Origin of the sequence: Vibrio sp. 1F253, assembly GCF_041439295.1 — a bacterium.
Lineage (GTDB): Bacteria > Pseudomonadota > Gammaproteobacteria > Enterobacterales > Vibrionaceae > Vibrio > Vibrio tasmaniensis_A.
Map to the genome: position 1 here is coordinate 1 of NZ_JBGONU010000010.1, position 109,397 is coordinate 109,397.

At 45.4% G+C, this 109,397-nt stretch carries 91 protein-coding genes and 1 pseudogene; 38 read left to right on the plus strand and 54 right to left on the minus strand.

Features of this window, described 5'->3' with window-relative positions:
* From tuf to rpoC, 9 genes and pseudogenes are all read left to right on the plus strand, one after another.
* Nucleotides 1-218, plus strand: a pseudogene (gene tuf, locus ACED28_RS07305) (elongation factor Tu); the annotation flags it as partial.
* Nucleotides 219-441: 223 nt separating this feature from the next.
* The gene (gene secE / locus ACED28_RS07310; RefSeq protein WP_017096511.1) at nucleotides 442-819 is read left to right on the plus strand and encodes a preprotein translocase subunit SecE; all 378 of its coding nucleotides are present in this window, start codon (nucleotides 442-444) and stop codon (nucleotides 817-819) included.
* 13 nt (nucleotides 820-832) lie between these two features.
* On the plus strand, nucleotides 833-1,381 hold the full coding sequence (gene nusG, locus ACED28_RS07315) for a transcription termination/antitermination protein NusG (RefSeq protein WP_012605006.1): 549 nt from the start codon (nucleotides 833-835) through the stop codon (nucleotides 1,379-1,381).
* A 212-nt stretch (nucleotides 1,382-1,593) separates the two neighbouring features.
* A complete protein-coding gene (gene rplK / locus ACED28_RS07320) occupies nucleotides 1,594-2,022 on the plus strand; it encodes a 50S ribosomal protein L11 (protein WP_010435555.1) in 429 nt (142 codons plus the stop codon).
* 4 nt (nucleotides 2,023-2,026) lie between these two features.
* On the plus strand, nucleotides 2,027-2,731 hold the full coding sequence (gene rplA / locus ACED28_RS07325) for a 50S ribosomal protein L1 (protein ID WP_012605004.1): 705 nt from the start codon (nucleotides 2,027-2,029) through the stop codon (nucleotides 2,729-2,731).
* 242 nt (nucleotides 2,732-2,973) lie between these two features.
* Nucleotides 2,974-3,468, plus strand: coding sequence for a 50S ribosomal protein L10 (rplJ, locus tag ACED28_RS07330; protein ID WP_009844673.1), 495 nt, complete (start codon nucleotides 2,974-2,976; stop codon nucleotides 3,466-3,468).
* A 57-nt stretch (nucleotides 3,469-3,525) separates the two neighbouring features.
* Entirely contained in the window at nucleotides 3,526-3,891 is a 366-nt protein-coding gene (gene rplL / locus ACED28_RS07335; RefSeq protein ID WP_009844674.1) for a 50S ribosomal protein L7/L12, read from the plus strand.
* Between the two features lie 234 nt (nucleotides 3,892-4,125).
* On the plus strand, nucleotides 4,126-8,154 hold the full coding sequence (gene rpoB, locus ACED28_RS07340) for a DNA-directed RNA polymerase subunit beta (RefSeq protein WP_009844675.1): 4,029 nt from the start codon (nucleotides 4,126-4,128) through the stop codon (nucleotides 8,152-8,154).
* 90 nt (nucleotides 8,155-8,244) lie between these two features.
* Entirely contained in the window at nucleotides 8,245-12,447 is a 4,203-nt protein-coding gene (gene rpoC / locus ACED28_RS07345) for a DNA-directed RNA polymerase subunit beta' (protein ID WP_009844676.1), read from the plus strand.
* A 330-nt stretch (nucleotides 12,448-12,777) separates the two neighbouring features.
* On the opposite strand, the gene ACED28_RS07350 is transcribed toward rpoC, so the two are convergent.
* Entirely contained in the window at nucleotides 12,778-13,275 is a 498-nt protein-coding gene (locus tag ACED28_RS07350) for an Rsd/AlgQ family anti-sigma factor (RefSeq protein WP_012604999.1), read from the minus strand.
* Between the two features lie 164 nt (nucleotides 13,276-13,439).
* Between ACED28_RS07350 and nudC the strand changes: the two genes are divergently transcribed.
* Together nudC and hemE are read left to right on the plus strand one after the other, a co-directional pair.
* Nucleotides 13,440-14,249: an NAD(+) diphosphatase gene (gene nudC / locus ACED28_RS07355; RefSeq protein WP_371702836.1), complete on the plus strand. Its 810-nt coding sequence runs from the start codon at nucleotides 13,440-13,442 to the stop codon at nucleotides 14,247-14,249.
* A gap of 299 nt (nucleotides 14,250-14,548) precedes the next feature.
* The gene (hemE, locus tag ACED28_RS07360) at nucleotides 14,549-15,616 is read left to right on the plus strand and encodes a uroporphyrinogen decarboxylase (protein WP_004729761.1); all 1,068 of its coding nucleotides are present in this window, start codon (nucleotides 14,549-14,551) and stop codon (nucleotides 15,614-15,616) included.
* 108 nt (nucleotides 15,617-15,724) lie between these two features.
* On the opposite strand, the gene ACED28_RS07365 is transcribed toward hemE, so the two are convergent.
* Entirely contained in the window at nucleotides 15,725-16,318 is a 594-nt protein-coding gene (locus tag ACED28_RS07365) for a uracil-DNA glycosylase family protein (protein ID WP_371709572.1), read from the minus strand.
* The gene (locus ACED28_RS07370) at nucleotides 16,318-17,244 is read right to left on the minus strand and encodes a D-2-hydroxyacid dehydrogenase (protein ID WP_017096515.1); all 927 of its coding nucleotides are present in this window, start codon (nucleotides 17,242-17,244) and stop codon (nucleotides 16,318-16,320) included. The genes ACED28_RS07365 and ACED28_RS07370 overlap by 1 nt, the downstream gene beginning before the upstream one ends.
* Before the next feature lie 71 nt (nucleotides 17,245-17,315).
* Here ACED28_RS07370 and ACED28_RS07375 point away from each other — a divergent pair, with 71 nt between their 5' ends.
* Nucleotides 17,316-17,903 (plus strand): YjaG family protein, encoded by a 588-nt coding sequence (locus ACED28_RS07375; protein WP_017055908.1) that lies wholly within the window; start codon nucleotides 17,316-17,318, stop codon nucleotides 17,901-17,903.
* Nucleotides 17,904-17,986: 83 nt separating this feature from the next.
* Here ACED28_RS07375 and ACED28_RS07380 read toward each other — a convergent pair whose 3' ends face one another.
* Nucleotides 17,987-19,138, minus strand: a complete 1,152-nt coding sequence (locus tag ACED28_RS07380; protein WP_009844683.1) for a CNNM domain-containing protein — start codon at nucleotides 19,136-19,138, stop codon at nucleotides 17,987-17,989.
* 270 nt (nucleotides 19,139-19,408) lie between these two features.
* Here ACED28_RS07380 and hupA point away from each other — a divergent pair, with 270 nt between their 5' ends.
* Both hupA and ACED28_RS07390 read left to right on the plus strand, forming a co-directional pair.
* The gene (gene hupA / locus ACED28_RS07385; protein ID WP_004729753.1) at nucleotides 19,409-19,681 is read left to right on the plus strand and encodes a nucleoid-associated protein HU-alpha; all 273 of its coding nucleotides are present in this window, start codon (nucleotides 19,409-19,411) and stop codon (nucleotides 19,679-19,681) included.
* A gap of 47 nt (nucleotides 19,682-19,728) precedes the next feature.
* Nucleotides 19,729-20,427 (plus strand): DUF1481 domain-containing protein, encoded by a 699-nt coding sequence (locus ACED28_RS07390; RefSeq protein ID WP_009844684.1) that lies wholly within the window; start codon nucleotides 19,729-19,731, stop codon nucleotides 20,425-20,427.
* Nucleotides 20,428-20,595: 168 nt separating this feature from the next.
* Here ACED28_RS07390 and purD read toward each other — a convergent pair whose 3' ends face one another.
* Nucleotides 20,596-21,885: a phosphoribosylamine--glycine ligase gene (gene purD, locus ACED28_RS07395; protein WP_172380679.1), complete on the minus strand. Its 1,290-nt coding sequence runs from the start codon at nucleotides 21,883-21,885 to the stop codon at nucleotides 20,596-20,598.
* A gap of 181 nt (nucleotides 21,886-22,066) precedes the next feature.
* Complete coding sequence (purH, locus tag ACED28_RS07400) at nucleotides 22,067-23,677, minus strand: bifunctional phosphoribosylaminoimidazolecarboxamide formyltransferase/IMP cyclohydrolase (RefSeq protein WP_371709573.1); 1,611 nt, start codon at nucleotides 23,675-23,677, stop codon at nucleotides 22,067-22,069.
* A gap of 325 nt (nucleotides 23,678-24,002) precedes the next feature.
* Here purH and zntR point away from each other — a divergent pair, with 325 nt between their 5' ends.
* Entirely contained in the window at nucleotides 24,003-24,443 is a 441-nt protein-coding gene (zntR, locus tag ACED28_RS07405) for a Zn(2+)-responsive transcriptional regulator (protein WP_269335937.1), read from the plus strand.
* Between the two features lie 47 nt (nucleotides 24,444-24,490).
* Here the strand turns inward: zntR and ACED28_RS07410 are convergent, their stop codons facing one another.
* The 10 genes from ACED28_RS07410 to ACED28_RS07455 form a co-directional block, all read right to left on the minus strand.
* Nucleotides 24,491-25,450: a GGDEF domain-containing protein gene (locus ACED28_RS07410; protein ID WP_371709574.1), complete on the minus strand. Its 960-nt coding sequence runs from the start codon at nucleotides 25,448-25,450 to the stop codon at nucleotides 24,491-24,493.
* 171 nt (nucleotides 25,451-25,621) lie between these two features.
* Complete coding sequence (fis, locus tag ACED28_RS07415; protein WP_004729744.1) at nucleotides 25,622-25,918, minus strand: DNA-binding transcriptional regulator Fis; 297 nt, start codon at nucleotides 25,916-25,918, stop codon at nucleotides 25,622-25,624.
* Nucleotides 25,919-25,941: 23 nt separating this feature from the next.
* The gene (gene dusB / locus ACED28_RS07420; protein ID WP_009844689.1) at nucleotides 25,942-26,910 is read right to left on the minus strand and encodes a tRNA dihydrouridine synthase DusB; all 969 of its coding nucleotides are present in this window, start codon (nucleotides 26,908-26,910) and stop codon (nucleotides 25,942-25,944) included.
* A 140-nt stretch (nucleotides 26,911-27,050) separates the two neighbouring features.
* On the minus strand, nucleotides 27,051-27,938 hold the full coding sequence (prmA, locus tag ACED28_RS07425; RefSeq protein WP_012604987.1) for a 50S ribosomal protein L11 methyltransferase: 888 nt from the start codon (nucleotides 27,936-27,938) through the stop codon (nucleotides 27,051-27,053).
* A 188-nt stretch (nucleotides 27,939-28,126) separates the two neighbouring features.
* The gene (accC, locus tag ACED28_RS07430; RefSeq protein ID WP_009844691.1) at nucleotides 28,127-29,470 is read right to left on the minus strand and encodes an acetyl-CoA carboxylase biotin carboxylase subunit; all 1,344 of its coding nucleotides are present in this window, start codon (nucleotides 29,468-29,470) and stop codon (nucleotides 28,127-28,129) included.
* A gap of 15 nt (nucleotides 29,471-29,485) precedes the next feature.
* Nucleotides 29,486-29,938 (minus strand): acetyl-CoA carboxylase biotin carboxyl carrier protein, encoded by a 453-nt coding sequence (accB, locus tag ACED28_RS07435; protein WP_004729736.1) that lies wholly within the window; start codon nucleotides 29,936-29,938, stop codon nucleotides 29,486-29,488.
* Nucleotides 29,939-30,012: 74 nt separating this feature from the next.
* The gene (aroQ, locus tag ACED28_RS07440; protein WP_009844692.1) at nucleotides 30,013-30,462 is read right to left on the minus strand and encodes a type II 3-dehydroquinate dehydratase; all 450 of its coding nucleotides are present in this window, start codon (nucleotides 30,460-30,462) and stop codon (nucleotides 30,013-30,015) included.
* Nucleotides 30,463-30,785: 323 nt separating this feature from the next.
* Nucleotides 30,786-32,735, minus strand: coding sequence for an acetate--CoA ligase (acs, locus tag ACED28_RS07445; protein WP_009844693.1), 1,950 nt, complete (start codon nucleotides 32,733-32,735; stop codon nucleotides 30,786-30,788).
* A gap of 218 nt (nucleotides 32,736-32,953) precedes the next feature.
* A complete protein-coding gene (locus ACED28_RS07450) occupies nucleotides 32,954-33,586 on the minus strand; it encodes a 3'-5' exonuclease (protein ID WP_017062708.1) in 633 nt (210 codons plus the stop codon).
* A gap of 11 nt (nucleotides 33,587-33,597) precedes the next feature.
* Complete coding sequence (locus ACED28_RS07455; protein WP_371709591.1) at nucleotides 33,598-35,427, minus strand: DUF294 nucleotidyltransferase-like domain-containing protein; 1,830 nt, start codon at nucleotides 35,425-35,427, stop codon at nucleotides 33,598-33,600.
* Between the two features lie 256 nt (nucleotides 35,428-35,683).
* On the opposite strand from ACED28_RS07455, the gene ACED28_RS07460 reads away from it, so the two are divergent.
* Together ACED28_RS07460 and ACED28_RS07465 are read left to right on the plus strand one after the other, a co-directional pair.
* Nucleotides 35,684-36,880 (plus strand): 3-phenylpropionate MFS transporter, encoded by a 1,197-nt coding sequence (locus ACED28_RS07460; RefSeq protein WP_017101054.1) that lies wholly within the window; start codon nucleotides 35,684-35,686, stop codon nucleotides 36,878-36,880.
* A gap of 117 nt (nucleotides 36,881-36,997) precedes the next feature.
* Complete coding sequence (locus ACED28_RS07465; RefSeq protein WP_371709575.1) at nucleotides 36,998-40,429, plus strand: PAS-domain containing protein; 3,432 nt, start codon at nucleotides 36,998-37,000, stop codon at nucleotides 40,427-40,429.
* 83 nt (nucleotides 40,430-40,512) lie between these two features.
* On the opposite strand, the gene ACED28_RS07470 is transcribed toward ACED28_RS07465, so the two are convergent.
* The 4 genes from ACED28_RS07470 to ACED28_RS07485 form a co-directional block, all read right to left on the minus strand.
* Nucleotides 40,513-41,898, minus strand: coding sequence for a class II fumarate hydratase (locus tag ACED28_RS07470; protein WP_371709576.1), 1,386 nt, complete (start codon nucleotides 41,896-41,898; stop codon nucleotides 40,513-40,515).
* A gap of 12 nt (nucleotides 41,899-41,910) precedes the next feature.
* Entirely contained in the window at nucleotides 41,911-42,294 is a 384-nt protein-coding gene (locus ACED28_RS07475; RefSeq protein ID WP_017096527.1) for a hypothetical protein, read from the minus strand.
* Between the two features lie 202 nt (nucleotides 42,295-42,496).
* A complete protein-coding gene (locus tag ACED28_RS07480) occupies nucleotides 42,497-44,200 on the minus strand; it encodes a sodium:solute symporter family protein (protein WP_009844700.1) in 1,704 nt (567 codons plus the stop codon).
* Nucleotides 44,201-44,210: 10 nt separating this feature from the next.
* Nucleotides 44,211-44,477: a DUF4212 domain-containing protein gene (locus tag ACED28_RS07485; RefSeq protein ID WP_009844701.1), complete on the minus strand. Its 267-nt coding sequence runs from the start codon at nucleotides 44,475-44,477 to the stop codon at nucleotides 44,211-44,213.
* A 438-nt stretch (nucleotides 44,478-44,915) separates the two neighbouring features.
* Here ACED28_RS07485 and ACED28_RS07490 point away from each other — a divergent pair, with 438 nt between their 5' ends.
* Nucleotides 44,916-46,667, plus strand: coding sequence for a potassium/proton antiporter (locus ACED28_RS07490; protein WP_122047169.1), 1,752 nt, complete (start codon nucleotides 44,916-44,918; stop codon nucleotides 46,665-46,667).
* Here ACED28_RS07490 and ACED28_RS07495 read toward each other — a convergent pair.
* From ACED28_RS07495 to aspA, 11 genes are all read right to left on the minus strand, one after another.
* On the minus strand, nucleotides 46,664-47,293 hold the full coding sequence (locus tag ACED28_RS07495; protein WP_012604978.1) for a response regulator transcription factor: 630 nt from the start codon (nucleotides 47,291-47,293) through the stop codon (nucleotides 46,664-46,666). The two genes, ACED28_RS07490 and ACED28_RS07495, sit on opposite strands and share 4 nt — an antisense overlap.
* A gap of 212 nt (nucleotides 47,294-47,505) precedes the next feature.
* Nucleotides 47,506-49,371: a protein-disulfide reductase DsbD gene (locus ACED28_RS07500; RefSeq protein ID WP_371709577.1), complete on the minus strand. Its 1,866-nt coding sequence runs from the start codon at nucleotides 49,369-49,371 to the stop codon at nucleotides 47,506-47,508.
* A gap of 175 nt (nucleotides 49,372-49,546) precedes the next feature.
* Nucleotides 49,547-50,035, minus strand: coding sequence for an arginine repressor (locus tag ACED28_RS07505; protein ID WP_009844705.1), 489 nt, complete (start codon nucleotides 50,033-50,035; stop codon nucleotides 49,547-49,549).
* 327 nt (nucleotides 50,036-50,362) lie between these two features.
* A complete protein-coding gene (pyrI, locus tag ACED28_RS07510) occupies nucleotides 50,363-50,827 on the minus strand; it encodes an aspartate carbamoyltransferase regulatory subunit (protein WP_009844706.1) in 465 nt (154 codons plus the stop codon).
* A gap of 15 nt (nucleotides 50,828-50,842) precedes the next feature.
* Nucleotides 50,843-51,772: an aspartate carbamoyltransferase gene (gene pyrB / locus ACED28_RS07515; RefSeq protein ID WP_004729720.1), complete on the minus strand. Its 930-nt coding sequence runs from the start codon at nucleotides 51,770-51,772 to the stop codon at nucleotides 50,843-50,845.
* A gap of 499 nt (nucleotides 51,773-52,271) precedes the next feature.
* Nucleotides 52,272-53,282, minus strand: coding sequence for an ornithine carbamoyltransferase (locus ACED28_RS07520; protein WP_009844707.1), 1,011 nt, complete (start codon nucleotides 53,280-53,282; stop codon nucleotides 52,272-52,274).
* A 195-nt stretch (nucleotides 53,283-53,477) separates the two neighbouring features.
* On the minus strand, nucleotides 53,478-54,389 hold the full coding sequence (gene arcC / locus ACED28_RS07525) for a carbamate kinase (protein WP_009844708.1): 912 nt from the start codon (nucleotides 54,387-54,389) through the stop codon (nucleotides 53,478-53,480).
* Nucleotides 54,390-54,461: 72 nt separating this feature from the next.
* Nucleotides 54,462-55,685 (minus strand): arginine deiminase, encoded by a 1,224-nt coding sequence (arcA, locus tag ACED28_RS07530; RefSeq protein WP_009844709.1) that lies wholly within the window; start codon nucleotides 55,683-55,685, stop codon nucleotides 54,462-54,464.
* A gap of 804 nt (nucleotides 55,686-56,489) precedes the next feature.
* Nucleotides 56,490-57,938, minus strand: a complete 1,449-nt coding sequence (locus tag ACED28_RS07535) for a YfcC family protein (RefSeq protein WP_371709578.1) — start codon at nucleotides 57,936-57,938, stop codon at nucleotides 56,490-56,492.
* A 510-nt stretch (nucleotides 57,939-58,448) separates the two neighbouring features.
* Entirely contained in the window at nucleotides 58,449-59,756 is a 1,308-nt protein-coding gene (locus tag ACED28_RS07540; RefSeq protein WP_009844713.1) for an anaerobic C4-dicarboxylate transporter, read from the minus strand.
* Nucleotides 59,757-59,937: 181 nt separating this feature from the next.
* Nucleotides 59,938-61,389 (minus strand): aspartate ammonia-lyase, encoded by a 1,452-nt coding sequence (aspA, locus tag ACED28_RS07545; protein ID WP_009844714.1) that lies wholly within the window; start codon nucleotides 61,387-61,389, stop codon nucleotides 59,938-59,940.
* A gap of 284 nt (nucleotides 61,390-61,673) precedes the next feature.
* Between aspA and ACED28_RS07550 the strand changes: the two genes are divergently transcribed.
* Nucleotides 61,674-62,198, plus strand: coding sequence for an FxsA family protein (locus ACED28_RS07550; RefSeq protein ID WP_012604974.1), 525 nt, complete (start codon nucleotides 61,674-61,676; stop codon nucleotides 62,196-62,198).
* 136 nt (nucleotides 62,199-62,334) lie between these two features.
* On the opposite strand, the gene trmL is transcribed toward ACED28_RS07550, so the two are convergent.
* From trmL to ACED28_RS07570, 4 genes are all read right to left on the minus strand, one after another.
* Entirely contained in the window at nucleotides 62,335-62,814 is a 480-nt protein-coding gene (gene trmL, locus ACED28_RS07555) for a tRNA (uridine(34)/cytosine(34)/5-carboxymethylaminomethyluridine(34)-2'-O)-methyltransferase TrmL (RefSeq protein WP_371709579.1), read from the minus strand.
* Between the two features lie 77 nt (nucleotides 62,815-62,891).
* The gene (locus ACED28_RS07560) at nucleotides 62,892-63,509 is read right to left on the minus strand and encodes a superoxide dismutase (RefSeq protein ID WP_012604973.1); all 618 of its coding nucleotides are present in this window, start codon (nucleotides 63,507-63,509) and stop codon (nucleotides 62,892-62,894) included.
* 76 nt (nucleotides 63,510-63,585) lie between these two features.
* Nucleotides 63,586-64,965 carry an envelope stress sensor histidine kinase CpxA gene (gene cpxA / locus ACED28_RS07565; RefSeq protein WP_012604972.1) on the minus strand — a complete coding sequence of 460 codons (1,380 nt, stop codon included), beginning with the start codon at nucleotides 64,963-64,965 and terminating at the stop codon, nucleotides 63,586-63,588.
* The gene (locus ACED28_RS07570) at nucleotides 64,965-65,654 is read right to left on the minus strand and encodes a response regulator (RefSeq protein ID WP_009844719.1); all 690 of its coding nucleotides are present in this window, start codon (nucleotides 65,652-65,654) and stop codon (nucleotides 64,965-64,967) included. Before ACED28_RS07570 ends, cpxA begins: the two co-directional genes overlap by 1 nt.
* Nucleotides 65,655-65,833: 179 nt before the next feature.
* Between ACED28_RS07570 and ACED28_RS07575 the strand changes: the two genes are divergently transcribed.
* The 3 genes from ACED28_RS07575 (at nucleotide 65,834) to pfkA (ending at nucleotide 68,694) form a co-directional block, all read left to right on the plus strand.
* Nucleotides 65,834-66,343 carry a CpxP family protein gene (locus ACED28_RS07575; RefSeq protein ID WP_012604971.1) on the plus strand — a complete coding sequence of 170 codons (510 nt, stop codon included), beginning with the start codon at nucleotides 65,834-65,836 and terminating at the stop codon, nucleotides 66,341-66,343.
* Nucleotides 66,344-66,506: 163 nt separating this feature from the next.
* Nucleotides 66,507-67,415, plus strand: a complete 909-nt coding sequence (gene fieF, locus ACED28_RS07580; RefSeq protein WP_009848870.1) for a CDF family cation-efflux transporter FieF — start codon at nucleotides 66,507-66,509, stop codon at nucleotides 67,413-67,415.
* A gap of 316 nt (nucleotides 67,416-67,731) precedes the next feature.
* Nucleotides 67,732-68,694, plus strand: coding sequence for a 6-phosphofructokinase (pfkA, locus tag ACED28_RS07585; RefSeq protein ID WP_009848871.1), 963 nt, complete (start codon nucleotides 67,732-67,734; stop codon nucleotides 68,692-68,694).
* Between the two features lie 150 nt (nucleotides 68,695-68,844).
* Here pfkA and tpiA read toward each other — a convergent pair whose 3' ends face one another.
* Nucleotides 68,845-69,615 (minus strand): triose-phosphate isomerase, encoded by a 771-nt coding sequence (gene tpiA / locus ACED28_RS07590; protein ID WP_012604968.1) that lies wholly within the window; start codon nucleotides 69,613-69,615, stop codon nucleotides 68,845-68,847.
* 249 nt (nucleotides 69,616-69,864) lie between these two features.
* Here tpiA and ACED28_RS07595 point away from each other — a divergent pair, with 249 nt between their 5' ends.
* Together ACED28_RS07595 and ACED28_RS07600 are read left to right on the plus strand one after the other, a co-directional pair.
* On the plus strand, nucleotides 69,865-70,212 hold the full coding sequence (locus ACED28_RS07595; protein WP_004729703.1) for a 5-carboxymethyl-2-hydroxymuconate Delta-isomerase: 348 nt from the start codon (nucleotides 69,865-69,867) through the stop codon (nucleotides 70,210-70,212).
* 86 nt (nucleotides 70,213-70,298) lie between these two features.
* On the plus strand, nucleotides 70,299-70,721 hold the full coding sequence (locus tag ACED28_RS07600) for a DUF805 domain-containing protein (RefSeq protein WP_371709580.1): 423 nt from the start codon (nucleotides 70,299-70,301) through the stop codon (nucleotides 70,719-70,721).
* A 100-nt stretch (nucleotides 70,722-70,821) separates the two neighbouring features.
* Here the strand turns inward: ACED28_RS07600 and ACED28_RS07605 are convergent, their stop codons facing one another.
* The 3 genes from ACED28_RS07605 to glpX all read right to left on the minus strand — a co-directional run bounded on the left by ACED28_RS07605 (nucleotide 70,822) and on the right by glpX (nucleotide 73,120).
* Nucleotides 70,822-71,169 carry a DUF3135 domain-containing protein gene (locus tag ACED28_RS07605; protein ID WP_371709581.1) on the minus strand — a complete coding sequence of 116 codons (348 nt, stop codon included), beginning with the start codon at nucleotides 71,167-71,169 and terminating at the stop codon, nucleotides 70,822-70,824.
* A 122-nt stretch (nucleotides 71,170-71,291) separates the two neighbouring features.
* Nucleotides 71,292-71,912: a helix-turn-helix transcriptional regulator gene (locus ACED28_RS07610; RefSeq protein ID WP_371709582.1), complete on the minus strand. Its 621-nt coding sequence runs from the start codon at nucleotides 71,910-71,912 to the stop codon at nucleotides 71,292-71,294.
* Nucleotides 71,913-72,112: 200 nt separating this feature from the next.
* A complete protein-coding gene (glpX, locus tag ACED28_RS07615) occupies nucleotides 72,113-73,120 on the minus strand; it encodes a class II fructose-bisphosphatase (protein ID WP_371709583.1) in 1,008 nt (335 codons plus the stop codon).
* 324 nt (nucleotides 73,121-73,444) lie between these two features.
* Here glpX and zapB point away from each other — a divergent pair, with 324 nt between their 5' ends.
* Nucleotides 73,445-73,687, plus strand: a complete 243-nt coding sequence (zapB, locus tag ACED28_RS07620; RefSeq protein ID WP_009848877.1) for a cell division protein ZapB — start codon at nucleotides 73,445-73,447, stop codon at nucleotides 73,685-73,687.
* Nucleotides 73,688-73,795: 108 nt separating this feature from the next.
* Here the strand turns inward: zapB and rraA are convergent, their stop codons facing one another.
* The 7 genes from rraA to priA form a co-directional block, all read right to left on the minus strand.
* Nucleotides 73,796-74,314 (minus strand): ribonuclease E activity regulator RraA, encoded by a 519-nt coding sequence (gene rraA, locus ACED28_RS07625; RefSeq protein WP_009848878.1) that lies wholly within the window; start codon nucleotides 74,312-74,314, stop codon nucleotides 73,796-73,798.
* A gap of 73 nt (nucleotides 74,315-74,387) precedes the next feature.
* Nucleotides 74,388-75,305 carry a 1,4-dihydroxy-2-naphthoate polyprenyltransferase gene (locus tag ACED28_RS07630; protein ID WP_009848879.1) on the minus strand — a complete coding sequence of 306 codons (918 nt, stop codon included), beginning with the start codon at nucleotides 75,303-75,305 and terminating at the stop codon, nucleotides 74,388-74,390.
* Nucleotides 75,306-75,460: 155 nt separating this feature from the next.
* Entirely contained in the window at nucleotides 75,461-76,801 is a 1,341-nt protein-coding gene (hslU, locus tag ACED28_RS07635; protein ID WP_371709584.1) for an HslU--HslV peptidase ATPase subunit, read from the minus strand.
* Nucleotides 76,802-76,859: 58 nt separating this feature from the next.
* Nucleotides 76,860-77,408, minus strand: a complete 549-nt coding sequence (gene hslV, locus ACED28_RS07640) for an ATP-dependent protease subunit HslV (RefSeq protein ID WP_004729692.1) — start codon at nucleotides 77,406-77,408, stop codon at nucleotides 76,860-76,862.
* 225 nt (nucleotides 77,409-77,633) lie between these two features.
* Nucleotides 77,634-78,173, minus strand: a complete 540-nt coding sequence (locus ACED28_RS07645) for an SPOR domain-containing protein (RefSeq protein WP_009848881.1) — start codon at nucleotides 78,171-78,173, stop codon at nucleotides 77,634-77,636.
* Nucleotides 78,174-78,295: 122 nt separating this feature from the next.
* Nucleotides 78,296-79,300 carry a DNA-binding transcriptional regulator CytR gene (cytR, locus tag ACED28_RS07650; protein ID WP_009848882.1) on the minus strand — a complete coding sequence of 335 codons (1,005 nt, stop codon included), beginning with the start codon at nucleotides 79,298-79,300 and terminating at the stop codon, nucleotides 78,296-78,298.
* A gap of 240 nt (nucleotides 79,301-79,540) precedes the next feature.
* Nucleotides 79,541-81,742, minus strand: coding sequence for a primosomal protein N' (gene priA / locus ACED28_RS07655; RefSeq protein ID WP_017101498.1), 2,202 nt, complete (start codon nucleotides 81,740-81,742; stop codon nucleotides 79,541-79,543).
* A 330-nt stretch (nucleotides 81,743-82,072) separates the two neighbouring features.
* Here priA and rpmE point away from each other — a divergent pair, with 330 nt between their 5' ends.
* On the plus strand, nucleotides 82,073-82,291 hold the full coding sequence (rpmE, locus tag ACED28_RS07660) for a 50S ribosomal protein L31 (RefSeq protein ID WP_009848884.1): 219 nt from the start codon (nucleotides 82,073-82,075) through the stop codon (nucleotides 82,289-82,291).
* A gap of 331 nt (nucleotides 82,292-82,622) precedes the next feature.
* A complete protein-coding gene (locus ACED28_RS07665; protein ID WP_009848885.1) occupies nucleotides 82,623-83,912 on the plus strand; it encodes a malic enzyme-like NAD(P)-binding protein in 1,290 nt (429 codons plus the stop codon).
* Nucleotides 83,913-84,110: 198 nt separating this feature from the next.
* On the opposite strand, the gene metJ is transcribed toward ACED28_RS07665, so the two are convergent.
* Nucleotides 84,111-84,431, minus strand: a complete 321-nt coding sequence (gene metJ, locus ACED28_RS07670; protein WP_004729686.1) for a met regulon transcriptional regulator MetJ — start codon at nucleotides 84,429-84,431, stop codon at nucleotides 84,111-84,113.
* Between the two features lie 208 nt (nucleotides 84,432-84,639).
* Here metJ and ACED28_RS07675 point away from each other — a divergent pair, with 208 nt between their 5' ends.
* The 3 genes from ACED28_RS07675 (at nucleotide 84,640) to metF (ending at nucleotide 89,474) form a co-directional block, all read left to right on the plus strand.
* Nucleotides 84,640-85,821, plus strand: a complete 1,182-nt coding sequence (locus ACED28_RS07675; RefSeq protein WP_102250568.1) for an O-succinylhomoserine (thiol)-lyase — start codon at nucleotides 84,640-84,642, stop codon at nucleotides 85,819-85,821.
* 2 nt (nucleotides 85,822-85,823) lie between these two features.
* Nucleotides 85,824-88,235, plus strand: coding sequence for a bifunctional aspartate kinase/homoserine dehydrogenase II (locus tag ACED28_RS07680; protein ID WP_371709585.1), 2,412 nt, complete (start codon nucleotides 85,824-85,826; stop codon nucleotides 88,233-88,235).
* A gap of 339 nt (nucleotides 88,236-88,574) precedes the next feature.
* Entirely contained in the window at nucleotides 88,575-89,474 is a 900-nt protein-coding gene (gene metF, locus ACED28_RS07685; protein WP_009848888.1) for a methylenetetrahydrofolate reductase, read from the plus strand.
* A gap of 157 nt (nucleotides 89,475-89,631) precedes the next feature.
* Here the strand turns inward: metF and ACED28_RS07690 are convergent, their stop codons facing one another.
* The 3 genes from ACED28_RS07690 to argE form a co-directional block, all read right to left on the minus strand.
* Nucleotides 89,632-90,171 (minus strand): PadR family transcriptional regulator, encoded by a 540-nt coding sequence (locus ACED28_RS07690; RefSeq protein WP_009848889.1) that lies wholly within the window; start codon nucleotides 90,169-90,171, stop codon nucleotides 89,632-89,634.
* 347 nt (nucleotides 90,172-90,518) lie between these two features.
* Nucleotides 90,519-93,155 carry a phosphoenolpyruvate carboxylase gene (gene ppc / locus ACED28_RS07695; protein WP_371709586.1) on the minus strand — a complete coding sequence of 879 codons (2,637 nt, stop codon included), beginning with the start codon at nucleotides 93,153-93,155 and terminating at the stop codon, nucleotides 90,519-90,521.
* A 251-nt stretch (nucleotides 93,156-93,406) separates the two neighbouring features.
* The gene (argE, locus tag ACED28_RS07700) at nucleotides 93,407-94,543 is read right to left on the minus strand and encodes an acetylornithine deacetylase (protein ID WP_009848891.1); all 1,137 of its coding nucleotides are present in this window, start codon (nucleotides 94,541-94,543) and stop codon (nucleotides 93,407-93,409) included.
* Between the two features lie 153 nt (nucleotides 94,544-94,696).
* Between argE and argC the strand changes: the two genes are divergently transcribed.
* The 4 genes from argC to argH all read left to right on the plus strand — a co-directional run bounded on the left by argC (nucleotide 94,697) and on the right by argH (nucleotide 100,049).
* The gene (argC, locus tag ACED28_RS07705) at nucleotides 94,697-95,701 is read left to right on the plus strand and encodes an N-acetyl-gamma-glutamyl-phosphate reductase (protein WP_102258061.1); all 1,005 of its coding nucleotides are present in this window, start codon (nucleotides 94,697-94,699) and stop codon (nucleotides 95,699-95,701) included.
* Between the two features lie 12 nt (nucleotides 95,702-95,713).
* A complete protein-coding gene (gene argB, locus ACED28_RS07710) occupies nucleotides 95,714-96,502 on the plus strand; it encodes an acetylglutamate kinase (RefSeq protein ID WP_371709587.1) in 789 nt (262 codons plus the stop codon).
* A gap of 113 nt (nucleotides 96,503-96,615) precedes the next feature.
* Nucleotides 96,616-97,827, plus strand: coding sequence for an argininosuccinate synthase (locus tag ACED28_RS07715; RefSeq protein ID WP_192889519.1), 1,212 nt, complete (start codon nucleotides 96,616-96,618; stop codon nucleotides 97,825-97,827).
* 347 nt (nucleotides 97,828-98,174) lie between these two features.
* On the plus strand, nucleotides 98,175-100,049 hold the full coding sequence (argH, locus tag ACED28_RS07720) for an argininosuccinate lyase (RefSeq protein WP_009848895.1): 1,875 nt from the start codon (nucleotides 98,175-98,177) through the stop codon (nucleotides 100,047-100,049).
* A gap of 254 nt (nucleotides 100,050-100,303) precedes the next feature.
* On the opposite strand, the gene ACED28_RS07725 is transcribed toward argH, so the two are convergent.
* Nucleotides 100,304-100,552, minus strand: a complete 249-nt coding sequence (locus ACED28_RS07725; protein ID WP_371709588.1) for a DUF3624 domain-containing protein — start codon at nucleotides 100,550-100,552, stop codon at nucleotides 100,304-100,306.
* An 87-nt stretch (nucleotides 100,553-100,639) separates the two neighbouring features.
* On the opposite strand from ACED28_RS07725, the gene ACED28_RS07730 reads away from it, so the two are divergent.
* A complete protein-coding gene (locus tag ACED28_RS07730; RefSeq protein ID WP_017073714.1) occupies nucleotides 100,640-100,987 on the plus strand; it encodes a RidA family protein in 348 nt (115 codons plus the stop codon).
* Between the two features lie 315 nt (nucleotides 100,988-101,302).
* On the opposite strand, the gene ACED28_RS07735 is transcribed toward ACED28_RS07730, so the two are convergent.
* Both ACED28_RS07735 and ACED28_RS07740 read right to left on the minus strand, forming a co-directional pair.
* The gene (locus tag ACED28_RS07735) at nucleotides 101,303-102,769 is read right to left on the minus strand and encodes a dihydrolipoyl dehydrogenase (protein WP_135382439.1); all 1,467 of its coding nucleotides are present in this window, start codon (nucleotides 102,767-102,769) and stop codon (nucleotides 101,303-101,305) included.
* Nucleotides 102,770-103,075: 306 nt separating this feature from the next.
* Nucleotides 103,076-103,804, minus strand: coding sequence for a glutathione peroxidase (locus ACED28_RS07740; RefSeq protein ID WP_009848898.1), 729 nt, complete (start codon nucleotides 103,802-103,804; stop codon nucleotides 103,076-103,078).
* 221 nt (nucleotides 103,805-104,025) lie between these two features.
* Here ACED28_RS07740 and oxyR point away from each other — a divergent pair, with 221 nt between their 5' ends.
* Nucleotides 104,026-104,919: a DNA-binding transcriptional regulator OxyR gene (gene oxyR / locus ACED28_RS07745; RefSeq protein WP_017103618.1), complete on the plus strand. Its 894-nt coding sequence runs from the start codon at nucleotides 104,026-104,028 to the stop codon at nucleotides 104,917-104,919.
* Nucleotides 104,920-105,026: 107 nt separating this feature from the next.
* On the opposite strand, the gene ACED28_RS07750 is transcribed toward oxyR, so the two are convergent.
* Nucleotides 105,027-107,585 (minus strand): penicillin-binding protein 1A, encoded by a 2,559-nt coding sequence (locus tag ACED28_RS07750; protein ID WP_371702132.1) that lies wholly within the window; start codon nucleotides 107,583-107,585, stop codon nucleotides 105,027-105,029.
* A 151-nt stretch (nucleotides 107,586-107,736) separates the two neighbouring features.
* Here ACED28_RS07750 and pilM point away from each other — a divergent pair, with 151 nt between their 5' ends.
* Nucleotides 107,737-108,762 carry a type IV pilus assembly protein PilM gene (gene pilM, locus ACED28_RS07755; RefSeq protein ID WP_371709589.1) on the plus strand — a complete coding sequence of 342 codons (1,026 nt, stop codon included), beginning with the start codon at nucleotides 107,737-107,739 and terminating at the stop codon, nucleotides 108,760-108,762.
* The gene (locus ACED28_RS07760) at nucleotides 108,746-109,384 is read left to right on the plus strand and encodes a PilN domain-containing protein (RefSeq protein ID WP_371709590.1); all 639 of its coding nucleotides are present in this window, start codon (nucleotides 108,746-108,748) and stop codon (nucleotides 109,382-109,384) included. Before pilM ends, ACED28_RS07760 begins: the two co-directional genes overlap by 17 nt.
* Nucleotides 109,385-109,397 lie beyond the last annotated feature (13 nt).

Consider the following 109,397-nt stretch of genomic DNA (forward strand, 5'->3'; position numbering starts at 1 on the left):
TCTTCAAGGGTTACCGTCCACAGTTCTACTTCCGTACAACTGACGTAACAGGCGATATCACTCTACCTGAAGGCGTAGAAATGGTAATGCCAGGTGACAACGTTCAAATGACTGTTGAGCTAATCGCTCCAATCGCAATGGACGAAGGTCTACGTTTCGCAATCCGCGAAGGTGGCCGTACAGTTGGTGCTGGTGTTGTAGCTAAAATCTTTGCATAAGATTTGACGAACCACTAGTAAAAAGGGCATCATTTGATGCCCTTTTTCTGCGCTGTAAAAAGAGTTGGGTGTTTTGACATCAATTTTAACTCTTAGCAAAGAATTAAACGGTCTTTTTAACTAAAATGACTGTTAGATGTGTTGTTTTGCAACGCAAAGGAATGTGCCCTGCAACAGCGGGGTTATTGTCGTCTATATTTAAGACTTATCACAGGTTGGTTTTATGAAAGCAAACGCTGAAACTCCTGATAGCTCAGGTGCAGCAGATACAATGAAGTGGGTAGTCGCTTTTGTACTGTTGGCTGCTGCTGTTGTGGGTAATTACCTGTATGGTGAATTGTCTGTTGTAATTCGCGCTGCAGGTGTAGTTGTGCTGATTGCTGCCGCACTAGGCGTTGCAGCAACAACAACTAAAGGTAAAGCTGCGATCGATTTTGCAAAAGAATCTCGTATGGAGATTCGTAAAGTTGTTTGGCCTACTCGCCAAGAAACTATGCAAACTACATTGATCGTTTTAGCTGTATGTATTGTTATGTCTCTAGTGCTTTGGGGAATTGACGGCATTATGGTCCGTTTAGTTTCTCTAGCAACTGGAGTGTAGAGGGTTCTGATTCATGAGTGAAGCTCCAAAAAAACGTTGGTATGTAGTTCAAGCCTTTTCTGGCTATGAAGGTCGTGTATCTCAATCGTTACGCGAACATATTAAAATGCACGACATGGAAGAATTCTTTGGTGACGTTTTAGTACCTACTGAAGAAGTAGTGGAAATGCGTGCAGGTCAACGCCGTAAAAGCGAACGTAAGTTCTTCCCTGGCTACGTATTAGTGCAAATGATCATGAATGATGAATCATGGCACTTAGTACGCAGCATTCCTCGTGTTATGGGCTTCATTGGTGGTACCTCTGATCGTCCTGCACCAATCACTGACAAAGAAGCTGATGCTATCTTGAACCGTCTAGAGAAAGCGAGCGAGTCTCCACGTCCTAAGACAATGTTCGAAGCGGGTGAAGTAGTTCGTGTGAACGATGGTCCGTTTGCTGATTTCAACGGTACAGTTGAAGAAGTAGATTACGAGAAAAGCCGCATTAAGGTATCTGTATCGATCTTTGGTCGTGCAACACCGGTTGAGCTTGAATTTGGTCAAGTTGAAAAGCTGGACTAAAACTCTAACTTTTGAACAAGCTGTGGATAAATACTTCATAAGTTGTTCAAAATAAAAGAGTATAAAAAACCACCTTTTTAGGGTTGTTAAAGGCGCGAATTATGATTATAATTTCGCGCCTTTTTACTTCTATCGAAGTAAGAAAGAGTTAATTGAAATTAAGGGGAGCTTGCCTCAGGGCTAGCGCATGTACCCAAAAATTAGGAAATATCATGGCTAAGAAAGTTGAAGCTTATATCAAACTGCAAGTTGCAGCTGGTATGGCAAACCCAAGTCCACCGGTTGGTCCTGCTCTAGGTCAACACGGCGTGAACATCATGGAATTCTGTAAAGCGTTCAACGCAAAAACAGAATCTGTTGAGAAAGGTCTACCTACTCCAGTAGTAATTACTGTTTACAACGACCGTTCTTTCACGTTCGTAACTAAGACTCCACCTGCTGCTGTTCTTCTTAAGAAAGCTGCTGGCGTTAAGTCTGGTTCAGGTCGTCCAAACACTGAGAAAGTTGGTACTGTAACTGACGCTCAAGTTCAGGAAATCGCAGAAACTAAAGCTGCTGATATGACTGGTGCTGACATCGAAGCAATGAAGCGTTCTATTGCTGGTACTGCTCGTTCAATGGGCCTAGTGGTAGAGGGATAAGATCATGGCAAAACTTACTAAGCGTATGCGCGTAATCCGCGACAAAGTTGAAGTAACTAAAGAATACGAAATCAACGAAGCTGTTGCTCTTCTTAAAGAACTAGCGACTGCTAAATTCGTTGAGTCTGTAGATGTTGCTGTTAACCTAGGCATCGATGCTCGTAAATCTGACCAAAACGTACGTGGCGCAACTGTGCTACCTCACGGTACTGGCCGTGACATCCGCGTTGCTGTGTTCACTCAAGGTGCAAACGCAGAAGCAGCTAAAGCAGCTGGCGCAGATATCGTTGGTATGGAAGATCTTGCTGAGCAAGTGAAAAAAGGCGAAATGAACTTCGACGTTGTTGTTGCTTCTCCTGATGCAATGCGTGTTGTTGGTCAACTAGGTACAATCCTAGGTCCACGCGGCCTTATGCCAAACCCTAAAGTTGGTACTGTAACTCCTAACGTTGCTGAAGCGGTTAAGAACGCTAAAGCTGGTCAGGTTCGTTACCGTAACGACAAGAACGGTATCATCCACACTACTATCGGCAAAGCATCTTTCGAAGCTAACCAGCTTCAAGAGAACCTAGAAGCACTTCTAGTTGCTCTTAAGAAAGCTAAGCCTTCTTCAGCGAAAGGTACTTTCCTGAAGAAAGTAAGCATCTCTACTACAATGGGTGCTGGTGTTACTGTTGATCAAGCTAGTCTTGACACTCAAGCAAACTAATTTGCTTCGGCGCAGATTTAGTGTATACTTCTGCGCCTAATATTTGTGGTTGGGTGGTTTTTGAAGCAATTCAGGTCATCCGTCCCAAGACCGTAGGCGCCGTACTCTACGGAGATATGGCTTAATAAAACCTACGTAGGCGATGTTGTGGTTTGAAGTGAATTTATTCATTTTTAAATAACATCGTAAACGCTCATTACATTTTGTATGAGTGCTGTAATCACAACCAGAGGTTAATCCAAATGGCTTTAAATCTTCAAGACAAAAAAGCAATTGTTGCTGAAGTCAACGAAGCTGCCAGTGGTGCACTTTCTGCAGTTGTAGCTGATTCTCGTGGCGTTACTGTTGGCGCAATGACTTCTCTACGTAAACAAGCTCGCGAAGCGGGTGTTTACATGAGAGTTGTTCGTAACACACTAGCACGCCGTGCGATTCAGGGTACAGACTACGAGTGTCTAACAGACACTTTCACTGGTCCAACTCTGATCGCATTCTCTAATGAGCACCCAGGTGCTGCAGCGCGTCTTTTCAAAGACTTCGCTAAAGAGAATAAAGATTTCGAGATCAAAGCTGCTGCATTTGAAGGCGCAGTTACTGATGCTGAAGTACTAGCGACACTACCAACTTACGACGAAGCTATCGCACGCCTAATGATGTGCATGAAAGAAGCTTCTGCTGGCAAGCTGGTTCGTACTATCGCTGCTGTTCGCGACCAAAAAGAAGAAGCTGCGGCTTAAGCCTTGCTTTTCACTGGTTGCTATTTAAACTTATTGTTGACTTAAAAGAGAATTGTTATGTCTATTACTAACGAGCAAATCCTAGACGCAGTTGCAGAAATGTCTGTAATGCAAGTTGTTGAGCTTATCGAAGCTATGGAAGAGAAATTCGGTGTTACTGCTGCTGCTGCAGTTGTAGCTGGTGGTGCTTCTGCTGAAGCTGCTGCTGAGCAAACTGAATTCGACGTAATCCTAACTGCTGCTGGCGCTAACAAAGTACAAGTTATCAAAGCTGTACGTGGCGCAACTGGCCTAGGTCTTAAAGAAGCTAAAGGTCTTGTAGACTCAGCTCCTGCAGCGCTTAAAGAAGGCGTTGACAAAGCTGAAGCTGAAGCTCTTAAAGCACAGCTAGAAGAAGCTGGCGCTTCTGTTGAAGTTAAGTAATTATTACTTAATTTCTTAGCCGCAAGGCTAATGGCTGGTGGTTTATTAACCACCGGCCTTTTTGCGCTGTAGGGCTATGACGAAATTTCCGCTGTTTAACCGTCATAATCCAAGCAAAAAAACAGTCATTTTTTCGAAATGATTGTTCACTACAGTAAACAGCTGTTTGTCACCGCCCCCTCTGAAGAGTGTTTTGGGTGGTTTGGGTCACTTATCAGCGAGCTGAGGAACCCCATGGTTTACTCTTATACCGAGAAAAAGCGCATCCGTAAGGATTTTGGTACTCGTCCACAAGTTTTGGACATTCCATACCTGTTATCGATCCAGCTTGATTCTTTCGACAAATTCATCGAACAGGATCCTGAAGGTCAATACGGTCTTGAAGCTGCTTTCCGTTCTGTATTTCCAATTCAGAGCTACAACGGCAATTCTGAGCTGCAATACGTTAGCTACCGTCTTGGTGAGCCAGTTTTTGACGTTAAAGAATGTCAAATCCGCGGTGTTACTTACTCAAAGCCACTACGCGTAAAACTACGTCTAGTTATCTTTGATCGAGATGCACCAGCAGGTACTGTAAAAGACATTAAAGAACAAGAAGTCTACATGGGCGAAATTCCGCTTATGACAGACAATGGTACTTTCGTAATTAATGGTACCGAGAGGGTTATCGTATCCCAGCTGCACCGAAGCCCAGGCGTGTTCTTCGACAGTGATAAGGGTAAGACCCACTCATCAGGTAAAGTTCTTTATAACGCACGTGTAATTCCTTACCGTGGCTCATGGTTAGACTTTGAGTTCGATCCTAAGGATAACTTATTCGTACGTATCGACCGTCGTCGTAAGCTACCAGCATCGATTATCCTTCGTGCACTTGGTAAATCGACTGAAGAGATCCTAGATCTGTTCTTCGACAAAGTGAACTTCGAAGTGAAAGACCAAACTCTACTTATGGAGTTGGTTCCTGATCGTCTACGTGGTGAAACTGCGTCATTCGACATCGAAGCAAACGGCAAAACTTACGTTGAGACTGGTCGTCGTGTAACTGCTCGCCATATCCGTCAACTTGAAAAAGATGGCGTTGAGCACATCGAAGTACCAGTAGAGTACATCGTTGAAAAGATTGCTGCGAAAGATTACATCAACGAAGCAACTGGCGAGATCATCGTTGGCGCAAACCAAGAGATTAGCCTAGAAGCACTTGCTAACCTGTCTCAAGCAGGTCACAAGACTCTAGAAGTGCTGTTCACGAATGACCTAGACCATGGTCCATTCATGTCAGACACTCTACGTGCGGATAGCACAGTAGATCGCATCTCTGCATTGGTAGAAATCTACCGCATGATGCGTCCTGGCGAGCCACCAACGAAAGAAGCTGCAGAATCACTGTTCGAAAGCCTATTCTTCTCTGAAGATCGTTACGACCTATCAACTGTAGGCCGTATGAAATTCAACAGCTCTATCGAGCGTGAAGAAGAAGAAGAGCGCGGTACTCTGGATGAATCAGACATCATCGAAGTGATGAAGAAACTGATTGGTATCCGTAACGGCATTGGTGAAGTGGACGATATCGACCACCTTGGCAACCGTCGTATCCGTTCTGTAGGTGAAATGGCAGAAAACCAATTCCGTGTTGGTCTAGTTCGTGTAGAACGTGCCGTTAAAGAACGTCTAAGCCTTGGTGACCTTGATGCAATCATGCCTCAAGACCTTATCAACGCTAAGCCGATCTCTGCTGCAGTTAAAGAATTCTTTGGCTCTTCACAGCTTTCACAGTTTATGGACCAAAACAACCCATTGTCAGAAGTTACGCACAAGCGTCGTATCTCTGCTTTAGGTCCTGGTGGTCTTACTCGTGAGCGCGCAGGCTTCGAAGTACGTGACGTTCACGTAACTCACTACGGTCGTCTATGTCCGATCGAAACGCCTGAAGGTCCAAACATCGGTCTAATTAACTCGCTATCTGCATTTGCACGTTGTAACGATTACGGTTTCCTAGAAACTCCGTACCGTCGTGTAGTAGATGGTGTAGTAACAGAAGAAGTTGATTACCTGTCTGCAATCCAGGAAGGTCAATTCGTAATCGCGCAAGCAAACACCATTCTTACTGAAGAAGGTACGTTTGCAGATGAGCTAATCACAGCTCGTCAAAAAGGTGAATCTGGTCTTCACCCACGCGATCACGTTGACTACATGGACGTTGCGACAAACCAAGTAGTATCTATCGCTGCTTCGCTTATCCCGTTCCTAGAACACGATGATGCGAACCGTGCATTGATGGGTGCCAACATGCAACGTCAAGCTGTACCAACACTGAGAGCTGATAAGCCTCTAGTAGGTACGGGTATCGAACGTAACATCGCAGTTGACTCTGGTGTTACAGCGGTTGCTAAACGTGGTGGTCAAGTTCAGTCTGTTGACGCTTCTCGTATCGTAGTTAAGGTTAACGAAGATGAATTGGTACCTGGCGAAGCTGGTATCGATATCTACAACCTGACTAAGTACACGCGTTCGAACCAAAACACATGTATTAACCAACGTCCAACTGTACTTCCTGGTGAACCAGTTGCACGCGGCGATGTTCTTGCTGACGGTCCTTCAACAGACCTTGGTGAACTAGCTCTTGGCCAAAACATGCGTATCGCATTCATGCCTTGGAACGGTTACAACTTCGAAGACTCGATCTTAGTATCTGAGCGCGTAGTTCAAGAAGACCGTTTCACGACAATCCACATTCAAGAACTATCTTGTGTGGCTCGTGATACTAAGCTGGGTTCTGAAGAGATCACAGCTGATATTCCAAACGTAGGTGAGTCTGCTCTGTCTAAACTAGACGAGTCAGGTATCGTTTACATTGGTGCTGAAGTTAAGGGTGGCGACATCCTAGTTGGTAAAGTAACCCCTAAAGGTGAAACTCAACTGACTCCTGAAGAGAAGCTACTACGTGCTATCTTCGGTGAGAAAGCATCTGATGTTAAAGATACTTCTCTACGTGTACCAAACTCTGTTTCGGGTACTATCATCGATGTACAAGTCTTCACTCGCGATGGCGTAGAGAAAGACAAACGTGCACTTGAAATCGAACAGATGCAGCTTAAAGAAGCTAAGAAAGATCTAACTGAAGAGTTCCAAATTCTTGAGGGTGGCCTTCTTAACCGTGTTAAAGCTGTACTTCTGTCTGGTGGTTACTCTGAAGCTAAGCTTGATACTATCGGTCGTAAGCAATGGCTAGAGCAAGTTCTAGAAGACGATGCGCTACAAACACAGCTTGAGCAACTTGCTGAGCAGTGGGATGAGCTAAAAGCAGACTTTGATAAGAAGTTTGAAACTAAGCGTCGTAAAATCACTCAAGGTGATGATCTAGCGCCTGGCGTTCTTAAGATTGTTAAAGTTTACCTAGCGGTTAAACGTCGTATCCAGCCTGGTGATAAGATGGCCGGTCGTCACGGTAACAAAGGTGTAATCTCTAAGATTAACCCTGTTGAAGACATGCCATACGATGAGAAAGGTCAGCCTGTAGACATCGTACTTAACCCGCTGGGTGTACCATCGCGTATGAACATCGGTCAGATCCTAGAAGTTCACTTAGGTTTGGCTGCGAAAGGTATCGGTGACAAGATCAACCAAATGGTTAAGGAACAACAAGAACTGCATAAGTTCCGTGAGTTCCTACAGAAGGTTTACGATCTTGGCGATACTCGTCAGAAAGTTGATATTGCTGAACTGTCTGATGATCAAGTTCGTACACTGATCAAGAACCTACGTGGCGGTCTACCGATTGCTACACCTGTGTTCGACGGTGCTTCTGAGTCTCTAATCAAAGAACTACTTAAACTGGGTGATCTGCCAGAATCTGGTCAGCTTAAACTGTTTGATGGTCGTACTGGTGATTCGTTTGAGCGTCCTGTAACTGTTGGTTACATGTACATGCTGAAACTGAACCACTTGGTTGATGACAAGATGCATGCTCGTTCAACTGGTTCTTACAGCCTAGTAACTCAGCAACCACTTGGTGGTAAAGCTCAGTTCGGTGGTCAGCGTTTCGGTGAGATGGAAGTATGGGCACTAGAAGCATACGGTGCTGCATATACTCTACAAGAAATGCTAACTGTTAAGTCGGATGACGTTAACGGCCGTACTAAGATGTACAAGAACATCGTAGATGGTAACCATAGCATGGAACCTGGCATGCCAGAGTCGTTCAACGTACTGTTGAAAGAGATTCGCTCGCTAGGTATCAACATCGAGCTAGAAGACGAAGAGTAATCCCTCTTTTTTATAAAGAAGATTGGATTACTTGGTAAAGGGGGCTCACTTTAGTCGGTGAGCTCCTTTAACTCCTTACAGGAGCTGAACGTGAAAGACTTATTAAACTTTCTAAAAGCACAGCATAAGACCGAAGAATTTGATGCAATCAAAATCGGTCTATCTTCACCAGACACGATCCGTTCGTGGTCTTTTGGTGAAGTTAAAAAGCCAGAAACAATTAACTATCGTACGTTCAAACCTGAACGTGATGGTCTGTTCTGTGCACGTATTTTTGGTCCAGTTAAAGACTACGAATGTCTTTGTGGCAAATACAAGCGCCTGAAGCACCGTGGTGTTATCTGTGAGAAGTGTGGCGTTGAAGTTACACAAACTAAAGTTCGTCGTGACCGTATGGGCCACATCGAGCTTGCTTCACCAGTTGCTCACATCTGGTTCCTAAAATCACTACCGTCTCGTATCGGTCTACTAATGGATATCCCTCTGCGTGATATCGAACGTGTTCTTTACTTCGAAATGTACGTAGTAACTGAACCGGGTATGACTGATCTAGAAAAATCTCAGATGCTTACTGAAGAAGAGTATCTGGATCGTCTAGAAGAGTGGGGTGACGAATTCACTGCTAAGATGGGTGCTGAAGCGATCAAAGATCTGCTTTCAACAATGGACCTTCATCAAGAAGTGGAAGAAATGCGCGAAGAGTTGGAAACTACTAACTCTGAAACTAAGCGTAAGAAAGTTACTAAGCGTTTGAAGCTAGTTGAAGCGTTCATTTCGTCAGGCAACAAGCCTGAGTGGATGATCCTAACTGTACTTCCAGTGCTACCGCCAGATCTACGTCCTCTAGTACCACTAGATGGCGGTCGTTTTGCGACCTCTGATCTGAACGATCTTTACCGTCGTGTGATCAACCGTAACAACCGTTTGAAGCGTCTTCTAGAGCTAGCGGCTCCAGACATCATCGTACGTAACGAAAAGCGTATGCTGCAAGAGTCTGTTGATGCCCTTCTAGATAACGGTCGTCGCGGTCGTGCGATCACGGGTTCTAACAAGCGTCCTCTGAAATCTCTTGCTGATATGATCAAGGGTAAACAAGGTCGTTTCCGTCAGAACCTTCTAGGTAAACGTGTAGACTACTCTGGCCGTTCTGTAATCACAGTTGGTCCATACCTTCGTCTACATCAGTGTGGTCTTCCTAAGAAGATGGCACTTGAGCTATTTAAGCCGTTCATCTACAGCAAGCTAGAAACTCGTGGCATGGCTACGACAATCAAAGCTGCTAAGAAAATGGTAGAGCGCGAAGAAGCGATCGTTTGGGATATCCTAGACGAAGTGATCCGTGAACACCCAGTGCTGCTTAACCGTGCACCTACACTTCACCGTCTAGGTATCCAAGCGTTTGAACCAGTACTAATCGAAGGTAAAGCGATTCAGCTTCACCCACTAGTGTGTGCGGCATACAACGCCGACTTCGATGGTGACCAAATGGCTGTACACGTGCCTCTAACTCTAGAAGCACAGCTTGAAGCTCGTACCCTAATGATGTCGACGAATAACATTCTGTCGCCAGCATCAGGTGATCCAATCATCGTACCTTCTCAGGACGTTGTATTGGGTCTTTACTACATGACACGTGACAAGATCAACGTGAAAGGTGAAGGTATGTACCTTGCTGGCCCTGCTGAGGCTGAAAAGGCATACCGTACTAAGACTGCTGAGCTACACGCTCGCGTTAAAGTACGTATCACTGAAACTGTAGTAGATGAAGACGGCAATAGCACAACGAATACTGGTCTAGTTGATACGACTGTAGGTCGTGCAATGCTATGGCAGATCGTTCCTGCTGGCCTACCGTACAGCATCGTTAACCAAAAGTTAGGTAAGAAGCAGATCTCTACTCTTCTTAACGAGTGTTACCGTAAGCTTGGTCTAAAAGATACAGTAGTATTTGCTGACCAAATCATGTACGCAGGTTTCGCATACGCGGCACTTTCTGGTGTTTCTGTAGGTATCAACGATATGGTTGTTCCTCAAGCGAAATACGATGAAATTGAATCTGCTGAAGAAGAAGTTCGTGAAATCCAAGAGCAATTCCAATCAGGTCTTGTTACTGCGGGTGAGCGTTATAACAAAGTTATCGATATCTGGGCATCTACGAATGACCGCGTTGCGAAAGCAATGATGGATAACCTATCTTCTGAAACAGTTATCAACCGTGACGGCGAAGAAGAACAGCAAGAATCGTTCAACAGCATCTACATGATGGCCGACTCGGGCGCACGTGGTTCTGCAGCTCAGATTCGTCAGCTAGCAGGTATGCGTGGTCTGATGGCGCGTCCAGATGGTTCAATCATCGAAACGCCGATCACAGCGAACTTTAAAGAAGGTCTAAACGTCCTTCAGTACTTTATCTCAACGCACGGTGCTCGTAAGGGTCTTGCGGATACAGCACTGAAAACAGCAAACTCGGGTTACCTAACTCGTCGTCTAGTAGACGTTGCTCAAGACGTTGTAGTACACGAACATGACTGTGGCACGCACGAAGGTATCGACATGATGCCTCACATCGAAGGTGGTGACGTTAAAGTTGCACTTTCTGAGCTTGCTCTAGGTCGTGTAGTAGCTGAAGACGTTCTTAAGCCTGGTACTGAAGATGTACTGATTCCACGTAATACTCTGATTGATGAGAAGTGGTGTCAAATCATGGAAGACAACTCAGTAGATAGCATGAAAGTGCGCTCTGTTGTTACCTGTGATGCAGACTTCGGTTGTTGTGCACAGTGTTACGGTCGTGACCTAGCACGTGGTCACCTAGTGAACCAAGGTGAAGCAGTTGGTGTTATCGCTGCACAATCTATCGGTGAACCGGGTACACAGCTTACAATGCGTACGTTCCACATCGGTGGTGCGGCATCTACTGCAGCAGCAGAGAACAGCATCCAAGCTAAGACAACTGGTACTGTGAAACTTCACAATGCTAAGTTCGTAGTTAACAAAGATAAGAAACTGGTTATCACTTCTCGTGCATCTGAGATGACGATTATTGATGAATTCGGCCGTACTAAAGAGAAGCACAAACTTCCTTACGGTTCTATGCTAACCAAAGGCGACAACGCAGCAGTTACTGCTGGTGAAGTTGTAGCTAACTGGGAAGCGCATACCATGCCAATCATCACTGAAGTGGCAGGTCGTATCCAATTCGTAGATATGATCGATGGTATTACAGTTTCTCGTCAAACTGACGATCTAACTGGTCTTTCTTCAAGTGAAGTAACAGACGCAGCAGCTCGCCCAGCAGCAGGTAAAGATATGCGTCCAGCTATCAAACTTGTTGATGAGCAAGGTAACGACGTAATGATTCCTGGTACTGATATGCCAGCTCACTACTTCCTACCTGGCAAAGCGATTGTAAACATCGAAGATGGCGCTGAAGTTGGCATTGGTGACACACTATCTCGTATCCCTCAAAAATCGAGCGGAAACAAAGATATCACCGGTGGTCTACCACGCGTAGCTGACCTATTCGAAGCTCGTAAGCCTAAAGAGCCTGCGATCCTTGCTGAGCACACAGGTACTGTGTCTTTCGGTAAAGAAACGAAAGGTAAGCGTCGTCTAGTAATCACTCGTGAAGGCGGTGACGCTTACGAAGAGATGATTCCTAAGCACCGTCAATTGAACGTGTTCGAAGGTGAGAAGATTGAACGTGGTGATGTAATCGCCGACGGTCCTGAAACTCCACACGATATCCTGCGTCTACGTGGTATCCACGCAGTGACTCAGTACATCGCGAACGAAGTTCAAGAAGTTTACCGCTTACAAGGCGTAAAGATTAACGATAAGCACATCGAGACTATCGTTCGTCAAATGCTACGTAAGTGTACAATCACTCATTCTGGTGACTCTCCGTTCCTACCTGGCGAACAAGTTGAGTACCACAATGTTAAGATTGCTAACCGTAAGCTAGAAGCTGAAGGTAAAGAACTAGTGCGTTTCGAGCGTGACCTACTAGGTATTACTAAAGCATCTCTTGCAACTGAGTCATTCATCTCAGCTGCATCGTTCCAAGAAACGACTCGCGTACTAACAGAAGCTGCGGTTTCTGGTAAGCGTGATGACCTTCGCGGTCTGAAAGAGAACGTAATTGTTGGTCGTCTGATCCCAGCTGGTACTGGTTTCGCATACCACCAAGAGCGTCAAAAGCAACGTGAAGAAGAGCAAGAAGGTCCTTCAGCTGAACAAGCTACTGACAATCTAGCAGCACTTCTAAACGCTGGTTTCTCTTCAGAAGAGTAAGCTCTACGAGTAGTCTCTAAGAGATAAGAAAAAGGCACCTTCGGGTGCCTTTTTTGTATCTGGCGTATTGGTATTTAGCTATGACTTATAAAGTGATAGGTGTGATTATCTAGCTGGTGGGGTTGGATTTATGTCCTGAAGAGTGCTCTTTGAGGCCAGTAAGATAAAGGGTAGAGATGATTAGGCTGATTAGGGCTGTAACCATATGCTTATGGCTAAAGGTCAGGGCGAGCGAGTAAGCTCTGTCTGAAAGGTTCTGGGTAGTTTGGATAACCTTACAGACAAAACAAAAAGCTTGCACAGAGGCAAGCTTATTAAGGATTCAGCTAACTAAGCGCCTGGTGGAATCGCTAAACTGTCTGCAATAAGCTGGATAAGATTATCTTCTACTTCAAAACGTACTTCGAGTAGTTCACCTACTTTTGACATATCTCCTTCGAAGTTAGGCAACTCATCGTCTGCACTTACTTTAACGTACTTATCATTGAACTCTAGAAGCGGCTCGGTTGTAAGTACGATCTTCGCGTAAGTTGTATCAATCTCGTCATTGGTTTTAAAGCCTGTTGCTTGCCATTTTTTCATGACCATATCGTAGATCTTAAAATGACCCTCTGAGATATAATCGACAACATGATCGCAGAATGAGCTTATTTCTTTAGGAGAAGGGAGTTCAACAACGTTTGATTGCCCATTGCTAGCTGGCTGCAAGGCACCTAGCTTACAATACTCAACGATTAGAGACTGTCGAGTTTCGAGCCAATGATCGATGACCTCATTAGAGCCACCCCATTGTTCTTGTATTTGTTTGAATTTATTTAGCATGACCATGTCCTCATGATCTGATCACAACCTTGTGATCAAGTAATTGCCTAAGCAGGGTCCATTTATTGGTATCTACTAAAAGTAATAGTTTGAATTATTCTCGGCTACAACTCTAGTATGAAATCAGATTGCCAGTAAAATGAACGAACTGCAAGCAATGAGGCATAGGGATGTTAAAAAAAAGTGATAACAAAATGACAGAGCAAGCTTATTGGTGCGTCGTTTCAGGTAGTGATATTTGGGTTAATAATGATCAGTTTCCTTATGGCTCAGCTGAAGAGCTAGGGCTGGATGTCGAGCATGCAATCTGCATTGGTCAGCATCAAGGTCGTAAGGTGTATTGGCTCAACGATTGCGATGTGGAGATTGATCTGAGCATGGTCAGCCTAAGAGATTTGCTTCACTGGCCTGAATCAAGTTTTCTGATCGCAAGCAAAGCTATCCAGTATGGGCACATGACACAAAGTATGCGTTTTTGTCCTCAGTGCGGCGGTCGTAATCATTTGAATCATAATCAGGTGGCGATGCAATGTGGAGACTGCCGAACGCTTCATTACCCTCGTATCTTCCCGTGCATCATTGTCGCTGTACGAAACGACAACAAGATATTACTTGCGCAGCACCCAAGGCATAAAACGGGTATGTACACCGTAATAGCGGGCTTCCTAGAGGTTGGAGAAACCCTAGAGCAGTGTGTGGCGCGAGAAGTCAAAGAAGAAACGGGGATCGATGTGAGTAACATTCGTTACTTTGGTAGCCAGCCATGGGCGTTTCCATCGAGTATGATGATGGGCTTTCTTGCAGATTATGCTGGTGGTACGCTTAAACCCGATTACAGTGAACTGTCGGATGCCCAATGGTTTGACGTAACAAGCCTACCTGATGTTGCTCCAGTCGGAACGATTGCGAGACAATTGATTGAGAATACAGTCGATGACATAAGGAAAGCCGGCGTCGCGGAGCAAGAACTAGAACATTAAATTACCTGTGATAGTATTTGGCCTATGGGTGGTCAAACACTAAAAAAAACCCTCCACAAGTGGAGGGGGTAAGTAAGATGTCGTTATGAGATGCTGAGTAGTGACTACTCAGTTGTTATAATTGTAATTTTCGCTAGCGAACAAATTTTTAACATGCTCCTGTAATTGGGTGCAAATTAAGCATGGATTTAAAAGTTAATAACTTGATCTAGGTTGCAAAGCACACAGCTTTTACCCTTCAATCAGTGTTAGAATACTTGCCATCAAAACTAGACAAGATTGAATTGGAATTTAACGGAATGACCGAATTAAAAAACGATCGCTATTTACGCGCACTTTTAAAACAGCCTGTTGATTACACACCGGTATGGATGATGCGCCAAGCTGGCCGCTATCTTCCAGAGTACAAAGCAACGCGCGCTGAAGCGGGCGATTTCATGTCTTTGTGCAAAAACGCTGAACTAGCATCAGAAGTAACACTTCAACCTTTACGTCGTTTCCCGCTTGATGCGGCAATCTTGTTCTCTGACATCCTAACTATCCCAGATGCGATGGGGTTAGGTTTGTACTTCGAAACAGGTGAAGGCCCTAAGTTTGAACGCCCTATCACATGTAAAGCTGACGTAGAAAAAATTGGCCTACCTGATCCTGAAGGTGAACTTCAATACGTAATGAATGCCGTTCGTCAGATCCGTAAAGACCTGAAAGGCGAAGTGCCACTGATTGGTTTCTCTGGTAGCCCTTGGACATTGGCAACTTACATGGTTGAAGGCAGCAGCTCGAAGGCGTTCACTAAGATCAAGAAGATGATGTATGCAGAGCCACAAACGTTGCACTTACTTCTAGATAAGCTGGCTGACACTGTTATTGAATACCTGAACGCGCAAATTAAAGCAGGTGCACAATCGGTAATGGTATTCGACACATGGGGTGGTGTACTTACTCCGCGTGACTACAACCTGTTCTCACTGCAGTACATGCACAAAATTGTCGATGGCCTAATTCGTGAAAACGAAGGTCGCCGTGTACCGGTTACTCTGTTCACTAAGAACGGTGGCATGTGGCTAGAATCTATCGCAGCGACTGGCTGTGATGCAGTTGGGCTAGACTGGACAATCAATATTGCTGATGCAAAAGCACGTATTGGCGATAAAGTGGCTCTACAAGGCAACATGGACCCATCAGTACTTTACGCACAACCTGAGCGTATTCGTGAAGAAGTCGGCACTATCCTTGAAGGTTTTGGTGACGGCGGTACTGGCCACGTATTTAACCTTGGCCATGGTATTCACCTAGATGTGCCACCAGAAAATGCTGGTGTATTTGTGGACGCAGTTCACGACCTATCTAAGCCATACCATAAGTAATTCAGTATGTGTTTTTAGAAAAAGCGCTGTCGAGAAATCGGCAGCGCTTTTTTATTATCTTTCTATCCGCACTCAATATCGGCTAAATCATCGTTGATGTGCAGCTAATTAGGCATTTGGATCATGGCAGGCCAAATGCTCTGATACGTGCTTCCTGATATAGGGAATGACTTCACTTTCGAACCATGGGTTTTTCTTGAGCCAGATATTATTACGTGGTGAAGGGTGGGGAAGTGGCAAAAATTCTGGAGCCCAAGCCTGCCAGTTACGTACCGTTTCAGTGAGTGTGCTGGTGGCTTTATCTTTTAGATAATAGTTTTGCGCATACTGACCAACCAGCAAGGTCATTTGGATGTTGGGCAGTGATTGCAGTACTTTTTGGTGCCATAGCGCAGCGCACTCCTTTCGAGGCGGTAGATCGCCACTTTTTCCCTTTCCTGGATAGCAAAAGCCCATCGGGACAATCGCGACTTTTTGTTCGTCATAAAACGTATCGCTATCCATCTCTAGCCATTCTCTCAATCGCTCGCCACTGGCGTCGTTCCAAGGGATAGATGATTGATGAACCTTGATACCGGGTGCTTGGCCTATGATTAACAAGCGCGCGTTTGGGTGTGCCTGAATCACTGGGTTTGCACCGTGTGATAAATGAGGTTCACAAGCGGTGCATTGTCGTATCTCGGTGAGCAGTGACGAGAACATCAGTAGCCTTTATCAAAATCAATGGTGTTATTCAGTGTAAAACCATCTCGCCATTGTTGGTAATTATTGGCGAAGATCTCCACGACCTGTCTTGGCTCACTTAGAGCCGCAATGTGTGGTGTGATGGTCACTTGCGGCAACGTCCAAAACGGGTGTTCTTGTGTGAGAGGTTCGCATTCAAAGACATCTAAGAAAGCGTGTTCAACCCATTTATTCTTAATCGCAAGCAGTAACGCTTTATTGTCTACGCTTTCCCCGCGCCCCACATTAAACAGCAATACGTTAGAGCAGTAGCTTAAGGTGGTTTGATTCAGTAGTTGGTAGGTCTCATCCGTTGATGGCAGGGTGTTCACTACAATATCCGCTTGCTTGAGGGCGGCTTCTAGTTCATTAATGTGGAAAGTGTCTTTGAAGGTTTCTTGCTTTGATGGGATACCTGTCCGGTTGACACCTATGGTGTGAATACCAAAAGCAGCAGCGGTTTTAGCTAAATGACTGCCAATTGACCCCGTTCCTAAAATCACCATGGTTTTGTCAGTTAGGCTGGTATAAAGCTGCGGCTGCCAGTTTCGTTGTACTTGTTGCTGGTGGTAGTGAGGAAAGTGTCTACAGTGGCTGATCGTGTAACCCAACACGTATTCAGCAATCGCAGGGCCGAAGATGCCTTTGACGTTGGTCAGCGTATAATCTTGGCGAAGATCCGGCTGAGTGAGTTTATTGATTCCAGCATAGGTACTTTGCACCCAGTCTAGCTTTTTAAACTCATTAAGTCGCTCCACTATTAAAGGAGGAGCAGCCAGTACGATCTCAGCTAATTCGGGGTTTTGAGTGATTTCGAGGTCAGGTAACCCTTGGTTTAGAATCAGTTGCGTATAGGTATCGTCATGCTCGGTAAGAATATAGAGCTTATTCGTAAAATTGTTCATCGGCTTACCTTTTCCCCCCAGGGTTTATCAAGTACACTTTCGCTGTCTTTTTCTGCAATTATTGAGTGACTATGCTTCAGAATCCACTGCAGGTTCGTCTTGAAAAGTTAGAACCTTGGCAACAAATTACTTTTATGGCGTGTCTATGTGAGCGTATGTATCCTAACTATGCCATGTTTTGTGAGAATACAGAATTTGCGGAAGCTCGAATCTACCGTGATGTTTTGGATAGCATTTGGGAAATCCTAACCGTTAAAACGGCAAAGGTGAACTTTGAGCGTCAACTTGAGAAAGTAGAAGAGCTATTCCCTAGCGCAGATGATTTTGATTTCTATGGTGTTTACCCTGCAATGGATGCATGCCAAGGCTTAGCAACATTAATCCATGGTCTACTTGATCGTGAGCATATGTTGGAAGCGGTAATTAAAGTGAGTCAACAATCGGTGAAGACGGTTGCTGAGCTTGAGTTTGCTCAAGGCGCTGAAGAAGTGACGAACGAAAACCAGAAAGAAAACGAAGCGGTATGTGAAGAGTGGGACGTTCAGTGGGCCATTTTCCGACCTCTACGTGAAACGACTGAGCGTGACTTAGAGCTGATCAAAGACCTACGCCACGAACTGCGTGAAGACCCAGTGAGCAACATTGGTGTTGCGTTATAACGGATGTTGAGTTGTAGCGAATAGAATAAAAAACAAAGGCTCCCTAGGGAGCCTTTGTTGTATCTGACGCTATCAAATTTAGATTAAGCGTCTTTCTTGTCTTCTTTTTGAACCTTGCTTTCATCCGCTGACTTTGAGTCTGAGGTGTCGTTGTCTGCTAGAGTTTTTTCTTCTAGCTCGTCCTCTTCATCGCGGTTTTCGATAACACCGTGTGTCTCTTTCCACGTTTCCCAGCGTTGGAACGCCAGTTCTTGCATGTCTGTGGTTTTATCTGCTTCGTCGACAATCTCTTCACCCACTAGGTGTTCAAAGATATCTTCTAGGGTGATGATGCCCTGAATTGTGCCGTACTCGTCCACAACTAAAGACAGTTGCAGGCGGTTTGCCATCATTTGGTCAAAGGCCTTAGCTAAGCCCATGTTGTTTAGCAAGACGTGGATAGGGCGCATCACTTCACCCAGAGCCTTCTCACCGCAACCCGCTTGCTGCAATCTAAACAGCTCTAAGCGGTGGACAAAACCGATGATATTGTCAGTTTGCTCGCTGTAAACCAGTGGGCGTGAGAATGGCGTGTCTTTGTGTTGTTCTAGGAACGTATTAACACTCATTTCTGCATCAACGCGGAATACAACAGGGCGTGGTGTCATGACTTGAGTCACGGGCACATCTTGAATACCTAACAGATTGCTCAGGATTTTTGATTCACCTTCAGCAAATTCACCGCTCTCTTTTGCCAAAATAGCCATTGCAGATAGCTCATCACGCATTTTTGGTGCCTGGTGGCCGCGAGCTAAACGTTTGGTGATTTGCTCTGAGAACCACACAAATGGTGTTAGGAAAAAGACCATCCAGCGAAGCACATTTGATGATGCTGGAGCAAGTTGACGCCAGTAGGTTGCGCCAATGGTTTTTGGAACAATCTCAGACAGAACTAAAATACCCAGAGTTAATACGGCAGAGAATACGCCTAACCATTGGCTACCAAAAACGACTGCTGCTTGTGCACCCGCTGTCGCTGCACCTATGGTGTGCGCGATGGTGTTGAGCGTTAAAATTGACGCAAGCGGGCGGTCAATGTCGGTTTTCAGTTTGTCTAATGACTCTGCTGCAGGGTGCCCATTTTGTTTTAGTTGAGCAATGTAGCTCGGACTAATACTCAAAAGTACAGCTTCCAAAACAGAACAAATGAAAGAAACTCCAATAGCAATGGAGACGTAAATAGTTAGCAGCAGCATGTTTGCCCTTAAATTAAATTGTACGCTTTAGCAGCGATTCAGCGTGGATTATAGAGAATAAGTAGTGGCTAGGTCATCATTAATTTTGCTCTCAACCCCTTTTAAACAAGGGCTTGCTCAGTAAAATCAGTAACAAATTGTGAGTTATTACTCATATTATGGCTAAAACTACGGCATTAGAGCTAAAGATCGACGACAAACCTTTGCCAGATGGGGCATTTATGTTTTAGAGTGAATCGAATTCAAAAATACAAAGAAGGGAAACCTAAAATGAACAAGACTCAATTAATCGACTTTATTGCTGAAAAAGCGGACCTTTCTAAAGCACAAGCTAAAGCTGCTCTAGAAGCGACTCTTGGCGGTGTTACAGATGCTCTTAAAGATGGCGATCAAGTTCAGCTAATTGGTTTTGGTACTTTTAAAGTAAACCACCGTGCAGCTCGCACTGGTCGTAACCCAAAAACTGGTGACGAGATCCAAATCGCTGCTGCAAATGTTCCAGCATTTGTTGCAGGTAAAGCGCTGAAAGATTCAGTGAAATAATCTAAACTGTACCGAGGTAGTCGTATTCCACCTCGGTACAGGTTTTTATGAAAAAAGCATTTCTTCTCGTTTCACTATTATCTACATTTCTCATTGGCTGTTCATCAACCAGCCCTCGCAAAAACCTAGAGCAATTTGAAACTCACACCGGCGGCCAAGTCATGGGCGACGCGACAAGTTTCTACTGGGTTACAAACAAGCTAACACAACCTCATACTTCAGCTGACTACGTCACTGTAGGCGATTACGGCTGGTACCAAACGGACTATGCTTGGTCGGAAGGTATACTTCGTGAATTTATTCGTGAAGGTGAGCAACGTAATTCTTCTAATGAGCTGGTTCCGTATAGTGTCCATGTGCGTTTTAATAAGTCAGGCGAAGCTGTATATCAGCAGTATCGTATTGATAGCAAAATTTTACCTATCCAAGTTAAGCAACTCGAAAGCTACCAGAAAGAAGCCAAGTCGGTTTTAGAAACTACGATGAAGCAGCATGACGAAGGGCTAAGACTGGTTCAGGGTTACTGGAATGGTCGTTCTTTTGAAACGTGTGCTGGTGGTGAGTTTGATCGCTTTGAATTTAATCAGACCTTGCCAAGCTTCGTGATCGATCGATTGGCGTCTGTGGAAAGCTATGCGGCGTTTCTTGGCAGTGATTCACTAGGTAAGATGAGCGTAGAAGAGTTACTGATGCTGGCTGAAGACAGCCATGATTGTGTCGTTAGGCCGTCATTGTTGAAAGAATAGCGATCAACTAAAGGATTGAGGGTATTTGGCTTGCTGTAGGCCAAGTGCTGATTTGTCTGTACAGGTACAGATTCCTAGAGAGATTGAGTGATAAAAAAGGCGCCTATCGAGGCGCCTTTTCTGTCATTTGCTTACTGTTATTGGAAAGTAAGCGAGTAACAAGATTGATTACTGTTCTTGCTCGCGCGCAATCGCACGGTAACCGATGTCATTGCGGTGGAACATACCATTCCAGCTAACTTGCTTCGTCAACGCGTAAGCGCGCTCCTGAGCTTCAGAAACCGTATTACCCAGTGCCGTTGCACAAAGTACACGGCCACCGTTTGTCACAACGTCGCCAGCTTCGTTATTTGTCGTACCCGCGTGGAAAACCTTTTGGCCTTCAACTTCGCTGGTTGGCAGTGAAATAACGTCACCTTTTGCGTAGTCAGCAGGGTAACCGCCAGCAGCAAGAACAACACCGATAGAAGCGCGTGGGTCCCACTTTGATTCTGCTTCGTCTAGCTTCTCATCGATAGCCATTAGGCAAAGTTCAACAAGGTCTGACTCCATACGCATCATGATAGGTTGCGTTTCAGGGTCGCCAAAGCGGCAGTTATATTCGATAACCTTAGGCGTGCCGTCAGCATCGATCATTAGTCCTGCGTAAAGGAAACCTGTGTAAGGAGCGCCTTCTGCGTCCATACCACGTACCGTTGGATAGATAACTTCCTCAAGGATGCGGTTATGGATTTCAGGAGTTACCACTGGAGCTGGAGAGTAAGCACCCATGCCGCCAGTATTAGGGCCAGTGTCTTTGTCGCCAACACGTTTGTGATCTTGGCTAGTGGCCATAGGCAGAACGCTAGAACCGTCAACCATTACGATGAAGCTTGCTTCTTCGCCTTCAAGGAACTCTTCAATTACCACGCGGCTGCCAGCTTCGCCAAATGCGTTGCCCGCTAGCATGTCTTTGATTGCGTCTTCAGCTTCTTCAAGGGTCATCGCAACGATAACGCCTTTACCCGCCGCAAGACCGTCAGCTTTTACTACGATTGGAGCGCCTTGCTCACGTACGTAAGCGATAGCTGGCTCAATCTCAGTGAAGTTTGCGTAGTAACCCGTTGGGATGTCATGACGAGCTAGGAAGTCTTTAGTGAATGCTTTCGAACCTTCAAGCTGTGCTGCTGCTTGAGTTGGACCAAAGATAGGAAGACCCACTTCGCGGAATGCGTCAACTACACCAATAACTAATGGCGCTTCAGGGCCAACGATAGTCAGTTCGATTTTTTTCTCTTGAGCAAACGCCACTAAACCAGCGATGTCTTCAACACCGATGTTTACGTTCTCAAGTTTAGGTTCAAGCGCAGTACCTGCGTTACCTGGAGCAATGAATACTGTTTCAACGTTTGGGTTTTGTGCTGCTTTCCAACCTAGTGCGTGCTCACGACCGCCAGCACCGATGATTAAAACTCGCATTGTAAAATCCTTAATCTCAAATATCTAAATATTTAAAAAAACAAAGTTATAAGTCTTGCTCAAAGTAGTTGGTGATGTGGCTAGGCAGCAATTGAGCCCATCCCCGGGAGCATAGTCCACTATGTGACCGGGGTGGGCGAAAGCAGCTAACGACGCCACAGTGCCAAATACGAAGAGGAAATTAGTGGCGGAAGTGACGCATGCCCGTAAAGATCATCGCCATGCCGTGTTCGTCTGCTGCTGCGATAACTTCGTCATCACGCATAGAGCCGCCCGGTTGGATAACACACTTGATGCCCGCTTCTGCTGCCGCGTCGATACCGTCACGGAATGGGAAGAATGCATCTGATGCCATCACGCAACCTTCAACCTGTAGACCTTCGTCTGCCGCTTTGATACCTGCGATTTTCGCAGAGTAAACGCGGCTCATTTGGCCTGCGCCTACACCAATAGTCATGTCGCCTTTCGAGTAAACGATAGCGTTAGATTTAACGTACTTCGCGACTTTCCAGCAGAATAGAGCATCTTTCAATTCTTCAGCTGTTGGCTGACGCTTAGAAACCACTTTCAGGTCATCTTCAGAAACCATACCTTGGTCGCGGTCTTGAACTAGCAAACCGCCGTTAACGCGTTTCACGTCAAAACCAGTTGTCTTAGTTGTCCACTCACCGCACTCAAGCAGGCGAAGGTTTTTCTTAGCCGCTACGATTGCTACTGCTTCCGCAGAAACAGATGGTGCAATGATAACTTCAACGAATTGACGCTCAGTGATAGCCGTTGCTGTTGCAGCGTCTAGCTCACGGTTGAAAGCGATGATGCCGCCAAATGCAGACGTTGGGTCTGTTTTGAATGCACGGTCGTAAGCTTCTAGGATGTCTTCACCTAGTGCAACACCACATGGGTTAGCGTGCTTAACAATGACACATGCTGGCTGGTCGAACTCTTTCACACACTCAAGTGCTGCGTCAGTGTCAGCGATGTTGTTGTAAGAAAGTGCTTTACCTTGGATTTGACGAGCTGTAGATACAGACGCTTCTTCAGGATTCGCTTCAACGTAGAATGCTGCTGCCTGGTGGCTGTTTTCACCGTAGCGCATGTCTTGTTTCTTTTCGAACTGTTGGTTGAACGTGCGAGGGAACTTAGACTCTTCATCAGCCTTCTTTCCTTCTTCATCAAGTAGAGAGGCACCGTATGATGGAACCATAGTACCGAAGTAGTTTGCGATCATGCCGTCGTAAGAAGCTGTGTGCTCGAATGCTGCGATAGCGAGGTCGAAGCGAGTATCTAGCGTTAGAGATTTCTCGTTCGCGTCCATTTCAGCAACAACGCGCTCGTAGTCGTGTGCGTTAACAACGATAGTTACGTCTTTGTGGTTTTTCGCTGCAGAGCGAACCATTGTAGGACCGCCGATGTCGATGTTCTCAACAGCGTCAGCAAGGGTACAGCCTTCTTTAGCAACGGTTTCTGCGAATGGGTATAGGTTTACAACAACCATATCGATAGGGTTGATACCGTGAGTTTCCATCACGTCATCATCTTGGCCACGACGGCCTAGAACGCCACCATGAACTTTTGGGTGCAGAGTCTTAACACGGCCATCCATCATTTCTGGGAAACCAGTGTAATCAGATACTTCTGTAACAGAGATGCCTTTTTCAGCAAGCAGGCGAGCAGTGCCACCGGTAGATAGGATATCTACACCACGGTTAGCAAGAGCTTGTGCAAATTCAACGATACCAGTTTTGTCTGATACGCTGATTAGAGCGCGGCGAATTGGACGAGCGTTATTCATGCTTCCATCTTCCTCAAATTCATGGGGTTAAAATAAAGATATTTGCCAAAAAAGAACTTGTTTCTATCTTCTTAGCGTGGATTATCTTAGATACCAGTAAGAGATAAAATATTGGCCAGTTTTGGTAAAGACCTTTTGGGTTTGTCTTATGATTAAGCAATAAGATAACCAACTCCAAATTTGATGGCGCAGATTCTAACTAATTTATTACAAAAAAGCTCGCGCAATCGTTTGGCATCTCAAAATTAATTATGAAAAGTGCCATTTCAGCCTGAAAAGTAACGATAAGGTTAATTGTGGAATGGACGGAACAGTAGGAAAAAACATGTTTCAGATCGGTGAATTAGCGAAAAGATGCGGTGTGACAGCCGATACCTTGCGGTTTTATGAAAAAAGTAACCTGATTGCTCCTGCCAGTCGCAGTGACTCAGGATATCGCTTATATGATGAAAACAATCAGAAACAGGTGACCTTTATTCTTAAATCTAAAGCGTTAGGGCTGAGTTTAGATGAAATTAAGGAATTGCTCGAGATTCGCTTGGAAGCAACGCAGCACAGTTGCTCGGAAGTGAAAGCCATCACAACGGCAAAGCTGAAACTTATTGATGAAAAAATCAGTGAACTTGGCAGAATACGCACGGCATTAAAGAAGATTAATGATGCTTGCTGCGGTCATGTAGATGACGATGCGAGCCATTGTTCTATCTTAGGTGCTTTGGCGAGCGAAGATAAACAAAGCTCATGCTGTGCTGCTGATGGTAAATAGCTGAGAAGGTCCCCGTTAGGGAGAGAGGCTTACTACGGTTAATAACCCTAGGAAGCTTGCAGTATTTTGGCTCTTAGTTGAGCGTCAATTTTTAAAGTAGGTAGGTTATTATGGTAAAGCGTGACTTGGTTGCGACCAGTCTGCTTTGAAGAGTACATGGCTCTATCAGTTTGAGCCAATAGTTCTTTTATGGTTTTAAGGTGTGGTGTGTATTCAGCAACACCGATGCTGACTGTTGGGTAGATGATGTGGCCGTCTACGGTACACGGCGTTGATTCAATCGTTTTACGAATCGTCTCCGCAACGTAATAAGCTTCAATGGCACTGGTGTGTGTGAGAATGACACCGAATTCTTCGCCACCCAAGCGACCTAGATAATCATCGCAGTCTATTGACTGTTGGCATAAACTCGCGACTTGAACGATTACCTCATCACCAGAAAGGTGGCCAACTTGATCATTGATCTCTTTGAAGTGGTCTATGTCTATCATCAAACACGTTAAGCTTTGCTTAGGCGATTGACTGAACTCTTTTTCCAACCCAAGTAAAAAGGCACGTCTATTTAAAATCCCAGTTAGCTCATCGATTTCAGCGAGTTCTATCAGCTCAGCTTCACGTTGCTGTGCTTTAGTAATATCTCGCTCTTGCCACAGCACGTATTGCTTTTCTGGCGAGAGATACAATGGCTTTAATGTCGATTCAAAATATCGATCGTCTGATTCTGCAGATTCTTCCCCTTGAGCGAAAAGTTGTTCAATAGAAAGCTGAAGTTGCTGACAGGGCGCAAGAGAGTATTGAATGTATTGAATTTCGCGACTGGAATAAGCTTGCTTTGCCGCCTCTAACAGCTGCTTTTCAACCGCGGGAGGCAACAGTTCTGAAACTGTGTGGTGATTTGGATTGTCAAAGTTTTCAACAATACGTCCGGATGTATCCAACAGAAGATGACGATCAGGCAGTTCACGGATCAGTGTGCTAAGCCATTCTTCCCTTTTCATATCAAGCATGTAGCTTCCAGACGATTAGATTAATGGGTCATTATATCGGTAGTGATTACGTTATCAATCGTTACATCTCATTAATTGATTGATAATTGTTCGCTTGTTGCCATATAAACAAAAAAAAGCCGAGTTCAATAAATAGCTCGGCTTCTAATTCAATAAATTACGAAAGAACGATTAGTTCATGCCGTATTTTTTAAGTTTCTTGCGAAGAGTACCGCGGTTAATACCCATCATGGTTGCTGCGCGAGTTTGGTTACCGCGAGTGTACTGCATGATAGTGTCTAGTAGTGGCTGTTCAACTTCAGCTAATACTAATTCGTATAACTCGCTGACTTCTTGACCGTTTAATTGAGCAAGGTAATTTTTCAATGATGCTTTAACTGAGTCACGTAGTGGCTTCTGCGTGATTTGGTCTTGTGATGTAACTGTAGTTACTGTCAATGCTTCTGAAGTCAGATTTTGTTCGAACATATTCGGTCTAGCTCTTCTCGTAATTATGGTGCAACGTTATCAAAAAAACCTTCTAGCGCTTCAAGCTGCAGATCACCTGCTTCGAATGCGTTGAAGGTACGGCGAAACTCACTCGCTTGTTCATGCTCTTTTAGATACCAACCCACATGCTTACGAGCGATGCGAGGGCCTAAAAACTCTCCATAAAATTCATGTAGAGCGAGCACATGACCAAGCATGATGTCTTTCACTTCCGAAATCGGGAGTGGGTCCATCGTGGTGCCGTTTTCCAAATAGTGTAGGATTTCGTTAAAAATCCAAGGACGTCCTTGGGCAGGTCGACCTATCATTAAAGCATCAGCGCCGGTGTACTCCAGCACAAACTTCGCTTTTTCCGGACTATCGATATCACCGTTAGCGATAACCGGAATAGATACTGCTTGTTTCGCTGCTTTAATGTGTTTGTATTCTGCCTCACCTTTGTACATACAAGCGCGAGTTCTCCCGTGAAGGGCAAGAGCTTGTATGCCGCAGTCTTCGGCTATTTTCGCGATCTGGACACAGTTTCTATTGTCTGTATCCCAGCCTGTGCGCGTTTTCAACGTTACTGGAACGTCGACAGCATTTACCACAGCCTTCAGAATATCTTCAATGAGTTCTGGATGCTGAAGTAGGGCTGAGCCCGCAAGCTTCTTATTCACTTTTTTGGCTGGGCAACCCATATTGATATCGATGATTTGCGCACCGTTAGCAACATTGAATTGAGCAGCCTCGGCCATAAGCTGTGGATCTGCACCAGCGATTTGTACTGAACGAATGCCCGATTCGCCTTCATGTACCATACGCTGCTGAGATTTTGACGTTTTCCAAACTTTCGGATTGGAGGACATCATTTCACTGACTGCCATCCCCGCACCGTAACGAAGACACAACTCACGGAATGGTCTATCCGTTACGCCAGCCATAGGAGCGACGATTAGATTGTTCTTAAGTTGATAATTTCCGATTTTCAAAAATGTCATCACAGTTCTGTACCAGCAAGGGCGCGCATTTTACGCATTTTTTCGCTGCGTGAAAAGACTAATATTTGAGCATTTACAATTTGTTTTCGTAATTCGTTTAAATTTCAGTCAATTAGCGCCCAAAGTCTTACCTAGCCTTGCTTGCGACCAGAGATTCGACACCATTCTTGTTGTTCAATGATCGGATCAATGTGAAGCTCATCACGATAATAAGTTGCAACATCTTCCGCTTGTGTATCTAAAACACCCGACATTGCTAGTACACCATTTGGCTTTACTAGACCTTTAATGATGCCAGAAAGGTCGCGTAATGGACCGGCAAGAATGTTGGCAACAACAACGTCAGCGAGCAAACCTTCCGGTTGATCTTGTGGCAAGAACACCTCTAGTTGCTCAGCAACACCATTGCGTTGTGCATTGTCTTTTGATGCAAGCAGAGCTTGAGGATCAATGTCGATCCCGACAACTTTTGCCGCGCCAAGTTTGATCGCAGCGATCGCAAGAATGCCAGAACCACAACCGAAATCGATCACGGTTTTACCTGTCAGGTCTAGGCCTTCAAGCCACTCAAGACACAATGCTGTTGTTGGGTGAGTACCGGTACCGAATGCAAGACCGGGATCCAGCATTACGTTTACAGCGTCAGGTTCAGGGATATCGCGCCAGCTAGGGCAGATCCATAAACGCTCACCAAACTTCATTGGGTGGAAGTTGTCCATCCATTCACGTTCCCAATCCTTGTCTTCAATTTGCTCTACTTTGTGAGCAAAGTCTGCAGGGAACATGTTGCTTGCTTTAATCTGCGCTAGAACGACACCAGTGTCAGTCTCAGCGTCGTAAAGCGCGAGAATGTCAGTATCACCCCAAAGGCGAGTTTCGCCCGGCAGAGGCTCAAATACAGGGGTATCTTGTGCATCCAGGAAAGTTACAGAAAGAGCACCAGTCTCTTCCATTAACATGTCGCCGATTTGTTCGGCATTTTCATTGGTAGCATTAAGCTTGATTTGAATCCAAGGCATGGCTGCATCTTCTATATGAGAAAAATTGGATGGCGAGTCTAGCAGAAAATATGAGCAAATTCACCAAAACCCCACGGAATATAATGGGGATTATGAATTGATTATTGCGAGTATTTACAAACAAAAATGCTCACCGAAGTGAGCATTTATTACTGTTCTACAGAGAACGAATTACGGAAGGCTAGCGTCTATTGTAGACCAAGCTTCTTCTCAAGGTAGTGGATGTTTGCCCCACCGTGTTGGAAGTTTTCGTCGTTCATAATAGACAGTTGAAGCTCAGTATTAACGTTAATACCTTCAACAATCATTTCACCCAATGCGTTCTTCATACGAGCGATAGCAACATCACGGTTCTCACCGTAAGTGATCAGCTTACCAATCATTGAATCGTAGTGTGGTGGCACTGTGTAACCCGTGTAGATGTGAGACTCCCAACGTACGCCCATACCACCTGGAGCATGGAAGCGCGTGATCTTACCCGGAGACGGTAGGAAACGTACGGGATCTTCTGCATTGATACGACATTCGATTGAGTGGCCGCGCAGCTTAATATCATCCTGTGTGAATGATAGAGGCTGACCAGCAGCAATGCGAAGTTGCTCTTTCACTAGATCGATACCCGTTACCATTTCAGTAATCGTGTGCTCAACCTGGATGCGAGTGTTCATTTCAATGAAGTAGAACTCACCGTTCTCGTATAGGAATTCAAATGTACCTGCGCCGCGGTAACCAATCTCAAGACATGCACGAGTACAACGGTCGCCGATGTATTTACGCATTTCTTCAGTGATACCTGGAGCTGGTGCTTCTTCCACAACTTTCTGGTGACGACGCTGCATTGAACAGTCACGCTCACCTAGGTGGATAGCATTACCTTGACCATCGGCAAGCACTTGTACTTCAATGTGACGTGGGTTTTCTAGGAATTTTTCCATGTAAACCATGTCGTTATTGAAACATGCTTTTGCTTCAGCACGAGTCATTGCGATAGCTTCTGTTAGTTCTTTTTCAGTACGAACAACACGCATACCACGACCGCCGCCGCCGCCAGAAGCCTTGATGATTACAGGGAAACCAATGCGCTTAGCGTGCGCTTTGTTTTTCGCTTCGTCGTCGTCAAGAGGGCCGTCAGAACCTGGTACACAAGGTACACCCGCTTTTTTCATTGACGTGATAGCTGACACTTTGTCACCCATCATGCGAATGGTTTCAGCTTTAGGGCCAACGAAGATAAAACCACTGCGCTCTACCTGTTCTGCAAAATCTGCATTTTCAGATAGGAAGCCGTAGCCTGGGTGGATAGCAACTGCACCTGTTACTTCAGCAGCGCTGATGATACGAGGGATGTTCAGGTAGCTATCGATACCACGAGCTGGACCGATACAAATTGTTTCGTCAGCAAGCAGTACGTGCTTAAGATCGCGGTCAGCGGTTGAGTGAACTGCTACCGTTTTGATGCCAAGCTCTTTACATGCTCGCAGAATACGCAGTGCAATTTCACCACGGTTCGCGATTACTAATTTATCTAACATAATGAGTGCTCTCTATTATTCGATAATTACTAGAGCTTGGTCGAATTCTACTGGTTGACCGTCTTCAACTAGGATAGCCGTTACAACACCAGATTTATCAGCTTCGATTTGGTTCATCATTTTCATCGCTTCAACGATACATAGTGTTTCGCCAGCAGTTACAGATTGACCCACTTTAACGAACGGTTTTGCATCTGGGCTTGGAGCGCCGTAGAAAGTACCAACCATTGGAGAAAGAACTTGGTGACCAGCAGGAACCGCAGGAGCTGCCGCTTCTGCAGCTACAGGTGCCGCCGCAGGTGCTGCTGCCGCTACAGGAGCTGGAGCTGCTGCATATTGAATAGGCGCTGCAGATACAGGGCTGTTACGACTGATTCGTACTGACTCTTCACCTTCAGAGATCTCTAGCTCAGAAATACCAGACTCTTCAACCAATTCGATTAGCTTCTTGATTTTGCGAATATCCATTGTTTCTTTCTCTTTATCTGTTGATTGAACTTACTCTTTGACTGAGTAGGTTAGTAATAGTTCGTTGTTTTTATTTACTTTGCGTTGAGCTTGTTGAGCGCAGCTGTCAAAGCAAATTGATAACCTTGGGCACCTAAGCCACAAATCACACCTTCTGCTTTATCAGACAGGTAAGAGTGGTGACGGAATGGTTCACGTGCGTGAACATTCGATAGGTGAACCTCAATAAATGGGATAGCAACACCAAGTAGTGCATCACGCAACGCCACACTGGTATGTGTAAAGGCCGCTGGGTTGATAATAATGAAATCAACATTTTGATAAGCACTATGGATAGCTTCAATCAGCTCATACTCACGATTTGACTGTAAGTGAGATAGCTCAACATCGTGTGTTTTCGCTTGCTCGGTCAATGAGCTAATAATCTGGTCAAGTGTTTGAGAACCGTAGTGTGCAGGTTCTCTAAGGCCTAACAGATTAAGGTTTGGTCCATTTAAAACTAGAATGCGAAACTTTGTAGACATTGTGGGGCTATCTTCCTTTATCGTGTTTACGAACGTGAATGTTGCCATTTTATTGAAAATTTGGGGATAATTTCCAGTAAGAAAAACCCAAATTTAAAAATTAGAACCAGATTATAGCTAATTCAGCGCAAATCGCAGCAATTTACTGGTCTAATCTCCTATTGAGAGAGTGTGAGATTGTTACCAACTTAACAAAAAAGCGCCTTAGCCTTAATTTTGTCGAGGATATTTGAGATCAAGATCAGCCATAAAAAAACCGCCACATAGGTGACGGTTTAGAAAGGAGTTGTTTTAAACAGTAATTACGTAATGTGACGGGTTGCTTATGCCAGTTCCGCTTTCTCTGCAATCAGCTTATCGACCACGCTTGGGTCTGCGAGTGTCGACGTATCGCCTAGGTTGCCAGTATCGCCAGTGGCAATCTTACGCAGGATACGACGCATGATTTTACCTGAACGAGTTTTTGGTAATGAGTCGGTCCAGTGCAGTACATCTGGCGTTGCGATTGGGCCTATCTCTTTGCGTACCCAGTCTTTCACTTCTTTATGAAGCTCTGCGGTCGGAAATTCACCATCATTCAACGTGATGTAAGCGTAAATCGCTTGGCCTTTAATATCATGAGGGATACCTACAATCGCAGCCTCTGCGATCTTATCAAATGCGACTAGAGCCGATTCAATCTCAGCGGTACCCATACGGTGGCCTGATACGTTCAGAACGTCATCAACACGGCCAGTAATCCAGTAGTAACCGTCTTCATCACGACGAGCACCATCACTGGTGAAGTACATGCCTTTAAAGGTCGAGAAGTAAGTTTGTTCGAAACGGTCATGATCGCCGTGAACGGTACGCATCTGGCCTGGCCAAGAGTCAAGAATCACTAGGTTGCCGTCTGTTGCACCCTCAATGATGTTACCCATGTTATCAACCAGCGCCGGTTGCACACCGAAGAATGGACGCGTCGCTGAGCCCGGTTTTAGATCGGTTGCCCCCGGTAGTGGTGCGATTAAGATACCACCCGTTTCTGTTTGCCACCATGTATCAACAATTGGAGACTGCTCATTACCGATTGTTTTGTAGTACCACTCCCACGCCTCTGGGTTGATAGGTTCACCCACTGAGCCCATGATTCTTAGGCTGTCACGAGACGTGCCTTCAACGGCTTCATTGCCTTTCGCCATCAATGCACGAATAGCTGTTGGCGCCGTATAAAGAATATTAACTTGGTGCTTATCGACCACTTCACTCATGCGGCTTGTGTTCGGGTAGTTCGGCACGCCTTCAAACAGAATGGTTTTTGCACCATTGGCAAGCGGTCCGTAAACAAGGTATGTGTGACCGGTAATCCAACCCACATCGGCTGTACACCAGAAAGTTTCGCCTTCTTGGTAATCGAATACGTATTTGAAGGTCATTGCTGCATAAACAAGGTAACCACCTGTGGTGTGCATAACACCCTTAGGTTTGCCTGTTGAACCTGACGTATAAAGGATGAATAGTGGGTCTTCTGCGTTCATCTCTTCTGGAGGACAATCTGCAGATACATTAGCAATAGCATCGTGCCACCACACATCGCGGTGTTCGTGCCATGCAACATCGCCGCCAGTACGTTTGAATACTACAACCTTTTCGATGTTCTTCACTTCAGGATTCGTCAGTGCTTCATCGACATTTTTCTTCAGTGGAACCGCACGGCCGCCACGCACGCCTTCATCGGCAGTGATAACGACTTTAGAATTTGAGTCGATAATACGACCAGACAGTGCTTCTGGGGAGAAACCGCCAAATACTACTGTGTGAACCGCCCCGATACGGGTACACGCCAGCATCGCAACCGCAGCTTCTGGAACCATTGGCATGTATAAACAAACTACATCACCTTTGCGCACGCCTTGCTCTTTTAGAGCATTTGAAAACAGGCACACTTCTTTGTGTAGTTCATTAAAAGTTAGGGTTTTGTCATCAGCCGGATCATCGCCTTCCCAGATGATAGCGACTTCATCACCGCGCTCAGCAAGGTGGCGGTCGATACAGTTAGCCGAAACGTTAAGCGTGCCATCTTCAAACCAGCGAATATCAATGTGGCCAGGGTCGAAAGAGGTATTTTTTACCTGTGTGAAAGGTTTAATCCAATCAACGATTTTTCCGTGTTCACCCCAAAAGCCTTCAGGGTCAGAAACAGATTGCTGGTACATGGCTAGGTAAGTGTCATTATCCGCGTGTGTGGTTGATTTAATATTTTCTTTTACCGGATAAACGTGGGCTTCACTCATTGCATCTCTCCTTGTGCCTACATTCCTAATGAACTGGCAACTTCCTTTGTGTTCAGTTTCTAGGTCTATTACAGAACCGTCGTTGTGTTATCACTCTCGACTAGGACGGCGATTTCCACAATTAGACTTTAGGATGAGACGTTGCTTTTCACTTACAAAATAGCGAGTTAAGTTCATTTTTGAGATGTTGCTCTCTATGTGAAGCGCCAGTGGTTGAATTAAGAATAAGAAGAGTTGAAACGGGGCAGGTCACCATGTTTCAGACGCACAAAGATCAGCGCAGCAGAGATAGCGTCTTGTAATGCATCATGTTTATTGACCGGGATAGGTAAATCGAGCTGGCGACAGATGGCGTCCATGCTGAGATCAAAATAGGCATTGGGCAGCTGTCTTTCGAGTTTGTCTTGGTAGAGTTGGCTCACTTCGACTAATCGGTTAGGCAGTGGAAATCCAAGCTGTTTTAAACAGGCGCGGTCGAGAATCTTTTTGTCATAGCGGATGTGATAGCCGACTAAAGGACGATTTCCAATGAAGTTAAGTAGCTCGATTAAAGCCTGTTTTTCTTCGATGCCATGCTTTAGATCTTGATGACGAATGCGGTGGATTTTTATTGAATTGCAATCGAGTGATTGCGGGGCGCGCAATCGGACTTCAAAAGGTTGGCTGGTAATGATTCGGTTACCGATGATCTTGGTCGCAGCAATAGTGACTAATTCTGCCTGATTGGGGTCGAGGCTGGTGGTTTCACAATCAAGCGATACATATTCATGATCAATAGGCGCAGTAAACAGAGGCTGATAGAGGGAGCCTTTGAGCTTGTGATGCCAGTAATAGCGAACCAACCTATTCATCGTTCAATCGCCTAATCCCGTATCTGATAATGGTAGCCGAGCCATTGCTTGAATTTCTTCACCACGTGCAGGCTATGACGAAGCAGATCCCTGTCTGCTCGCTCCATCAGTTTAACGTTAATCTTGTTGCTGCTGTGCTGTTGAGAAAGCCTTTGGGCTAAGCGCCACTTAAAGAATTGCTTGAGTGCTTCACTGAGATTATCGGCAGTACTTTGCTCAAGCACTTTCTTGCTAACCAGTTGCTCAATGCGTTCGAAGGTGTTGTTGACCGTGACACCATGCTCTAGGCAAAGCGCTCTCACACCATGCACGATAGGGAAAATACCACCTTGTTTGATATCGAGCCCTGACTTGGATTGCTTCACATTGCCAAATAGGGTGAGGGGAACCGAGAAGTTCAGCGCCGGGCGGCAGAATTCCGTTAGGATCAATTCCTGTCCGAGCATTAAATCACTGAGGTGCTGCTTTACAGGTTTTAATAACTCTCTATTCCCCGCAACGGCGTGTGCATCCGCCATGATCGCGATATCCATCACGGTGTCTGGCGTGGCTTTTTTTACCCAATGGGTAAGGGTTTGTTTCCACTCTTGTTCTGAATGCACCCATTTCGGGTTGTTGACCATCACGTTGCCCGGGCACAGTGGGTAACCCAATTGTTGAAGGGTGTGGGTGAGGTCGTTCATGGCACTTTGGCATTGATGCCACTCCAAGCCATCTTGAATTATTAGTGCGTTGTCTTGATCGGTTTTGAGAATTTGTTCCCCACGGCCTTCGGAACCCAATACGATTAGGCAGCAATGATTATGCAGTGCCGGTGGGATCACCAACTCAAAAGCCTTCTCTATGATCTGTTCGTTGACCGCAGAAATCAGTTCCATGATAAAGCGTGTGCGAATCCCATTACTGAGCAAGCTCTCGACCAGTTGACGCTGTTTGTTAGAGGCCATTGCCAATTCTTCAACGCTGGTGGCGCGCGCAATACGTAAAGTGAGAACGTGGGAGTGTGTGGAGAATGCACTGAGAATCTGTGTCATATCCACCATGCCGACCGCATTTTTACCATCACAAACCATCAACCTTTTCACTCGATTTCTGGTCATGGTAATCATGGCATTAAATAAGAAATCCCCTTGGTTTACGTGCATCACCGGAAATGTTGCAATCTCGCCAACGGGCGTATCCTGTGGGAAGTTATCGAGCATTACAGCGTGCAATAAATTGGTTCGTGTGACGATCCCATACGGTAAGGAGCCTGAACCAAAATCTTTTATGCCTTTGTCGTCTAAATGAACCAGCGCCGAGTCTAAGCCTTGCTCTTTTAGGATTTGAGTTACTTGGTTGATGGGTTGCCCTGGCTCAAGAATCAGTGGTGGGTGATAGATAGAGTCATCCACTTTGGTCAATATAAACTCGGCAAGGTTTTGTTGCTGCTGAGCGGCCTCAATCAGAGCTTTCCGTGTCGACAGGTTACTATCAAAGTAGGCGGAAAATTGACCATTGGCGTGATAAAGATCGAGAAAAACATCGGTAGGCAGTAGGTAGCTTAAGGTGTCTTCGAGTGCGATATATTGATGTTTGGTGTGAGGTTCAAACTGGCTGCGCACATCAAAAATATCGTCATTGGCGTAATGTGCGTAAATCTCACCATCACTGCTCGCGCGCTCTTCAACGGCTCCTTTGATCAGGATATGCAGGTGTCTGCTCGGCCTATCTGCTTCCAGTATCACTTCTTGAGAGCGGTAATACACCACGTCTAATGAAGAGCGAAGCTTCAATTGTTCCGTATCGGACAGGCTATCGAAGGGTGGGTGCTGCATATTAAATTTTTCAGGCATAAGCATCACAAGAAGTGGGAGTCTTTAATCAGTCTGACAAAATACCAGCGAAGCTCCAGACGACTTTAGTCTAAATGCAGACTAGATATCGACGAACGTGATATAGCTTGGTGATAAGTGATAAGTGATAAGTGATAAGTGATAAGTGATATCTAGGCTAATTAAATATAGGAATGCTATCCCAGTAATAATTCCCTTTTTCATCCTACTCTAGATAGGCATAATTGGAGCCGCCTTTTTCCGCACACTTTATAGGTTATTTATGTTTAGCCCCTCTCCTTACGGATGGATATCTCAGTATTTTCTTGGTTTCTTTTTTGCGTATGGTGTGTACTTGCCATTTTGGGCGTTGTGGTTTGAAGACCAAGGCGTTTCTGCAGGAGACATCGGTGTATTGATTGGTATTGGTTTTGCGACTCGCTGTGTTGCTAACCTTGTGATTACGCCGCGCATCCATAACGTAGAGAATCTTTTGCCCGCTCTGCGCTGGTTGAGCTTCGCCTCATTGTTATTTGTTGGCTTCCACTTCTTCACTGGAGGCAGTTTTTTATTGATGCTGTTGGCAACAGTACTGTTTAACCTGTGTTGTGGGCCGGTTATCCCTCTTTCTGACGCAATGGCTAACCATTACAGTCGTCTTAAGATGCTTGACTATGGACGCACTCGTTTATGGGGTTCGATTGCTTTTATTGCGGGTTCAACCGTGGTGGGTTATTTAGTCGCACAGTTCGGTACTGATATGATTTTGTATACAGCGCTTGCTGGTGTGCTGTTGTCGTTAATGTTAGCGATGAGAAACCCTAACGTGATGCCAGTAACGCAATCTGAGAAACAAGCAGTGCGACCAAAATTAGGTGAGTTACTGCGTGAGTCGTCTGTGGTTAAATTTTTGGCCTTGATGGCGTTGCTGCAAGGTAGCCATGCGGCTTACTACAGTTTTAGTGCGATTTACTGGAAAGAAGCCGGTCACTCAGAAGCGATTATTGGTTATTTATGGAGCCTAGGCGTTGTTGCTGAGGTCGCTGTGTTTGCTCTCAGTAAGCGCTTATTCTCTGGCTGGTCAATGCGTACTCTGTTCGTGGTAGCTGCAATCGGTGTGATGGCTCGTTGGGGGATTACCGCATCAACAACGGCGATTTTCGCCTTGGTTATGGTGCAAATGCTGCATGGTGTGACGTTTGCTATGGCGCACATCGCAGCTATTCAATACATTCAATCAGAAGAACAGAATAAAATGGTCGCGTTGCAAGCTCTGTATAACGCGATCCCATTGGGAGCTGTTATCGCACTAATGACGACCTTAAGTGGTTGGGGCTATGAGCTTTGGGGGGCAAACATCTTCTGGGGTATGGCCGCGATGGGTGCTCTTGCTCTGTTCATTAAGTTGGACGAGAGAAGTTCAGTGGTTGAGATTAATCAATCAGGTTCGGAACAATTAGAATCTAACAGCAAATGCTGATAATTAGAGTCTGAAGCACAGAATTTAAGCGATTCGATTGAGTTAATGACCCATCCTTAGTTAAATGAAACCTCTCCCTTATGGAGAGGTTTTTTTATGGATGAAAAAGGGTTTTTAATGCAAGGATGGATAGTAATTCCAGTCTCTTTAGCCTATTTGGGCGTGTTATTTCTGATCGCTTGGTATGGAGACAGGCAGGTTCGTTGGCTATCGCGTTGGCGGCCATGGATCTATAGCCTTTCGATTGCAGTGTATTGTACCTCTTGGACTTTCTATGGAACGGTCGGACAGGCGAGCAATAACCCATGGTCCTTTTTACCCATCTACCTCGCCCCCATTCTGGTCTTTACACTCGGGTGGCGGATCTTGGCGCGGTTGATCCTGATTGCAAAGCGTGAACACATCACTTCAATTGCCGACTTTATCGCGGCTCGTTATGGAAAATCTCAGGGCTTGGCTGTTGCCGTCACCGTGATTGCCGTGGTCGGTATTCTTCCTTATATCGCGCTACAGCTGCGTGGTATTACGATGGGGCTAGATATTGTTGCGCCAAACCTAGCGTCTGATTTCGGCTATCAGGATTATCACGTGTCTTGGTTTGTGGTCGGTGCTTTGGCCATTTTTACCATGCTGTTTGGTACTCGGCACATCGATAACACAGAGCATCACCGTGGCATGATGATGGCGGTGGCGTTTGAGTCAATTGTTAAGCTAGCGGCATTCCTGATTGTTGGCCTGTTTATTATCTACCTGGCGATGAGCAGTGACAAAATTGACTTGTTTGATGTGGCGGCTTCCACCTACGAATCGCCCAATATTCCGACCTTAATTATTCACACCGTTTTGACCATGTTGGCGATTGTCTGTCTGCCGCGCCAATTCCACACCATGGTGGTTGAGAACGAACGTCCTCAAGACTTGCATACCGCTCGCTGGTTGTTTCCACTTTATCTGATTTTGATGGGCCTGTTTGTGCTGCCAATTGCTTGGGCAGGACAAGGGCTGCTCACCGACATGCCGGCTGATACTTACGTGATCAGTGTACCAATGGCAGAAGGTGCGAATCACATTGCTTTGTTAGCTTTCCTCGGAGGTACTTCGGCGGCGAGTGGCATGGTGATTGTCTCGACCATCGCATTAGCGATCATGGTATCGAATGATTTAGTGATGCCATTGCTGCTGCGCCGTATGCGCCTAACTCAAAGAACCCATCGACATTTTTCTGGCATGTTGCTGGTGATTCGGCGTGGGTTGATTTTACTGCTGTTACTTGGTGCTTGGCTGTTCTATCAAGCGCTCGATACCATTCACTCACTGTCGGCGATTGGCTTTCTTTCCTTTGCGGCGATTGCTCAATTCGCGCCAGCACTTATTGGTGGTTTGTACTGGCGTCCGGGCAACCGGAAGGGGGTTTATGTCGGCTTAATGGTGGGCTCGTTGATTTGGCTGATCACCCTGATGAGCCAAACCAGCATGCTGGCGGGCGATAGTGAAAGTAACCTTTTACTGTGGATTATTACGCCACCAGAGTTGCTCAGCAGTTGGGATATCAGCAGCTCGAACTGGGGCATTGTGCTGAGTATTGTGCTCAATACCTTGTGCTATGCCGTGGTTTCGATGACAACTCGCCCAAGCCTAAGTGAGCGCTTACAATCGGCTGCTTTTATTGGTACCCCATTACCAGAAAATGAGAATATCAGCCTCTATCAAAGCCGTGTGACTGTCGCTGAATTAGAGATGCTGGCGTCTCGTTTTGTGGGGCGTAAGCGTGCGAAAAGTGCCTTACAGAGTTATTGGCAACAGCACGGGCAGCCGCTACTTCCTAACCAACAAGCGCCCGCAAGCCTGATTCGACATGCAGAACGTGTGCTCGCTGGTGTATTCGGTGCATCTTCAGCTAAGTTAGTACTTACTTCGGCCTTGCAGGGCAGAAATATGCAGCTTGAGGAAGTTGCGACCATCGTTGATGAAGCCTCTGAATTGTACGATTTCAGTCGTGGTTTACTGCAAGGTGCGATTGAACATATTGGTCAAGGCATTGCAGTAATTGACAAACAAATGAGGCTGGTGGCGTGGAATCAACGTTACTTAGAACTGTTTGAGTTCCCTGCTGGCTTAATTCAGGTGGGTCGACCCATTTCAGATGTAATTCGTCACAATGCAGAGCAAGGTTTATGTGGCCCAGGCGACCCAGAAGATCACGTTCGACGCCGTGTTTATCACCTTGAGCAAGGCACGCGACACACCTCATCTCGTATTCGTCCTGATGGTCGAGTGATTGAGGTGCAAGGTAACCCAATGCCAAGTGGTGGCTTCGTCATGAGCTTTACCGACATCACGGTATTCCGACAAGCAGAGCAAGCGCTAAAAGATGCCAATGAAAGCTTGGAATCGAGAGTCCATGAACGAACTCAAGAGCTCGAGAAGCTTAACCATCGCTTGGTAAAGGCGACGCAAATTTCTGACCAAGAATCACAATCTAAGAGTCGTTTTCTTGCGGCTGTTAGTCACGATTTGATGCAGCCATTAAATGCTGCTCGCTTGTTTGCTTCTTCGCTATCTGAGGTCGCAAAAGAACAAGAGGAGAAGCAGCTTTCTTCTCATATCGAAAGTGCGTTGGGTGCGGCTGAAGATCTGATTGGCGACCTGCTTGATATCTCGCGATTGGAGTCAGGAAAATTAGAAACCAACATTCACGCGATTGCCGTGCATGATGTACTGACCAACCTGAATGCAGAATTTAGCGCTTTAGCGACACAGCAAAAAATACAGTTTCAGATGATTCCATCGTCACTGTTTATTCACTCTGACCCTAAGTTATTAAGACGAGTGATTCAGAATTTTTTAACGAATGCGTTTCGCTATAACCCGGAAGGAAAAGTGGTACTCGGTGCGAGACGAGTGAATGGTCAGGTACGAATTGATGTGTGGGATAACGGAACCGGTATCGATGAAGACAAGCAACAAGAGATCTTCGAAGAGTTTACGCGTGGTAGTCAAGTTCGTGCCGATCAGGGGTTGGGATTAGGGTTGGCGATTTCTAAAGGGATTGCTCATGTGCTTGGTCATCAAATCTCGATGCGTTCATGGCCGGGAGAAGGCAGCGTCTTTTCCATCACCTTAGCGAGAGCAGAGCAGGTGGCTCCGGTTGTACAAGCTTCGACGCCCATGGCGACCAGTGACATCGAACATCTGAAAATACTGTGTGTCGATAATGAGCGAGAAATTTTGGTCGGTATGGAGAACTTGATAGGGCGATGGGGCTGTGAGGTTAAGACCGCCGTCGACTTAGTCGAAAGTTTGAAGTGTCTCGATGATGATTGGCAGCCGGATGTGATTTTCTCTGATTACCGTTTAGATAATGGCAGAACGGGGCTCGAAGTATTGCAGCAGTGTCGTTTGCGCCTTGGAGATTCTTTTGAAGGTGTCATCATCAGTGCAGATAGAACCGATGACATGTTGGCAGCGATAAAGGCCAACAGCTTTAGCTTTATTGCCAAGCCAGTGAAACCCTTAAAACTCAGAGCAGTATTGAATCGGGTGAGTTAGTTTAATTAACTCTTAGATATTAAAAAGGCCTCAGCAGAGGCCTTTTTCGATCTGTTCGCTCGGTTATGGATGACCGATTTACTTTAACCCGCGATACCGCCTTGAGTGAGTGTGGTTGGATCAAGCAGCTTGCTGAGCTCTTCTCGGCTTAGATCGGTTTCTCTTTCTGCTACATCCAGAATTGGTAAGCCTTCTTTGTAAGCTTTCTTGGCAATATCAGCCGCCTTCAAGTAGCCAATCACAGGGTTAAGTGCGGTCACCAGAATTGGATTCTTTGACAGTGCCAAATCGAGGTTGTCTTGGCGTACCGTGAAGGTAGAAATCGCTTTATCAGCCAGTGCGACTGAACTGTTTGCTAACAACTCTATGCTTTCTAATACGTTATGAGCAATAACGGGCAGCATCACATTCAATTGGAAGTTACCCGATTGGCCTGCAATCGTAATGGTGGTGTCATTACCTATTACTTGAGCCGCCGCCATGGCTGCAGCTTCTGGAATTACAGGGTTTACCTTGCCAGGCATGATAGATGAACCCGGCTGTAGAGCCTGCAACTCAATTTCCCCTAAGCCAGCCAGTGGGCCTGAGTTCATCCAGCGAAGATCGTTTGAGATCTTCATGATCGCAACTGCTGCAGTTTTGAGCTGACCTGACAGCGCAACGATCGCGTCTTGGCTGCTGAGGTTAAAAAAGAAGTTTTCACTCGAGGTAAAACTGATCTTTGTCGATTGAGACAGGTTACTTGCAAACTTATCGGCAAAGCGTGGGTCGGCATTGATCCCCGTACCAACCGCTGTGCCACCTTGAGCAAGCGCCTTGACTGCTGGCAAGCTGCTTTCTATCGCTTGCTTGGCATGTTCAATCTGAAATTTCCAACCACCAAGCTCTTGAGCAAAGGTAATCGGCATTGCATCCATTAGATGGGTACGGCCAGTTTTGACTACCTCAGCAAGTTCATGCTGTTTTACGGTAAGTGCCGCAGAAAGGTGGGTAAGTGCAGGCAGTAGCTTATTTTCTGCCATCAAAGCGACACTGACTTGAATTGCTGTTGGCACGACATCGTTACTGCTTTGCCCCATGTTTACGTGATCATTCGGGTTCACGTCTCCTTGCAGGCTTCTTGAAGCGAGTGTCGCAATCACTTCGTTAGCATTCATGTTAGAGCTGGTGCCAGAGCCCGTCTGATAGACATCAATAGGGAATTGCTCGAGGTGTTTACCATCGATGATCTCTTGGCTGGCTTCGGCTATCGCGTTGGCAATATCACCTTCCAGTAAACCTAGCTGAGCATTAGTATCGGCGGCGGCCAGCTTAATTAACGCCAGTGCTTGAATGAAGCTGGTTGGCATCTTGTGTGAACTAAACGCGAAGTTATCAGCGGCACGTTGAGTTTGAGCTTGGTATAGCGCATCGGCAGGAACTTTCACTTCGCCCATGCTGTCTTTTTCTATCCGAAATTGTAGGGTCATCTTCTATCCTTGTTAGCCAAGTGGGGCTTGGACTTGTTGTAGTGTTTGGCTGAGATTCAAAAAACGCGCTTGGCCTTGAGGCTGCTGGCAGTAGTGGCGTTTCAAATAAAATAGTGGTGAGTGAATAGAGTCTAGGCAGATATGACGAAAGGCGAAACTGCGTTCTGGAGACTCAATCGCTTCTATCAAATGGAAGAAAACTTGGCGCAGGTACAGCTCGCACAACAAGATGTTTTCTTGGGCGGCATGCTTTTCATAGTAAGCGGAAAGCGTTAGTGCACACTCGATGTAGTCTCGAATCACAAACGGCTCATGGCCTTGAACTTGCTCTAATGAAGCAAAGCGATCTTGTGCTTTGTAAAACCTCGAATAGAGACTCTGCTGTTCTTTCATCATTATTTGCATCTCTTTAATAGATGTTAATGATAATTATTATCAAATGGGGTTTTAAAAACAACCCTTTGTTTATCTTTTTATAAAATGGAGGGGAAAAGAAAAAGCCGATACATGACGTATCGGCTTTCTTGAGTCAGTACCTAATCCCTACAATGTAAGTACTGATTCTTTTTTGCTAAACATCTTTGTTTCGTGGTAGTGCTTAGTGGTCGTGAGCTTCACCAGCACCTTTCGGGTAACGAATGTTCTCAACCATCTCTTGTACATCTTCAGGAACTTCCGCGGTCACTTTGTTCACTGCAATTGATACTACAAAGTTTAGACACATACCTAGCGTACCGATGCCTTCTGGGCTGATACCAAACCACCAATTTTCCGGTGTGCTTGCTGCTGGGTTAATGAACTTGAAGTAGATGATGTAGCTTGCTGTGAAGGCAATACCTGACAACATACCTGCAATTGCGCCTTCCTTATTCATCTTCTTGTAGAAGATACCTAGGATGATCGCTGGGAAGAAGGATGCTGCGGCTAAGCCGAAGGCAAACGCTACTACCTGTGCTACAAAGCCTGGTGGGTTAATACCCAAGTAACCTGCACCTACAATCGCGATCATGGCAGCTAAACGAGCGGCTAACAGCTCCTGCTTGTCGGTCATGTTTGGTCTGAAGCCTTTCTTCAACAAGTCATGTGAAATCGACGTTGAGATTACCAATAGTAGACCCGCGGCTGTTGATAGTGCGGCTGCTAGGCCACCGGCTGCAAGCAGTGCGACAACCCAGTTTGGTAGTTTTGCTAGCTCTGGAGAAGCCAGTACGATGATGTCACGGTTAATCTTCATCTCGTTGCGCTCATCGCCCGAGTAGAACATTTTGCCATCGCCGTTCTTATCTTCCCAACCAACTAGGCCAGTGCTTTCCCAGTTTTTGTACCAGCTTGGTGCTTCTGCAGCTGCGACACCTTGCATGTCTGGGCCGTTAATCGTTTCGATCATGTTTACACGAGCGAAGGCTGCAACGCCTGGTGCTGTTGTGTATAGCAATGAGATGAACAGTAGTGCCCAACCCGCTGAGATACGAGCATCACGTACTTTTGGTACCGTGAAGAAACGAATGATTACGTGTGGAAGACCGGCAGTACCTACCATTAGAGCTGCACAGATGAAGAATACATCTACCATGCTCTTGTTACCTTCGGTATAGGCGGTAAATCCGAGCTCTTCTGTTAGTCCATCCAGTTTATCAAGTAAGTATACATCTGTACCTGATAGCGTTGAGCCCATACCAACTTGTGGAAGTGGGTTACCTGTCATCATGATTGAGGTAAAGATTGCTGGAACAAGGAAGGCGAAAATGAGGACACAGAATTGAGCTACCTGCGTATAAGTGATGCCTTTCATGCCACCAAGCACTGCGTAGAAGAACACAATACCCATACCAATGATGATGCCTAGGTTAATATCAACTTCTAGGAAACGAGAGAATACAACGCCAACACCACGCATCTGGCCCGCAACGTACGTAAATGATACGAAGATTGCACAGAATACCGCTACCATACGTGCTGTTTTCGAGTAGTAACGTTCACCGATGAAATCAGGAACCGTAAACTGACCGAACTTACGTAGGTAAGGTGCTAAACATAGCGCAAGTAGTACATAACCACCTGTCCAACCCATGAGGTAAACAGCACCGTCGTAACCAACGAATGAGATGATACCTGCCATTGAGATGAATGATGCTGCCGACATCCAGTCAGCGGCTGTTGCCATGCCGTTTGCTACTGGGTGTACGCCGCCGCCAGCAACGTAGAATTCACTCGTTGTTCCAGCGCGAGCCCAGATTGCGATGCCGATATAGACTGCGAAAGTAATACCGACGAGAATAAACGTCCAAGTTTGAATATCCATGTTCTAGCCTCTAGTCTTCCTGTACGTTGTATTTTTTGTCCAGCTTATTCATGCGAACAACGTAAATAAATATCAACGCCACGAAGGTATAAATTGAACCTTGTTGAGCGAACCAAAAACCTAGCTTAAACCCGCCAAATTGAATGGTATTTAGGACATCCACAAATAAGATGCCAGCGCCATAAGACACCACAAACCAGACAGCGAGTAGTGTTCCCATTATTCCCAAGTTTTCCTTCCAGTAGGCTTGAGCATGTTCCGTAGATTCGAACGCCATTGCCTTCTCCTTTAATTCCGTTTTCGTAGAAACCGTTTCTGTAGAAATTGCTGTGTTAACGTAATGTTACGATTTAGAATGTAGCAAGGATAAGTCAAGGGATCTGTGCAACTTTAGTCGGGACGCTATTAGCGCTAATGTCCTGAAATATGGGAGCTAGGAGACAGAACCATAGAAAAACGTGATGTTGCAATGATGTTAAATTAGCCAAAGGTCTAACAAAAAGGGATGAATTAGAGTGCGAGTCATAAAATTTAACAACTAAATGACTGAGAAACGGTATTTAGTCCTGCCTATGACACGAAGCGAAACATAAGTTTGTTATAGTAACTACGGTACTTTCACCGGTCGTGACTTGCTTAACGGCAGAAGATCAACAAGCTAGTGGCAAAAGATCAACAGGCTTAAGGCTCGAGTTTTATTCTTTGGGGGGACGAATTGGACGCAATAACCATTAACCACTTATTTTTAACTGGTGCGGTGCTCATCGCCATCAGTGTGCTTTTTTCGCAAGTGTCCTCTCGCTTGGGCGTTCCGATTCTTTTGATCTTCCTTTTCGTTGGCATGTTAGCCGGTGAAGATGGACCCGGTGGCATTAATTTTGATGATTACTCACTGACTTATTTGGTGAGTAACCTCGCGCTTGCCGTGATCCTGCTTGATGGCGGTATGCGAACCAAGGTCGCAAGCTTCAAGGTTGCGTTTTGGCCATCGCTCTCGCTGGCGACGATAGGTGTCGCGTGTACTGCAACCCTAACGGGCTTAATGGCGGCTTGGCTGTTCGATCTGTCATTGATGCAGGGTATCTTAGTTGGTGCGATTGTGGGTTCGACTGATGCCGCTGCGGTATTTTCTTTGTTGAAAGGGCAGAGCCTCAATGAACGTGTTGGTTCAACCCTAGAGATCGAATCCGGTACCAATGACCCAATGGCTGTTTTCCTGACTGTGACTTTAATTGCGCTACTGGGTACCCCAGATGCCGAGATGGGAATGAACTTCCTACTCAAAAGCTTCGCGATGCAGTTTGGTATCGGCACCCTTGTTGGTATCGGTGGCGGTTGGGTTTTATGGAGTCTAATTAACCGAGTACAGCTGGCCGATGGCCTTTACTCGATTCTGGTGCTCAGCGGGGGCGTGGCTCTGTTTGCGTTCTCTAACATGCTTGGTGGTAGTGGCATCTTATCGATTTACCTAGTCGGTCTGTTCATTGGTAATCGTCCAACTCGCTCTCGACACTCTATCCTTAATGTTCTTGATGGCATGACGTGGCTAAGCCAGATCGTGATGTTCTTGGTGCTGGGGCTATTGGTTACACCATCGACATTGATGGACATTGCACTTCCTGCGTTAGCATTGGCTTTCGGTATGATCTTGTTTGCTCGCCCGTTGTCTGTTTGGTTGGGTTTACTGCCGTTCAGAAGCTTTACCACCAAAGAACGTTGGTTTGTTTCTTGGGTAGGTTTACGTGGCGCTGTGCCGATCATTTTGGCGGTGTTCCCGATGATGGCTGGCCTGCCCAATGCTCAGCTTTACTTTAATATCGCCTTCTTCGTGGTTATGGTTTCGCTGATTGTTCAGGGCGGTAGCTTGATGAAAGTTGCGAGGTTGGCTCAGGTGACCTTACCACCGACACCAACACCGATTTCTCGTACCGGCATGGAGATTTATCCGACCAGTGAGTGGGAGATGTTTGTCTACAAGCTGAAAGAGGAAAAGTGGTGTGTTGGTGAACCGCTTAAGCGTTTGTCTATGCCTGAAGGGACACGAATTACGGCACTGTTTAGAAAAGATGCTTTGCTTCACCCATCGGGTAGCACCGTGTTAGAGGCGAACGATATTCTCTGTGTGCTTGGCCAAGATAAAGACCTAGATAGTTTAAGTGCGCTATTCAGTGAGGCTCCTCTAGCTGAAGAGGCCGCTCGATTCTTTGGTGATTTCTTCTTGGATGTTGAACTATCGGTTGCAGCGGTCAGTGATTGTTATGGTATTGAACTGGGCTCGGAAGAAGAGCGAGAAATGACGCTAAAACAATTGGCTGAGCGAGAGCTTGGTGTACACCCTGTATTAGGTGATAGCTTTATGTGGCATGACATTACTTGGGTGGTTGCAGAGATAGATGATCATAAAGTCGTCAGGTTGGGTTTATGTTTACCAAAGACGACTTTAGAAGAGGATATAAGTGAAGTTTAGTTGTGGACTTCTTGTAGCAAGATAACCGCCTGAGTTCGGTTTTTCACATCTAATTTACGGAAGATGGCTGTCATATGTGCTTTGATAGTCGCTTCCGAAACATTCAATTCATACGCGATTTGCTTGTTCAGCAAGCCGTCTGAAAGCATCCCTAGCACCTTGTATTGCTGAGGTGTCAGTGTGGAAAGCTTTTCCGCAAGGTCGCTACAGGCTGCATTATTGGTGATAAGCCCTTCAGGAAAGAACGGGTCGCCATTCAGCACTTGATTCAGTGCACTGACCAATTCACGCATATCACTCGACTTAGGAATGAAGCCAAAGGCACCGTGGCTCTTCACTTGAGTGACAACGCTAGCATCCTCGCTGGCTGAGATCACCACAATTGGTAAATCTGGATATTCAGCACGTAGTTGAATTAAGCCCGACATCCCGTTTGCTCCCGGCATTTTAAGGTCGAGAAGTAACAGATCCGGTTCATCTTCTTTTTTTAGTAGAGTCAGTAAGGCATCGAGAGAATCAGCCTCAAGCAGGTTCGCACCGCTGATAGCCATATGAACTGACTGAAACAGGGCGTTGCGAAAGAGAGGGTGGTCATCAGCAATGATGATGGTATAGGTCGAGTCCATGACGTTCATACTTTTAACAATTTAGTTAATATTTATTATCATCCTGATTGAGTATGTGGACAATATTTATGCATTAAAAGTCTGAACCATATCGACTTTTATCCCCAGAATAAGAAAGCGTTACTCTGAATAGCAAAAAAGCCGCACTGCCATCTCGTTACTGAGGGGCGGTGCGGCTTTCGTTTAGGCGGATATTCCGGTGAATATTGCCGTTATAGCTGGTGGTTTTGCATATGTTTCAAGAATACGTCGGCAGGCATAAAGCCCGTCACACGAGCATTTGGAACATGGTTACCCTCGCCATCCCAGAACTCAATTGTTGGTAAGCCGAGTACCTGTAATTGTTTAAGCAGTTCAATATCTTGAGGCATGTTTCTCGTTACGTCAGCCTGAAGCAGGACGAAATCAGAAAGCTTGTTCTCAACATCGGCTTGGTGGAAGGTGTACTTCTCAAACTCTTTACATGCCACACACCAATCGGCGTAGAAATCGAGCATCACTGGTTTGCCGAGTTTCTTGGCTTCGATGAGCTGGATTTCTAACTCTTCAACCGTGTTGACGCGGGCAAATTGGATTTGTTGCTCAACCACAACGCTCTTTTCTGCGAACCAGTAATTTAGCGCAGGTTGAGCTGATGCGAACAGGCCAAGCATCGCGATGATACCTACAGCGCTCTGTTTCCAACCACCGAATGGCAGTGCATTCTTGCTGTGGTAAAGCCAACCAAAGGCGATGAACCCAAGACCAGACCAAAGTACCGTTGCCCACAATTCAGGAATAATTCGCTCTAGCAGGAAGATAGGCGCTGCCAGCAAGATAAAGCCGAATACGATCTTCACCTTGTCCATCCAGCTACCTGCTTTTGGTAGTAGCTTATTACCAAACACCGCAACCAAAATCAGCGGAATACCCATACCCATTGCTAACGCATACAGAGCGATCGCTCCGGTTAATAGGTCGCCACTTTGAGCCACATACAATAACGCACCTGACAGTGGCGCTGTGGTACAAGGTGAGCACACCAAGCCAGAGATAGCGCCCATTGCGAACACGCCCAAGGTATTGCCGCCTTGCTGTTTGTTACTTTGATTGTTAAGCCAAGTTTGGATACTGCTTGGAAGTTGCAGGTTATAAACGCCAAACATCGACATGGCTAATGCCACGAATAGAACGCTCAACGCAATTAATACATAAGGGTGTTGCATCGCAGCTTGGAACTGCATGCCTGCTGAAGCAACCACTAAACCCAATAAGGTGTAGGTCAGCGCCATGCCTTGCACGTAGATGAAGGACAGCATCAGCGCACGACCTTGGCTGAGCTTGCCGCCACCTAGCACAATACCCGTTAGAATCGGATACATAGGCAGAACACACGGCGTAAAGGCTAAGCCAACACCGAGTGCGAGGAATAATAATGGCGTCCACCAACTGTCACCCAGCTTATCGGCTAAGCCTGCTTCTTTTGAAACGGGAGCATTGGTTTGTTGAGTGGTATTGCTTGCTGCGTCAGCGGTAGGAGAAGAGGCTTGTACTGAATTGTCAGCTTCACCAGCTGCATCAGAAGAACCTTGTAAAGCACCACTGTTTTGCTCATCACTGCTTTTCATATCCCCAGAACTCGTCGCAGTAAACGGTTCAATGTCGATTACTCGGATCTCTGGTGGGTAACAGAAACCAGCATCTGCACAGCCTTGATACTTAACGCTCAGCTGTGAGCCATCTTGGTAACTCTGTAGAGGAACTTGCACGAATAACGGCTGAGTATAGATGCTCACCTCACCGAAGAATTCATCTTGGTGTGGTTGGCCATTTTCCATTTCAACATTGCCGATAGTGAGATTTTGTCCAGTGAACGAGAGGCTATGTTGATAGAGGTAGTAGCCCTCTTTTACTTGCCAGTCGAGAAGGACCTTGCCGTCTTGCTGGTAGTAATTGAAAGGGAAAGCTTGGTCTACAGGGACAAAACCGTTGTTATTGCCTCCGAAGCTTGGCTCGGCGTTGTCGTTTCCAAAAAGCGCCCACGCAGGCTGGGTGAACAGGGAAACACAAACAAAAAGTAATGTGGCAAGTCGTCGCATACTATTTAGTCATCAAAATGGAGTTGAAGGTATCTTAACTCAATCAGACCGTAATAGTTTGTGATTAGTTTCATCGGTAGACAAATATCCCCTAAGGCGGGTGGGCTATTTTCTGGGGCAGCCGAGAGAGTGTCAGTCGCTCAACATGAGTTGTCAGCTTTTGCCAATAAGACATTTAAGCCACTCCTAAGCGTGCTCTTACTACTTGTTCGCAAGCATCTATATTCGTGGTGTCTTTCGGAATAATTAACACAGTGTCATTGCCGCCAACCGTACCGATAATCTCGGTATGTGGGTCGATATCAACCAATCTTGCGACCAACTGTGCGCAACCAGGGTTTGTTTTTACGATCACCATTGCTTGGTTGTGAGTAATTAATTCGATTTGTGATGAGATTGACGCATCGACACGTACCGGTGCGCTTTCTACGGTGATGCAGTAAACCTTTTTGCCACAGGCGTTCTGGATTTTGACAACACCGAGTTGTGACAAAATACGAGACACAGTCGACTGGCTAATGCCTGTATAACCAATGTCGACGAGTTTCTCTCGCAGCTGGTTCTGGGTCGAGAAGCTTTGCTGTTGTAGTAAGCGTTTGCACGCTGCGGTCAGTGTTTTATCTTCAGCTGAATACAAGCAACCGTGCTCAGTGATTTGGTTCATGAACAACTCCTTAAGGTCAACGTGTTGATATCGCTTGTCCATAGCGCAGAACGCACTCCCAAAGCCGTAGAGTACGATTGTTAATTAGGGCTTACCGATGAATCCCGAAATAAATAGGAAGGGTATGCGTGATGTATGATCTTCTATTCATCCAGTCTACCACTAAAGAATAGTTATCTTTTTGAAGGTGATCACCAAACAAAATTCTGGTTATTTGCTTTTTTTGTGGAGTTTTATTCTTTAGGTAAGTGGATATTTATTCCGGGTTAGGAATAAATATCCATGTAGTTTGAGCGGTTTCTTTTACGAAGGTAAGAGCGCTAAGGGCTAGCGGATTTCACTCATGATCTCGCGGGAGAATACTTTTTCACAATAGTGACATTTTAGTTGGACGTTTTCGTGTTTTAGCTGCACTTTAAAGCTACTTTCAACGGGTTCACCGTGCGAAATACAGTTGCTATTCGGGCAAGAGTACACACTGTTGATTTGGTCTGGCAGTACTAATGTTAGCTTATTAACCACCTTGTACTCTTCAATCTGATTTACCGTCGCTTGCGGCGCATACAGAGCCAATTGGTTGGCTTGTTCCTTGGTCAGAAAGATGTTCTCAATCTTGATCAGATCTTTATGACCAAGCGCAGATGATGGCAGATTCAATCCCATGGTGATGCGTTGTTCTGTTTTGTGTAGCTTAAACAGTTTAAGGATTTTGATACCAAGATGAGCAGGGATGTGGTCAATCACGCTGCCGTTACGGATCGCTTCTACTTGTAGCTGAGTTTGTTTAACCATGACTGTTTCTCCTGCTTATAAAGTGTCGTTAAGAACTAGGGCCAATAGGGCTTCGCGAGCGTATACACCGTTTTCAGCTTGTTCAAAGTAATAAGCGTGTGGCGTTTTATCTACGTCGGTTGTGATTTCATCGACGCGTGGTAATGGGTGAAGCACCTTCATGTTCTGGCGTGCATCTTTCAAGGTATCGGCCGTTAGAATGTAAGCCGACTTCATGTGCGCGTATTCTGACGCATCAAAGCGCTCTTTCTGTACGCGAGTCATGTACAGGACGTCCAATTCAGGCACCACTTCTTCAATGCTGCTGTGGGTGCTGTATTGGATGCCCATCTCTTCCAATTCTTCACAGATGTAATCAGGCATCGCTAACACTTCTGGCGCGATAAAGAAGAAACGCACGTTATTGAATTTTGATAGTGCTTGCGTCAAAGAGTGTACGGTACGGCCATATTTTAGGTCGCCGACGAAAGCCACATTGAGGTTATCGAGCGTGCCTTGCGTTTCGTAAATCGAGAACAGATCCAATAAGGTTTGCGTTGGGTGTTGGTTTGCACCGTCGCCACCATTCACAATTGGCACACCGTTAGAAAATTCAGAGGCCAAACGTGCTGCGCCTTCTTGTGGGTGACGCATCACAAAGGCATCCACGTAAGATGAAATAACTTGAACGGAATCGGCAAGTGTTTCGCCTTTTTTCGCCAGCGATGTGTTGCCGCCATTATCAAAGCCGATGACTGTGCCGCCAAGGCGTTGAACTGCGGTTTCAAATGAGAGGCGAGTTCGAGTTGAAGGCTCAAAGAAGCAGCTCGCAACGACTTTATTTTTCAGCAGCTCAGGGTTTGGTTCTGCTTTGAGTCTTGCTGCAGTATCGACGATAAGCTCCAGTTCATCACGAGATAGCTCTGGAATGGAGATGATGTGCTTGTTAAATAACGAATGCGCCATAACGGGTCTTCCTTTTTCTATGCATACAGTCAAATTGCGGACAAAAAAAAGCCCCCTAAAAATAGGAGGCTTCGAAATGATCAATAGAGCAAAATAAAAATGACACCAACGCCGTTCTAAGGCGTATTGGCTGACAATCATGTGCGAAAAAATTGCGGTTCATTTTTTGCTCTCTTAAGACAAATTGCGGAGGATTATACTCAGATAAAAAGGCCATGCAATACTTTCTGTAAAGTATTCATTTAATGGATTTTTATGCGAGATTGCGTCCATTTTCAACTCTCATTTAAGTCTTTGTTGGGGCTGAGACTTACAGGGTTTTCCAGGAAATTATCTCTTCAACCGCATGAAAAAAAATGCGAGTTTTATTCAAGGTCAAAATCCCAAGAACGCCACCCGCATTTCCCTGTCATTGCACTTAACTTATCAACGTATTTCGAACAAGTGAGTGCCTAGCTTCTTAATTTTTAACGTCTTAACTGTTTCGTTTCTTAGGTAATTAGCTGCCTAATGTCGCAACCATTACTGCTTTGATGGTGTGCATGCGGTTTTCTGCTTCATCGAACACGATAGAGTATTCAGACTCAACCACTTCATCCGTCACTTCTACGCCATCTTTAAGCTGCGGATATTCAGCAGCAAGCTGTTTACCGACAGTTGTATCTTCGCCGTGGAAAGCAGGTAGGCAGTGCATGAATTTCACATGTGGGTTGCCTGTTGCTTTGATCATGTCCATGTTGACTTGGTAAGGCATCATTAGGTTGATACGCTCAGCCCATGCTTCTTTCGCTTCGCCCATTGATACCCAAACGTCGGTGTATAGGAAGTCACAACCTTGCACGCCTTCTTGAACATCTTCTGTTAGCGTGATTTTGCCGCCAGTGTGTTCTGCGATTTCACGACATTGAGCTAATAGCTCTTCTTCTGGCCAGAATTGCTTTGGAGCAACAAGGCGAATGTCCATGCCCATTTTCGCAGCGCCAACCATTAGAGAGTTACCCATGTTATTGCGAGCATCACCTAGGTAAGCAAACTTGATTTCATGCAGTTGCTTGCCACGGCCGTATTCCGTCATAGTTAGGAAGTCAGCTAGGATTTGTGTTGGGTGGAATTCGTCAGTCAGGCCATTCCATACAGGAACGCCAGCGTAAGCGCCTAGCTCTTCAACGATTTCTTGACCAAAGCCGCGGTATTCGATGCCATCGTACATACGGCCAAGAACGCGAGCGGTGTCTTTCATTGATTCTTTGTGGCCAATTTGAGAGCCAGATGGGCCTAAGTAAGAAACTCGAGCACCTTGGTCGAATGCTGCTACTTCGAATGCACAGCGAGTACGAGTTGAGGTTTTTTCAAAGATAAGCGCAATGTTTTTGCCAGTCAGTGTTGGCTGTTCGTAACCGTTGTACTTCGCTTTTTTTAGCTCCATAGAAAGATCTAACAAGTGTTGAATTTCGCGTGGAGTGAAATCTAGTAGTTTTAGGAAGTTACGATTGCGTAGGTTAAAAGCCATGATGTATTCCTTCTTAGATTTAGGCGCTTCCTTGTTACAGGGAAATAAAATTCAAGAAAGCGCGATTCAATTTTTAGTTAAAGTTGTTCGGTTTTGTTTGTTTCGTTTGATTCTGTTTTCGCAAGATTTAAAAGCTTTCAAGACTTAAGCTTCTCAAGCTTTAAGTTTTTCAAGATGATAAAGCTCGCTAGTGCATTAACCTTTGGTGATATTGGTGCCCGCTTGGCCTTGCAGGATTTGCAAACCATCTTCGAGTGCGCCGATACCCACTACTTTGCCGCCTTGCTGAATGAACTCGCACGATGCTTCAATTTTTGGCCCCATTGAGCCTGCATCAAATGTAAACTTCGCCAATTCACTTGGTGTAGTACTGCGCAGTGCGTGTTGAGTCGGTTTACCCCAATCAAGATAAACAGCGTCAGCATCGGTCAGAATAAGTAGTGCATCCGCATCCAATTGTTTCGCCAAGAAAGCCGCTGACATGTCTTTGTCGATAACCGCTTCAACGCCGACTAATTTGCCATTTTCTTTTTTCACTGGGATGCCACCACCGCCAGTACAAATTACGAGGTGACCTGCATCGATAAGTTGAGTGATCGCTTCGTGTTCAACAATGCCAGTAGGGCGTGGGCTTGGTACTACTCGACGGAAATGTTGACCGTCTGGTTTTACGATCCAGTGGAATTTCTCCGCTAACTCACGCGCTTCTGCTTCTTCGTAGATCGGGCCAATTGGCTTAGTTGGATCTGCGAATGCAGGATCGTTTGGATCAACGGTCATTTGCGTCAACATGCATGAGATGTTGCGGTCAGGCAGGTAGTTTTTGAACTCTTGCATTAGCATGTAGCCGATCATGCCTTGAGTCTCACTGCCCAATACATCCAATGGATACGGGTTTACTTTTTTGTACTCCAAACCTTGCAGAGCAAGTAAGCCAACTTGTGGACCATTACCGTGCACTAGAACCACGTTGTACACTTTCGCGATTTCAGAGATGGTTTTAACAGCCGTTTCAATATTACGGCGTTGAACATCGGCTTCTAACGGCTCACCGCGACGAAGTAGGGCATTACCGCCGAGTGCAACAACAACAGTTTGCTTAGTCATAATTGTGTTCTCTCATTTTGGCCAAGTTGAGATTATTTAAGATCGTTCAACTTGGCCGTTTCGTCTTAGTGATTAGATACCATCACGCTCAATTGGGCAGCTCATGCAGCGTGCACCACCGCGACCGCGACCAAGTTCGTCTCCTGGAATCGGAAGAACCGTGATGCCTGCTTTGTCGTATTTTTCGTTGGTGTATGTGTTGCCTTCGTAGCCAATAACGACGCCAGGTTTAACCGTTAGAACGTTGTTTGCATCGTTCCATTGTTCACGTTCTGCATGGAAGTTGTCGCCACCAGTTGTGATTAGGTTTAGCTTGTCTACGCCAAGTGCTTTTTCGATAGCTGTTACGAAGTAGCCTTCTTCTTTCACTTTCACTGCGCCTGACTCATCGCCAGTTAGGTTCCAGCACTGTACGTCTTTACTTACCACTTCAGGGTAAACAGAGAACGTATCTTCGTTCATGTGAGTCATCACGGTGTCTAAGTGCATGCAAGAACGGTGTTTTGGTAGCTGCATTGCGATAACTTGTGTCGCTTGACCGTGTTTGAATAGGCTAGACGCTAAGTGTTCAACACCTTGTGCTGTTGTACGCTCAGACATACCGATAAGAACCGCGCCACGGCCGAGAACAAGAACGTCACCACCTTCGATTGTTGAGTTGTCGTAGTTGATGTTTTCTTCATCACCGAAGTATTTAATGAAGTCTTCGCCTGCGAATGTTGGGTGCCAGCGGTAAATAGCGCGAACGTGGTTTGTTTCACGTTGACGAGCAGGTTTCGCCATCGGGTTGATAGATACGCCACCGTATACCCAGCAAGATGTGTCACGAGTAAATAGGTGGTTTGGTAGAGGTTCGATAATGAAGTCAGTTGGTGCGTGCATGCCTTGCATCATTGAAGATGATTTCATTGGCATTTCAGCGTAAGACAGACCGCCCGTTAGGATTTTTGCTAGCTCTAAGTTTGGTAAGTCGCCCAAGTAGCAGCGCACATCATTGGCGAATGTTTTACCCAAACGGTAATCAGATACCTGGCAGCTTAGTAGCCAGTCTTTCGCTTCTGGCACTGCTAGTGTGTCTGCTAGTAGGTCAGTAAGAAGAAGAACTTCAACACCCTGATCACGTAGCGTTTTAGTAAATGCGTCATGCTCTTTACCTGCGCGCTCAACAGCCAGTACGTCATCAAATAGTAAATCGTGACAGTTAGAGGGTGTTAGGTGAGTCAGTGCGCGTCTTGGGCGGTGAACTAGAACGCGGCGCAATTGACCTATTTCAGAACCTACATAGAACTTACTCATGATCGTCTCTCTCTTATATATTTGAATTACTTTTATCGCTAAGAGTAATTATTTATTTTCAGTGAAGAATAATGAATTATTTTATTCATATCTCTTGTCTGGAATTAATATTACGCCTGCTACTCAGGTATTCTTAGAGATCTATCACAAATCGTTTTTTATCCCGCAGCCCTTTAAAATTAAGGGTTTTAACAAACTTTATGCACTTTTAGTCATGACGATTACATTCTAAATAGTTAGCTGTTAGGGAACTTTATGCACGCTTTTTTGATGAACCTGCCTAGAATCAAAATTGTTAGTGATTATATGCATAATAGTTTTATTGATAAGAATGTACTTAGCTTGGAAGTATGCAAAGTTTCTATTTAGATATTTAATTTTGGATGTGAAATTAATTATTTATTAACAAAATAAATGCGAATAAAGCTGTTGTGGTCACACTTTATAATTGGTTTTTTTAAGCCGGTTTTCTATAAAAATAGCTTTTATTTCCCCTTTGGTTATTACAAGGTGAATAACTTTAAATATAATTAACGTTAATAAATGACTAAATATCTTTATAAACATAATGGAGAGGAATGGATTATTTTTTATTAGCCTTAACATCAATATTAAAACGTTGATTTACGCTTTGTCGAAGGTGTCCTTGGGTTGTTTAAGGTTGGCTGATGAGGTTGGCTATAGAGAGGCTTTAAATAGAGTGTGTGCAGCTCGTGAGGTTGTTTTGGGGACTGGCTCTGAGGGCGATAGCAATAAAAAAGCCACTAAGAAAGCGGCTTTGAACGAGAAGGTGGTGTGTAGGTTTTAGATAAGCGCACCAATACTTAGTACAACGATGCAGAACACCATCAAGATTCCGATTAATGGCATCACCCATTTAACCCAGCGCACGTAAGGGACACGAGCAATTGCCAAGCCGCCCATTACCACTGCAGAGGTTGGAGTGATTAAGTTGACCAAGCCAGATGCTGATTGGTAAGCGGTGATAACAAGGTCACGACCTACGCCAGCAAAATCGGCTAATGGCGCCATGATTGGCATAGTCAGCACTGCTAGACCAGAGGTCGAAGGTACTAAGAATGACAGTAGAATTTCTAAGAAGAACATCACGTTAATGAAGACAACTGAAGAAAGGCCAGTCACCATTTGTTCTGCTGAGAAAAGAATAGTGTCGGTGATCATACCGCGGTCCATTACGACTACGATACCACGTGCGATACCTATGATAAGCGCAACGCCTAGTAGGTCTCGAGCTCCGTCAATGAAGCTAGTTGTGAACTCTTCCTCACTCATACGAGACACAATACCGACAATAATAGTCGCTGCTAAGAACATCGCGGAGATCTCTGCCATCCACCATCCAGCAACGGATACACCGTAAATCATGACAGCGAAAGAGCCACCAAAAATGGTCAGGATCAGTTTGCGAGTCGCGGTGAACTCCAGTTTTTCACCACTTGCGTTGCCAAGGAAGTGCGCTTTGTTCTCTTCGTATTTGTCGTAAACAATCGATGTTGTTGGATCGGCTTGTACCATTCTTGCGTAGCGCATGACGTAGGCGACACAGATACCCCAACCAATAATCAGCATTCCAATACGCAGCGCGATACCGTCGGTAAATGGAATACCAGAGGCGTTGGCAGCAATAACGGTCGCGAATGGGTTAATGGTAGAGCCTAGCACCCCAATGCCTGCGCCAAGCAATACCGTCGCAGCCGCAACTAGAGGGTCAAAGCGAGCTGCCATCATTACTGGTACTAGTAATGTATAGAATGGCAGTGATTCTTCCGCCATGCCGTAGACAGTACCACCTGCGGCAAACAGTGCCATCAGTATTGGTATCATCAACTCTTCTCGCCCTTCTAAGCGGGCGGTAACGCGCTCGATGCCAGCATCAATGGCACCTGTTTTGGTTACTAGTCCTAAGAAGCCACCAATGATTAAGATGAACAGCGAAACGTCGATAGCCGCTGCTTCATAGCTATTGTGGTCGTAGAAGCCATCAATAGGCGCTAGCAGTACATCAATCACGCCTTGAGGGTTACCTTCTACCGCTTGATAGGTTCCGGTTACGGGTACTTCTCGGCCTAGCTCTTCATTCATTGCACGGTCGTATTGGCCTGCTGGAACAATCCAGGTAAGCAGCGCGACGAACGCAATCAGAATAAATAGAATGGTGTAGGCAGAAGGAAATTTAAAGTTGGCAAAGAAGCCGCCCTTTTTTTTCTCGCTTGGTATCGTTTGAGTTGTCATGGCTATCTCCTTACATCATCTTAAATAGAAGTGATGTGAATTAGCGACTAATGATTTATAGATTGTAAATACACGGACACTTATAAAGCACTCAACGATATAAAGTTGCTGACTTTAAATTAATGTTGTTTTTATATTTACCAATCCAAATGAAGTTAGATTTAATTTAGCTGCGGTTATTTTATTCCTTACGTCAGTATTTAAGTTTGGTGCTGTTCACAAAAATAATGGCTAATGAAAGGGCTAAAAAATGGCAGAAAATTGGCAAGGTTTTTTGGTTAGTTAGCTTGGATTAATATTCGATGGGGATGACGGTAAATCAAAGGGAGATTGACTGGGTAGGCATTCCTAATTAATGGCCTGAATAATCCTGGAATTTTATTCAAACTTTATTTTTGGTTGGTTTTTGAATTTTATAACGGTTATTTGACGTGTATCAAATAACACATTGAGCAGAAAACAAAAAAGGAAGCTGAAGCTTCCTTTTTTAGTTTAGAACATTAGTGATTACTAGATGAATAGGCCGCCAAATGCGAAGCCGAGTGCAACCGCTGTACTGATTGTTACCACACCAGGAATGAAGAATGGGTGATTAAATACGTACTTACCAATACGCGTTGAGCCTGTGTCATCCATCTCAACCGCTGCCAGTAGCGTAGGGTAAGTTGGAAGTACGAACAGTGCACTTACTGCAGCAAAAGAAGCCACGGCTGTTAGTGGTGCTACGCCAATCGCTAGAGCTGCAGGCATTAGTGCAACTGTTGTTGCGCCTTGAGAGTAAAGCAGCATAGAAGCGAAGAACAAAACAAGAGCCAGCATCCATGGGTAGTCAGCCAGCAGAGCACCTGCTACGTCTTTGATCTCAGCAACGTGTGCGTTTACAAACGTTGAACCTAACCAAGCTACACCAAGTACACAAACACACGCTGTCATACCAGAGCGGAATGTTGGCGCTGAAGAAATCTTCGCAGCATCAATCTTAGTGAACATCACGATAGCCGCTGCTGCTGCTAGCATCACAGACATGATCGCTTCGTTACGACCAAGCGCTGGGTTTTCAATTAGGCCAACAGAGCTAGAGATAGCCGCTGCGTAGCAAACCACGAAACCAATCGCTGCTAGGAAGATGTACGTTGCTCTCTTCGCTGTTGGTAGAATTTCACGTTTCTCTTCTGTCGCCAGTTTGATTAGACCTTTCTCTAGACGTTCTTGGTAAACAGGATCGTCTTTCAGTTCGCTACCCATGTAGTTAGCAACAACCGCACCAACCATACAAGCGATGAAGGTTGTTGGGATACAAACCATCAATAGCGTTAGGTAATCAACACCAAAGGGTGCCAGCATTGCTGCGAAAGCGACAACGGCAGCCGAGATTGGCGAAGCTGTGATAGCAATTTGAGAGGCTACAACTGCGATAGACAGTGGACGAGAAGGACGAACACCTTGGCCTTTCGCTACTTCTGCGATTACAGGAAGCGTAGAGAATGCTGTGTGACCAGTACCGGCCATTAGTGTCATTACAAAGGTCACAATCGGCGCGTAAAAGGTGATGCGTTCAGGGTGTTTACGCAAAAAGTTTTCTGCAATTTGCACCAACCAGTCCATACCGCCAGCAACCTGCATAGCAGCAATTGCGGTGATAACCGACATGATGATCAAGATTACGTCGATCGGGATGAAAGACTGGCTTGTTGGAACGCCAAGAATCAGTGAAAGGGCAATAACACCAGCACCACCGGCAAAACCTATACCGATACCGCCAATTCTGGCCCCCAAAAAGATAAAGAGCAGGACGACAAATAGTTCTACTGCAATCATAAGTAACACCTCATTTTAGATTTTATTATGTGAGCATTCGCGGCTGGAATGTTCACATAATAGTTCTATGGTTTAGATTCTATTTCGCAAAAGTGCAACCAACAGAAATCCACAAAATTAACATGGTTAACCGTATTGGAGCCTAAAAAAGGGCTCCGTTTGGAGCCCTTTTTCGCTAACGTTATTCGTAGCGTTTTGCTTTATACTGAGGATGCATCAAATTTTCAACAGAGAAAATGTCATCAAGTTCTTCTTCGGTTAATAACCCGCGCTCTAGAACCACATCACGCACGCTTTTACCTGTTTCAGCACAGATCTTACCAACAACATCACCCTCGTGGTGGCCAATGTATGGGTTTAGGTAAGTGACGATACCGATAGAGTTAAATACGTGAGATTCACACACTTCTTTGTTCACAGTAATGCCGTCTACACACTTGTCGCGTAGGTTCACACATGCGTTTGTTAGAATGTCTAGAGACTCAAACATGCTTTGTGCGATAACAGGTTCCATTACGTTCAGTTGAAGCTGACCGCCTTCTGCTGCGAAAGAAACCGTGTTGTCGTTACCTAGAACTTTAAAGCAAACTTGGTTTACTACTTCAGGCACTACTGGGTTTACTTTAGCTGGCATGATTGAAGAGCCAGCTTGCAGTTCAGGTAGGTTTAGTTCGTTAAAGCCAGTGCGTGGGCCTGAAGAAAGAAGACGTAAGTCGTTACAAATCTTAGACAGTTTAACCGCTAGGCGCTTAAGTGCACCGTGCGTCATTACGTATGCGCCACAGTCAGATGTTGCTTCGATAAGATCTTCAGCCGCTACACACTCTAAGCCCGTTACTTCTGCTAGGTGTTTCACTGCTAGGCCTTGGTAACCCGGTGCTGCGTTCAGACCAGTACCGATAGCCGTTGCGCCTAGGTTAACTTCAAGAAGAAGCTTTGAAGTGTATTCTAGGTTTTTGATTTCTTCGTTGATGGTTACAGCCCAAGCGTGGAACTCTTGGCCAACCGTCATTGGAACAGCATCTTGAAGTTGAGTACGGCCCATCTTCAGGATTGTGTTGAATTCTTGGCTCTTAAGCTCGAATGCGCCTTTTAGGTATTCGATAGCGTCAATCAGTTTACGAACGCTGTTGTAAACTGAGATACGGAAACCAGTTGGGTAAGCACAGTTTGTTGATTGGCTGCGGTTTACATGGTCATTCGGGTTGATGAACTCATATTGGCCTTTTTCTTTGCCCATAAGTTCAAGTGCCACGTTTGCCACAACTTCGTTAGCATTCATGTTTACAGAAGTACCAGCACCACCTTGGAATACATCCGATGGGAACTGATCCATGCACTTACCAGTGTCTAGAATTAGGTCACAAGCTTCGATGATGTATTTAGCTACTTCGCTTGGGATTACACCTAACTCTTTGTTTGCTAAAGCCGCTGCTTTCTTTGTCATCACCATACCGCGAACGAATTCAGGTACATCTGAGATCGTTACATTTGAGATGTTGAAGTTTTCAACTGCGCGTAGAGTGTGGATGCCGTAGTAAGCATCAGCCGGAACATGACGTTGACCTAGTAGATCTTCTTCGAGACGAGTAGCTTGAGGAGCTTCAACTTGAGCTTCTGATAGATTAGCCATAACAGGATCCTTAGAGAATTATTCTGATTATATAGTTAGTTATTAGCCTATTCTGTGTGCAAATACTCCGTTCGCTAGAATATTGGGCTGATAAATCCGTCCTGACTTATGTGGCACATGATACTGTACTTAGCGCATAAAAATATTAAGTTGATCACCTTTTTCGGTTTTGTTTCGTCAATATTTTGCAAAGTTATTCTCGGTCAATAAACACGCTTATTTGCAGGATAAATTTGAGATTGATAGGGCTTTCAGCGTAAACTGGATGTAACAAAGGAGGGCGTGTGTTTCCTATCTTATTATTACTATTTATCTTCGTACCCATCATTGAGATTGGGCTATTTATTCAAGTTGGTGGCTTCTTAGGATTGTGGCCAACTATTGCGTTGGTTTTGATTACTGCATTTGTTGGTGCATCGCTTGTTCGTAGCCAAGGCATTCAAACACTTATGTCTGTGCAAGGTCGATTACAACAAGGCGAAATGCCAGCACAACAGATTCTTGAAGGCGTGATGCTTGCGGTTGCTGGTGTATTGCTGCTGACTCCTGGCTTTATGACGGACGCACTCGGTATGTTGGTATTGCTACCAGCACCAAGAGCGATGATTGCTAAGAAAATGATGGAAAAAATGGTGGTGACCAATATGTCTGGCGGTTTCCATGCGGGTGGACAGGCTGGTTTTGGTCAGAGCCCATTTGGACAAGACCCATTCAATCGCGATCCCTCTGACCAATCAAAAGACGGCAACACCTTTGAGGGTGAATTTGAGAAGAAAGACGATGACAACGATCGTAACCGCTTAAACTAATCCGTTTTTTCTCTTCTTTGTTTTTATCTCTTCTTTATATAGAGGGAAAAACAGAAAAGGCTCTTACCTTTATCCTTCGCAAGAAAGTGATAATGGTAAGAGCCTTTTTTATTGCTAGCAGGGGGTGAGCGTTCGGTTATACCGCGCCTTCAAAGCCCATTTGTCGCCACGCTTCGAATGCAATAATAGCAACCGCGTTAGATAGGTTGAGGCTACGCGCATCTGGCATCATTGGAATACGAATGCGTTGTTCCATTGGCATGCTTTCGATGAACTCTGCAGGCAGGCCACGTGTCTCAGGGCCAAACATCAACACATCACCTTGTTGGAATTTCGCATCCACGTGGTGACCTGTGGTCTTTGTCGTGCAAGCAAAGATGCGGAAGTCACCCTCGCGTTCATTCTCTAGATACTCAAGAAAGGCTTCTAGGTTCTTGTGACGCTTAACACGCGCTAGGTCGTGGTAATCCAAGCCAGCACGACGAACTTTCTTCTCTTCAAAATTAAAGCCAAGCGGCTCAATCAGGTGCAGGTTTGCGCCGCAGTTAGCACATAGGCGGATGATGTTACCCGTATTGGGCGCAATTTCAGGTTCGTATAGAGCGATATCAAACATGTTGGTTCACAAGAATAATCAAAGATAGCCAGAGTATACGGTGGCAAGCTGAGTGAGTACAGTTCACCACCATTGGCTTACGCTTTATTCGCGAGTGCTTGTGCGTAGTTTTCAGAAACCGCATTCCAATTCACCACGTTCCACCATGCATTGATGTAATCAGGGCGACGGTTTTGGTAGCTGATGTAGTAGGCGTGTTCCCAGACATCCAGTGCAAGAATCGGCTCACCGTTGCTGGCGATGGTATCCATCCACGGGTTGTCTTGGTTTGAGGTCGAGATGATTTTCAGTTGTCCTTCTTCTACTACCAACCAAGCAAAGCCTGAACCGAAGGTATTGATTGCCGCTTGAGCGAACTGATCTTGGAATGTCTCGAAATCTCCGAAAGTACTTTGGATCGCGTCGCCAAGTTTACCTGCCGGTTCACCCCCGCCATCTTGAGCCATGCAGTTCCAATATAAAATATGGTTGTAGTAACCGCCGCCATTGTTGCGAACGGCAGGGCTGTGCTGAGAGATGTTAGCGAAGATCTCGGTCAGAGATTGCTGCTCAAGTTCACTGCCAGAAATCGCCGCAACAAACTTATCGTAGTAGGTTCTATGGTGCTTGCTGTAATGCACTTCCATCGTCTTAGCGTCAATGTAAGGTTCTAGGGCGTCGTAGGCGTAGGGTAGAGCAGGAAAAGAGTGTGACATGGTAAATCCTCCTTAATTAGAGGACTTACCATAATGATAATGGAAATCATTATCAACTGTGATCTTTGTAGGGGTATTACACTGGCAGGATAGGCAGGGTGATTTTGAGTTGTAATCCACCGAGCTGGCTACGGCTTGCAGTGATGGTTCCGCTGTGTTGACGAATCGCACTCTCTGTAATGGTGAGGCCAAGCCCTGTGCCGCCAGAGTTACGATCTCGCGCCGTTGAAACTCGGTAGAAAGGTCTAAAGATAGAATCCAGTTCGTCATCAGGCACACCATCGCCATTATCATTGACGCAAATCGTCAGCCGATCTTGGACAACATCGAATTGCACATCGACTTGGTCTTTACCGTAGTAGATAGCATTGCGCGTAATATTGTCCAAGGCACTCATCAGTAGCTTAGGGTTACCCGAAATAGAACGGTCTGGGATCTCTGAAAACGTCAGTAATTTACCCATCTGTTCAGCTTCAAATTCTGCATCTTTTAAAATCTCTTCCCATAAGCTCGAAATAGGCTGAACCTCACGAGTAATATGGCTGTCGACCTGCATGCGTGATAGCGTCAGTAGCTCACTGATCATTTGCTCTAATCGCTGAGCCTCCATATCAATACGTTCTAACTCTTGGCTCTCACCCTGTTTACGAATCGCAAGAGCATTGGCCATGCGAAGGCGGGTCAATGGTGATCGTAGCTCGTGTGAGATATCTGAAAGTAGGCGTTGTTGCCCCGAAATCATCTGATTAACCGCTTCGACCATCTGGTTAAAGCTCTCACCCGCTTGTCTGAATTCTGAGGTGCCTTTTTCGAGTGTGGGATCGACCTCAAACTGACCTTTCGCCACACGTTGTGCTGCGCGTTCAAGCCTACGAGCAGGTTGGCTCAATGCCCAAGCTAACCATAATAGCAGTGGGGTACTTGCTAGCATTACCGCAAGCAATAACTGTAAAGGTCTATCAAACAAGCGCAGCAAAAATGGAGGAGGTTGGTTCCATTTTACTCCGGCATACATCAGTAATTCTTCTCCAGCGAGTGTGATAGGGACTGGCCCTGCTACCATGTAATGTCCGTATAACTTTTGCTTGGGTAATTCAGGGTTATCTATCGAGGTAACAAAATTACGAATCGCTTTAAGTTTGTAATTTGAGTGTCTTTTCGATGTAAGGACCGCGCCTTCAAGGTCGGTTAGGTAAATACGAGCACGAGAATCCTTGCGGCTACGCGGTGCCTCAAGTTGGAACACTATTTTTCCCAGGTTAGATTCTTTGGCGTAGCGCTTTTCTGTGAATTTAGCGATACGTTCGAGTTTATCGAGATGATCGGCAGGCACATCGCGCGCCACTCGCGGGTCTAAATGGGGAAGTGACAGTACCGACAAAAGCACCAGTAACATGGTGAACCAAAAGATAGCAAAGATACGTCCATATAAGCTGGTGATTTTAGGTATACGCATTAATCTTCCTCTACCAATAAGTAGCCACGGCCTCGTAAGGTTTTGATGCGAGATTTACCGTCACTGCGTTCTGGGATTTTTTTACGTAGGTTGGATATGTGCATGTCTATCGCACGGTCAAATGCTGCAAGCCTTTTGCCCAGCACATCCAAACTCAACGCTTCCTTGGTGATCACTTGCCCTGGGTTCTGGATTAGGTGACTCAGCAAAGCGAACTCGGTGGTGGTAAGATCGATAAGCTGGCCATTACAATAAGCTTCTTGCTTGCCGGGGAACACTTCAATGTCTTGATATTGAATCTTATCACTGGCTGCTTTAGGAGCGGTGTTGATCTGCGTTCTACGTAAGATGGCACGAATACGAGCGAGCAGCTCTCGGTCACTGAAAGGCTTTGGCAAGTAATCATCTGCGCCAAGCTCAAGGCCAATAACACGGTCGATCTCTTCACCTTTTGCGGTCAGCATCAGTACTGGCGTTTCCCAATTTTCTCTTAGTTTCTTTAGTGTTTCCATACCGTTAAGACGGGGCATCATCACGTCCAAAAGAATCAAATCTATCTCATCATTGATAGCTTCCAACCCCGCATAGCCGTCATTGGCTTCGGAAACAGTGAATCCCTCAAAGCTCAGTATGTCTTTAAGTAAGCCGGTTAGCTCGGTGTCGTCATCAATAAGAAGAATGTTCGCCATTGGGAAGCCTTAATCAGTTGTTTATAGGTTAATAATACTGCTAATTATTCGTCAACTTTCACTCTTTACGATTCTTTACGCTTTCTAAACGTCGCTTTACGAGGGAAAGACTAATCTATATCTAAGCGCTGAAAACAAACGCAACACATGACTGATTATACCGAATTGAGGCAAAAATTATGAAAATGACTAAGAAACTTGTACTAGTAGCTGCGGCACTTCCACTTATGTTAGGTACAGCAAGCGCGTTCGCATATGGCGGTGGCGATAAAGGTGACCACAAAGGTATGCACGGCAAGTGTGGCGGCTTTGACAAAAAAGTGATGCGTCAACTGGATCTGACGGATGCTCAAAAAGCAGAACTAAAAGAGATGCGTGAAGCGAACCGTGCTGAAATGAAAGCAAAACATTCAGGTAATAAAGCGGACAAGATGGCGCAGATGAAAGCGCACCACGAGAAAGTTCAAGATTTAGTTCTAGCCGATACCTTTGATGAAGCGGCGGCAAACGACCTAGCAAGCCAAATGGTAGAGAAGCAAACAGAGCGTCGTTTAACCATGCTGAAGAAGCAACATCAAATGATGAGCGTACTAACACCTGAACAGAAGACTCAACTGAAAGAAATCCAGCAAGATCGCATGGCTAAATGTGCGGACAAAATGGAAAAACGCATGAACAAAGATAAGTAATTCATGGTTTGAAAAAACTGGATTGATTGAAAGTGTTTAGAAAGAAGCGGCCTAGTGCCGCTTTTTTTGATCTTTAAAATGAATGTATTAGATCCTAGCTGTCATATTCAATCGGTGTTTTGCGGGTTATACTTTGTGCTATCAGTCACTTTATAGCCAATTTATGAAACAAGAATACGCACGTTTAGTTACGCTCGCCGCTTGGGCTGCCACCATCATTGCCTCCATATTATTGGTTGTGAAGGTTGCAGCGTGGTGGGTGACAGGCTCAGTCAGTTTATTAGCTTCTGTCGTTGACTCACTGTTGGATATCGCCGCTTCTGTCGTTAACCTTGTGGTGGTTCGTTACTCTCTGCAGCCAGCTGATAAAGAACATACCTTTGGTCATGGCAAGGCCGAATCTCTTGCTGCATTAGCACAAGCGATGTTTATTTCTGGTTCAGCTTGTTTCCTTATTCTTAACGGTATTGAACGTTTCTTCCGACCGCATGAGCTGAACTCTCCTGAAATTGGTATTTATGTCAGCTTGTTCGCAATGGTCATGACCTTCGGTTTGGTTCGATTCCAAAAGCATGTTGTGAGCAAAACGGGTAGCCAAGCAATTGCGGCTGACTCACTGCATTATCAATCTGACCTCTATATGAATGCTGCGATTATGCTGGCGCTAGCACTGAGCTGGTTTGGTATCGGTCAAGCAGACTCGGTATTCGCGATTGGTATCGGCATCTACATTCTTTACAGTGCTTACCAAATGGCGATGGAAGCGGTGCAATCTCTACTTGATCACAAGCTACCCGATGAAGAGCTCAAGCAAATTAAAGAGGCATCGTTGAGTGTGGAAGGGGTACTGGGTGTACATCAACTAAGAACGCGCCGTTCTGGGCCTGTTCGTTTCATTCAATTGCATTTAGAACTCGAAGATAATATCCCACTGATTGAAGCACACCGCATTTCTGACGAAGTAGAGGACAAGCTTATTTCAGTGTTCCCTGATGCTGATGTATTAATTCATCAAGATCCATATTCGGTCGTATTTGGCCCAGAGAAGCAGCAGAAATTTCACTCATGGTAATGCGTCTAAAAATTAGGCAGCAAATGGCAAGTGAATGGCTTTTGAACTAAAGTGAGTAAAAATTGCTAACTCAAAGGTGATTCAAAAATCACCTTAGTAACAATTAATGTTGATTCTGATGTGAATCAACAAAGTTATTGAGTAAAACTGTAATACTCTTACAGAAGTAGAAATGTTACATAATTTTACGTGATTTAAGTGCTATTCCTGTTGAGGAAATGTAACATAACGTACAAATATAGATTTAAAATCTTGTTGATATACAATCAGCAAGAACAAGAATTGAATAATAGATTCCCAAAAATCGAGGGTGAGCATGATTAAGAAGATCGGTGTTTTGACCAGTGGTGGTGACGCTCCAGGCATGAACGCAGCAGTTCGCGGTGTAGTTCGTACTGCGCTATCAGTTGGCATTGAAGTTTACGGCATTTACGACGGCTACCAAGGCCTTGTGGAAGACCGTATCGAAAAGCTTGACCGTTCAAGCGTATCTGACGTGATCAACCGTGGTGGTACTTTCTTAGGTTCTGCACGTTTCCCTGAGTTCAAAGACGTGGCTGTTCGTGAGAAAGGCATCGAGAACCTTAAGAAGCACGGTATCGAAGCACTTGTTGTTATCGGTGGTGACGGTTCTTACATGGGTGCTAAGAAACTGACTGAGATGGGTTACCCATGTATCGGTCTTCCAGGCACAATCGATAATGATATCGCGGGTACTGATTACACTATCGGTTACCTAACTGCGCTTAACACTGTTATCGATTCAATCGACCGTCTACGTGATACGTCTTCTTCTCACCAACGTATTTCTATTGTTGAAATCATGGGCCGTCACTGTGGTGACCTTACGCTTATGTCAGCAATCGCGGGTGGTTGTGAGTACATCATTACACCTGAGACTGGCCTAGATAAAGATCAGCTAATCAGCAATATTCAAGATGGTATTGCGAAAGGCAAGAAGCACGCAATTATCGCTCTAACTGAGCTAATGATGGACGCGAACGAATTGGCTAAAGAGATTGAAACGGCAACAGGTCGTGAGACTCGCGCAACCGTTCTTGGTCACATTCAACGTGGTGGTCGTCCTACTGCATTTGACCGTGTTTTAGCTTCTCGTATGGGCAACTACGCCGTTCACCTTCTTCAAGAAGGTCAAGGTGGTCGTTGTGTTGGTATCGAGAAAGAAGCTCTTGTTCACCACGATATCATCGACTGTATCGAGAACATGCAGAACCCAGACCGTTCTGAGTTGTTCCGCGTTGCAGAAGAGTTATTCTAAGCCAAGCTTAGCGTTCGCTTAAAAAATATTAAAAACCGCTGATTGTTCAGCGGTTTTTTTGTGCCTGTCGTTTGAGTTTTCACAAACGGCAGGCACAAAAAAGGCCAACCTAAGTTGACCTTTCATCTAATCTAAACGGTGAAGTTTAAATTAAGCTTTTGCTTCAGCTGCTGCTTTAGCGATAGCTGCGAAGCTTTTCGCGTCAAGTGCTGCGCCGCCAACTAGAGCACCGTCGATGTCTGGTTGTGCGAAGTAAGCTGCTGCGTTTTCTGGCTTAACAGAACCGCCGTATTGGATAACAACTTTCTTAGCAACGTCTTCAGATTTCTCTGCGATGTGTGCACGGATTTGAGCGTGGATGCGCTGTGCATCTTCAGCTGTAGCTGCTTTACCAGTACCGATAGCCCAGATTGGTTCGTAAGCGATGATAGCGCCTTCAAGAGCTTCAACACCTTGAGTGTTGATAACAGCGTCAAGTTGACGAGCACATACAGCAACAGTTTCGCCTGCTTCGTTTTGTGCTTCAGATTCACCGATACAAAGAACTGGAGTTAGGCCGTTCTCTTTTAGGAATGCGAATTTCTTAGCAACGAATTCGTCAGACTCAGCGTGGTATTCACGACGCTCAGAGTGACCGATGATGATGTGAGATGCGCCGAACTCTTTAAGCATTGCTGGAGACATGTCGCCAGTGAATGCACCGCTGTTGTTTAGGTCAGAGTTTTGAGCACCTAGGATGATAGCGCTGCCCGCTTCAGTAAGCGTACGCTCAGCAAGATCAACGAAAAGTGCTGGTGGAGCAACTGCTACGTCTACGCCTGTTACGCCTTCAAGTTCAGCGTTAAGACCGTTTAGTAGATCAACAACCATTTCTTTGCTGCCGTTTAGTTTCCAGTTACCCATAACTACAGGATGACGCATAGGAATATCTCCAAAGTATTTAAATAAATCGAATGTAAAAAAGTAAACTTTATTACGAAATAATATAACAGAATAATATCAACAGATCATGACTGTGGTCATGACTTTCTTGGATCTTACTCAATGGTCAGAGTAGATTTTGAGCAAATATCAGTGATCCGGCAGACAGAATAATAGCTAACTTCTCGGATTTTTCATCGTTAGTTGCTATTAAGGGACAAACGATTGCGTTAACAATAGGAAGTAATAATGCCGAATCTAGTTCTAGAGTACTCAAATTCAGTGGATGAGCGAGTGAATATCCAAGGTTTACTGGAAGACCTTCATCAAGTTACATTAAACTGTGGTTTGTTTGATGTACCTTCTGTGAAGTCTCGTTCACTACGCTGTCATAACTGGTTGGTCGGTGATGAAGAGGACAATGTAGATTTTGTTCATATTAGCTTCGAGTTACTTTCTGGACGTACTGAAGAACAGAAAAGAGAATTGTCGCGTTTGTTAATGCAAACCTTACAAGAACAGGCAAGCCATATCCGTAGCCTAACGGTCAACATACGGGATATGGATAAAAGTTGCTTTCAGAAAGTGATTAACTAGCTAAAAATAATCAACTAACTAAAAGTGATTCACTAACTATTTGCTGCTAACTTTTTGGTAGCGTATTAATTTTTGAGTGTTTTAAGATGTCGATGAAAGATTTACTGCTCTCTTTCAAAGGGAGAATTGGTCGTAAGACTTACTGGATTTGGAATATTTTCTACTACATAGCGATCACTGGTTTTGCTTCTGGTATCTCGGTGTTGTTCCCTGCTTACTCTTACATCCTACTGCCAGTATTCCTATTGCTGCTAGTGATCCCAGATCTTGCGGTCACCGCTAAGCGCTGGCACGACCGCAATAAGTCGAATTACTGGTTACTACTAAATGTGCCCCTAGTACTGGGTCGTTTGGCTTCGCCAATGGCAGCGACTACCACTGAGCCGGTATCGTCAATCCATATGGTTGCGACCGTTGCAGCGTTAGTGTGTGGCTTATGGATTCTGATTGAGTGTGGTTTGTTGAAAGGCACAGAAGGCCGTAATGATTACGGTGAAGATCCCGTTTAAAGGTTGAATGATTGATAAGTAAGAAGGGAGCCTTGTGCTCCCTTTTTCTTTTTAATACTTTTCTACTTTTCTACTTTTCTACTTTTCTACTTTTCTACTTTTAGTACATTTTGGGTTCTGTATTCGGCCTGAAAGGCACGACATTTTCAGGTTTAGGTTCTTCAAAACTACAGCGACCTTCGAGTGCATCTTGGAATTTACAGACCTGACAACGAAGCTCCTGCATGAGCACGACATTAACATGATGTGGATTTTTACAGCGACCGACCACCAAATCGATGTGACTTTGCTGCGCACGAAGTCGGTCTTGCATCACGTCTGAAGCCGAACAAATCATCTGTTCGCACATCTCGTGTTTGAATTGATTGAATGCTTTCGGGTCGCTTTTCGCGAGTTGGACAAGTTCATCAAAGGGTGGCAGTTTTTGAGCGGGTTTTGGATGCGCCATCATTCCTTCCTTAGCATTAAGCGTGTTTCATATGCTCTAAGCTTAAGAAAGAAAACTGTACAAATTTTAATCTATTTGTGTTTTCTCAATATTGAGACGGTATTAGCCGATTACCTTTGCAATCAAAGGGCGGGTGTTAAGGTGTAAGTGCAGCGTCGTTCGCCAGCAATGATGTGCTCTGTACGGCTCACGTGGCACTCATCTTTTAGTAATTCAGTAAACACGTTGAGCTCAGATTGGCATAGGCTAGGGCAACGAGTTGCTGCTTTGCAGATGGGGCAGTGGTTCTCAATTAAGATGTAGTGCTCATCATGCTCTTGAAGTTCAGCCATGTAGCCTTCTTCTTCGCGAAGCTGTGTGAGTTTTTTAAGCTTGCTGATGAGTGAATCACAGCCAGACAGTGCAGATTGATACTGCTTCAGAGTGTGTTGTTCTCGCTCGGCAGCAACCTTAGCCAACCCCTCTTTACCGAATAGATTTTCTACGGCATCAATTACTTGAATAGTGAGTTCACCGTGTCGGTCTGAAAATTGGCTATGGCCTTGTTGAGTCAGGGACCAGTGGCGAGTCGGGCGACCCACTTTCACTTTCACATCATGAAACGCAAGAATACCGTCATCTTCCAGACTTTGCAGATGTTGCCTTGCACCCATTGTCGTCATGCCAAACTCTTCTGACAGTTGTTTCGCGGTTACCGCGCCTTGACGCTTAATGGTCTGTAAGATTTTGTCGCTTGTTTTCATACTATCCCTACCTCATCAACCTCACTATTATGAGGCAAGGTGTTTATAAAGCAAACCATTTACTATATTGATGGGGATTTACTATATAGACAGCGTTTTACTCTAGCGACAGCAAATGGTGAGATTCTGGTGCACTAATAAAACAAAAGGCTGATACTTGGTATCAGCCTTGGAACATTTCTGTTAGAGCTAGTTTAGGTCTACAGGATGTGACCGATTACTTCTGGGTCTTTACGCTCTAGGTAGTGGATAGATTTGATGCGGCGAATCGTACGACAGCGACCACGGATAAGCAGAGTTTCTGTGGTTGCGATATTGCCTGTGCGAGTGATGCCCTCTAGAAGATCACCCTTAGTAATACCTGTTGCCGAGAATACAACATTATCGCTGCGTGCCATGTCTTCCATTTTCAAGACGATGCCTGCCGTTACGCCCATTTCTGCACAACGCTCTAGTTCAAGCTCACCGTGCTTGCGGTTCTCTTCTGTATCGCCTTTTACTTCATGACGAGGAAGCAGACGTGCGTGCATGTCGCCGTCGAGTGCGCGAATAACAGCAGCCGAAACGACACCTTCAGGCGCGCCGCCGATGCAGTACATTACGTCTACTTCGCTGTCTGGCATACACGTTAGGATAGAAGCAGCAACATCACCATCTGGCACTGCGAATACACGAACGCCCATCGCCTGCATGTCAGCAATCACTTGATCATGACGTGGTTTAGCAAGAGTGGTTACTACTAGTGTATCGAGTGTTTTACCTAGTGCTTTCGCAATGTTGTCTAGGTTTTCTGTCAGTGGCAGTTCTAGGTCAATCACGCCTTTTGCGCCAGGGCCAACAACCAATTTTTCCATGTACATGTCAGGCGCTTTAAGGAAGCTGCCTTTTTCGCCTGCAGCCAATACCGCCAATGCATTTGATTGACCCATAGCTGTCATGCGTGTCCCTTCAATTGGGTCTACGGCGATATCGACTGCATCGCCGCCCACACCGACGTTTTCACCGATATATAGCATAGGTGCATCATCGATTTCACCTTCGCCGATAACAATCTCACCGCTAATTTCGGTTTTGTTTAGTAGGCTACGCATTACTTCTACAGCAGCGCCATCTGCAGCGTTTTTATCGCCACGACCAAGCCACTTGTAACCAGCTAGTGCTGCACCTTCTGTGACACGAGAGAATGACATTGCTAAATCGCGTTTCATGCGGACTCCAAAATTATCAAAGGGGGAATAGAAATTTCGCGGCGAATTTTACCATATCCCAAAGGAAACGTTTGCTTTTTTGTTTTTTGGAGATTGCTCTCGATCAATTCGCAGTGGAAAACAGTTATTATTCATCAAAATAATCGGTTTGCCCTTGTGGCGGTAATCACTCACGTCAATATTCGGTAAAAAGCGCTGTTTTTTTCATCGAATGGCGCAAAATATCGAATATATTGAGTGTTTATCCTTGCTCTGCTGAGTAGAATGGGGAAATAAGTGGAGTGAACCTTCACCATCAAATGGATAACTTAAAGGTAGGCCAGAATGTCTTTTGAAGTACTAGAGCAGCTAGAAGCAAAAATTCAAACAGCAGTAGATACAATTGCACTTCTTCAAATGGAAGTGGAAGAGCTTAAAGAAGAGAAACAAGCACTAGCAACAGAAGCTGGTGAGCTTAAAGCAAGCCGTCACGAGCTAGAGCAAAAAACTCAGCAAATGCAGGAAGAGCATTCAGCATGGCAAGATCGCATCCGTAACCTTCTTGGTAAAATGGATGACGTAGAGTAATCGACTCTTCAGATTTAAAAAACGCCCGCTACTGAGTAGCGGGCGTTTTCGTTTGTATTCTTATGCTTTGTGTTCTATGGCTTGTTTTATTATTTGAAGCTGAGTGAGTTACTCGGCCTCTTCTTCTTCAACATCCAGATCGAGTTCTACATCCAAAGGCTCTGCCGAAAGAATAATGCCAGTGTTGTCTGCATAGAGGTAATCTTCCGGTAAGAAGGTCACGCTGCCAAAGTTCACAGGTACATCCAATTCGCCGACACCTTCTTGGCTTGCACCCACAGGAATAGAGGCTAAAGCCTGAATACCAAGATTCATGTCTTCTAGCTCATCGACTTCGCGTACGCAGCCGTAAACCACAATACCTTCCCACTCATTGTCTTCAGCAAGTAGGGCAATCTCAGCATCGATCAGCGCTTTACGCAGTGAGCCGCCACCATCGATTAACAACACACGTCCCAAACCATCTTGTTCTAATACGGAGCGAATTAAAGCATTGTCTTCAAAACACTTTAATGTCGTGATCTGTCCTGCGAAGGATGCACGTCCACCGAAGTTGCTGAACATTGGCTCCACGACATCAACTTGATCCAAATATATGTCGCACAGTGCTGAAGTGTTGTATTCCATTAGTATACCTTTTGAACAATGAGCTTACTTTGAGTATATCGGTGCTTGATCCCTTTGCAATGATTAGTCTCATTTAACTCAATAGAGTTTGAGCTACGACAACCCCTGCAAACAATAGGTTAGTGACCAGTGAACATTTCACTATCACGGGCATCATTGGTGCAATCTGTGCTGGCTTTTCGGTTTCCCAAACGGCCTTACCGTGCTTATAAACAATAATAATGCTCAGTAAAAACGGCAGGCTGATCCAGACCGGTTTTTCTTGAATCAGTAGGTAGATAGCGAAAGAGGCAAGGGCGAGCCCAAGCAGTGCAAAATGATAGTGTTTGGCTTTGCGCTGCCCTAGGCGAACAGCCATGGTGCGTTTGCCACATTCGCTGTCGTTTTCAATATCACGCATGTTGTTGATATTGAGCACCGCAACCGCCATCAAGCCGCAGCCCAATGCCGGAAGGAATAGGCTTGGTTCAACATGGCCAGTGTGTAAGAAATAAGTCCCTGAAACGCCTAACAAACCGAAGAAGATAAACACCGATAAGTCGCCAAGGCCAATATAACCATAAGGTTTATTGCCGACGGTGTAAGCGATGGCTGCAACAATGGCTAATACGCCCAACGCAATGAAAGATAAGATACTCTCAATCGAGGTTAAGGCATGAAAGATAAGAATCAGCCCAGCGAGCATGGTAAATACGATGTTGAGGATGATCGCTTGCTTCATGGTTTTCGCGGTCACCGCGCCAGATTGCATTGCACGTGTTGGCCCTAGACGGTTTTCGTTGTCTGTGCCTTTTACCGCGTCGCCATAGTCATTGGCTAAGTTCGACAGAATCTGTAATAGAGTGGCGGTTAAAAAAGCCAATAGTGCGATTGATAAAGAAAAATGACCACCAGCGAACGCTAAACTACTTCCTGTAAGAATAGAGACAAGTGCGAGAGGCAGAGTTTTTGGGCGTGCGGCATCAAGCCAAATCAGTAGAGATTGTTTCATCGTAGGTCTAATTCTTTGTAAGTCTTCGTTTCATACTGTGATTTGAGTATACGCCCATTTTTCGGGTAATAAAAAGCCCACTCGAAAGTGGGCCTTGAATTCGCTTATTAGCTGCTATTTCTTTGAGATAGAGCAATAAGTTGGAGTTTGGTGTGCTACAGGATGAAGCGGCTTAGGTCTTCGTCTTCTACGAGCTCGCCAAGCTTAGATATTACATAAGCTTCATCAATCACCAATTTGCTGCCTGCTCGGTCTGTTGCGTCGAATGAAATCTCATCCATTAGGCGTTCCATGACTGTGTGCAGACGACGCGCACCGATGTTTTCTGTGGTTTCGTTCACACGCCATGCTGCATCAGCAATTTGGTTGATGCCATCTTCAGTGAACTCAATGCCGACATCTTCTGTTTTCATCAGGGCAATGTACTGCTCTGTCAGTGATGCCTTTGGCTCAGTAAGAATACGTTTGAAATCATGTGCTGATAGTGCTTCAAGTTCAACACGGATTGGCAGGCGACCTTGCAGTTCAGGGATTAGGTCTGATGGCTTAGCCACTTGGAATGCACCTGAAGTGATAAACAAGATGTGGTCAGTTTTAACCATACCGTGCTTAGTTGATACTGTGCTGCCTTCGATAAGAGGGAGCAGGTCACGTTGAACACCTTCACGAGATACGTCTGGGCCAGAGCTGTCGCCACGCTTACAGATTTTGTCGATCTCATCGATGAATACGATGCCGTTGTTTTCAGCGTTGAAGATCGCGCTCTCTTTTAGCTCTTCCTGGTTCACAAGCTTCGCAGCTTCTTCTTCTGTTAGTGCTTTGAATGCGTCTTTGATTTTCATCTTACGCTTTTTCTTGGTGTCGCCAGCGAGATTTTGGAACATGTCTTGTAGCTGGTTAGTCATCTCTTCCATGCCTGGAGGTGACATGATTTCAACACCCATTTGTGGCGCCGCTACATCAACTTCAATCTCTTTGTCGTCTAGCTTACCTTCACGCAGTTTCTTGCGGAAAATCTGGCGAGTGTTTGAAGAGGTTGTGTCTTCAGTTGATTGCTCGTTCTGACCCCAAGCATCACGCGCTGGTGGTAGAAGGGCATCAAGAATACGTTCTTCAGCTTGTTCTTCAGCGCGGTATTGTACTTTTTCCATCGCTTGTTGATGTGTCATCTTAATCGCAACGTCCGTTAGATCACGGATGATGGTTTCAACTTCTTTACCTACGTAGCCCACTTCAGTGAACTTAGTCGCTTCTACCTTGATGAAAGGCGCGTTTGCTAGTTTCGCAAGACGGCGAGCAATTTCAGTTTTACCGACACCGGTTGGGCCGATCATCAGGATGTTTTTTGGTGATACTTCAACACGCAGACTTTCTTCAAGCTGCATACGACGCCAGCGGTTACGCAGAGCGATAGCCACTGAGCGCTTAGCGTTGTCTTGGCCGATAATGTGGCGATTGAGTTCGTGAACAATTTCGCGAGGAGTCATCTCAGACATGGTTTTTCCTTAATTCTTTAATCACTGTTGAATACAACGTTATTGATGGAAGCGGTCGTTACTCTGGCTTTGGCAGTTCAACGGTGCTTTCTAGTTCTTCAATAGTGTGGTGATGGTTGGTGAATACACAGATATCGCCCGCAATGTTCAGCGACTTTTCTGCGATTTCACGCGCATCTAAATCTGTATTTTCTAATAGTGCAGTGGCTGCTGCTTGAGCGAAGTTACCGCCCGAACCGATAGCAATCAGGTCGTTCTCTGGTTGAACTACGTCACCGTTACCTGTGATGATCAATGAAGCAGTTTCATCCGCTACTGCTAGCAGTGCTTCTAATTTACGTAGAGCACGGTCGCTACGCCAATCCTTCGCCAGCTCAACGGCAGCTTTGGTTAGGTGGCCTTGGTGCATTTGCAGCTTGCTTTCAAATTTTTCGAATAGCGTGAAAGCATCTGCGGTACCGCCAGCAAAACCAGCCAGTACTTTGTTGTTGTATAGGCGACGTACTTTACGGGCATTGCCCTTCATTACAGTATTGCCTAGAGATACTTGTCCATCACCCGCGATGACGACTTTATTATTACGACGTACAGATACAATGGTAGTCACGAGTAGGGCCTCTTAATATTTCTTATCTTTGGGTATAAAAAGTATATGAGGATGGTGCTCGGATAATTCAAGGAAGGTCGAGTGATGTCGCGCAACTTATCGGCGGAAGTTGTAAGGAAATTTGGCTAAAGGGTGTAGATAAAAGAAAACCTCCACAATGGGAGGCTTTCGGTGTTTGGTTTTCTGCTTCTGCTTCTGCTTCTGCTTCTGCGGCTAAATCTATAACTACTCGGTGTCTTTCCAAATAGCACAAGGTTCGATTTTCGCTCGCTGCAGCTTATGGCGATCTCGCTCTGCATCACGCTTCAATTTATATGGCCCTAGAACCACACGGTACCAGCTACTTCCATCTTTTTTGCGGATTGAACTTGAGATACCTTGGAAAGCAATATCCAACTTACGTGCTTCAGCTTGGCTTGAGGTTTTGTACGCGCCACATTGCATGATGTAAGGGATCTTCGAGATCTGTTGCTCTTTGGCTTTTACTTCAATCTCACGACTTGGCAAGGTTTCAACGTAATCCCACTTCTCCTCTGGAGGCGGCGGAATTACTTTTGCTGGTTTCGGCTTAGGCTTTGGTTTGGTTACCACTGGAGTCGGTGCTGGCGGCTCAGGATCATTACTCAATAGGTAAAGGCCGTAACCAAAACCACCGGCAAGGAGGATCGCCAAAAGACCACTACGCCATGGTTTACGGCGAGGGGCTTGTTTCTTGGTCGGTTTTTTTGTGCCACGACCGCGCTTTACATAATCTCTATTAGCCACAAGACAATTCAATAGTTGCTGATTCTGCTCTCATGGTAATCCAGATTGAGCGAGGATAACAGTGCAGAAATGGAAGCGGCACATCAAAATGTGCCGCAGAATTATAAGGATATTTCTTCAGATTAGATTCGAGGCGGCGCTGTACTACCTCGAACGACTAATTTGGCTTCAAGCAGACGCGACCCCGCTTGTACATCGTTGCCTTTAAGTACGTCGAGCATCATCAACATTGCTTGGCGTCCAATCTCATAACGAGGCTGAGAAATAGTGGTTAGCGGTGGATCGCAGTATTGAGCGAATTGGATGTCATCAAAGCCGACAATCGATAGGTCTTGAGGAACGCGTAAGCCTAATTTTTTCGCTTCTTGAATCGCGCCGATGGCCATCGCATCGTTATGACAGAAGATCGCTGTAGGTTGTTCAGGAAGAGCGAGTAATTGACGAACAGCTTGAGCGCCCGCTTCAAAGGTAAAGTCACCGACAGTGCTGTAGGCAGGATTCATTGATACTCCTGCACGACGTAGCGCTTGTTGGTAACCTTGTTGGCGGAATTTACACAGCGTTGCCGATATGGGCCCTGAGATTTGAGCGATACGTTTATGGCCTAACTGAGCTAGGTAGTTCACCGCTTCAAATGCTGAGGTCAGGTTATCGATGTGTACGGTAGGGAGTTCAAGCTCTGGGGCAAACTCACACGCCATCACCATCGGCGGTAAATTTTTTTGTTCAGGCTTACTGACATCAAACGGGTGGTCGGTGCCAAGTAGTAGCATGCCGTCAGCTTGTTTGGTGAATACTAAGTTAACAAATGAAGACTCACGCTTCTTCTGTTGGCCGCTATCACCCAGTAAAACGAGGTAGTCATTTTCTACTGCGGCATCTTCGATACCACGAATGATCTCTGCGAAATACGGGTCACAGATATCAGGAACAATAGTGATGATGGTTTTTGATTCGTTGCGACGTAAGTTTCTAGCTAATGTATTGGGTGAGTATCCAGCTTCAAGTACTGCTGTCTCAACTCGCTTACGAGTAGAAACCGAGACTTTTTCAGGGTTCATCAATGCACGTGATACCGTAGCTGTTGAAACGCCTGCTAGCTGGGCAACATCCTTCATTGTCGCCATAAATTAAACCCTCTTTTTAATTCCTTTGCTGCCTAAGTATCTAAGGCATGAATAATAAATATAATCGAATAGATATTGTGAAAGTGTTGCTAACACTTTTTTTATTGCAATATTTTATTCGTTTCACCCATGTAAAGTTACGGCTAGATTAACAAAAATCACATGACTAGTGTGAAGTTGCTCACGAGAAATATGAAATATTTGTGAACAAACTTATCATTAGTTTTAACCCAAGTGGGTTTAGCTCAGATCTTGCGGCTCAATATCGAGTGACCAACGGACTTTTTTCGCAGCGGGTAACATATTGATTGCTGGCTTGGCGCTCATTAATAGCTTTTGCATCAACGAGCGAGTCTGTGTTTGTAAAATAAGCTGCCAGCGCGATTTACCTGCTCGTTTGGCTAGTGGTGCAGGGGTTGGTCCTAGCACCATGCAATATTGGTCAAATAACGGATGCGATTCCAATGTGTGGCGCACTTGACGCAAAAACTCTTCCACTAAGCGAGTGTCATTGGCTTCCGCTCTAAACAAAGTCATGAAGGTATAAGGTGGCAACATCGCTTGTTTACGCTCTGCCAATGCAGTCTGAGCAAAGTGGTTGTAGTTTTTGTGCAGTAATGCCTGTAATAAGCCGTGTTCTGGATGGTGAGTTTGTAAGATAACTTCCCCCGGCTTACTAGCTCGTCCTGCTCGACCGGCGACTTGAGTAAACAATTGGGCCAATCGCTCAGAGGCGCGGAAGTCACTGCTATATAAAGAGGCATCAACGTCCAGCAACGCCACAAGTGTGACATCTGGGAAGTGGTGCCCTTTAGCAAGCATCTGTGTACCAATCAGAATTTGGTATTCACCTTTACGAATCGATTCTAACGCGCTTTCTAAACTGCCTTTGCGGCGAGTGCTGTCTCGGTCAATACGGATGGTTTTGTATTCAGGGAATAGCTGACCAAGTTGGGTTTCAAGTTGCTCTGTACCCACACCCACTGTTACTAAATTCGCTGAACCACAACCTTGGCAATGATGCACGATATGCTGCTGCGAGCCACAGTGGTGGCAGCGCATCTCATTGCTGTATTGATGATAGGTGTAGTAGGCATCACAACGCTTACATTCCGCTGTCCAACCACAATCGTGACACATTAATGCGGGAGAAAACCCACGACGATTGAGGAACAACATCACTTGGTTGCCTGCTTTGAGGTGTCTTTGCATTTCAGCAATCAACGACGCAGACAAGCCACTTTCTAGATATTCACCTTTAACGTCCAACACTTTATTGGTGGTCGGCAGCGCGACACCTGCACGAGAGGTCAGGGTGAGGTAACTGTATTTACCGATCTGAGCGTTGTGCAGCGTTTCAAAGGCCGGAGTCGCCGAGCCTAGCACAACCGGAATCTGCGCTTTATGAGCACGCATGATGGCAACATCACGAGCGTGGTAGCGTAGGCTATCTTGCTGCTTATAAGAGGCGTCGTGCTCTTCATCGACAATAATAATGCCCAGATCCGCGAACGGTGTGAACAGAGCTGAACGAGTACCGATCACAATGCCCGCTATTTTATCACGCGCCGATAACCAAGCATTTAGTCGCTCAGAATCGTTTAAACCAGAATGGATAACCTCAACTGGAACATTAAAGCGTCGCTTAAAGCGGTTAATCGTTTGAGGGGTTAGACCGATCTCGGGCACTAACACTAACGCTTGTTTACCTTGGTCGAGAATCGGCTTGATCATATTCAGGTAGACTTCGGTCTTACCTGAGCCAGTTACACCCTCTAGCAAGAAGCAACCAAAGTCGGTTTGACTATTTACTGTCGCTATTGCTATAGCCTGTTCTTCATTGAGTTTTGGCTTATCTTGATCGTTTTCGAGCTCAACTGGCCACGGTTGGCGCTTCGGCTTTTTCTCTACTGATTCAACCCAGCCTTTCTCTTCCAACGTCTTAAGTACCGCGCTGCCCACTTCTTCATCAATGAATTCTTGATGGGGAACTGGGCCGTGCTCAAGCATGTGCATTACTTTGGCTTGTTTGACGGCACGGCCAAAGCCCTGCATCAGTTGATCTCTACCTGATGGGGTCAGTTGCCATTCAACAAGCGTCGCGAAATCGGCCGCTTTGCCTTTTCGTAAGGCGCTTGGTAGTGCGTTGGCCAAGGTTTCACCTAGTGGATACTGATAGAACTGGCTGCACCATACCAAGAGTGAGTAGACCGATTCCGGCCAAACGGGTTGGTTGTCTAGTAAGGCTTTGATGGGCTTGAGTTTGTCTAACTCGAATTCAGATTCGTTAACCAGAGCCGTAACAATGCCTGTTAAGGTTTGTCGTCCAAAAGGCACAGAGACTCGACCGCCAATAATCGGAAATAGGTGGCTAGGAATCTTGTAATCGAACTGCTTGTCGAGTGGAACAGGCAGTGCCACACGGGCAATCATTGGACGCATAAAGGGACGGCTTTATCTGAATTGACGAGAGCGAACAGTCTAATGGATAAGGGCGTTAAATTCGAGGAGCAGTTTAGATGACAGAGCTTACTTGAGGCTTGAATGCTACTGGAGCCAGAAAATAACGCTTAATAGAAGGTTTAAGGACAGTGTTGGTGAAAAATGTATCAAATCAGTTGATCCTACCTCACAGATTCATTACTATACTGCGCCTTAAAGGTATGGCTTTATCGCGGTCTAGTGATGCAGCGGTGTCTTTATTTATTTTTTAACTACGTGTGGTGTCCGGCTTAGAATCGGATGGCGACGCGGCCTAATTGAGGTTTTCCCATGAAAGTTGGTATCCACCCAGAATACAAAGCAGTTTCTGCAACTTGTTCTTGCGGCAACACATTTGAGTTCAACTCAACGCTAGCAAAAGAATCAATCCACCTAGACGTATGTGACAAATGTCACCCGTTCTACACTGGTAAGCAACGTATCGTAGATACAGGCGGCCGTGTTGATCGCTTCAACAAGCGTTTCGGTGCTCTTTCTAGCAAGAAGTAATTCTCGCTATTTAGACATAAAAAGGACACTTCGGTGTCCTTTTTTGTTGCCTGAAATTTGAAAAAATACTGAATCGTATTTCATTATTAGGTCATTTAAAGTGGTAGGTTACTGGCGTAAATTTTATTTCATCGCTTACCCCAACACTCCTTCCTCGAAATTCGCTCTAAAGTTGAGCTAGCGACAGTAATTTCAACTGCCCACTGGTCTTATTAGTAGTGAAATCTCGTTTTTTAATGATACAGATGCTTCAACCACCTAGGAACTTTGAAGTACATCCATTAACATGAACAAGATCCCCCAAATAATAATATCCTAGGAACCTACACCTATGTCTGAAGACAGCCGCCAAGATCAATCCCCTCAAGAATTATCGCCTCAAGAACAATTCCGTCAGCAAGCTCTTGATTATCATGAGTTCCCAATTCCAGGCAAAATTGCCGTAGAACTGACGAAGCCTGCAAACTCTGCAGAAGACCTAGCACTGGCATACAGCCCTGGCGTAGCTGAGCCTGTTCGCGAGATCGCACAGAATGTCGATAACGTTTATAAGTACACAGGTAAAGGCAACATGGTTGCAGTTATCTCTAACGGTACTGCAATTCTTGGCTTAGGTAATCTTGGTCCTATTGCTTCTAAACCAGTTATGGAAGGTAAAGCGCTCCTGTTTAAGCGTTTTGCTGGTTTAGATTCTATTGATATTGAAGTAAAACACCGCACAATCGATGAGTTCGTTGATACGGTTGCGAATATCGCAGATACATTTGGTGGTATTAACCTAGAAGACATCAAAGCACCAGACTGTTTTGAAATCGAGCGTCGCCTGATTGAGCGTTGTGATGTACCTGTTTTCCATGATGATCAACACGGTACTGCGATTGTAACGGCAGCGGGTATGCTTAACGCGATCGAGCTTCAAGGTAAGAAACTGGAAGAGTGTAAGATCGTTTGTTTAGGTGCTGGCGCAGCAGCGGTTGCTTGTATGGAGCTACTGATTAAGTGTGGCGCTCAGCGTGAGAAGATCTACATGCTTGACCGTAAAGGTGTGATCCACACTCGTCGTGATGACTTGAATGAATACAAAGAGCTGTTCGCAAATAACACCGACAAGCGCACGCTTGAAGATGTTATCGAAGGCGCTGACCTGTTCTTGGGTGTATCGGGTCCTAATCTGCTACCAGCTAAGGCACTTACGCTGATGGCTGATAAGCCTGTTGTGTTTGCATGTTCAAACCCAGATCCAGAGATCAAACCTGAGCTTGCACATGAAGTTCGTTCTGACCTAATCATGGGTACTGGCCGTAGTGATTACCCTAACCAAGTAAACAACGTACTTTGTTTCCCATTCATTTTCCGTGGTGCACTAGACGTGCGTGCGAGCGAAATCAATGACGAAATGAAGCTAGCGGCGGTTAAAGCGATTCGTGAACTAGCAAAAGAAGAAGTTCCAGCTGAAGTACTGGCAGCTGCGGGCGAGACTGCACTGGAGTTCGGTAAGGGTTACATCATTCCTAAGCCAATGGACCCGCGTCTGCTTCCTCGTGTTGCAAAAGCAGTTGCTGAAGCGGCTGTTGAGTCTGGCGTTGCTCGTATTGAGATGCCTGCTAACTATATGGCTTAATGCCTCAGTAGCTCAGTAGCTCAGTAGCTTAATAGCTGTTGCTCTATTGAGCGAAAAGAATAATAAAAAACCGACTCATAGGAGTCGGTTTTTTTATGTCTATCATTTACAGCGCAGCTACAGATAACGTAGTGGGTGATGTGACAAATAGGGTTCAGCTATAGCGAATCAATAATGAAGGCGGTGACTGAGTTGTTTTTATTCTTCGTCAAACGCTTCGAACTCGATGCCCATCTCTGTCATCAGTTTTTTGACTTCAGTCGGGATGTCGTCTGGACGATCTTTACGAAGGTCTTCATCCGTTGGCAGTGGTTGGCCTGTGTACGCATGTAGAAAGGCTTCGCACAGTAGCTCACTGTTTGTTGCATGGCGTAGGTTATTGATCTGGCGGCGAGTGCGCTCGTCAGTAAGAACCTTTAACACTTTTAGAGGGATAGAAACTGTAATTTTCTTTACTTGTTCGCTTTTCTTTCCATGCTCAGCATATGGGCTTATGTATTCACCATTCCAGTCGGCCATTGCGTACCTTCATTACTTTAGTTGTTAGAATAAATTAATAGTGCTGATTTTAGCGGGATTTACTGCCATAAGTAAAGACATATAGACGTCCAGAAGTGTTGACGTCTCACGTTTATGAAAGTAAAGTGAGTAACATATATCTAACACAGCCACAAAATGCCGACAAGCAGCTGTGATTCTCAGACGCAAAACTTGTAAGGAAGCACCTATGAGCAGCCGGAAGCCAGCAACCATCGCAGTACGTACTGGCATCGAGTCAGACACGCAACACCATGCCGTTGTCCCACCTATTTATCTTTCGACTAACTATGGGTTTCCCGCTTTTGGTGAAGTGCCAAAGTATGATTATACCCGTTCTGGTAACCCAAACCGCGGTCTATTAGAAACGGCACTGTTTGAGCTTGAATCAGGCAAAGGCGCGGTTGTCACTAACTGCGGTACGTCGGCACTTAACTTATGGGTATCCGCTTTCTTAGGTGGCGATGATCTTATTATTGCACCGCACGACTGCTATGGCGGTACTTACCGTCTGTTTAACACACGCTCACTCAAAGGTGACTTCAAAGTTCTGTTTGTTGATCAATCGGATCAAGCTGCACTGGATGCGGCGATCGCGCTTAAGCCAAAGTTAATCTTAATCGAAACGCCATCGAATCCATTGGTTCGTGTGGTTGATATTGCAGAAACTTGCCGTAAAGCGAAAGAAGTAGGTGCTCTGGTTGCTGTCGACAACACGTTTTTGACGCCTGTGTTCCAAAAGCCTTTAGAGCTGGGTGCGGATTTTGTTATCCACTCAACCACTAAATACATCAACGGACACTCAGATGTTATTGGCGGCGTTGTGGTCACTAAAACTGAAGAGCACGCTGAAGAGCTAGCATGGTGGGGTAACTGTATTGGTGCAACCGGCACACCATTTGATAGCTACATGACGCTACGTGGTATTCGTACGCTAGGTGCACGTATGCGCGTTCACGAAGAGAGCTCACGTGAAATTCTGACGGCTCTGCAACAACAAGATCTGGTGGGTACGATTTACCACCCAAGCCTTCCTGAACATCCGGGTCACGAGATCGCGAAGAAACAGCAGTTGGGCTTTGGTTCCATGCTGAGCTTTGAATTTTCGGGATCTTTTGAAGCACTTAAATATTTTGTGGATAAATTAGAGCTATTTTCTTTGGCTGAATCATTGGGCGGTGTTGAAAGCCTGATTTGTCACCCAGCGTCGATGACTCACCGTGCTATGGGCGAAGAAGCCTTAGCAGAAGCGGGTGTTTCTCAACAATTATTGCGCCTTTCTGTTGGCCTTGAAGATGCAGAAGACTTGATTGATGATCTCAAGCAAGCGTTTGAAAAAACACAAGGCTTTATCGCAGAAGGGGAGGTTTAATAATGACAACCTTTCGCCAGCTACATAAATTTGGTGGCAGCAGTTTAGCGAACCCTGAGTGTTACCAACGCGTGGTCAATATTCTTAGAGAATACTCGTCAGCTACTGACTTGGTCGTGGTATCGGCTGCGGGTAAAACAACTAACCGCTTGATTGAGTTTGTTGAAGCGCTCGACAAAGATGGTCGTATTGCGCATGAATGTCTACAAACCCTTCGTCAGTTCCAGCTTGAGCTGATTGAAGCGCTGCTTGAAGGTGAGTCTGCGGCTCAGCTAACGGCCACTATTCAACAAGAATTTACTGCTTTAGGTGAGCTAACTGCTCCTCTAAGCGAATCGCAAAAAGCACAGGTGTTAGGACTCGGTGAGGTTTGGTCTTCACGTTTGTTAGCCGCTCTGTTGTGCCAACATGACTTACAAGCAGTTGCTCAAGATGCGCGTGCCTTTTTACGTGCAGAAGCGGGTGCTCAACCCGAAGTGGATCGCGCGCGTTCTTATCCTCTGATTAAAGAAGTTTTGGCTCAGCATACGCATTGCCGAGTGGTGATTACGGGCTTTATGGCTCAGAACTGCGAAGGTGAAACAGTACTGCTTGGTCGTAACGGTTCAGATTATTCAGCAACCGTGATTGGTGCTTTGGCTGAAGTTGAACGTGTGACGATTTGGAGTGACGTGGCGGGCGTTTACAGCGCTGACCCTCGTTTGGTTTCGGATGCGTGTTTGTTGCCTCTGCTTCGCCTTGATGAAGCGAGTGAACTCGCTCGTCTGGCGGCTCCAGTGCTCCATAGCCGAACACTACAGCCTGTGGCTCAAAGTGCTATGGATCTCAGCTTGCGCTGCAGCTACCAGCCGGAGGCGGGCTCTACACAAATTGAGCGTGTACTGGCATCGGGTCGCGGCGCAAAAATTATTACCTCTTTGGATGAAGTTCTGATCGTTCAGCTGACCTTTGGTCATGGCCATGATTTTGACCGCTTAGAAAGTGAAGTCCTTGAAGGCCTTAAGCGAGCTCAACTTGAGCCGCTTGCTTATGAGCTTGAACCGGATCAGCACTGCTTGCGCCTTGCCTACACGGAAGAGATTGCTGGTGGTGCGTTGGAATATCTACAAGACCACGCGATTGAAGCGGAAATTAAGCTTAAAGAAGGCTTCTCTCTGATTGCAGCAGTGGGTGCTGGTGTGACTAAGAACCCGAACCATTGCTACGGTTTCTACCAGCAGCTTAAGAGCTCGCCGGTTGAGTTCATTTCAGAAGCGAACTCTGGCTTAAGCTTGGTGGCTGTGATTCGTAAGAGTGAAACATCAAGTCTAGTGAAAGGCATTCACTCTCAACTGTTCCAAGCACAAAAGCGTGTTGCGATTGCCTTGTGTGGTAAGGGCAACATTGGTTCAAGTTGGTTAAGCTTGTTTGCTGAGCAAAAAGCGGAACTTGAAAAGCGCCGTGGGATGAACTTTGAATTGGTTGCGGTTGTTGATAGCCAAACTTATTGGTTCGACGATCATGGCATTGATGCGACTTCTGTGAGCAAGCGCTTTGATGATGAAGCGATTGCCAACAATGGTAACGACTGGTTAGAGCGTTTGGGTTCTATTCAGGGGTACGATGAAGCTGTAGTACTCGATGTAACTGCAAGCCCTGTGCTTGCTGCAAAGTACCTGAAAATTGCACAACAAGGTATCCACCTGATCTCGGCTAACAAGGTGGCTGGCTCTGCATCAAGCGAGTATTACCATCAAGTACAAGATGCTTTCGCTAAGATCAGCCGTCATTGGTTGTACAACGCGACAGTGGGTGCTGGTTTACCTATCAACCACACTGTGCGAGACCTGCGTGAGAGCGGGGACGATATCATTGCTCTGTCTGGTATTTTCTCTGGCACTTTGTCTTGGTTGTTTCAACAGTTTGATGGCACGGTGCCATTCAGCGAGCTGGTTGACTTAGCGTGGCAACAAGGCCTGACGGAACCGGATCCTCGTGCTGATCTGGATGGCTCAGACGTGATGCGTAAGTTGGTGATTCTGGCTCGTGAATCGGGGTTAGATATTGAGCCTGAAAACGTCAAAGTAGAATCATTGGTACCTGAAGAATTACAAGATCTGTCAGTGGATGACTTCTTTGATAAAGCTTCTGTACTGAGTGAAGAGTTGGCCGAGCGTTTAGAGAAAGCGCAGTCTCAACAGAAGGTTCTTCGTTACGTAGCGCGTTTAGAGAAGAATGGTAAGGCAACGGTAGGCGTTGAAGCGTTATCTAAAGAACACGCTCTGGCGAACTTACTGCCTTGCGACAACATCTTTGCGATTGAGAGCAAATGGTACAAAGATAATCCATTGGTTATTCGTGGCCCAGGTGCTGGTCGTGAAGTGACAGCTGGTGCAATTCAGTCTGATTTAAACAGAATGTCTAGCCTGTTTTAATACTTAGAGCGGTTGGTTTAATACTTAGAGCGATTGGCTTAATAGTCAGATCAATTGCTTTAATACTCAGATTAATTGTTTAAATGCGTAAATAGCATACTATCCACTAAGATAAATAAGGCTGAAAGCACGATGTGTTTTCAGCCTTTTTTCTACATTATTTCTTCTTTGCGACCCACCTATCGGCTTGAGCTTTTCTCACTATCTACTTGAAAAAAATTCATAATGGATCTGTTGACATTAAATCGTATTCAATTCATTCTGGAGACATATAGACGTCTAAACGTCGCTAGGGATTTGAGATTATTTAGTGGTTGCTTTTGCCACAGGGAGAGTAAGATGGGATACACACACGCAAGTCATATCGACGCTTTAAATCAGAATATTGCAGAGCTTTCTGACAACATCAATGTGTCATTTGAATTTTTCCCACCAAGCAGTGAGAAGATGGAAGAGACCCTGTGGAATTCTGTTCACCGTCTTAAAACACTTCAACCTAAATTTGTATCAGTAACCTATGGTGCAAACTCGGGTGAGCGTGATCGTACCCACTCAATCATTAAAGAAATTAAGAACCAAACAGGCTTAGTTGCTGCACCACACTTAACGTGTATTGATGCTAGCCGCGAAGAGCTGATTCAAATTGCCGACGATTACTGGGCAAATGGCATTGAAAGTATTGTTGCGTTGCGCGGTGATATTCCAGCAGGCGGTGGTGCGCCAGATATGTATGCGTCTGATTTAGTCGAGCTGCTTAAATCTCGTCACGACTTTGATATATCAGTAGCGGCATTCCCTGAGGTTCACCCTGAAGCAAAAAGCGCTCAATCTGATCTTATTAACCTAAAGCGTAAAGTGGATGCGGGTGCAAACCGTGCAATCACTCAGTTCTTCTTCGATGTCGAAAGCTACTTACGTTTTCGTGACCGTTGTGTGGCGGCTGGCGTTGACGTAGAGATTGTACCGGGTATCTTGCCGGTTTCTAACTTCAAGCAAGCGTCTCGTTTTGCTGCGATGAATAACGTAAAAGTACCAGGTTGGATGGCGAAGCAGTTCGAAGGCTTGGATGATGATCCAACAACTCGTCAGTTAGTCGGTGCTAGCCAAGCGATCGATATGGTTCGTACGCTAAGCCGTGAAGGTGTGAAAGATTTCCACTTTTACACGCTAAACCGTGCAGAAATGACTTATGCACTTTGCCATACGCTAGGTGTTCGCCCACAGGTTGCTGCGCTTTAAGCAAAGTCTAGAAGTAAAGCCTAAGCGCTTATAAAAGCTTCTGGCAGTAACATTTCAAATCCTATAGATACAAAAAAGGCTTGGACTCTAAGAGTTCAAGCCTTTTACTTTTCTAGTTTCTAGTTTCTAGTTTCTAGTTTCTAGTTTCTAGCTTAACTTAAGCAAGAGCGCCAAGTTCAAGCAGTACTTCGTCAGCCCATACAATCCATGCTTCACGGATCAGTAGGTTACGACGAAGCGTTAGACGCTCTAGGCGTGCTTGCTTGTCTAGTGTAGATGGCGTTGCGTAGTAAGCCGCTTCGATTTCTTTGTAGTGAGAAACCAGTTTGCGAGACTCTTCTACTAGTTCAGCAAGTTGTACACGGTACGCATCAGAAGGTTGTACAGCACAAGCGATTAACTTAGCTGAGAACTCGTCACGAACGGTTGGGTGTGCAGTTGGTTGTTCAAACCATTCACCTAGCGCGCCACGGCCAGCATCGGTGATAGAGTAAACTTTACGATCAGGTTTGCCTTCTTGAGGCTCAAGTACGCAAGTTACCTGGTCGTTCTGAGCCATTTTATTTAGCTCGCGGTAAACTTGTTGGTGGCTAGCTTTCCAGAAGTAACCAATGCTTGCGGAGAATTCTTTTGTGATATCGTAACCAGTAGCATCGCGTGTACTTAAAACGGTTAAAATTACGTGTGGTAATGACATGTCTGAAATCCAAATGGTAAACAGTAAACAAATACTTGAACAACAAGTGTGCTTCTATGGCACGTTATATTGGTTATGTTCAAGTAGCACCAACTCAATCGTTGGTTATGTCACCTTACAAAGCCGTTTATCACCTAGGTTGACCAGTTTATTGGTCGAGTGCCGCAGATTATTATTTTGGAGTGTTTCTGCAGCGGAGCAGTAGTATATCTAAATAATAAGCATAAAGTAGAATACATGGACAAAATAACCCAAAAAACTGACAAAATACTCACTAGTGGTCATTTGGCAAAATAAAAAGGCCGCCAATGGCGACCTTTTGTTTGTTTTGTAGATGGAATCACTAATTAACCAGTGTTTCGCATACCTGCTGCAATACCTGCAATCGTCACCATTAGCGCTTCTTCTAGCTCTGCTGGTGGTGTTTCACACTTACGAGTACGGTAAAGCAGTTCCGCTTGAAGCATGTTTAGTGGCTCAACATAGATGTTACGCAGACGAATTGACTCAAGTCCCCAAGGGTCGCTTTGCATCAAGTTCTCGTTATTTTCTACATTTAGCACCGCTTTGATGTCTTTTTGCAGCTGTTCACGCAGTAACTCACCCAGAGGTAATAGCTCTTCGTCAACAAGTCGCTGGTCGTAGTACTTAGCGATTTCCATGTTGCACTTCGAGTACACCATTTCCAACATACCTAGACGAGTCGAGAAGAATGGCCATTCACGACACATCTCTTCAAGTAGCGCTTGATGGCCTTGATCGACAGAGTATTGAATCGCTTCACCAGCGCCTAACCATGCAGGAAGTACCAAACGGTTTTGGCTCCATGAGAAGATCCATGGGATCGCACGTAGGCTTTCTACGCCGCCGTTCGGGTTACGTTTCGCAGGACGAGAACCAAGAGGTAACTTGCCTAACTCTAGCTCTGGCGTCGCTTGGCGGAAGTAAGGAACAAACTTCTCTTCACCACGAACGACGTTGCGGTAAGCTTCGCAAGATACTTCAGACAGCACTTCCATTAGGTCGCGCCATTCTTGTTTTGGCTCTGGTGGTGGCAGAAGGTTCGCTTCTAGAATAGCACTTGCGTATAGGTTGAAGCTATTAACTGCAACATCTGGCAAGCCAAGTTTAAAGCGGATCATTTCGCCTTGTTCAGTTACACGTAAGCCGCCTTTCAAGCTTTTAGGTGGCTGAGAAAGAAGAGCTGCGTGCGCTGGCGCACCACCACGACCAACCGTACCACCACGACCGTGGAATAGAGTCAGTTCAATGCCTTCTTCTTCACAAGCCTTAACTAGCTTGTCCATTGCATCGTATTGCGCCCAGCCTGCAGACATTACACCGGCATCTTTAGCTGAGTCAGAATATCCGATCATCACCATTTGGTGGTTCTGGATAAAGCCACGGTATAAATCGATGCTCATTAGCTGTTTCATTACCGCTTCTGAGTTGTTCAAGTCGTCTAGCGTTTCGAACAATGGACATACGTCCATGCGGTACGGGCAACCACATTCTTGTAGAAGCAAATGTACAGCCAATACATCCGACGCAGTACGAGCCATAGAGATCACGTAAGCACCAAAGGCTTCTCGAGGTTGAGCAGCAACGACCTTACAGGTGTCTAAAACCTCTTTGACCTGCTCAGATGGCTCCCAGTCGCGTGGTAACAGTGGGCGCTTTGAGCTTAATTCATTGGTTAAGAAAGCAACCTTATCTTGCTCGCTCCATTGGTCGTAATCACCAATGCCTAGGTAGCGAGTCAATTCAGATAGCACATCTGAGTGACGAGTACTTTCTTGACGAACATCGAGACGAACCAAATGCACGCCGAATGCTTTTAGGCGGCGTAGCGTATCAAGTAGAGAACCGTCCGCGATTACGCCCATGCCACATTCGTGCAGTGATTGGTAACATGCGTAAAGTGGTGTCCAAAGTTGGTCTATGTTCTGGAGAGTTTCTTTCTTCGGTACTTCTGCGTCATGCAGTTTTGCATCAAGCACTTTTAGCGTGTTGTTGAGCAGAGTACGTAGGCTCTTCAGGATTGCACGGTAAGCTTCGTGCTCATCGCCAGCCAATTCACGAACGGCATCATTACACTTGGTCATCGACAGTTCGGTAATCAACTCGTTCACGTCACCTAGGTATAGATCAGCGGCTTTCCAGCGAGACAGACGCAGTACTTCTTTAGTGATGGTGTGCGTTACGAATGGGTTACCATCGCGGTCACCACCCATCCAAGATGAGAAATGAACAGGGCGCGCATCAATTGGCAGGCCTTCACCAAGGTAACCTTTTAATCGACCATCCATTTCACGTAGGAAATCAGGCACAGCTTCCCAAAGTGAGTTTTCGACAACCGCAAAGCCCCACTTAGCTTCATCAAGTGGCGTTGGGCGCTGCTGACGAATTACATCAGAGTGCCAACCTTGAGCAATAAGTTGCTCTAGGCGGCGTTCGGTTTTCACACGCTCTTTGTGTGATAGGTCGCTTAATTCTAATTTAGACAGACACTCGTTGATCTTTACCAGCTTGTTGATCATGGTGCGACGAGTGATTTCTGTTGGGTGTGCAGTCAGAACGAGTTCAATGTTCAGGTCGCGAACGGCTTGAGCCGCGTCTAGCTTGCTGATGTCATTCTGATTTAATTTGGAAAATAGAGATTGCAGCACATCTGGTTCACAAACATGCTCCTCACAGTGGCGAGAGATCGTATGGTATTGCTCTGCCATGTTGGTGAGGTTGAGAAATTGGTTAAATGCACGAGCAACAGGAGTGAGTTGTTCGTTCGGCAGGTTTTTGATTTCTTCAACTAGGCTGTCACGGTCAGCTTTGTTGCCTGCGCGGGCGGATTTGGAAAGTTTACGGATAGTCTCCACTTTCTCTAAGATAACGTCACCATGTGCATCTTGGATTGTGTTACCTAGCAAGCGTCCTAGCATGCTTACGTTACTCTTGAGAGCGGCGTATTTCTCGTTCATTGTCATCCTGCCTCGTAAAAAAATTACATCCATTGTTCCTTGTTAAGTACACAATCTAGCGAAAAGTGCTGTATCTAGTCAAATAAAGCATTCTAAGTTTGCAATTATTAGGTTTAAAAATGCGGGAGAAGTAAATTTTTCAAAACTTAGGGAAAAAGTGAAATTTAATTACAAGATCGGGCTGTGTCAGGGATAACAGAATAAAAGCCACCTTTTCGGGTGGCTTTTATATGAAAATATCGGAAGGAAAGTAATAACTAGAAACAATATTTACGGATCGATTTACTCAGAACATCAATTGTAGGGTCAATAAAATCGAAGCTTAAGAACTCATCCGGTTGGTGAGCTTGGTCGATTGAGCCTGGGCCTAACACTAAGGTTGGACATAACTCCTGAAGGAAAGGTGCTTCAGTACAATAGTTCACAGTTTGAGATTCGGTTTCACACACTGATTCCATGCCACCGATAAATGGATGATCGTGCTGACATTCGTAACCCGGAATCGGCTCATGCAGGGGAGTAATCTCAATCCTGCCCGGCCATTTTGCTTCTACTTCCTTGAGCGCGCTGCGTAGCATGTTATCCAAACCATCTAAGCTGATGCCCGGTAAAGGACGAACGTCGTAGTGTAATTCACAACAACCACAGATTCGGTTAGCGCTATCTCCTCCGTGAATATGCCCAAGATTTAGAGTAGGGCTTGGAATCGCGAAACCCGGGTGATGGTACTCTTTGACTAACTTGTCACGCAGCTGCATTAAAGCAAACAGCACTTCATGCATGATCTCGATGGCGTTAACGCCTAATGCAGGATCAGAAGAGTGACCTGATTTACCCGTTACTCGCACAGCATTAGCGACGTGACCTTTATGACCGCGAATAGGCACTAGGCTGGTCGGCTCACCAATAATGCAGTAGTCCGGTTTAAACGGCGCATTTTCAGTGAAATGACGTGCACCTAGCATAGTGGTTTCTTCGTCACACGTAGCTAAAACATAAAGCGGCTTGGTTTGCTTGCTCCAATCCATTTTCTTAGCAGCTTCATAAACGAAGGCAAAAAAGCCTTTCATATCGGCGGTGCCTAATCCGTAGAAGCGGTTGTTGTGTTCTGTCAATGCGTGAGGGTCGAAGTTCCAACGTCCTTCATCGAATGGCACGGTGTCGCTGTGTCCTGCAAGCAATAAGCCCCCTTCGCCAGAACCCATCTTTGCGACCATATTATGCTTGCCGGGTTCGACTTCCACGACCTCAACGCTAAAGCCTACGTCTTTAAACCATTGAGCCATTTTTTCGATCACTTTCTCGTTGCCATGATCCCAGCTTGGATCTGTTGAGCTAATGGAGTCGGTGGAAATTAGGCCTTTATAGACCTCAAGGAAACTCGGTAATTGCATAATATCTTCACTTCTACTATTGACAGGAAAACCATAAGTCGGTAAAAAACATATTAAATCATATTTAATGCATAAGAAATCAAATATAGCTAAAAATTAAGTATGAATAGTCAAATTTGAAATATAACTTACCTCAAGAATGGATGTGTTGAGATGTTGAAAACCACGATCATTGGTGCAAGCGGCTATACAGGAGCAGAACTGGCTCTAATGATAAACAGACACCCTGAGCTCACGCTATCAGGTTTATATGTCTCAGCCAATAGTGTAGATGCGGGCAAACCTATCGCTGCACTGCACGGTAAGTTAGCTGGCCTGATTGATATGCCAGTACAACCTTTAACAAATCCGGAAGAAGTGGCTAAACAGTCTGATGTGATTTTTCTAGCAACGGCACACGAAGTCAGTCACGACCTAGCGCCCATTTTTCTAGAGAACGATTGCCAAGTTTTCGACCTATCGGGTGCATTCAGAGTTAAAGGTGAAAACTTCTATCAAGAGTTTTACGGTTTTGAACATCAACACGAACAATGGCTAGACAAAGCGGCTTACGGTTTAGCGGAATGGAACGAACAAGAAATAAAAGAAGCTCAGCTTGTTGCGGTAGCGGGTTGTTACCCAACGGCATCACAACTGGCGATTAAGCCTTTGGTTGAAGCCAAGTTACTTGATGAGAACCAATGGCCAGTGATTAACGCAACCAGCGGTGTGACTGGTGCAGGCCGCAAGGCGACCATGGTTAACAGCTTCTGCGAAGTGAGCCTGCAAGCTTATGGCGTCTTCAATCACCGTCATCAACCTGAAATGGTCGCACATTTAGGATGTGATGTGATTTTCACCCCGCACCTCGGCAACTTTAAGCGTGGCATTTTAGCGACCATTACCATGAAACTGGCTGACGGTGTGACAGAACAACAGATACAAGATGCCTTCGAGCAAGCTTATCAAGGTAAGCCAGCCGTGAGATTGCTCGAAGAGACATTGCCAAGAATTCAAGATGTAGAACAGACACCTTTCTGCGATTTAGGCTGGAAGGTACAAGGTCAGCACATCATCGTTGTTTCGGCGATTGATAACTTGTTAAAGGGTGCATCTAGCCAAGCGATGCAGTGTTTAAATTTACGTTATGGTTTTGCGCCATTAACTGCGTTAGTGTAAGGGAATCTAGATATGAGCCTTAATAATCAACCATTAATCATAAAGTTAGGTGGCGCTGCGCTATCTTGTGGTGAAACACTTAGCAAGTTATTTGGTGCGATTTCAGCTTACCAACAACAGGCACAGCGACCAATCGTGATTGTTCACGGCGGCGGTTACCTTGTTGATGATTTGATGAATAAGTTGAACCTCGAAACAGTTAAGAAAGAGGGGCTACGTGTTACTCCTTATGATCAGATCCCTGTTATCGCTGGCGCGCTAGCGGGCACGGCCAACAAACTACTTCAAGGTCAGGCAATTAAAGACGGTATCAATGCCGTTGGTTTGAGCCTTGCAGATGGTGGTTTATGCAAAGTGAGCGAACTGAACCCTGAACTGGGCGCGGTAGGAAAAGCGGAGCCGGGCGACTCAACCGTTCTGCAAGCGATTCTTAATACGGGCGCACTGCCAATCATTAGCTCAATTGGTCTGACTGAGCAAGGCCAACTGATGAACGTCAATGCAGACCAAGCTGCTGTAGCTGTAGCTGGCGCGCTTGATGCTGAATTGGTACTGCTTTCTGATGTAAGCGGTGTGTTGGATGGCAAAGGTCACCTGATTCCAAGCCTTAATCAACAACAAGCTGATGACCTTATTACAGGCAAAGTGATTACCGATGGCATGATCGTTAAGGTTCAAGCCGCACTAGAAGCCGCTAACGACCTTGGACGACCAATCGAAGTTGCCACTTGGCGATACCCAGAAAAGCTAACACAGCTGTTTTCAGGTAAAAGCATAGGAACGCAGTTTTTACCTCAGTAGACCTCACAACGAGTTACTACTTAAAGAATTTAGACAAATAAATTTAACACATAATAATGAAGTCATTTCCAACGCTGACCGCCATGTGCAGTATGGAAACTAGGAGAAAGAAAATGAGCAAAGTTAACGTAAAGAAAGTTGTAGTAGCCTACTCTGGCGGTCTAGACACATCAGTAATTATTCCATGGTTGAAAGAGAACTATGATTGCGAAGTTATCGCATTTGTTGCAGATGTAGGCCAAGGCGATGAAGAGCTGATTGGTATTGAAGAGAAAGCAAAAGCATCTGGTGCTTCTGAGTGTTACATCGCTGACCTTAAAGAAGAGATGGTGGCAGATTACATCTACCCAACACTAAAAACGGGTGCTTACTACGAAGGCAAATACTTGTTAGGTACTTCAATGGCTCGTCCAATCATTGCGAAAGCTCAGGTTGAAGTTGCACGTAAAGTAGGTGCAGACGCACTGTGTCACGGCTGTACAGGTAAGGGGAATGACCAAGTTCGTTTTGAAGGTGCATTTGCTGCCCTCGCACCAGACCTACACGTAATTGCGCCTTGGCGTGAATGGGATCTAGTGAGCCGTGAAGAGTGTCTAGACTACCTAGCTGAGCGTAACATCCCTTGTACCGCTTCTCTAACTAAGATTTACTCGCGTGATGCAAACGCATGGCACATCTCTACAGAAGGTGGCGTACTAGAAAATACATGGAATGCCCCTGATGAAGATTGCTGGGCTTGGACTGTAGACCCAGAGCAAGCGCCAAACGAATCTGAAACAGTGACGCTTAAAGTTGAAAAAGGTGAAGTGGTTGCGGTTGACGGCGAAACAATGACGCCATACAACGCGCTGGTTTACCTAAACGAGAAAGGTGCTAAACACGGTGTTGGTCGTATCGATATCGTAGAGAACCGTCTTGTTGGTATGAAGTCTCGTGGTTGTTACGAAACTCCAGGTGGCACAATCATGATGGAAGCACTGCGTGCAGTAGAGCAACTGGTTCTTGATAAAGCAGCATTTGAATTCCGTGAAGAGCTAGGTGTTAAAGCTTCTCACCTTGTATACGATGGTCGTTGGTTCACTCCGCTATGTAAGTCAATTCTTGCGGCAACAGAAGAACTAGCACAAGACGTTAACGGCGAAGTGGTTATCAAACTTTACAAAGGCCATGCAACGGTGACTCAGAAGCGTTCTGACAACAGCCTGTACTCAGAAGAGTTTGCAACCTTTGGTGAAGATGAAGTTTACGACCAAAGCCACGCTGAAGGCTTCATCCGTCTTTACTCGCTATCAAGCCGTATCCGTGCTCTGAATAGCCAAAAGTAATCCGAACAATGAGTTAGTGAGCTAGCCTTTAGCGAAAGGTTGAAGGCCAGTAAACAGACATTATTATGCAAAGCCCATTCACTATTGATTAGTGAGTGGGCTTTTTACTTTCTATTTGCCGAATAAATCAGCTTCGGTTTTTCCTATCGGATGGCATATAATTCGCGCTCCACGCTAAAAATAATCAATGGATTGAACTATTGGTGAATAAATATGTGAAAATAATGAATTAATACTTTATTTTCATTTTGAATTGCCGTAAGTTTAAACCATCAGAAAAATACTGAATTTTAATCAGAATTATCATTTGCAAAAACAGTGAGCACTGTGCAATTAGGAGATACACAATGGCATTATGGGGCGGTAGATTTACCCAAGCAGCAGACACCCGGTTTAAAGATTTTAACGATTCTCTTCGTTTTGATTACCGATTGGCTGAGCAAGACATTGTGGGCTCAATTGCCTGGTCTAAAGCTCTACTGTCGGTCAACGTATTAACCGAAGAAGAGCAACAGAAGCTTGAGTTAGCGTTGAATGAGCTAAAACTTGAGGTGATGGAAGACCCTGAACAGATTCTACGTTCTGATGCAGAAGATATTCACAGCTGGGTCGAGCAACAACTTATCGGCAAAGTCGGTGACTTGGGCAAAAAACTTCACACTGGCCGTTCTCGTAATGACCAAGTGGCGACAGACCTTAAACTATGGTGTCGTCAGCAAGGTAACCAACTGCTACTTGCATTGGATCGCCTACAAAGCCAAATGGTGAACGTCGCTTCTCAGCATCAAGAAACCGTGCTTCCTGGCTACACTCACTTACAACGTGCTCAGCCGGTAACTTTTGCTCACTGGTGCTTGGCTTACGTTGAAATGCTTGAGCGTGATTATTCTCGTTTGAATGATGCGATTAAGCGTCTAGATACATGTCCGCTGGGTTCTGGTGCCCTTGCTGGAACTGCTTACCCGATGGACCGTGAAGAGTTAGCTCACAACTTAGGTTTCCATCGTGCAACGCGTAACTCTCTAGATTCAGTTTCTGACCGTGACCATGTGATGGAGCTGATGTCGATTGCATCTATCTCAATGCTTCACCTTTCGCGTCTTGCAGAAGATATGATTTTCTACAACTCGGGTGAATCGAACTTCATCGAGTTAGCAGATACCGTGACATCAGGTTCATCTCTGATGCCACAAAAGAAAAACCCAGATGCGCTAGAGCTAATCCGTGGCAAAACTGGCCGTGTGTACGGTTCATTAGCTGCAATGATGATGACTGTAAAAGCTCTGCCTTTGGCGTACAACAAAGACATGCAAGAAGATAAAGAAGGTCTGTTCGACGCTTTAGATACTTGGAATGATTGTATGGAAATGGCTGCTCTTTGTTTTGATGGCATTAAAGTGAACGGCGAACGTACACTTGAAGCAGCGAAGCAAGGTTATGCGAACTCAACAGAATTGGCTGATTACTTAGTAGCGAAAGGCATTCCTTTCCGTGAAGCTCACCACATTGTTGGTGTAACAGTCGTCGCAGCTATTGCTAAAGGCTGCGCATTAGAAGAGTTAACCATCGCAGAGATGAAAGAGTTCTCTGAGGTGATTGAAGAGGATGTGTATGACATCCTGACCATTGAATCGTGTCTTGAAAAACGTAGTGCGCTAGGCGGTGTCTCACCACAACAAGTGGCTTACGCGGTTGACCAAGCAGAGAAGCGTTTATCACAGCGTGATACTTCTATCGTTAAGGTTCGTTCTGCTCGTCTGACCGATATTGAAGCGTTGGAAGGCATGGTGGCCTACTGGGCGAATATGGGTGAAAACCTGCCTCGTTCTCGTAATGAACTGGTGCGTGATATTGGTTCGTTTGCCGTCGCAGAGCATCATGGTGAGGTGACAGGTTGTGCGTCACTCTATGTGTATGACTCTGGCTTAGCGGAAATCCGTTCGTTAGGTGTTGAAGCTGGTTGGCAAGGCCAAGGGCAGGGCACCGCGATTGTGCAGCACTTGGTTGATAAAGCGCGACAAATGGCGATCAAGAAGGTGTTTGTGCTGACTCGTACCCCAGAGTTCTTTATGAAGCATGACTTCTTACCAACATCAAAATCTCTGTTGCCTGAGAAGGTACTGAAAGATTGTGATCAGTGTCCTCGCCAACATGCATGTGATGAAGTGGCGTTGGAAGTGAACTTGGTTGAACAGATCATCGCAAAGGTGAATGTTGCATAAGGTATTGATTTTATAGCCCCTAAAAAAAAGATCAAAAATCTGATCTTTTTTGGGAACAAACTAAGAAAAGTCCGGTCTATTAAAGTACCACTGCTTTTTCTTAGAATTTTCTAAGAAAGCCCTAGAATCGATTGGTTCTGGGGCTTTTTTCTATCTGTTGTTTGGGAAATGAGGAGCGGTTGTTAAATCGAAGCACTATTGGGTCATTGAATCGAACATCTAGCCATTTTCGTTTATCTAATAAAGCCTCTCTGCTAACGCTTCTTTTTCCTCAAAGGAAGCACGACAAATTTCATTATCCAATGCAGTGACAGCAAACTACTGAATGCCAACGCGGCCATCATCAAGGCGATGGCATTGATGGTTTTTGGGTCTTCTTTGAAAAATAACCACCACACTCCCCAACTTAAAATCGACAACACCATCAGTTGGTTCATACAACGTTGGCAGCGACCGAGTTTGTTACGGATTTTTTCACTTTTATTGCAATGAATGCATGTCATCTTGGGTTTGATTCGCGTTATGCTTGTTGCCTTGATAATACCACGTCACAAGATATTGGATCACGGTGACACAGAGAGAGAAAGTCGATGATTGAGCGCCAAGAAACCAAACAACGCATGAGCCGTATTGTTAAACACAACGGCACTATCTACCTATGTGGCCAAGTGTGTGCTGATGCAACTAAAGACATCACAGAACAAACACAAACGATGCTAGATAAAGTGGAGACCCTACTTGAGCAAGCGGGCAGTGATAAAGAGCACATGCTGTCAGCAACGATTTACTTGAAAGACATGAAAGACTTCCAAGAAATGAACGCAGTTTGGGATGCATGGGTTCCTGAAGGTCACGCTCCAGCTCGCGCATGTGTAACGGGTGATATGGCTCGTGAAGCGCTACTTGTTGAGATCTCTGTGATTGCTGCTGAGAAGTAATTGCTTAAAGCTTTTAGTGACGCAATGGCTTCAAGAGATCCCAGATACCTCGTCCCGCGGTTCTGGAATGACGGTTAAGTTTTGGTTTAGCTGATGCGTCACTTTGGTCTGCTTCAGCTTAGATGCGTTTTTAAAACTACCATCACACTGATTGGCTTCGGCTCAGATGTGCGTTAAAAGTTACGTCATTCCCGAAAGCGACGAAGGAGCGTAATCGGGAATCTGTTATTTGCTCGTTGCCAAAAACAAAAAGGAAAGCCAATGGCTTTCCTTTTTAGTATCTAGCGTTTGCTCATTGCTAACGATAGCCTGAGATTAACAACCAGGGCCACAATCTAGACAGTGTTTCACCATCTCTGGACCAAGGTGCAGTTTCGCATTCAGGTCACGTAGCGCTGTTCGCACACCTTCTTCAATCACTGGGTGGTAGAACGGCATGTCTAGCATTTCAGAAACCGTCATCTTGTTCTGGTGTGCCCAAGCTAATAGGTGAGCCAAGTGTTCTGCGTTTGGTCCCATCATTTCAGCACCAAGGAAGCGGCCTGTACCTTGCTCGCCGTATACGTGCAGAATACCTTTGTTGCGCAGCATCACTCGTGAACGACCTTGGTTCTCGAAAGACACTTCACCTGTTGCGAAACAACCACATGTGCCTAAGCGTGTGGTGATCTCTTTGTAAGTTTCACCAACCATCGCGATTTGTGGGTCAGAGAATACCGCTGAGATTTTAGAACGGCGTAGGCCTGCACGAATCTCTGGGAAGCGACCTGCGTTATCACCCGCAATACGTGCTTGGTCTGCTGCTTCATGCAGTAGAGGCAGTTGGTTACTTGCGTCACCGGCAATAAATACTGATGGTAGCGATGTTTGTAGTGTGTAGTGGTCTGCGATAGGAACACCACGTTCATCAAGTTCTAGAGAGGTATTCTCTAGGCCAAGCTTATCAGTGTTTGGACGACGACCTGTTGCTGCAAGTACATATTCAACGACGTTAGTTTCTAGTTCACCTTGTTTATTGATGAACTGGATCTCGACGCGATCTTCACCCGAGTCAGTAGTAATACGTTTCATGCTTTCGATTTTTACGTCGGCATCAAGGTAGAATTCTTCATTGAAGGCTTTGTCTGCGTAAGCCATGATCTCTGGGTCGGTTACCGGGCCTACTTGACCACCTAAACCGAACAGTTTTGTTTTTACACCCAAGCGGTGCAGTGACTGACCAAGCTCTAGGCCAATAACGCCCGGGCCAAATACTGCCACTGATTCTGGTAAATCATCCCAGCTGAATACGTCATCATTAATGATTAGACGGTCGCCAAGTTCATTCCAAACTGCAGGGTATGCAGGGCGAGAACCTGTTGCGATAACAATACGCTTAGCCGTCACAACTGTGTGGTCATCGATTTGTAGCGTGTTGTCATCTAAGAACTTTGCGTAGCCAGAAATCTTGTCTTGTTCTGGGATTTCATCAACACCTTCTAAAACAAAACCAACAAAACGGTCACGTTCAAACTTCACTCGGTCCATTACTTCACGGCCGTTAATCACGATATCACCTTGTGGGTGAACGCCAAAAGCCGGAGCTTTCTCAATTTGGTGTACACTTTCAGCCGCTGCAATAAGCAGTTTAGATGGCATACAACCAACACGAGCACAGGTTGTACCGTAAGGGCCGCCTTCAATCATCACAACACTGTCAGTGTGTGCTTTTGCAGCGCGGTAAGAACCTAAACCTGCCGTACCGCCCCCGATAACTGCTACATCTACATTGACTTGTTTCATAATAATTTTCTCGCAATAGCTAAATTTAGTTTGAACGAACCCCTCCAACTCTGGTGATTTTTTAAGAGTCAGGATTGCGGGTCAGTTTTGTGATTCTGTTTTATTAGGTTTAGCTTGTAGCTCTGCCTTTATTGCTATCTGCTTCTTGTTACTAACTATAGGTTAGTTAAAGACGGGCGAGTCACAAGCTATATTCTCTTTCCAAAGCTCAGATAAGAGTGTTTGGAATAGCTAACCCACAAGAGGGTGGGTTAGCTGATATTGCTTAGTTAACTTAACGATTAGGCTTATATCGATGGTAAGTCATTAACCTAGGAAAGCTTCAAGTTCTTCGCTACCACCGATGTGTTTGCCACCGATGAATACTTGTGGAACCGTTGTGCGACCAGAGATTGCACGTAGGCTTACTGTTGTCGCGTCTTTACCTAGTACTACTTCTTCGTAGTTCAAACCTTTGTCGATTAGGTTCTGCTTCGCTTTCATACAGAAAGGACAGCCTGGCTTAGTGAATACTGTGATTGACTCTTGCTCTTTGTGCTCAGGTGCAATGTAGTTAAGCATAGTATCTGCATCAGAAACCTTGAACGGGTCGCCTGGTACGTCTTCTTCGATGAACATTTTTTCTACCACGCCGTTTTTAACCAGCATGCTGTAGCGCCATGAACGTTTGCCGAAGCCGATGTCGTTTTTCTCAACTAGCATGCCCATACCGTCTGTGAAATCACCGTTACCATCTGGGATGAATGTGATTTTTTCAGCTTCTTGGTCTGCTTTCCAAGCGTTCATTACGAATGTGTCGTTTACTGAAACACATAGAATGTCATCAACACCGTTATCTTTGAATACAGAATGTAGCTCGTTGTAACGAGGTAGGTGGCTTGAAGAACATGTCGGTGTAAACGCACCTGGTAAGCTGAATACGATAACTGTCTTGTCTTTGAATAGCTCTTCCGTCGTTACGTTAACCCATGCATCGCCCTGGCGAGTTGGGAATGTTACTTGAGGGATTGATTGACCTTCTTTAGATGCAAACATATTGATTTCCTTAAATAGTATTTTGAATTTTGTTCTATCAGAGCTTAACGTTTTTCTTTGCTCTGTTTCGTTTCGTTGAGCCCATTATTAGACAAATCCTTTGATAGCTCTAATCGTTTGATGTTATGGTTTTGATAGGTAAATTCTATCAAGAGCATTTTTCTTTTAAATGTTTCTATGAAACCCCTTGTTCTTATTAAACCAGAGGTAAGAGACTGATCATGAACATTCGTGACTTTGAATACTTGGTGGCGCTCGCAGAGCACAAACACTTCCGAAAAGCGGCAGAAGCGTGCTTTGTCAGTCAGCCGACACTAAGCGGTCAAATACGCAAACTAGAAGATGAAATTGGACTTCAGTTAACCGAGCGTAGTCCAAGGAAGGTCATATTTACAGAATCAGGGTTACAACTTGTTGAACAAGCCAAGCGTATTCTCAATGAAGTAAAGACTTTTAAGGATATGGCAAGTGGACATGGTGAAGCGATGACGGGGCCGATGCACATTGGTTTTATTCCGACCGTTGGCCCTTATATTTTACCTAAGATCATTCCTCACCTTAAAGAGTGCTTTCCCGATCTTGAGCTTTACCTGCATGAAGCGCAGACCCATCAGCTAGTGAGTCAACTTGAAGATGGCAAGCTTGATTGTTTGGTATTGGCTGCAGTTGATGAAACGGCGGCGTTCAAAGAGATTGATGTGTATAACGAACCGTTAAGCGTCGCAGTACCGTGTGATCATGAGTGGGCTAAGCAAGACACTGTTGATATGCTGCAGTTAAATGGACAAACCGTACTTGCACTGGGCGATGGCCACTGCTTGCGAGACCAAGCCTTAGGCTTCTGTTTTGCTGCGGGTGCAAAAGATGATGAGCGCTTTAAAGCGACCAGCTTAGAAACGCTGCGTAACATGGTGGCGGCAGGGGCAGGTATTACCTTGCTTCCTCAGCTATCGGTACCGAAGGAAAAACAGAAAGATGGTGTGTGTTACGTTCCAGCGGTGAACCCAACACCTTCACGTCGCATTGTTGTTGCCTACCGACCGGGCTCTCCGTTAAAGGGGCGCTTTGAGCAATTGGCTGAGGCTATCCGAACTCAATTAGATAAAGCTGTTTAGTAATTTAAATCGTAGATAGCTCTGATTATAGATACAAAAAAAGGGTTGATATGAATACATATCAACCCTTTTTGTTGGTTCATGTTACTTGGTTCAACAAACCCTAACTAGAACAGCTCTTCTACTGCTTCACCTGATGACGTTGAGTAGATGTCATCATTGAAACGTTCAGTAATGTACTCGGTTGGCTCAGTGCCTTTCTCGAAATACTCGAACATTGATGAGCTGTCGAACTTGTTGGTCAGTAAGCCAGTTTCACGGTCGATACGAACGCGAACGATATTTTCTGGAAGCTCTTTACGTTGTGCCGGAACACCCGCTAACGCTGTGCCCATGAAATCAACCCATGCCGGCTCTGCTGTTTTAGCGCCCGCTTCTGCACCTGTAATTTGATTTTTACCAAGGTTAGAGTTCGCTTTGGTTCGACCTAGGTTACGGTTGTGGTTGTCAAAGCCAACCCATACCGTTGCAACCATGCCAGGGCCGTAACCGCTGTACCAAGTATCTTTCGAATCGTTGGTGGTACCGGTTTTTCCGCCAATATCGCGACGCTTCAGCGGTTGAGCACGCCAACCTGTACCATTCCAGCCTGTGCCAGCACTCCAGTCACCGCCGCCCCAGATATTGCTGTACATCATTTCACGAACAAGGAACGCGTTCTGCTCAGTGATCACTTGGGGTGCGTACTGTACTTGGGCATCCACATCTTGCTCGGCAAACTCATCAGCCATTGAATCTGAGGTCATTGGCTGTTGGCAATCGTCTTTACACACTACTTTCGGTGTCGCTTGGAATTCAGTCTCACCAAATGGTGTTTCAATGCGGCTGATGTAGAAAGGTTCAACGTAGTAGCCGCCATTAGCGAATACTGAGTAACCTTGAGCTACCTTCATTGGCGTTAAGCTACCCGCACCCAGAGCAATGGTTTCAGAGCGCGGTACTTCGTCAATATCAAAACCAAATCGAGTTAGGTAGTTACGAGTATCATCCAAGCCCACTTCGCGCAGTACACGTACTGCCATTACGTTTTTAGATTGAGCTAAGCCAATACGTAAACGAGTTGGACCCACATAGGTCGGTGGTGAGTTCTTTGGTCGCCATGCCGTGCCTTGGCTCTTATCCCATTGATTGATAGGCGCATCGTTGATCAGTGAGGCTAGCGTTAAGCCTTTCTCAATCGCTGCTGAGTAGATAAATGGTTTGATACCAGAACCCACCTGACGAATAGATTGCGTTGCACGGTTGAATTTGTTGTGAACAAAGTTAAAGCCACCCACCATCGACAATACCGCGCCGTTGTTCGGGTTCATTGCAACAAAAGCGGTGTTCGCATTGGGTACTTGGCTTAGTCGCCATACAACCGGTGTTTCAGGTTCAGTTGTTGTTTCTTCGGTAGGCTCTTCAGATACTTCATCGCCGGTTACTGCTTCATGGCGAACCCAAACTTGCTCACCAACAGCCAAAATCTCTTTCGCTTGAGAAGGCGCTGGACCTTGGCGGTTGTCCGTTAGGAATTTACGCGCCCAGTTCATGCCTTGCCACTCGATAGTGCCTTCGCCTTGGTTCTTAACCCAAACTTGAGCGCTTTTCGAATCAACAGCGGTTACAACTGCTGGTACTAAGTCACCATAGGTTGGTTGAGACTTAAGGTGCTTAACGATTTGTTTTTGATCCCAAGCCGATTGCGCCGTTTGCCATAATACTTTTTCAGCACCACGGTAACCGTGACGTTCATCGTAGCCAAGTAGGTTCTTAATCGCTGCTTGGTTCGCTGCTTTTTGTAGTTTTGAATCAACGGTGGTGTAGACCTTCATGCCTGATGTGTAAGCGGCTTCACCATAGCGTTCAACCATCCAAGCTCGTGCAACTTCTGCTACATATGGTGCGCTCAGTTCAATCTCGGCACCGTGATATTTCGAGATAAGTTCTTCACTGCGAGCGTCATCGTACTCCGATTGAGTGATGTATTTTTCGTCTAGCATACGACGTAATACCACGTTACGACGGTTGGTCGCACGCTCAACAGAATAAATAGGGTTCATAGTTGAAGGTGCTTTTGGCATGCCCGCAAGCGTAGCCAATTCACTTAAGGTGAGCTCAGGAAGATCCTTACCAAAATAAACACGCGCTGCTGCGCCGAAACCATATGAACGGTGACCAAGGAAGATCTTGTTTACGTAAAGCTCCATGATTTCTTCTTTACTCAGAAGTTGCTCTATGTGGATCGCAATGAAGATCTCTTTGATTTTACGCATGATCTTTTTCTCATTAGATAAGAAGAAGTTACGCGCAAGCTGCTGAGTAATGGTACTTGCCCCTTGTTTGGCTGAACCGGACATAGCAACCACGAGTGCTGCTCGAGTGATACCAATTGGATCAATACCAGGGTGCTCGTAAAAGCGGCTATCTTCGGTAGCAATCAAAGCTTCAACTAGGTGGCGAGGAATCTCGTCATAAGTCACTGGATTACGACGCTTTTCACCAAATTGAGAGATCAATTTACCGTCTTGACTGAAGACTTGCATTGGCGTTTGGAGTTCTACGTCACGCAAAGTGGCAACATCAGGCAACTCTGGTTTTACGTAATAGTAAAATCCGAAAATTGTACTGACTCCAAGAATCATGCAAATCAATGTAAATATGAATAATCGCTTTATGAACTTCACCGGATAATCCCTGATTAGTTAAGGCTGATAAGCAGCAAACCCTTGTACTCTAGGTTAAAAACTTAGCTTTCGTTTATTAACGCTTATTTAACTAATAATCACAACCCCTAGATAATCAACGAAATGCTTGGCACTTCAGGAGCTAGGTCACATGGGTTCATCATTAATTACAGGTATAGATATAAATCATCACAGCATCAAAGCCGTGGTACTAAAACCCGTGGGGGAGTTGTATGCCCTAGTGGGATACAAAGAGCTGCCGATTTCGGACGACATTTTTACAGCTAACCATACTTTGGAGTATCAGAAAACTGTTAAGAAACTTAAAGAACTTAGGAAAGGACTGCCTTTTGGCTGTCGCAACGTCGCCATTTCGGTACCCGATAACACGGTGATCAGCAAAGTACTGCAAATAGAGAGTGATTTAGAAGACAGAGAAAAGGAGTTTTCTATCTATCAAACCTTTGCTCATCAATCTCCCTTTCCTATCGAGGAGCTGAGTTTAGATTTTGTAAAGCTGGAAGACAAACGATTTGGTAAAGGATCGACAACTAGCTATCAGATATATGCGACTCGTAAGGAAGTTGTAGACAGTCGAGCGGATGCTTTAAATAAAGCCGGATTTAAACCTGTTGTCATCGACACCCAAGCACATGGTCTGCTCAATATTTGGCAGTTGGCTTCACGCCTTTATCCTGAAAAAAGTAACTGGTTGCTGGTGGACGTGGGAGTTGACCAAACGTCGTTAGGCATTATCCCGCAGGATTCAGCACCTTTCTATAAAGACATCGCCTTTGGTACTCAAGATCTTCGCGGTACTGACAGCCCGAGTTATACAGAAGGTGTGTTCGGCAACGCAGAGGAGACACATCGGTTTATTGTTAATTTGGTTGAAAAGCTTAAGCGACAGTTGCAACTCTATTCCTCAGTGAATGCACTTGAGCCGATATCCGGGATCTGTCTGATGGGCGAAGGAGCCAGCATTCCGATGGTAGTTGAAGATCTAGAGCGCCATTTTCAGATGAGTTGTGAATCGCTCAATCCTTTATCGTTATTTGAGAACAAGGTGGCGAAGCGGCACCAACTGCCGATGAACTGGCAACATTTCGGCATTGCCGCGGGTATGGCGATGAGTGGACTCAAGTGGCAAGGAGAGAAGCATGTTGCATCAAATTAACCTGCTGCCGTGGCGTGATGAGATTCGCGCTCAGCACAAGAAGCGTTTTATTCACCTAGTCATTCTTGGCGTCATCATTGCACTTACAGGGCAATGGGCGGTTGGTCACTATTTTCAAGATCAACAAGCCAAACAGCAAGCTCGCCTCAATTATCTTAATCAATACATTGCCGAGCTCGACCGACAAATTCAATCGTTAAAAGTTGCAGAACAAGAACACAAAGCCATTCTGACTCGACTTGATGTCGTGGAGTCGTTACAGCTTGGCCGTAATAAGACCACCGACTTTATGAATCTAATGCCGGAGCTGATTCCTGAAGGGGTGTATGTCGACAAGATAAAGATGAATGGTCAGGAGATTGAGATGGCCGGTATCAGCGACAGTACGGCTCGCCTCGCCACAATGTTGGACAATCTAGAGCGTTCTGATTCTCTTAAAGGGGTCGAGATGCACTCTATTATCCATAACCGAAAACGCTTCAATAAAGAGTTTCAGACCTTCAAGGTCTCTTTTGTGTTTAGCCCTGTTTCTTTAGAAAACACAACCGCAGAGAGCGCAACCGCGAGCAGAAAAGAGAAGGGTCGGATAAGCGACACCTGTTACCAGGTGCCGCTCTCCTAAGAACCCAGCGTGC

What these genes read in the sequence shown, in the direction of transcription:
- ACED28_RS07495 (WP_012604978.1), bottom strand. Translation starts at nt 47,293, where the DNA reads ATGGACTCGACCTATACCATCATCATTGCTGATGACCACCCTCTCTTT.
- ACED28_RS07520 (WP_009844707.1), bottom strand. Translation starts at nt 53,282, where the DNA reads ATGGCTTTTAACCTACGCAATCGTAACTTCCTAAAACTACTAGATTTC.
- fis (WP_004729744.1), bottom strand. Translation starts at nt 25,918, where the DNA reads ATGTTCGAACAAAATCTGACTTCAGAAGCATTGACAGTAACTACAGTT.
- ACED28_RS07460 (WP_017101054.1), top strand. Translation starts at nt 35,684, where the DNA reads ATGTTTAGCCCCTCTCCTTACGGATGGATATCTCAGTATTTTCTTGGT.
- rplL (WP_009844674.1), top strand. Translation starts at nt 3,526, where the DNA reads ATGTCTATTACTAACGAGCAAATCCTAGACGCAGTTGCAGAAATGTCT.
- metF (WP_009848888.1), top strand. Translation starts at nt 88,575, where the DNA reads ATGGGATACACACACGCAAGTCATATCGACGCTTTAAATCAGAATATT.
- ACED28_RS07350 (WP_012604999.1), bottom strand. Translation starts at nt 13,275, where the DNA reads ATGGTCATGCTAAATAAATTCAAACAAATACAAGAACAATGGGGTGGC.
- priA (WP_017101498.1), bottom strand. Translation starts at nt 81,742, where the DNA reads ATGCGTCCAATGATTGCCCGTGTGGCACTGCCTGTTCCACTCGACAAG.
- ACED28_RS07665 (WP_009848885.1), top strand. Translation starts at nt 82,623, where the DNA reads ATGTCTGAAGACAGCCGCCAAGATCAATCCCCTCAAGAATTATCGCCT.
- ACED28_RS07375 (WP_017055908.1), top strand. Translation starts at nt 17,316, where the DNA reads ATGCTTCAGAATCCACTGCAGGTTCGTCTTGAAAAGTTAGAACCTTGG.
- ACED28_RS07600 (WP_371709580.1), top strand. Translation starts at nt 70,299, where the DNA reads ATGTCGATGAAAGATTTACTGCTCTCTTTCAAAGGGAGAATTGGTCGT.
- ACED28_RS07735 (WP_135382439.1), bottom strand. Translation starts at nt 102,769, where the DNA reads ATGAAACAAGTCAATGTAGATGTAGCAGTTATCGGGGGCGGTACGGCA.
- ACED28_RS07680 (WP_371709585.1), top strand. Translation starts at nt 85,824, where the DNA reads ATGACAACCTTTCGCCAGCTACATAAATTTGGTGGCAGCAGTTTAGCG.
- hslU (WP_371709584.1), bottom strand. Translation starts at nt 76,801, where the DNA reads ATGTCTGAGATGACTCCTCGCGAAATTGTTCACGAACTCAATCGCCAC.
- zntR (WP_269335937.1), top strand. Translation starts at nt 24,003, where the DNA reads ATGTTTCAGATCGGTGAATTAGCGAAAAGATGCGGTGTGACAGCCGAT.
- ACED28_RS07365 (WP_371709572.1), bottom strand. Translation starts at nt 16,318, where the DNA reads ATGTTCTCGTCACTGCTCACCGAGATACGACAATGCACCGCTTGTGAA.
- argC (WP_102258061.1), top strand. Translation starts at nt 94,697, where the DNA reads ATGTTGAAAACCACGATCATTGGTGCAAGCGGCTATACAGGAGCAGAA.
- ACED28_RS07760 (WP_371709590.1), top strand. Translation starts at nt 108,746, where the DNA reads ATGTTGCATCAAATTAACCTGCTGCCGTGGCGTGATGAGATTCGCGCT.
- ACED28_RS07725 (WP_371709588.1), bottom strand. Translation starts at nt 100,552, where the DNA reads ATGACATGCATTCATTGCAATAAAAGTGAAAAAATCCGTAACAAACTC.
- ACED28_RS07575 (WP_012604971.1), top strand. Translation starts at nt 65,834, where the DNA reads ATGAAAATGACTAAGAAACTTGTACTAGTAGCTGCGGCACTTCCACTT.
- ACED28_RS07610 (WP_371709582.1), bottom strand. Translation starts at nt 71,912, where the DNA reads ATGAAAACAAGCGACAAAATCTTACAGACCATTAAGCGTCAAGGCGCG.
- nudC (WP_371702836.1), top strand. Translation starts at nt 13,440, where the DNA reads ATGTTAAAAAAAAGTGATAACAAAATGACAGAGCAAGCTTATTGGTGC.
- pyrI (WP_009844706.1), bottom strand. Translation starts at nt 50,827, where the DNA reads ATGGTTAAACAAACTCAGCTACAAGTAGAAGCGATCCGTAACGGCAGC.
- ACED28_RS07475 (WP_017096527.1), bottom strand. Translation starts at nt 42,294, where the DNA reads ATGATGAAAGAACAGCAGAGTCTCTATTCGAGGTTTTACAAAGCACAA.
- cytR (WP_009848882.1), bottom strand. Translation starts at nt 79,300, where the DNA reads ATGGCGACAATGAAGGATGTTGCCCAGCTAGCAGGCGTTTCAACAGCT.
- ACED28_RS07715 (WP_192889519.1), top strand. Translation starts at nt 96,616, where the DNA reads ATGAGCAAAGTTAACGTAAAGAAAGTTGTAGTAGCCTACTCTGGCGGT.
- arcC (WP_009844708.1), bottom strand. Translation starts at nt 54,389, where the DNA reads ATGACTAAGCAAACTGTTGTTGTTGCACTCGGCGGTAATGCCCTACTT.
- pyrB (WP_004729720.1), bottom strand. Translation starts at nt 51,772, where the DNA reads ATGGCGCATTCGTTATTTAACAAGCACATCATCTCCATTCCAGAGCTA.
- accC (WP_009844691.1), bottom strand. Translation starts at nt 29,470, where the DNA reads ATGTTAGATAAATTAGTAATCGCGAACCGTGGTGAAATTGCACTGCGT.
- trmL (WP_371709579.1), bottom strand. Translation starts at nt 62,814, where the DNA reads ATGTTTGATATCGCTCTATACGAACCTGAAATTGCGCCCAATACGGGT.
- ACED28_RS07370 (WP_017096515.1), bottom strand. Translation starts at nt 17,244, where the DNA reads ATGAACAATTTTACGAATAAGCTCTATATTCTTACCGAGCATGACGAT.
- ACED28_RS07540 (WP_009844713.1), bottom strand. Translation starts at nt 59,756, where the DNA reads ATGATTGCAGTAGAACTATTTGTCGTCCTGCTCTTTATCTTTTTGGGG.
- rplA (WP_012605004.1), top strand. Translation starts at nt 2,027, where the DNA reads ATGGCAAAACTTACTAAGCGTATGCGCGTAATCCGCGACAAAGTTGAA.
- ACED28_RS07630 (WP_009848879.1), bottom strand. Translation starts at nt 75,305, where the DNA reads ATGAAACAATCTCTACTGATTTGGCTTGATGCCGCACGCCCAAAAACT.
- purH (WP_371709573.1), bottom strand. Translation starts at nt 23,677, where the DNA reads ATGAATAACGCTCGTCCAATTCGCCGCGCTCTAATCAGCGTATCAGAC.
- prmA (WP_012604987.1), bottom strand. Translation starts at nt 27,938, where the DNA reads ATGCCTTGGATTCAAATCAAGCTTAATGCTACCAATGAAAATGCCGAA.
- ACED28_RS07730 (WP_017073714.1), top strand. Translation starts at nt 100,640, where the DNA reads ATGATTGAGCGCCAAGAAACCAAACAACGCATGAGCCGTATTGTTAAA.
- ACED28_RS07480 (WP_009844700.1), bottom strand. Translation starts at nt 44,200, where the DNA reads ATGGATATTCAAACTTGGACGTTTATTCTCGTCGGTATTACTTTCGCA.
- ACED28_RS07595 (WP_004729703.1), top strand. Translation starts at nt 69,865, where the DNA reads ATGCCGAATCTAGTTCTAGAGTACTCAAATTCAGTGGATGAGCGAGTG.
- ACED28_RS07740 (WP_009848898.1), bottom strand. Translation starts at nt 103,804, where the DNA reads ATGTTTGCATCTAAAGAAGGTCAATCAATCCCTCAAGTAACATTCCCA.
- arcA (WP_009844709.1), bottom strand. Translation starts at nt 55,685, where the DNA reads ATGAGTAAGTTCTATGTAGGTTCTGAAATAGGTCAATTGCGCCGCGTT.
- ACED28_RS07455 (WP_371709591.1), bottom strand. Translation starts at nt 35,427, where the DNA reads ATGCTTATGCCTGAAAAATTTAATATGCAGCACCCACCCTTCGATAGC.
- argH (WP_009848895.1), top strand. Translation starts at nt 98,175, where the DNA reads ATGGCATTATGGGGCGGTAGATTTACCCAAGCAGCAGACACCCGGTTT.
- ACED28_RS07390 (WP_009844684.1), top strand. Translation starts at nt 19,729, where the DNA reads ATGAAAAAAGCATTTCTTCTCGTTTCACTATTATCTACATTTCTCATT.
- rplK (WP_010435555.1), top strand. Translation starts at nt 1,594, where the DNA reads ATGGCTAAGAAAGTTGAAGCTTATATCAAACTGCAAGTTGCAGCTGGT.
- rplJ (WP_009844673.1), top strand. Translation starts at nt 2,974, where the DNA reads ATGGCTTTAAATCTTCAAGACAAAAAAGCAATTGTTGCTGAAGTCAAC.
- ACED28_RS07380 (WP_009844683.1), bottom strand. Translation starts at nt 19,138, where the DNA reads ATGCTGCTGCTAACTATTTACGTCTCCATTGCTATTGGAGTTTCTTTC.
- aspA (WP_009844714.1), bottom strand. Translation starts at nt 61,389, where the DNA reads ATGGCTAATCTATCAGAAGCTCAAGTTGAAGCTCCTCAAGCTACTCGT.
- pfkA (WP_009848871.1), top strand. Translation starts at nt 67,732, where the DNA reads ATGATTAAGAAGATCGGTGTTTTGACCAGTGGTGGTGACGCTCCAGGC.
- metJ (WP_004729686.1), bottom strand. Translation starts at nt 84,431, where the DNA reads ATGGCCGACTGGAATGGTGAATACATAAGCCCATATGCTGAGCATGGA.
- rpmE (WP_009848884.1), top strand. Translation starts at nt 82,073, where the DNA reads ATGAAAGTTGGTATCCACCCAGAATACAAAGCAGTTTCTGCAACTTGT.
- ACED28_RS07675 (WP_102250568.1), top strand. Translation starts at nt 84,640, where the DNA reads ATGAGCAGCCGGAAGCCAGCAACCATCGCAGTACGTACTGGCATCGAG.
- ACED28_RS07570 (WP_009844719.1), bottom strand. Translation starts at nt 65,654, where the DNA reads ATGGCGAACATTCTTCTTATTGATGACGACACCGAGCTAACCGGCTTA.
- nusG (WP_012605006.1), top strand. Translation starts at nt 833, where the DNA reads ATGAGTGAAGCTCCAAAAAAACGTTGGTATGTAGTTCAAGCCTTTTCT.
- accB (WP_004729736.1), bottom strand. Translation starts at nt 29,938, where the DNA reads ATGGATATTCGCAAAATCAAGAAGCTAATCGAATTGGTTGAAGAGTCT.
- hupA (WP_004729753.1), top strand. Translation starts at nt 19,409, where the DNA reads ATGAACAAGACTCAATTAATCGACTTTATTGCTGAAAAAGCGGACCTT.
- ACED28_RS07690 (WP_009848889.1), bottom strand. Translation starts at nt 90,171, where the DNA reads ATGTCATTACCACACGTAATTTTAACCGTTTTAAGTACACGCGATGCT.
- ACED28_RS07485 (WP_009844701.1), bottom strand. Translation starts at nt 44,477, where the DNA reads ATGGCGTTCGAATCTACGGAACATGCTCAAGCCTACTGGAAGGAAAAC.
- ACED28_RS07500 (WP_371709577.1), bottom strand. Translation starts at nt 49,371, where the DNA reads ATGCGACGACTTGCCACATTACTTTTTGTTTGTGTTTCCCTGTTCACC.
- ACED28_RS07470 (WP_371709576.1), bottom strand. Translation starts at nt 41,898, where the DNA reads ATGACCCTACAATTTCGGATAGAAAAAGACAGCATGGGCGAAGTGAAA.
- hemE (WP_004729761.1), top strand. Translation starts at nt 14,549, where the DNA reads ATGACCGAATTAAAAAACGATCGCTATTTACGCGCACTTTTAAAACAG.
- fieF (WP_009848870.1), top strand. Translation starts at nt 66,507, where the DNA reads ATGAAACAAGAATACGCACGTTTAGTTACGCTCGCCGCTTGGGCTGCC.
- ACED28_RS07450 (WP_017062708.1), bottom strand. Translation starts at nt 33,586, where the DNA reads ATGAATAGGTTGGTTCGCTATTACTGGCATCACAAGCTCAAAGGCTCC.
- ppc (WP_371709586.1), bottom strand. Translation starts at nt 93,155, where the DNA reads ATGACAATGAACGAGAAATACGCCGCTCTCAAGAGTAACGTAAGCATG.
- ACED28_RS07465 (WP_371709575.1), top strand. Translation starts at nt 36,998, where the DNA reads ATGCAAGGATGGATAGTAATTCCAGTCTCTTTAGCCTATTTGGGCGTG.
- argE (WP_009848891.1), bottom strand. Translation starts at nt 94,543, where the DNA reads ATGCAATTACCGAGTTTCCTTGAGGTCTATAAAGGCCTAATTTCCACC.
- oxyR (WP_017103618.1), top strand. Translation starts at nt 104,026, where the DNA reads ATGAACATTCGTGACTTTGAATACTTGGTGGCGCTCGCAGAGCACAAA.
- zapB (WP_009848877.1), top strand. Translation starts at nt 73,445, where the DNA reads ATGTCTTTTGAAGTACTAGAGCAGCTAGAAGCAAAAATTCAAACAGCA.
- pilM (WP_371709589.1), top strand. Translation starts at nt 107,737, where the DNA reads ATGGGTTCATCATTAATTACAGGTATAGATATAAATCATCACAGCATC.
- ACED28_RS07560 (WP_012604973.1), bottom strand. Translation starts at nt 63,509, where the DNA reads ATGTCACACTCTTTTCCTGCTCTACCCTACGCCTACGACGCCCTAGAA.
- glpX (WP_371709583.1), bottom strand. Translation starts at nt 73,120, where the DNA reads ATGAAACGCGATTTAGCAATGTCATTCTCTCGTGTCACAGAAGGTGCA.
- ACED28_RS07535 (WP_371709578.1), bottom strand. Translation starts at nt 57,938, where the DNA reads ATGACAACTCAAACGATACCAAGCGAGAAAAAAAAGGGCGGCTTCTTT.
- ACED28_RS07410 (WP_371709574.1), bottom strand. Translation starts at nt 25,450, where the DNA reads ATGCTTGATATGAAAAGGGAAGAATGGCTTAGCACACTGATCCGTGAA.
- aroQ (WP_009844692.1), bottom strand. Translation starts at nt 30,462, where the DNA reads ATGTCTACAAAGTTTCGCATTCTAGTTTTAAATGGACCAAACCTTAAT.
- rraA (WP_009848878.1), bottom strand. Translation starts at nt 74,314, where the DNA reads ATGGAATACAACACTTCAGCACTGTGCGACATATATTTGGATCAAGTT.
- argB (WP_371709587.1), top strand. Translation starts at nt 95,714, where the DNA reads ATGAGCCTTAATAATCAACCATTAATCATAAAGTTAGGTGGCGCTGCG.
- rpoB (WP_009844675.1), top strand. Translation starts at nt 4,126, where the DNA reads ATGGTTTACTCTTATACCGAGAAAAAGCGCATCCGTAAGGATTTTGGT.
- acs (WP_009844693.1), bottom strand. Translation starts at nt 32,735, where the DNA reads ATGAGTGAAGCCCACGTTTATCCGGTAAAAGAAAATATTAAATCAACC.
- secE (WP_017096511.1), top strand. Translation starts at nt 442, where the DNA reads ATGAAAGCAAACGCTGAAACTCCTGATAGCTCAGGTGCAGCAGATACA.
- ACED28_RS07605 (WP_371709581.1), bottom strand. Translation starts at nt 71,169, where the DNA reads ATGGCGCATCCAAAACCCGCTCAAAAACTGCCACCCTTTGATGAACTT.
- ACED28_RS07505 (WP_009844705.1), bottom strand. Translation starts at nt 50,035, where the DNA reads ATGAACCAAATCACTGAGCACGGTTGCTTGTATTCAGCTGAAGATAAA.
- tpiA (WP_012604968.1), bottom strand. Translation starts at nt 69,615, where the DNA reads ATGCGTCATCCTGTAGTTATGGGTAACTGGAAACTAAACGGCAGCAAA.
- cpxA (WP_012604972.1), bottom strand. Translation starts at nt 64,965, where the DNA reads ATGCGTATACCTAAAATCACCAGCTTATATGGACGTATCTTTGCTATC.
- purD (WP_172380679.1), bottom strand. Translation starts at nt 21,885, where the DNA reads ATGCGAGTTTTAATCATCGGTGCTGGCGGTCGTGAGCACGCACTAGGT.